The following is a 114,415-nucleotide window of genomic DNA, read 5'->3' as shown; positions in this document are numbered from 1 at the left end:
GGCTCGCGGCGTCGATCTCGATCAGGTCGACGAAACGCCCTTCGTCGATCTCGCGGCACACCGAGCAGGTGCCGCAGGGCGTCGAGGTGATACCGGTTTCACAGTTCAGGCATTTGGCGATGATGCGCGCAATGGTGGTCTTGCCCACTCCCCGGGTACCGGTGAACAGGTAGGCGTGGTGCAGCCGCTGGCTGTCCAAGGCATTGATCAGAGCCTTGAGCACATGGGTCTGGCCGACCATTTCGCGGAACGAGCGCGGACGCCATTTACGTGCAAGAACCTGATAACTCATCGAAAACCGTCGCAACTGGGAAGCGGAAGCGGGTAATGCTAGCGGAGCAAGGGGGAAATTGCATCCGGCACGCTCGCCTAATCTGACTAAGCTCTGCTGACTGGCCCCGAAAAGGCCTGAACCCGGAGAGTGTATGCGCGTAGTCCTGGGCGCTTTATGGATGATGACCACGGCTTGCCTGGCGGCGCCTGCACCGCTGCGTTTCTCGGTTTCCGACAGTTGGGCGATGCCCATGGTGCAGGTCGAGAACGGCCGGCCTACACAGGGGATTTTGTATGATTTGATGCTGAGCCTGGCCACCCAGGTCGGCCAGCCGGCGGAATTCCACGTGCTGGCCCGCGCCCGTATCGCCACGGCCATGGTGCACGGGGATATTGATGTGCGCTGTTATGTCACCCACGCGTGGGTCGACAACCTGTCCGGCGACTACATCTGGAGCTTGCCTTTAATGGTGCAGCGCAATGTGCTGGTCAGTGTGCGCAACCAGCCGGTGCAGGTGCTCAAGCTGACACCCCAGCCGATCGGCACGGTGCTCAACTATCGCTATGGCGCCCTCGACCCACTGTTTGCCAGCGGCCAACTCACCCGCGACGACGCCCGCAGCGAAGAACAGGTGCTGCACAAGCTGGTGGCGGGGCGATTCAACTACGCGGTGAGCAATGAATGGATCGTCGACCGTTTCAACCAGAAAATGCCGATCAGCCAGCGCTTGCACAAAGTTGCGCTGATTGAGGAGCAAAACCTCGGCTGCATCGTGCGCAACGATCCCGACGTACCGGCCCAAAAGATCCTGCGCACCTTGCTGCGGATGAAAATGTCCGGCGAAATCGACGACATCATCAAGCTATACACTGGCGAAGACCCGGTCTCCCTGCACGCTCCTGACAAAAACTGACAGGCACTCCTTATAGACTCGGCGCCACACCACGCCCGTTCTCAAGGAGCCCACATGAACACCCTCGCCCATTACTTCCTGCTGTACGTCGACAGCCCGGCCACCAGTGCCAATTTCTATAGCCGCCTGCTGGGCAAGCCGCCGGTCGAATTGAACCCGACCTTTGCCCTGTTCATTCTGGACAACGGCGTAAAGCTCGGGCTGTGGTCGCGTCATACTGTCGAGCCGGCAGCCCGGTTCACAGGCGGTGGCGGTGAAGTGGGCTTCTCGCTGCCCGACACGGCCGCCGTGGACGCGTTGCACGACCAATGGGCAGAACAGGGCGCCATCATTGTCCAGTCACCGACGCCCATGGACTTCGGCTACACCTTCGTCGCCCAGGACCTCGACGGCCACCGCTTGCGCGCGTTTTGCCTGAACGACTGACCGCCAGCGCCCCTCCAGGCTGATGGCCGCCACGCTGGCCAGCACGATCACAGCGCCCAGCATCACCTGCACGGCAATGTGTTCGCCCAGCAACGTCGCGGCCATCACCATTGCCACCGGCGGGATCAGGTACATCGCCACCGACGCGCGACTGACCTCCACATGCTTCAACACATACCCCCAGGCCAGATACGCCAAGGCGCTGGGGAAAATGCCGAGCACCAGCACCGCCACGTTCTCCGCCAACGGCGCCTGCACCACTGCAGCCGGCAGGCCCGGCAGGTTCACACACAGCATCAGGGTGCCCGCCCACACCATGTAGCACGCCATGGTCAGCGGACTGTAGCGGTGGGCATAGTGCTTCTGCAGGGCGAAATACACGCTCCACGACACCGCCGCCAGCAGGATCAACAAGCCACGCGGGTCGATCTCACCCAGCCCCTGATCCCCCCAGATCACCACCAGCACGCCGAGCAGCCCCAGCAAGACGCAGCCCCAGCGCCAGGCACTGACCCGCTCCTTCAGGCAGAAAAACGCGATCAGCACACTGAACAACGGCGCCGACTGCGCCAGGACGCTGGACGCCGCTGCCGTTACCCATTGCTGCCCATAGTTGAGGCTGGTGTGATGCAGGAACACGCCGAAGAACCCCAGCACCAACAACCACGGAACATCCCGCAGGCGCGGCCGACCGATGCCCATCACCAGTGCCACACCGCCCATGAACAGCGAGGCAATCAAAAACCTTAACAACGCCAATTGGCCCGGACTGTAGCTGTGCAGCCCCATGTGCACGCCAATCGGCGAATAGGCCCAACACAGGATGACGCTGGCGATGACTAGCGTAAGCTTTACGGGTGAAGGGCTATTCATCGACGGCGTCCAGAAACTGGGAAGGAGTGCCGTCAGTCTTGGCCCGAGTAAGGCGCAGGACAATTAACCGTTTCTGACTTCTGCAATCACTGGAACTGAGCAATGGAACTGGCCCAACTGAAAATGGTGCGAGCCGTGGCGCAAACCGGCAGCGTGGCCCAGGCGGCCGTGCTGCTGCATTGCGTGCCGTCCAACATCACCACGCGCATCAAGCAGCTGGAAGGCGAGCTGGGCACACCGCTGTTCATCCGGGCCGGGCGTGGACTGGCCATCAGTGCCGCCGGTGAGATTTTCCTGGATTACTGCGAGCGCATCCTGGCGCTGGTGGATGAGTCCAAACGCGCCGTGGACGCCAATGCCATTCCCCGTGGCACCTTGCGTATCGGCGCGGTGGAGTCCAGCGCCAGCGGGCGTTTGCCGCCCCTGCTGGCGGAGTATCACCGGCGCTACCCCGATGTCAGCCTGGAACTGGTGACCGGCGCCTGGGGCCCGTTGCTCGACGACCTGCAACACCACCGCCTGGATGTGGCGCTGGTGGCCGCCGGCAACAAACGCACCAAGCTCGAACACAGCGTGGTCTACAGCGAGCGCCTGGTGCTGATCGCCAGCGCGTCCAGCGCCCCCATCAGTGGCGCCGAGGACCTCGCCGGCCGCACCCTGCTGGTATGGCCACCCGGTTGCCCGTATCGCGCCGCCCTGGAAAACTGGGTCAAGCCCCATGACTTCAAGCCGATCATCGCCAGTTATGCCAGCTGGGGCACGATCATCGGCTGCGTCAGCGCGGGGATTGGCGTAGCGTTGGCGCCAGAGGGCATCCTGGCCCGCTATGAGCAGGCCAACCAGCTGGCGTCCTATCGATTTGAAGAGCTGGCGGCCGTGGATAACCTGTTGTTCTGGCACAAGGACACCCAGCGGCATCTGGCCCGGGATGCGTTTGCCGAGCTGTTGCGGGAGACTTTTGGCTAACTCGCAACATGTTGTTTCGGTTATCCTCCAGCGAAATTAATTCAAAATGTAAGGGACTACCATGAATTACTTCCGCCTGTTGTTGGCGGCGGCTGCTCTGAGCCTGCCTGCCGCACCTGCCGTTGCTGCTGCCTCGCCTGCCCCCGTTGAAGCCAGTGCCCCCGCCGAAACAGCCGAGCACTTTCTGGCGTCACTCAAGCAAAAGACCGGCACGGTCACCCTGCCCAGCGGCATCGCCACCCTCAAGCTCACCGACGAGTTCTACTACCTCGACCCCGCCGATACCGAGCGCTTGCTGACCGATGGCTGGGGCAACCCGCCGGGCTTCAAGACCCTGGGCATGATCGTGCCCAAAGCCGTCAGCCCATTGTCGGAACGCGGCTGGGGCGTGATCGTGAGCTACAAGGCTGATGGGCATATTTCCGACGAAGATGCGGCAAAAATCGACTACGCCGACCTGCTCAAGCAGATGCAGGAAGAAGATGAAGCAGAGAACCAGGAGCGCCAGAAACAAGGCTACGCCGGCCTGCATCTGCTGGGCTGGGCCGAGCCGCCACACTACGACGACACCACCCACAAGATGTACTGGGCCCGCGAACTGAAGGCCGACGACGCCGACCAGACCACCCTCAACTACAGCATCCGCGTGTTGGGCCGTGAAGGGGTGCTGGAACTCAATGCCGTCGCCGCCATGGCCGACCTGGCCACCATCCAGCAGGAACTGCCCAAGGTCCTGGCTTTTACCAACTTCACCGACGGTAACCTCTATACCGACTTCAACCCGAAAACCGACAAGCTTGCCACTTACGGCCTCGCCGCGTTGGTTGCCGGTGGGATCGCCGCCAAGGCCGGGCTATTTGCCAAGATCGGTATCTTCCTGCTGGCTGCGAAGAAGTTCCTGGTGATCGGCGTAGTGGCGCTGCTCGCAGTGATTCGCAAGCTGTTCAACCGCAACAAGGCCTGAACCCCAGGCACAAAAACGCCGCAGCGTGCCCGGCACACTGCGGCGATTGGGATGACTCAGTTGGGCGCGACCAGTCGACTGTATTGATCCTGGCTGATCCAGCCGCTGAACGAGCGGTCGTCGGCATTGATGAACTCGACCTGGGCCCAACCGTCCTTGAAGGCCAGCACACCGACCACATCGCGCTTGACGATATACGGACGCTTGGCGGCCTTGGCGCCTGGGGTTTTCAGCAGGTAAGCCTTGTCGGCGGATACCGTCACCAGGCCGATCCATTGTTTGCTGGCGGTCTGGGTCAGGTCCAGGCCGGTGGCAATCTCCGGCATCAGCACATTCAGGCAGCCGGGGTGCTGGCGGCCCTCTTCCACCGTGAGGGTCACGCCATCGGACGAAGGCGCCAGGCTGCCGGGGTGCGCCTCGTCAAGCCACGTGGTGAGCGCCTCAGGCTTGCCTTGCAGGTAAAACGCGCAACGGCGGGTGACGCCCTCGCCCATGGCTTCCGAATAGAACCCTTCGACCTGATGCTCCGGCGTCACCGCCAGCATCAGCCCTTCGTACTTGCCCGAATGCAACGCGGCCGGACCGGCCAAGGCAAGGCCCACGGCGCACAACGACAACACACCTATCGCTAGAAAACGGATCATCCTATTTTTTCCCTTCAAGTTTTTCGTAGGCTTTTTGCATAAGGACGTCGTAGTTGCCGTAGTCCTCGCCGTTATAGTTACGTGCCATGCCGGTAAAATCCTTGGCTTTCATGGCCTTCATCAATGCAGGGCTCTTGCTGCAAAAACCGAGGAAGGCTTTTAGTTGGTTGCCGGCATTTACCTTTAATGCTGCGGCGAACTCAAACACCGTCTTGTAACCGCACGACGCGTAGTTGAAGCCCATGATCTGGAACATGCCCCACGACGCCGACATGAGTGCCGCTTCCTGATCCAGGGCAAACGCGGTGGCCATGGTTTCCCAAGCCTTGATCTGGTCCTTGTTATTGGCCTGCCACTGCGGCCCGGCCTTTTTCTTGTAGGGGTAGGACAGCAGCGGGTGCGCCTGGTCGTAGATGTGCTTGGTGTACTTGCGAAACAAGTGCCCTTCAAACGCGATCACCGGCAACTTGGCCGGCCCGAACCCGGAACGCCCACCTGATTCCACGGTGGCGAAGGCCTTGATGATATTCACCGAAATACCGCTGCCCAACTGCGTGGCGGCATTCTGAAAGTCCGTTTCGCTGAGGGTCATACCCCCGTCGCACGTGGCCTGGAGCATCAACTGCCGGTTACGTCGCTCGGCCTCGATCATCGCGCGCATGCGGTCCAGGTACACATTGACCGTGGCCTGCACCGCATCGCCCTGATTGTTGCCGAATGCATTGAGAAAACTCGGGATGCGCATCGTCGGGAAGGCCTTCACCGGTACCTTCACCGCTTCTTCGATCAGGCTATTGAACGTGCGACCGGTGGGGTCGACCACGCCATCGGGATGGGCATACTTGAGGTGGCGAAACTGGTATTGGCTGATGCACTGTACCAACTGGCCATCGCACTTGCCGTTTTCGGCCAGCGGGAAACCCATCTTGGGAATGATCAGATTGAATAAATACTGGATGCACTGCACATCGGCGGGCAAGTTGCGGGCTTTACCCGGCGCACCTACCGAGGCACTGATAAGACGGGGTAACCCTTGCAGGCTTTTCATCACAGACATCCTTGTTAGTTAAAGAAGTGATGGCACTTCAATATCAAGTCGGCGCCAATGTCATATTCTGAAACAAGTGGCCGGCGGAAACTAACAAGGCGGTTTGGGGTTGTAAAGCAGGACGTATGAAAGTTGTGAGATAGCTATCGAACAATAAACAACGACCGACCGTTCACGCTGTCCCTGAACGCTTTCCCAGAGACATCCGGCCGCATTCCGCCTACCCACCCAGGTTTGCTTAGCGTTTTTATCATTGCCCTTTGGTATGCTGTAACACCCCGCAATGCAGGGGGCTACACCCTGTGGGTGGCCAGATAATTGAATCGGAGAAACGACTGTGAGGCTCGACAAACTGCGCGTGCAGAATTACCGCTGCTTTGGAGAGCTCGAGATCGACTTCGATCCTCATCTGACCGTGCTGATTGCATCCAATGGAGGTGGCAAGACCACCATTCTGGATGCTGCACGCGTTGCCCTATGGCCATTTGTCAAAGGCTTTGACCTCGGCAGCCAGACCGGAAAGTCCGCGACCATTCAAATCGACGACGTGCGTCTGGCCCACCTTTCCAGCGGTAACATGGAGCCTCAGATTGCCAGCGTTATCGAAGCGTGGGGGCGCTGGGCGCCCGGCGAAGTTGAGAGCAACTGGTTACAACAGCGCACGAGTTTGAAGAAGTCGACCAATACCCTTGGTGACTTGGGCTCCAAAGCACTGACGGGATACAGCAAATCGCTCCAGGAAAAAGTTCGTGACGATAAGACTGTCGTGTTGCCTCTGGTGAGTTACCTGGGGACTTCCCGACTTTGGTTCGAGGGCCGTTTCACTTCGGCAGCCGCCCAAACCACGCTCGACAAAAGTGAATACTCCAGAACATCAGGCTATCTGAACTGCCTTTCCTATTCCTCGAGTTTCAAGACGTTTACTGCCTGGTATGGCTGGATTTATCGCAGCTATCGGGAAGCCCAGGTTATCGCGCTTGAACGCAATGCAGATCTGTCCGATCTAGGTGTTCGCTTCGGACAGGTGATCAAGTCCGTCAAAGACGCCATTGATCGCTTGATACAGGCCGCAACAGGCTGGCACAGCCTGGAATACAGTGAGAGCCATCAACAGCAACTGATCATGCATCATCCAGAACAAGGCATATTGCCTGTAGACATGCTCAGCGACGGACTGCGCAACGCCATTGCAATGGTTGCCGATTTAGCCTTTCGAGCCTGTAAGCTCAACCCACACCTGGGAGATCAGGCTCCTCAGCAAACGCCAGGTGTAGCATTAATCGACGAGGTGGATATGTTTCTTCACCCACATTGGCAACAAACTATCCTGGGATCTTTGCGAGTAGCTTTTCCGGCGATGCAGTTCATTGTCACCACGCACAGTCCACAAGTTCTGAGCACCGTGCGGCGCGAAAACATCCGCGTCATTGGCAAGGATGTAAACGGTAACTTGATTGCTTCACCCCCCTTGGCGATGACCTATGGTGAGCCGAGCAGCAGTGTTCTACACAGCGTCATGCAGGTTGATCCACAGCCTCCGGTCATTGAAAAACCTGATTTATTGCAACTCACCGAATGGGTAGACAAGGGGCGCTACGACGAGCAGCCAGCCATTGAGTTGATGGCGCAGCTTTCTGCCGCACTGGGTGACCAACACCCTCAACTTCAGCGCCTTCAACGCAACATCAAACGACAAAGAGCCCTTAAACGATGAGGGCCGTTAAAAAACGCGGCCAAGGCCCTTATCAACTGAACAAGTCACATGAAAACCCACCCGAAACGGCCAAGGCTGCAGACAGTCGGTGGTCAGTGTTTGGGTATAAACAACAGGTGCTTGGTTACTTGCTGGAAGAGCAATATGGCCTGTGTTGCTACAGTGAGATTCGCCCCGACCGGCTAGGCCTGGGACTGCACATAGAACACGTCGAAAACAAAGGCCAAAATCCGCAACGCACATTTGACTACAACAACCTCGCCGCCTCTGCACTGGACAGCGACACAGATCTACACACCTTCAAAGGCCGGGCGTCAGAAGTATTTGGCGGGCACGCCCTTGGAAAGTCGGATGCCGTTGATATACAGCGCTTTGTATCCTGCCATCAACCTGATTGCAGCCGTTTTTTCTCCTACCTTTCCGATGGTCGGATAGTTCCTGCTGACGGGTTATCCGTACAAGACGAAGATCGAGCCTTTTATACGATTGATTTACTCAATTTGAATAGTTCGTTTCTTCAGGAATTGCGCCAGCAATGGTGGGACGAGTTAGCAGCACTTTTCGATGACCATATTGAGCAGGACATGAGCCTTCACTGCCTTGCAGGTATTGATCTCGTGCCTCTGGAAAAAAAACTAAGCCCGTTCTTCAGCGTCACACGACACTTTTTTGGTCCAATTGCCGAGGAAGTGCTGCGGGAGGATGCCTCCTATCAGGGATGAACCAGAAAGTTGTGAAACAGCCGTCATGCTCTGCGCAACGAACTTGGCAGATGACTGAGTAAATATTTTTTGATTTGAAGCAAAAGAGGTATTACGGGAAGAGCGTTATGGAGGCAACCCCACCAGCCACACCCCGGCACACAATGTTCCCGCTGTGGCTGCTGCCTTCCGGCTCTGACCAGGTTCACGGGTAATCGTTGCGGGGGGACCGATGGGGTCACCATAACGACGCTGGCCTCTCGGCAAGCGGGGCCATTGTACCGATCTCATCGGAAGTTACAACCATTGGTGGCGGATTAAAAATATGATGGGGTTCAAGCACTTGCCATGGCCATCAGCTTCCCCACCATCCCCCTCCCACATTGGCTGATCATTGTGCCTGCAACACCTCGTCCGCCCGGCCACCCTCTTCCTGGATCACCAGGTGGATGAAGTGCAGCTTGGCAATCACCGCCGGTGGCAGCACGAACGGGTAGAAGTCCGGCTGGCCCATGGCGCGGGACAGCTCATTGAGCATGCCGGCCAGTTCGATCCAGGCGTTGACGAAGGACAGGAATGCCACGCCGCCGGGATGTTCGGGGTCATAGAGGGTGGTGAGGGGGAATGGCTGGTAATCCAGGTCCATCTCACGGGCGCTCATGCCAAAGCCCAGGGCGGTGTCGACAGCGTCCATCATGTGCAGGTAGTGGGCCCAGGTTTCGGCCCAGTCTTCCCAGGGGTGCATGGTGGCGTAGGCACTGACGCAGGTCTGCTGCCAGTCGGGGCGTGGGCCGTTCTGGTAGTGCTGATCGAGCGCGTCGGCATAACTGGCGCGTTCGTCGCCGAACAGGCTGCGAAAAGGCTCCAGCCAGTGGCTGTTGGCGATCAGGCGATCCCAGTAATAGTGGCCGACCTCATGGCGAAAATGGCCCAGCAAGGTGCGGTAGGGTTCGCGCATCTGCACGCGGATTTTTTCGCGGTGGGCGTCGTCGGCTTCCTTGATGTCGAGGGTGATCAGGCCGTTGGCATGCCCGGTCATGGGCGCGTTGCCTTCCAGGTCGATGCCGACGAAGTCGAAAGCCAGGCCGCTGTCCTCGTCGACGCTCTTGGGCACCACTTGCAGGCCCAGGCTGATCAACTGTGCCACCAGCCGACGCTTGGCGGTCTCCACCTTGCGCCAGCGCTCGGGGTTCTCCGGGATCGACAGGTCGGGGATGGTGCGGTTGAGGCTGCACGCCACACACAGCGGCGCAGTGCTGTGGGCGGGAATCAACCAGTTACAGGCCGCCGCCGTCTCGAGGTTGGCACAACGGCGAAAAGCGCCGGCGTCGAGGTTGTCGTCTTGTAGCCAGGTGCCTTCCACAGGCCCGGGCTGCAGGGAGGACAAGCGGCTTTGCTGCGGCTGATAGCCCAGCAGCGCCTGGCAAGCCAGGCATTGGCTGTTGCGAAAGAACAGCGCTTGCCCGCACCGACACTGCCACACCTTGCTGCTGCGTGAGGTTTCAGCCATGAACGGTGCGGCGATGCGCGAACTGAGTTGCTCGAAGTAGTGGAACATGACCATCTCTCCCTGGGTGACTGAGACTAGATCATTTAGGACTCAGGATCGTTCCACTTTCTTCAGGGGCTGCTTCGCAGCCCGGCGCGGGCGGTGCGACGATTCGACAAGCCCGCTCCCCCCCGGCGCGGCGTCAGACCGAAATGTTGTGTTTGGCAAGGAACGCGACAAAGGCCTCTTCGTCCAGCACCTTCAACCCCAGTTCGCTGGCCTTGGCCAGTTTTGAACCGGCACCTGGGCCCGCCACGACACAGTGGGTCTTGGCCGACACGGAACCGGCCACCTTGGCGCCGAGGCTTTCGAGCTTGTCCTTGGCCACGTCGCGGCTCATCAGTTCCAGGGAGCCGGTGAGCACCCAGGTATGCCCTGCCTCGGGCAGGCCTTCGACCACCTTCTTCTCGCTCTGCCAGTGCATGCCGAAGTCCTTGAGCTGCTGCTCAATCGCCACGGCGCGGCTGGCGTTGTCCGGGTTATCAAAGAAGTCGCGCACAGCCTTGGCCTGCTTCTCCGGCAGCGCCTGGCGCATATCGAGCCAGTCCGCCTTGATCACACCTTCCAGGCTGCCGAACTTGTCCGCAAGTTTCTGCGCGGCGCCGGGGCCGACGGAGGGTACGTGCAGCTTGTCGAGGAAGCCGCCCAAGGTGGTACTGGCGGCGAACTCGGCGCTCAGCTCACCCTGATCCTGCAATTGCAGGCCGCATTCATCAGGCGACAGCAACGCGCCGATCACTTCCTGGTTGTGGCTGTCTTCGAAGAAGCTGTGGATCTCATGGGCCACTTCCAGGCCCACATCCGGCAGGTACGTCAACACTTCCGGCAAGGCCTTCTGCACACGCTCAAGGGACGCCAGGGAGCGCGCCAGCACCTTGGCCGTCTCTTCGCCCACGTCGGGAATGCCCAGTGCGTAGATAAAGCGCGCCAGGGTCGGGGTCTTGCTGTTTTCGATGGCAGTGATCAGTTTCTTGCTGGAGATATCGGCAAAGCCTTCCAGGTCGATGATCTGCTCGTACTTGAGTTTGTAGAGGTCGGCCGGCGAACCGATGAGTTTTTCATCCACCAGTTGCTCGATGGTTTTGTCACCGAGCCCGTCGATGTCCATGGCCCGGCGCGAGACGAAATGGATAATCGCCTGCTTGAGCTGGGCACCACAGGCCAGGCGCCCGACGCAGCGGTACACCGCGCCTTCGCTGACGGTTTCCTTGCCCTTGCTGCGCTTGACCAGTTGCGTGCGCTCCACATGGGAACCGCACACCGGGCAGCTTTCGGGAATCTGCACCGCACGGGCGTGTTCCGGGCGGCGCTCGGTGACCACGGAGACGACCTGCGGGATCACATCCCCGGCACGGCGGATAATCACGGTATCGCCGATCATCAAGCCCAGGCGCGCGACTTCATCCATGTTGTGCAGGGTGGCGTTGGACACGGTGACGCCCGCGACCTTGACCGGTTTCAAGCGCGCCACCGGCGTCACGGCGCCGGTGCGGCCGACCTGGAACTCCACGTCGAGCAACTCGGTGAGTTCTTCCATGGCCGGGAATTTGTGCGCGATGGCCCAGCGCGGTTCGCGGGCGCGAAAGCCCAGTTCACGCTGGGAGGCGATGCTGTTGACCTTGAACACCACGCCGTCGATTTCATAGGGCAGGCTGTTACGTCGCTCGCCGATATCGCGGTAATAGTCCAAGCACTCCTGGATGCCCTTGGCCAGTTTCAGCTCATGGCTGATGGGCATGCCCCACTTCTGCAGTTGCTTCAAGTTACCGATATGGGTGTCGCTGATATCCCCGGTCACCTGGCCGATGCCGTAGCAGCAGAACTCCAGCGGACGACTGGCGGTGATCTTCGAATCCAGCTGACGCAAGCTGCCCGCCGCCGCATTACGCGGGTTGGCGAAGGTCTTGCCGCCGAGTTCCAGTTGCGAGGCGTTGAGCCGCTCGAAACCGGCCTTGGACATGAACACTTCGCCGCGCACTTCCAGGGTCGCCGGCCAGCCGCTGCCATGCAGTTTCAAGGGGATATTGCGCACGGTACGCACGTTGACGCTGATGTCCTCGCCAGTGGTGCCGTCACCTCGGGTGGCGCCGCGTACCAACTCGCCATCCTGATAAAGCAGGCTGACCGCGAGGCCATCCAGCTTCGGCTCGCAACTGTATTCCACCGCTGCGCCACCGCCAAACAGGTCGCCCACCGGCAGGTCAAGACCCTCGGTGACCCGGCGATCGAACTCGAGCATGGTGGTTTCATCAAACGCGTTGCCCAGGCTGAGCATCGGGATCTCATGGCGTACCTGGGTAAAGGCTGACAACGCCGCACTGCCGACCCGCTGCGTCGGCGAATCCCGCGTCACCAGGTCCGGATGCTCGGCCTCCAGGGCCTTGAGCTCGTGGAACAGCCGGTCGTACTCGGCGTCCGGAATGCTCGGTTCGTCGAGGACGTGGTAACGGTAGTTGTGCTGATCCAGTTCAGCGCGCAGTTCGAGGATGCGGGTGTGGGCGGCGGTCATGGGTGTTCTCTCATAAAGCAAAAGAGCAGCCGAAGCTGCTCAAATGTTGGTGCGCTTATTCTAATGACAACGCTGGAAACCAATCCTCAGCGTTTCTGTGTCAGGGCGCGACGCTCGAACTCGACGATGCGCTGACGGTAGTGTTCGATGGTCTGGGCGGTCAGGACGCTGCGTTGGTCATCCTTGAGCTCGCCGTTGAGTTCCTGGGACAGCTTGCGGGCAGCGGCCACCATCACGTCGAACGCTTGTTTCGGGTGACGCGGGCCCGGCAGACCGAGGAAGAAGCTCACCGCAGGGGTGCTGAACAGGTCGATGTCGTCCAGGTCGAAAGTGCCTGGCTTGACCGCGTTGGCCATGGAGAACAGCACTTCGCCGTTGCCGGCCATGCTTTCGTGGCGGTGGAAAATATCCATTTCGCCAAAGCGCAGGCCGCTTTCGAGGATGTTCTGCAACAGGGCCGGGCCCTTGAAGCCGGCGGCGTCGCGGCAGATCACGCTGATCACCAGCACTTCTTCAGCGGCAGGCTGATCGTTGACCGATTGGCGCGGCGCATTCTTGCCGGCGTTTTCATCCGGGAAATCGTCATCACGGCTGCTGAAGCTCGGGCCTTCATCGACATCGAGGTTCAGGTCACCCTGATGCGGTTCGGCAGCGGCTGCACTGGCGCGTTTGCCACGCTTGGAGGACGGCTCGCGGGCTTCACGCAGCGGCGCGCTCATCGACGGCAAATCATGCTCGTCCAGTTGCGGTTCCTTATGGGTATCCAGCACACGGGGCGGCCCCAGCAGCTCGGCGCTGCCGTCGTCGTCGGGCAAGTTGGACAGGTTGCGGTCCAGACGGAATTTGAGCTTGCCCTTGCCACCGCGCATGCGGCGCCAGCCATCAAAAAGAATACCGGCAATGACAATGATGCCGATGACGATCAGCCACTCGCGCAGACCGATTTCCATGTAATCCCGTGCCTCTAATAAAAAATGCTGAAAAATAAGGGGTTTAGCACCGTGCAAACCGCTTTAAAACGTGGCGCCAACTCTATGTTCTGACTGACGTTTTGCCCACGCATACGAAAAATTGACATTAAACTAGCACGACCAAAGATAACTTTACACCGTCTGTCAAAATGCCTTGAACAAATATGTCCATTTGCCACTTTCACTCGGCCGGTAAATCACCTGACATCGCGCGGAAAACTTTCTCTCATGGCGCAGCTCAGGATTCCACCATCGCCATCGCTTCTTCGACATCCACCGCGACCAAACGTGAACAACCCGGTTCATGCATTGTCACCCCCATCAACTGATCAGCCATTTCCATGGCGATCTTGTTGTGGGTGATATAGATGAACTGCACCGTCTGGGACATCTCCTTGACCAGTCGCGCATAGCGTCCAACGTTAGCGTCATCCAATGGTGCATCAACTTCATCGAGCATGCAGAACGGCGCCGGGTTCAACTTGAAGATGGCAAACACCAGGGCCAATGCGGTCAGGGCTTTTTCGCCGCCGGACAACAAATGGATGGTGCTGTTCTTCTTGCCCGGAGGCCGCGCCATGATCGTTACCCCTGTATCGAGTAGATCTTCGCCCGTCAGTTCCAAGTAAGCGCTGCCACCACCGAAAACTTTCGGGAATAACGCCTGTAAACCGCCATTAATCTGATCAAAGGTATCTTTGAAGCGATTACGGGTTTCCTTGTCGATCTTGCGGATTACGTTTTCCAGGGTGTCCAGGGCTTCCACCAGGTCGGCGTCCTGGGCATCCAGATAACGTTTGCGCTCGGACTGCTGCTGGTATTCATCGATGGCCGCGAGGTTGATCGCGCCCAGTCGCTGGATACGTGCGGCAATCCGTTCAAGTTCTTCCTCGGCTTCTTTCTCGCTGGCCTGGGCGGTCAAGGTATTGAGCACACCGTGCAAGTCGTAGCCGTCTTCGAGCAATTGGTCTTGCAGGGCCTTGCGGCGCACGGTCAGGGCTTGCCATTCCATGCGCTGTTGCTCGAGCTGGCCGCGAATCAGCTGGGATTGCTGCTCGGCCTGGGTCCGGCGTTTTTCTGCGTCGCGCAATTCGCGGTCGGCGTCTTCCAGGGCGATCTGTGCGGTCTTGAGTTCTTCGTCGACGGTCATGCGCTTGTCGAGCAACTCTTCAAGCTTGAGGCGCAGCTCTTCCAGCGGCGCTTCGCCCTCCTCCAGGTTGAGGCTCAGTTGCTCGCGTTTTTCGGTCAGGCGTTCGGACTGCATCTCCAGGCGCTCAAGGGCCTGGGCTGTGGAATTGTGCTGGGCCTTGAGCGAACCCAGGCGCACGGCCAACTGATGGGCGTGGTCCTTGTGCTGGCGGGCTTCCTGGCGCACACGATCAAGGCGCTCGCGCAGGCTGTCACGCTGGGCCAGCAGCAATTCGCGCTGCTCGGTGTCCAGGGCCATGCTGTCGAGGGCTTCCTGCAATTGCAGGCGCGCTTCGCCGATCTGCTCGTGTTCCAGGGCGCGCTGCTCGCCCATCTCGGCCACTTCCTCATCGAGACGGGTACGGCGCAGGGTCAGTTGCTCGGCCTTGGCTTTGCTCGCGGAGAGCTGCGCTTTCAATTCGCCTTGCTGGCGCGCTTCGTCCTGCAACAGGCGCCGCAGATGTTCGCGGCCGGTCTCTTGCTGGCGCTGGGTGGCGCGCAGGGTTTGCAGTTCGGTTTCGAGGCTTTCCAAGGTAGCTTCGCGCTCTTCACGCTCGGCGATCAGGTTGACGATTTCCTGGCCACGGGCCAGAACGCCGCTCTCCGCTTCACTGGCACGGCGCACCCGCAGGAAGTGGCGGCCGACCCAGTAACCGTCGCGGCTGATCAGGCTTTCGCCGCCAGCCAGTTGACCACGCCGGGCCAGGGCCTGCTCCAGGGAATCCACCGGCCTGACCTGGCCCAGCCACGGCGACAGGTCAATCGCCGCCTCGACCTTATCCAGCAGGCTGCCCGGCACTCGCGTGCCATCAGCGGCGGGGCTGAGCAGACGCAGATCACCCTGGGCAAAACCGGCCAGGTCGAAGCCGCCGAAATCATCCACCAGCACGGCTTGCAGGTCGGCGCCTAAAACGGTCTCTACGGCCAGCTCCCAACCGGCTTCAACTTTCAAGCCTTCGGCCAAGCGCGGACGCTCGGCCAGGTGCTGATCACGCAGCCATTCGGCGGTGCCGGTGCCTGGGTCCAACGCCGCTTGCTGCAAGGCTTCAAGGGACGCCAGCCGGCCATTGAGCCGCTGCAAATCGCCCTGGGCCTGCTGCTGGGCCTGGGTCGCCTGTTGCAGTTGCTGACGCAATTGCTCCAGGCGCTCCACTTGTTGTTCTTCGCTGGCTTCCAGCTCCTCCAGCGTCATTTCGCTTTCGGCCAGTTGCTCGCTGAGCTCCATGATCGCCGCGTCTTCCGGGTCAGCGGCAAGCAGCACGCGCTCTTCCTGCAGGCGACGCTGGCGCTCGGCCAGGCGCTCCATGCTGGTTTCCAGTTGCTGGATGCGCGACTGCTGCACCTCGGCCTGGCGCCGCGGTTCGGCGGATTGCAGGTTGAAGGCGTCCCACTGCTCCTGCCAGCCGTGCATGGTGGTTTCGGATTCTTCCAGCGCAGCGGCGGCCTCTTCGGCGGCGGCGTTGGTGATTTCCTGCTCGGGGGTGAGCATGTCCAGCTCTTCGCCCAACGTCAGCAGCAAGGTGCGGTCGTGGCCCAGGTGCGATTCGGTCTCCAGGCGCGCGCGTTCGGCTTCCTTCAGATCATCCTGCAACTGACGCAGGCGCTGCTGGCCGTGCTGGATGCTTTGCTCGACCCGGGCAATATCACCGCCCACCGAATAGAAACGGCCCTGCACCAGATTGAAGCGCTCGGACAGGTCATGGTGCCCGTCGCGCAGGCGCTCGATGGCGGCGTCGGCATTGCGCTGTTCGGCCACCAGCGCTTCAAAGCTGATTTCCTGGGTGCCGATGATCGCTTCGCGCTGGCCCACCTGATCGTTCAACGCCTGCCAGCGCAGGGCCGACAGTTGCGCCTTGAGCTGGCGCTCTTCGCCCTTGTATTCCTGATACTTCTCGGCCGCCTGGGCCTGGCGGTGCAGGCGCTCCAACTGGCGCTCCAGCTCTTCGCGCAGGTCGGTGAGGCGGGCGAGGTTTTCATGGGTGCGGCGGATACGGTTTTCAGTCTCGCGGCGGCGCTCCTTGTACTTGGAGATGCCGGCCGCCTCCTCGATAAAGTTGCGCAGGTCTTCGGGCTTGGCTTCGATCAGCTTGGAGATCATGCCCTGTTCGATGATCGAATAGCTGCGCGGGCCCAGGCCGGTACCGAGGAAGATGTCGGTAATGTCCCGGCGTCGGCACTTGGTGCCGTTGAGGAAGTAACTGTTCTGGCTGTCGCGCGTGACCTTGCGGCGGATGGAGATTTCCGCATAGGCCGCGTATTCGCCGACCAGGGTGCCGTCGGAGTTGTCGAACACCAGTTCGATGCTGGCCTGGCTCACCGGCTTGCGGCTGGTGGAGCCGTTGAAGATGACGTCGGTCATCGACTCGCCACGCAGGTTTTTTGCCGAGCTCTCGCCCATCACCCAGCGTACGGCGTCGATGATGTTCGACTTGCCGCAGCCATTGGGCCCGACCACTGCCGCCATGTTACTGGGGAAGTTCACCGTGGTCGGGTCGACGAAGGATTTGAACCCCGCCAGTTTGATGCACTTGAGCCGCACGTTTAGGCGTCCGCCAACGCAGCGATGACCAGCGAGCTACTGCGCTGGCAGTAGGCCGACAGCACCTGGCGGATCTGCTCCAGGTCACGGGCGAGTACGGCGGCGAGCAGTTGCTCGAACAGCGCCAGGTACTCGCTCATGGACGCCTTGCGCTGATCCAGGGCCAGGTAATAGGCACGGTTCATCGCCGGCTGCAGGTTTTCGACGGTTTCCTGCAAATACGGGTTGTTGGCAAAGGGGTACGCGGCGCGCATCACATTGAAGCATTCTTCGACAAAGGCGCGGATGTCCTGGCGCTCGAAATTGCTCACCAGGCGCTGCTGGATCTGGACGAACGGCGCCATGTCGGCCTGGGTCTGCCAGCCCTGGGCGACCGCATTGCCAAGCAGGATATACAACTCGCTCATCAGCGTGCACAGGCTCTGCACCTTGTGCGCCGTGAGCTCGGTCACGTGGGCGCCACGGCGCGGCAGGATCGCGATCAGGTGGCGGCGTTCGAGGATCAGTAAAGCTTCACGCACGGAGCCACGGCTGACATTCAGCGCCAGCGTGACTTTCTGTTCCTGGATCCGCTCCCCAGGCTTGAGATCGCCGCGAATGATACGTTCGGCGAGGTGGTGAGCGATTTGCTCGGCGAGACTGTCCGGCGCCTTGAACGTCATGTTTTCCCTTCAAAATCGTCTATCGGTACAAGCGCGGCAGTGTAGCGCATTGGCCCGCTGATGGCGCTACGCCCACCGTGGCGAATTTGGCATGAAATAAGCAAAGCTGAACACCCACACGCCCCCAAAAACGCCGGTTTCAGAAGACTGAACCATAATTGAAAGTGTTGCGATCGCAATTTCCTGACCTTCCAGTCAGAAAATCATTGACCGAAAAGTCAGACATGACTAGATTCGGCGCAAAGCGGTTAACAACAATAATGAGTCTGCGAGGCCTTCCGTGATCCAGTTTTTACTTAACCAGGAACTCCGTAGCGAGCACGCCCTGGACCCCAACCTGACCGTGCTCAACTATCTGCGCGAGCATGTGGGCAAACCCGGTACCAAGGAAGGCTGCGCCAGCGGCGACTGCGGTGCGTGCACGGTGGTGGTGGGCGAGCTGCACACCGATCCGCAGGGCGCCGAGCAGATTCGTTATCGCAGCCTCAATTCCTGCCTGACGTTTGTGTCGTCGTTGCACGGCAAGCAACTGATCAGCGTCGAAGACCTCAAGCACCAGGGCCAACTGCACAGCGTGCAACAGGCCATGGTGGAGTGCCACGGTTCGCAATGCGGCTTTTGCACCCCCGGGTTTGTGATGTCGTTGTTCGCCCTGCAAAAGAACAGCGACGCCCCCGACAGCCAGAAGGCCCACGAAGCCCTGGCCGGCAACCTGTGCCGCTGCACCGGCTATCGGCCGATCCTGGCCGCCGCCGAACAGGCCTGCTGCAACAAACCGGCGGACCAGTTCGACAGCCGCCAGGCCGAGACCATCGCCCACCTCAAAGCCATCGCGCCGACCCAAACCGGTGAACTCAACAGCGGCGACAAACGCTGCCTGGTGCCCCTCACCGTTGCCGACCTGGCCGACCTCTACGACGCCTACCCGCAAGCCCGCCTGCTGGCCGGCGGCACCGACCTGGCGCTGGAAGTCACCCAGTTCCACCGCACCCTGCCGGTGATGATCTATGTCGGCAATATTGAAGAGATGAAGCGCATCGAGGACTTCGACGACCGCCTGGAAATCGGCGCCGCCACTGCCCTCTCCGACTGCTACACCGCGCTGCACCACGAATACCCGGATTTCGGCGACCTGCTGCACCGCTTCGCCTCCCTGCAAATCCGCAACCAGGGCACCCTCGGCGGCAATATCGGCAACGCTTCGCCGATTGGCGATTCGCCGCCGCTGTTGATCGCGCTCGGCGCGCAGATCGTGCTGTGCAAAGGCAACACGCGCCGTACGCTGGCCCTGGAAGACTACTTCATCGACTACCGCGTGACGGCGCGCCAGGACAGCGAGTTCATCGAAAAAATCATCGTACCCAAGGGCCATGCGCTGTTCCGTGCCTACAAGGTTTCCAAGCGCCTGGACGACGATATTTCCGCCGTGTGTGCGGCCTTCAACCTGAAGATCGACAACGGTGTGATCAGTGATGCCCGCGTCGCGTTCGGCGGCATGGCCGCCACGCCAAAACGCGCGAAAAACTGCGAAGCCGTGTTAGTCGGTGCCACCTGGAACGCCGCCACCGTCGAGAAAGCCTGCGCCGCCCTGGCCGAGGATTTCACCCCGCTGTCGGACTTCCGCGCCAGCAAGGAATACCGCCTGCTCAGCGCCCGGAACCTGCTGCGCAAATACTTCATCGAACTGCAAACGCCGCACATCGAGACTCGGGTGACCGCTTATGTCTAACCATCACGCCGTGGAAAAAACCCAGGCCGAACTGGCCGCGCTGTTTGCCCAGGACCTGACCTCCGGGGTCGGCCGCAGCGTCAAGCATGACAGCGCCGCCAAGCACGTGTCCGGTGAAGCGCAGTACATCGATGACCGCCTGGAATTCCCCAATCAGTTGCACCTGTATGCACGCATGTCCGACCGCGCCCACGCCCGGATCATCCGCATCGACACCGCGCCCTGCTACGCCTTCGACGGTGTACGTATCGTCATCACCCACGAAGACGTGCCGGGCCTGAAAGACATCGGCCCGCTGCTGCCCGGCGACCCCTTGCTGGCCATCGACACGGTGCAGTTCGTCGGCCAGGTGGTTTTGGCCGTGGCCGCCCGCGACCTCGACACCGCACGCAAGGCCGCGATGGCCGCCGTGATCGAATACGAAGACCTGGAGCCCGTGCTGGATGTGGTCGAGGCCTTTCGCAACAAGCACTTCGTGCTCGACAGCCACACCCACCAACGGGGTGATTCGGCCGGCGCGCTGGCGACCGCCAAGCACCGCCTCCAGGGCACCCTGCATATCGGCGGCCAGGAACACTTCTACCTGGAAACCCAGATTTCCTCGGTAATGCCCACCGAAGACGGCGGCATGATCGTCTATTGCTCCACGCAGAACCCCACCGAAGTGCAGAAGCTGGTGGCCGAAGTGCTGGATGTGTCGATGAACAAGATCGTCGTCGATATGCGCCGCATGGGCGGCGGTTTCGGCGGCAAGGAAACCCAGGCCGCCAGCCCGGCGTGCCTGTGCGCGGTGGTGGCGCGCCTCACCGGCCAGCCGACCAAGATGCGCCTGCCGCGCGTCGAAGACATGCTGATGACCGGCAAGCGCCACCCCTTCTATATCGAATACGACGTGGGCTTCGACGACAGCGGTCGCCTGCACGGGATCAACCTGGAGCTGGCCGGTAACTGCGGCTGCTCGCCGGACCTGTCCAACTCGATCGTCGACCGCGCCATGTTCCACGCCGACAACGCGTATTACCTGGGCGATGCCACGGTGAACGGCCATCGCTGCAAGACCAACACCGCGTCCAACACCGCCTATCGCGGCTTCGGTGGCCCGCAAGGCATGGTCGCCATCGAGGAAGTGATGGACGCCATCGCCCGTCATCTGGGGCTGGACCCGTTGGCGGTGCGCAAGGCCAATTACTACGGCAAGACCGAGCGCAACGTCACCCACTACTACCAGACCGTCGAGCACAACATACTCGAAGAGATGACCGCCGAACTTGAAGCCAGCAGCCAATACGCCGAGCGCCGCGAAGCGGTCCGCCTGTACAACGCCCACAGCCCGATCCTGAAAAAAGGCCTGGCGCTGACGCCGGTGAAATTCGGGATCTCGTTCACGGCGAGCTTCCTGAACCAGGCGGGCGCGCTGATCCATATCTACACCGACGGCAGCATCCACCTGAACCACGGCGGCACCGAGATGGGCCAGGGCTTGAACACCAAAGTCGCGCAAGTGGTGGCCGAAGTGTTCCAGGTGGACATCGACCGCGTGCAGATCACCGCCACCAACACCGACAAAGTGCCCAACACCTCGCCGACTGCTGCCTCCAGCGGTGCGGACCTGAACGGCAAGGCCGCCCAGAACGCCGCCGAAACCATCAAGCAACGCCTGGTGGAATTCGCCGCGCGCAAGTACGACGTGAGCGAAGCGGATGTGGAATTTCATAACGGCCATGTGCGCGTGCGCGAGCAGATCCTGAGCTTTGAAGCGCTGATCCAGCAGGCGTATTTCGCCCAGGTCTCGCTGTCGAGCACCGGCTTCTACAAGACTCCGAAAATCTTCTACGACCGCAGCCAGGCCCGCGGTCGCCCGTTCTACTACTTCGCCTTCGGCGCGGCGTGCTGCGAAGTGATCGTCGACACCCTGACCGGCGAATACAAGATGCTGCGCACCGACATCCTCCACGATGTGGGTGCCTCACTGAACCCGGCCATCGACATCGGCCAGGTAGAAGGCGGCTTTATCCAGGGCATGGGCTGGCTGACCATGGAAGAGCTGGTGTGGAACAACAAGGGCAAGCTAGAGACCTGCGGCCCGGCCAGCTACAAGATCCCGGCGGTGGCCGACATGCCTTTGGATTTGCGTGTGAAGCTGGTGGAAAACCGCAAGAACCCGGAAGACACGGTGTTCCATTCCAAGGCCGTGGGCGAGCCACCGTTCATGCTCGGGATTGCCTCGTGGTGCGCGATCAAGGATGCGGTGGCGAGCCTGGCTGATTATCGCCATCAGCCGAAGATCGATGCGCCGGCGACACCGGAGCGGGTGTTGTGGGGGTGTGAGCAGATGCGCAAGTTGCAGACGGCGACAGCTGTCGAGACTGAAACTGAAATGGCTTCGCTCTAGACCGAGGCGCTGCCCGAACTGACAACAGTAATGTTGAGGTAAACATGAACAACTGGATCAGCGCCCTCGCCGACCTGCAAAACCAGAGTGAACCCTGCGTACTGGTGACCATCATCGAAGAGCTCGGCTCCACGCCGCGCAATGCCGGTTCGAAGATGGTGATCAGTGCCGCGCAAACCTTCGACACCATCGGCGGCGGGCACCTGGAATACAAGGCCATGCAGATCGCCCGCGACATGCTTGTGCGTGGCCAGCAGAACACCCATCTGGAGCGCTTCAGCCTCGGCGCCAGCCTGGGCCAGTGCTGCGGTGGCATCACCGTGCTGCTGTTCGAACCCATGGGCCAGGTACAGGCGCAGATCGCGGTGTTCGGCGCCGGCCATGTCGGCCGCGCGCTGGTGCCGTTGCTGGCGAGCCTGCCGTGCCGGGTACGCTGGATCGATTCCCGCGAGCAGGAGTTTCCGGAACATATCCCCCAGGGCGTGCGTAAAATCATCAGCGAAGAGCCAGTGGACGAAATTGCCGACCTGCCGGTGGGCAGTTACTGCATCGTCATGACCCACAATCACGCGCTGGACCTGGAACTCACCGCCGCCCTGCTCAAGCGCAATGACTTTGCCTACTTCGGCCTGATCGGCTCGAAGACCAAACGCGTCAAGTTCGAACACCGCCTGCGCGATCGCGGCTTCGACGCCGCGCAGATGCAACGCATGCGTTGCCCCATGGGCCTCAGCGAGGTGAAGGGCAAGTTGCCGGTGGAGATCGCCATCTCCATCGCCGGCGAAATCATCGCCACCTATAACGCCAGTTTCGGCCAGCACACCGCGAGCGCCGAACCCATTGCCAAATTGCTGCCGGCCTCGCGCCGAAGCCAAGCTATCAATTGAGACGACCATGCCTTTGACTCGCAAAGCCTACCGTGCCGCCCTCCTGCACAGCATCGCCGACCCCGCTGAAGTTGGGATCGAAGCCTCCTACGAGTATTTCGAAGACGGCCTGCTGGTGATCGAAAACGGCCGGATCAGCGCCGTGGGCCATGCCGCCGACCTGCTGCCGAGCTTGCCTGCCGATATCGACATCACCCATTACCAGGATGCGCTGATCATCCCCGGCCTGATCGACACCCATATCCACCTGCCGCAAACCGGCATGGTCGGCGCGTATGGCGAGCAGTTGCTGGACTGGCTCAACACCTACACCTTCCCGTGCGAAAGCCAGTTCGCCGACAAGGCCCACGCCGAAGAAGTCGCAGACATTTTTATCAAGGAACTGCTGCGCAACGGCACCACCACCGCACTGGTGTTCGGCAGTGTGCATCCGCAGTCGGTGAACGCATTCTTTGAGGCGGCGGAAAAACTCGACCTGCGCATGATCGCCGGCAAGGTGATGATGGACCGCAACGCTCCGGACTACCTTACCGACACCGCCGAATCCGGCTACCAGCAAAGCAAGGCGCTGATCGAACGCTGGCACGGCAAGGGCCGCCTGCACTACGCGGTCACCCCGCGTTTTGCGCCGACCAGCACGCCGGAACAATTGGCGCTCGCCGGGCAACTGCTGGGCGAGTACCCGGACCTGTACATGCAGACGCACATCAGTGAGAACAAGCAGGAAGTCGAGTGGGTGAAGGCGCTGTTTCCGGAGCGCAGCGGCTATCTGGATGTGTACGACCACTACCAGCTGCTGGGCGAGCGCTCGGTGTTTGCCCACGGCGTGCACCTGTGTGATGACGAGTGCGCACGGTTGGCGGAGACGGGGTCGGCGGTGGCGTTCTGTCCGACCTCGAACCTCTTCCTCGGCAGCGGCCTGTTCAACCTGCCGATGGCCGAGAAACACAAGCTGAATGTCGGCCTGGGCACCGATGTGGGTGGCGGCACCAGTTTCTCGCTGCTGCAAACCTTGAACGAAGCCTACAAGGTCATGCAACTGCAGGGCGCGCGGTTGAGCCCCTTCAAGTCACTGTACCTGGCTACCCTGGGCGGTGCGCGGGCGCTGCGCCTGGAAGACAAGATCGGCACGCTGCAGCCGGGCACCGATGCCGACTTCCTGGTGCTGGACTACAACGCCACGCCGCTGCTGAGCTATCGCTTGAAGCAAGCCAATAACATTGCCGAGACGTTGTTCGTGTTGATGACCCTGGGGGATGATCGGACGGTGTTGCAGACGTATGCGGCCGGCCAACTCGTGCACCAACGCTGATCTGCGCCACGACACAAAACAAATGTGGGAGGGGGCTTGCTCCCGATAGCGGTGGATCAGGCACTTAATTCAGTGACTGACACTCTGCCATCGGGAGCAAGCCCCCTCCCACATTTTTTAATCGGGTTTACAGCTTGACCGAAGAACGCCCCGGCTTCTTGGTCTGCAACAGATGCGAGAACACCGCATGCAAATCATCCGACGCACTTTCCTCGTCGAGGTTGAGCTTGCTGTCGATGTGATCCATGTGATGCATCATCAAATTCACCGCCAGCGCCGCGTCCCTCGCTTCGATAGCGTCGATCAGTTGCGTGTGCTCATCGTAGGAGCAGTGCGAGCGGTTGCCGCTTTCGTACTGGGCGATGATCAACGAGGTCTGGGACACCAGGCTGCGCTGGAAGCTGATCAGCGGCGCGTTTTTCGCGGCCTCGGCCAGCTTGAGGTGGAACTCGCCGGAGAGGCGGATGCCCGCCCCGCGATCGCCGCGGGAGAAGCTGTCGCGCTCGTCGTTGACCATCTGGCGCAGTTCGGCCAGTTGCTCGGCGGTGGCGTGCTGCACCGCCAGCTCGGTGATCGCTCGCTCTACCAGGCGCCGGGCCAGGAACACCTGGCGTGCTTCTTCCACGCTTGGGCTCGCCACCACCGCGCCACGATTGGGCCGCAGCAACACCACGCCTTCATGGGCCAGGCGCGACAGCGCGCGGCGAATAATGGTGCGGCTGACGCCGAAGATTTCGCCCAGTGCCTCTTCGCTCAATTTGGTACCGGGTGCCAGGCGCTGCTCGAGGATCGCCTCGAAGATATGCGCGTAGACGATATCGTCCTGGGTTCCGCTGCGACCGACCTTGCCGGCTCGCGGTTGTTTCTTGAGAGGTTGCAACTGTTCGTTCATGGGCACTCGGGTAGGGAGAACGGCGGCGAATTAACGGTAATACGGCAACTTTAAGGTAATACGGCAACACGGGGTCGCTGGCAAGTATCACCTAAAAACAGCGCACATTGTACACAACCCACTGCGCCAACACACTGTACGGCTGTTTGCGGTGCCGTCTGTATTGCAATGAGTCGTTACGTTTGAGTTTAGGCTTGAATCTGCGCCGTCACCGGCAAACACCCAGGTAAAAGGAACACCTCTCCATGACCGACGCCACCCAAGCGCCCTTGCGCCCGCTGGCCGACACTTCTGCCTCCGCCGTCGTCGCCGGCTTTATCGCCATGATGACCGGCTATACCAGCTCCCTGGTGCTGATGTTCCAGGCCGGCCAGGCGGCCGGCTTGACCACGGCGCAGATTTCTTCGTGGATCTGGGCGATTTCCATCGGCATGGCGGTCTGCAGCATCGGCCTGTCCCTGCGCTATCGCACGCCGATCACCATTGCCTGGTCCACCCCCGGCGCGGCGCTGTTGATCACCAGCCTGGGCGGTGTGAGTTACGGCGAGGCCATCGGCGCCTACATCACCTGCGCGGTGCTGGTGACGCTCTGCGGGCTCACCGGCAGCTTTGAAAAACTGGTCAAGCGCATCCCGGCATCGTTGGCGGCCGCGTTGCTGGCGGGGATCCTGTTCAAGATCGGCAGCGAAATTTTCGTCGCCGCGCAGCATCGCACCGGCCTGGTACTGGGGATGTTTTTCACCTACCTGATCATCAAGCGTCTGTCGCCACGCTACGCGGTACTGGCCGCCCTGATGATCGGTACCCTGCTGTCGGGGCTGATGGGCTTGCTGGACTTCAGCGGTTTCCACCTGGAAGTGGCGACGCCGGTGTGGACGACACCGCACTTCTCGTTGGCGGCAACCATCAGCATCGGGATTCCGTTGTTCGTGGTGGCGATGACCTCGCAGAACATGCCCGGCGTCGCCGTACTGCGGGCCGATGGCTATAACGTGCCGGCCTCGCCGCTGATCACCGCCACCGGCCTGGCCTCGCTGGTGCTGGCGCCCTTTGGCTCCCACGGCATCAACCTGGCGGCGATCAGCGCAGCGATCTGCACCGGCCCCCATGCCCATGAAGACCGTAATAAACGCTACACCGCCGCCGTATGGTGCGGGGTGTTCTACGGGATAGCCGGGGTGTTCGGCGCAACACTGGCGGCACTGTTCGCAGCCTTGCCCAAGGAACTGGTGCTGTCGATTGCGGCCTTGGCCTTGTTTGGCTCGATCATCAATGGCTTGAGTATCGCCATGAATGAGCCGAAGGAACGGGAAGCGGCGCTGATCACCTTTATGGTCACCGCGTCAGGCTTGACGTTGTTTTCCATCGGCTCGGCGTTCTGGGGGATTGTGGCGGGGGTGTTGACGCTGCTGATTCTGAACTGGCGCAAGGCATAAAAAAACGGCGACCCTCAGGTCGCCGTTTTTTTCAGTATCACTTAGCCGCGTTGATCGGCTTTTCCGGATACCACACGTCCAGCAGCGGGCTGACTTCAGCCTTGGTCAGCTCGGAACGGGTTTTCAGCCAGGCTTCGACGGCAGCGCGCTGCTGTTCGGAGACCGAGCCACGCTTCTGCAGGCAAACCAGACCGTAGTCATCGCCGCCGACATAGCCCAGGCCGTTGGCTTCCATGGCTTCTTTGATGAATGCTTCGAGGAAAGCGTCGATAGCTTCTTCACTCAGGCCTTCTTTGAAGTCCAGGTTCAGTTCGAAACCCAGCTCTTGAAATTCATCAACGCACAGTTTTTTGCGCAGACGCTGGGAACGGTTAGTCGCCATTGGAACAATCCTCATAAGTAATAACGGGCGGCACTTTAGCAGTTTAAGACGACGATTGCCCGACTCTCTGGGACAGGCGGCCGTTTGCTGTTAAAAAAACGCCAATTACCAGCTATCGTTCAGCTACAAGTGCCTTCACCTTGGGGCATAATGCCGACACTTTCATGACCATTGAGGGAATTTTCCTATCTACCCCTCGCCTTTTTCACCCTCCTCAGCAGTAGGGTTTTACTTCTTATGATCAAATCTTTGCGTCCATTGCTACTCGCCAGTTTTCTCCTGCCACTGGCCTTTTCCACCTCCGCAGCCCCGATCAATAACACCCTGCCCCCGAACGTCCAGCAGGCACTCGCCAAAGCCAAGCTGCAAAACACTGCGCTGTCCCTGGTGATGATCCCGCTGAACGGCCCCGGCACCCCCACGGTATTCAACGCCGACGTCTCGGTAAACCCGGCTTCCACCATGAAACTGGTCACCACCTATGCGGCCCTGGAAATGCTCGGCCCCAACCACCAGTGGAAAACCGAGTTCTACACCGACGGCACCCTCAGCGGTGGCGTGTTGCACGGCAACCTGTACCTCAAGGGCGGCGGCGACCCCAAGCTGAACATGGAAAAACTCTGGCTGCTGATGCGCGACCTGCGGGCCAATGGCGTGCAGCAAGTCACCGGTGACCTGGTGCTGGACCGCAGTTTCTTCAACCAACCGCAGTTGCCGGAATTCAATGATGACGGCAACGACGAGAACAAACCGTTCCTGGTCAAGCCCGACGCCCTGCTGGTCAACCTCAAGGCCCTGCGCTTTGTGACCCGTAACGATTCGGGGCGCGTGCTCGTCTCGGTCGAGCCGCCGATTGCCAGCATCCGCATCGACAACCAGGTCAAGGCCTCCAACGCCAAGCAGTGCACCGGCGACGTACGCTACAACCCGGTCACAGGCGCCGATGGCAGTATGACGGTCACCGTCAGCGGCCAATTGGCCGATGGCTGCAGCTCGCAGACTTATCTGTCGTTGCTGGACCACGCCACCTACACCGCTGGCGCGGTACGGGCGATCTGGCAGGAACTGGGCGGCAGCATCCAGGGCCGCGATATCCAGGCACCGGTGCCCAAGGATGCCAAGGTACTGGCCCGCGCCTTTTCGCCGGACCTGGCGGAAATCATCCGCGACATCAATAAATACAGTAACAACACCATGGCCCAGCAATTGTTCCTGAGCCTGGGCGCGCAGTTCCGCAACGATGCCGACGGCGACGATGCCAAGGCCGCGCAACGTGTGGTGCGCCAGTGGCTGGCGAAGAAAGGCATCACCGCGCCACACCTGGTGATGGAGAACGGTTCGGGCCTGTCCCGTGCCGAACGGGTCAGCGCCCGCGAAATGGCCGCCATGCTGCAAGCCGCCTGGAAAAGCCCCTACGCTGCGGAATACATCAGCTCAATGCCGATCGCCGGCACCGACGGCACCATGCGCAAACGCCTGAAGACCACCGCCATGCGCGGCGAAGCCCACGTCAAGACCGGTACCTTGAATACCGTGCGCGCCATTGCCGGGTTCAGCCGCGACAACAACGGCAACACCTGGGCGGTGGTGGCGATCCTCAACGATCCGAAGCCGTGGGGCGCGTCGTCGGTGCTGGACCAGGTGCTGCTGGATCTGTACCGCCAGCCAAAACTGGCGGCGGCGGCTCCCGTCCTATAGGAGCGAGCATCAGGCCCGCGCCCTCTCGGCCTCCACCCGGTCCCTGCCCGCCTGCTTGGCCACGTACACCGCCGAGTCGGCACGCAACAACAGGCCATCAATGCCTTCATCCACCCGCCAGCTGGCCACACCAAAGCTGGCGGTGACGATGCCCACAGGCTCCATCGGCAGGTTACGCAGGGATTGCCACAACTCCATGGCCAGGCCATAAGCCTGCTCGCCATCGGTATTGGGGCACAGCACCATGAATTCCTCGCCCCCCAGGCGGCAGAACACGTCGGTGCGGCGCAGACGCTGACTGATGCGCCTGCACAACTCCTGCAACACCCCGTCGCCAACCGCATGCCCGTGCTGGTCGTTGATACGCTTGAAATGATCGATATCGAGCATGATCACCGACAGCGCCCCACTGGTCCGGTTGAGTCTCGCCATCTCGGCCCTGAGGCGGTCCTGGAAATAGCGACGGTTGTGAATCCCGGTCAGGGAATCTGTGATGGACAGCGCGCGCAGTTCCTCTTCAACCCGCTTCAAGTCGGAAATGTCCGACACATAGCCATGCCACAGCGTACCGCCCCCCGGTAACTCTTCCGGGGTGGCCTCGCCGCGAATCCAGCGTAAACCCCGTTGCGGCAACTGCACCCGGTACTCTTCGCGCCAATGGCTCAACTGCAATGCCGACAGGCGAATCGAGGCCCGCACCCGATCCGCGTCCAGCGGGTGGATTCGCTCGAAGACCTTCGTCGCATCCCGCTGCAACACGCTGACCTCGATTTCATAGATATCGCGCATGCCATCACTGGCGTAGATAAAGCGCCAGTTATCCTGGGGTTCCAGGGTGAATTGGAAGATCCCCCCGGGTACGTGGGCACTGAGTTTCTTGAGCAGGCGGTCCCGCGCCGCCAGGGCCTCGTAGGCGCGTTTCTGCTCGGTGACGTCCAGGTAAATCGCGAGGTACCCGACCCACAGACCATGGTCATCCAGCAATACGGTGGCCAACATGTTCACAATCAGCTGACTGCCATCCTGGCGGACCAAGGTCCACTCCCGGGCTTCGTGCAGGTTGTCGGGGCTTTCCACCAGCATCGCCTGGCTCGCCGGGATACGCTTGCCCAAGGTCACGCTCAGGCTCGCGGAACGTGCCTCCAGCTCCAACGCCAAGTGCAGGCTTTCCAGGGTCAGCTTGCCCACCACCTGGTCGGCCTCGTACCCCAGCATCTGCTCGGCACCGGCGTTGAAGGTGTTGATCACGCCCCGCAAGTCAGTGGCAATGATCGCCACTTGGGTAGCGGCGTTGAGTACGCTGCGCAACTGGCCATGGGCACCACGTAGTTCCTGCTCACGCAAGCGCAACTGCACAGTGCGTTGCTCCACCAGTTTCAACGCACGCTGGCGCTGGCTCACCAGCACATAGAGCAAGGCGCTGAGCAGCAGGCTGAGTAGGCTACCCATGGTCAGGATCGTGGACAGCGAGGAATAGTTGGCCTGCTCGAACACCTTGCTCGGGCGCAGGCTCAGGGCGTACACATGATCGCCCAGGGTCAGGCGACGCGCGCCAGCAAGGTCACTGTTGGCCACGGCATTGCCGGACTCGAAGAGCACGCGCTTTTGCAAGTCGGAGGTGTCGACGATCTGCATCACCAGGTTGTCCCGCTCCGCTTTTGGCAAGCCCTCGGCGACCAACTGGCGCATGCTGATCACCGCCATTACGTAACCGTATGGCTCATTTGGGGACGGCTCGGACGTGGGCAGGTGACTCACCGGCGCGACCAGTAATACACCCGTGGCATAAGCCGGCTCGACCCCCACCAACTGCATCGGTTGGGACACCGCCAGCTTGCCGCTCTTTTGCGCCCGCTCAAGGGTCGAGCGCCGCAGGGGCTGGGCCAACAGATCAAAACCCAGGGGCGACCCCAGCAGGCTTTGAGTCTGGCTATAGAGCACCGGAACGTATTCATCACGCTCGGGCGCCGGGGCCAGTTCGCCGACGCTATTAAGTTCACGGATAACAAAGGGTACCCCACGCAGGCGGGACACCTCTTGTTCAAATTGGCTGCGCTGTCCGCGAAACACACGGGGTGCCCAGGCGTAGGCCCGGGCGCGCAACAGTAACGGCTGGGCAAACCCGTCGAACTCCTCGCGGGACACAACATCGGAGTTGACGAAGAACCGCCGCAGGCTATTCAGGCGTTGTTCCTGATCCTCGAAACGTTCCTGCAAGCGGCTGTAACGCTCGTTGACCAGCAACTGAAAGCGCTGGCGAACCTGTTGCTGATAGAGGTCGGAGGCCGCCCAGGCGACGATGGCCGTCAGCGCAAAACCTGCCAATAACACCACCAACGCCACCAGCCAAGCCGACGCCTGTTCACTGATAAAGCCTAGGATTTTCGGGCGAACGGCTTGCAACGGCATAGGCAACACTCACAACGCCAGCGTGCGGGGGGTGTCACTTTGGCTAGGCCTTAAGTTATAGCCATCGGCCCAGGGTTTGACCAGCGTAAAAAAGCCGCAAGCCCGGAATAGTCCAGGCTTGCGGCTTTTTCGTGGCGGCGATCAGCGAGCAGTGATTTTCCACGCCCGGTGGATCTTCGCATTACGCGCAAAATCCGGATCGATGGTCTTGTCGCTGATTTCCTCGACCGCATAGCGTTCGCTGAGATTGTCCTCCAACTGGAACTTGCGGAAGTTGTTCGAGAAGTACAGCACGCCACCCGGTGCCAGGCGCGCCATGGCCAGGTCAAGCAACTGCACGTGGTCGCGCTGCACGTCGAAGATGCCTTCCATGCGCTTGGAGTTGGAGAAGGTCGGCGGGTCGATGAAGATCATGTCGAACTCATCGCGGCTGGCCTCCAGCCAGGCCATCACATCGCCCTGCTCCAGGCGGTTCTTGTCGGAAAAACCGTTGAGCGAGAAGTTGCGACGTGCCCAGTCCAGGTAGGTCTTGGACAGGTCGACACTGGTGGTGCTGCGCGCGCCGCCCTTGGCTGCGTGCACACTGGCGGTGGCGGTGTAGCAATACAGGTTGAGGAAACGCTTGCCGGCCGCTTCCTTCTGGATACGCATGCGCATCGGACGGTGGTCGAGGAACAGACCGGTGTCCAGATAGTCGGTGAGGTTGACCAGCAGCTTCACGCCGCCTTCGCTGACCTCGGTGAACTTGCCCTGGGCGCTCTGGCGCTCGTACTGCTTGGTACCGCTCTGGCGCTCGCGACGCTTGACCACCACGCGGCTCTTGTCGATGTTCAGTGCCTGGGGAATGGCCGCCAGGGCATCGAACATGCGGGCCGAGGCTTTTTCCGGATCAATGGATTTGGGGGCGGCGTATTCCTGCACGTGAACCCAATCGTGGTACAGGTCGATGGCCATGGAGTATTCAGGCATATCGGCGTCGTATACGCGGTAGCAATCCACCCCTTCACGCTTGGCCCACTTGCCCAGCAGCTTGAGGTTCTTTTGCAGGCGGTTGGCAAACATCTGCCCACCTTCGCTCAGGCGCGCCTGCTCGACCACGGGGGCCGGGGCGGGCTTGATCGGGTTGCCGTTCTTGTTGTACTGGCGCTCCTGCGGCTCGGCCGGGGCCTGGTCGTAAACCGCCTGCTCACGTTCGGCCTGGCGCTGTTCCGGGGTACGGCGCTCGCCGGTGACGAACTGATCCGGGTTGACCTTGATCAGCAGCAACTTGCACGGCAATGCGCCGTTCCAGAACGAATACTGCTTGTGGCTGCGGATCCCCATGCGCTTGCCCAGGTCCGGCGCGCCGGTGAACACCGCCGCTTCCCAGCCCATGCAGACCTGGCGCAGGCGCTCGCCGAGGTTCTGGTAGAGGTACAACAGGCTGGCTTCGTCACCCAAACGCTCGCCGTAGGGCGGGTTGCAGATCACCAGGCCTTTCTGGTTCTGGTCCGGGCGCGGCTCGAAGGTGCCGACTTCGCCCTGGTACACCTTGATCCAGTGGCTCAGGCCGGCGCGCTCGATGTTGTTGCGGGCGGGCTGGATCAGGCGCGGGTCGGCTTCGTAGCCCCGCACCCACAACGGCGGCTTGTTCATGCCGATGGCCGCGCGTTCAGTGGCCTCGGCGTGGAGTTTTTTCCACAGCGCCGGGACGTGGCCGAGCCAGGTGGTGAAGCCCCACAATTCGCGATTCAGGTTAGGTGCCATGTCGGCGGCGATCATCGCGCCTTCCACCAGGAAGGTGCCCACGCCGCACATCGGGTCAGTCAGCGCGCCGCCTTCGGCAGCAATGCGCGGCCAGCCGGCACGAATCAGGATCGCCGCCGCGAGGTTTTCCTTCAACGGCGCGGCGCCCTGCTGCAGGCGGTAGCCGCGCTGGTGCAGGCTGTGGCCGGACAGGTCAAGGGACAGGATCGCTTCGCCACGGTCCAGGCGCAGGTGGATGCGCAGGTCCGGGTTGATCTTGTCGATGGACGGGCGTTCGCCGGTCGGAGTGCGCAGCTTGTCGACGATCGCATCCTTGACCTTCAGCGCGCCGAAGTGGGTGTTGTCGATGCCTGAGCCGTGACCGCTGAATTCCACCGCCAGGGTACCGTCAGAAACCATGTGATCGGCCCATTCAATATCCAGCACACCGTGATAGAGGTCTTCGGCGTCCTTCATCGGGAAGCGCTTGAGCACCAGCAACACACGGTTGGCCAGGCGCGACCAGAGGCACAGGCGATAAGCGGTTTCCATGTCGGCCATGCCGCGCACGGCCGAGGTGTGCTCGCGGGCGTCCTCAAGGCCAAGCCCGACGGCTTCCTCGATCAGCAGGCCTTCGAGGCCCTTGGGGCAGGTGAGGAAGAGTTCAAAACGGTCCGACATGGGGCATTCCAGGCTTTTCAGCAATAAGTGAACGGGCGACGCATCGCCGGCTCGGTTTTCAATCAAGCACTTTTCTTGAAGAGTGCTCGCGTGGCACGAATGTGCCGTTCCACCCCGTCTGACGGGCCTTGGAGCCTTTATTGACGGGGCAGAGAGAGAATTTGACGCAACAAAAAGAAATATTCCGACCCTTCGTCGAATAATAACCGACAGCAACAGAAGGACATTCTCACTAAAGGATTAAACCCATCCTCTTTGCAGGGTGCATCATAGCTGGCTTTGCCCAACAAATGGGGCGAAAAGCCATCCCAGCTTATGGCTATAGCATCGTTATCGTTACGTGCTTATGACAAAACGATCATTGAATCCATGTGACCTATTGGTTAGAACTCAACACAGGTTGGCGCCGTAACGACGCCGACACCTAGGCTCGCCACGCCGGCAGCGAGCCCACCAACGGCAGAAAAACTCTGCCCGGCCTCAGACGAGGCCGAAGGATATCAAGACAGTCAACAAGTGAGGGAAACACCCTATGAGAAGACTTAAGCGTGATCCGTTGGAAAGAGCATTTTTACGCGGATATCAATATGGCGTTCATGGCAAATCCCGTGAGCTTTGCCCATTTACTCTACCGTCGGTACGCCAAGCCTGGATCAACGGCTGGCGAGAAGGACGCGGCGACAACTGGGACGGTATGACTGGCACTGCGGGAATCCACAGACTCAACGAACTTCACGCCGTCGGCTAATCAAGGGCATTTAATTCCGACACCACCACGAATATGTAACGACTTAACCACGCACGCCCTATCCAGGCGGCGGGCTTCGGCCCAGGGGCTCCTCTTAAGGAGCCCTTTTTATTGGCCTGAGAATAATGAGGACTACCGTAGGAGCGAGGGGGACGCCTAGTTCTTGCTCGCGAAGAACCCGAGGGCGCCGCGTTAAGCCAGATGCGCAGCGCTATCGTTGACGTTCTTCGCGAGCAAGAACTAGGCGTCCCCCTCGCTCCTACACGCGCAAGGCCGCAATTGCATCCACTGACTGGCGGATCAGCGCCGGGCCTTTGTAAATAAAACCCGAGTACAACTGCACCAGGCTGGCACCCGCAGCGATCTTCTCGGCTGCATGCTTGCCTTCGGTGATGCCGCCCACCGCGATGATCGGCAAACGCCCGGCCAGCTCAGCGGCCAGCACCTTGACGATATGAGTGCTCTTGTCACGCACTGGCGCACCCGACAGGCCGCCCGCTTCATCGCCATGGGCCAACCCTTCGACGCCGACACGGCTGAGGGTGGTGTTGGTCGCGATGACCGCATCCATGCCCGCATCCACCAGGGCCTGGGCCACCAGCACGGTTTCTTCGTCACTCATGTCCGGGGCGATCTTGATTGCCAGCGGCACACGCTTGCCATGGCGCACGGCCAGGTCTTCCTGGCGTTGGCGCAGGGCTTCGAGCAGTTGCTTGAGCGAATCGCCGAACTGCAGGCTGCGCAGGCCCGGGGTGTTGGGCGAGCTGACGTTGACGGTGACATAGCTGGCGTGGGCGTAGACCTTGTCCAGGCAGATCAGGTAGTCATCCACTGCGCGCTCGACCGGCGTGTCGAAGTTCTTGCCGATATTGATGCCGAGGATGCCCTTGTACTTTGCGGCCTCGACGCGCGACAGCAGATGATCGACGCCCAGGTTGTTGAACCCCATGCGATTGATGATCGCCTCGGCTTCCGGCAGGCGGAAGATACGCGGCTTGGGGTTGCCCGGTTGCGGTCTCGGCGTCACGGTGCCGATCTCCACAAAACCGAAACCCAACTGCGCGAAGCCATCGATGGCCGCACCGTTCTTGTCCAGGCCGGCAGCCAGTCCGACCGGGTTGGGGAAGTCGAGCCCCATCACCGACACCGGCGTTTTCGCCGGCGCCTTGCATACCAGGCCATTGAGCTCCAGGCGGCCACCGGCACCGATCAGGTCCAGGGACAGATCGTGGGAGGTTTCCGGGGAGAGTTTGAACAACAGCTGGCGGGCCAGGGTATACATGGGCGGGCTAGACTCGGATGGCGGCGAAAGGTGGCGGCGATTATAGCGGGGTGGCGGGGTGCACGCGAGGCGCGCCGCCCAAACGTCAGTAGCGTTGCTGTACCAGGGCCTCATAACGTGCCCAGATTTTTTCCGCATAGCGCATGCGCAACGCGTCGCGCTCAGGGCCGGAGCCGGGCCCGACATTGTAGGACCCCACCGCCGTCCAGTTGTAGCCAAAGCGCTGGATAAACTCGGCCAGTATGGACGCCCCGACTTCCACCGACAGGCAAGGCTCACTCAACAACCTTTCCTCGGTGATACCCAGCTTGAGCAGGCGAGGCAAATGGATACTGTTGATCTGCATCAGGCCGATATCCCGTGTGCCGTTACCGTTGGCGTAGTTCATCGCATCCGGGCGAAAATCCGACTCCACGGCGGCGATAGCCTGTAGCAACTCCGGCTCGATATCGTAGCGATGGGCGGTTTCCTCCCAGCAATAGGCCAGTGCCTGATTGCCGCTCGTCACCAGGCCAAGCCACAGCAGCCGGCGCCAGAACTCAGCCATGACTGACTTGTCCACAGGCCGAACACACATGCGGCAGGGTATCCATAGGCCCGGGCCCTGCTCGCTCAGCCTTCACCGGGCATGTAAAGCGATACCCGCGACCATAAATGGTCTTGATAAAGCCTTTGTCAGCGCCAAGATGCTTGCGCAGCGAATAAATGCAACGGGTCAGCGACTCCTCGGCGACCTCCCCCTGGGGCCAGGCCAACTCGAGCAAACGATCCTTGGTCATCAGTACACCGCCAGAGACCAACAGCAGCCGCAAAACATGCAGCTCCTTGGGTGGCAACTGGACGTCGCTGCCGTCGCCGGTCAGGCGACCATCGCCATGCAGCGTCCACTGGGAAAAGAGCAGGGACGTCGTCAACTCATCATTCACGACGGCCATATCTACCTCGACATCCGACTACTGACATTGAAGTCCTTATGTTCCAGTACTGGCTCTTGTGCCCACATCACGACTATAAAAAACCACCTTGCAGCCCACGCTAGGAAAAACCCCATACAGCCGACGCTTTTTAGCAACACCCTGTAAGACACTTCACCCACATACGTCAGGCGCTCCCCCATTTATAGACCTCGTGCAACTCAACACCCAACCGATCCTGCAGTTGCACCAACTCGCCCAATGCGAGCAACCGGCCATTAACCCGAACTTCCACGCAGTGGATGATGCCCGGCGACAATGGCAGCACCTTTCCAGCAGCAAAGGCTGCCAGGCGCCTGCGGCTGATCAGTTGTTCCTGTAGAAGAATTTCCAAATGCATGGGTCAACACCTTATTCACGGAGAGCTATCGCGACCCGGGCGTACAAACGCACGTTGCACGCGCTCGTATTGCGCCGCACTCAACGGTGGTGCGCCCACGCCTGTGGCCAACGCCTTCAACTCGCTACCCGCGGCCCGGGCCTGAATGACAAACAGGCGAACCTTGGCCGGGCCGGCTGGAGCGGTGCTGCGTCCCGGCTCATGCGCCTCACGGCTGAACGCTCCCAGCCACAGGCGCTTGCCCTGCGCGACCCTCACCACACTGCTGGCACTCACCCGTCCGACCGCGGTCGGTTTGCCGCGCCGCCCCGCCTGGCTCAATTGTCGACCATCCTCGACATGGAGCAGCATCTCGATCTGGTTCGCTTCGGCAAAACGCGGCAGTACGCTGACCTGGGAGCCGTATTGCACGGGCTTCCAATCAGCATGGTCGGCTCCGGGAGCAGGCAGGTAGAAGGTGTGGTTATCCTGGAACATGGCCGGCACATTCTCCTGGGTGAGAATCACCGGCAACGTCATCACCCTTGCTCGCCGCCGGCGCTCCAGCGTGGCGATTTGCGCCATCACGCGGTTATCGTCCATCGGCTCCAGAATGCGCGTGGCCTGGGCCTTCCCATCCTTGTCCCAGTCAAAGCCCAGCTTTTTCAGTTCGTCACGGTCCACGTCCACCATCCATAGCGAGACTTCGATAGACCGCTTGGGCGCGTCCAACTCCGCCACCAGGCGCTCGATGAACCCCAACTGCGCAGGTTTACCCTTGATCAGCAGGCTATTGGTATCCGGGTATGCGATCACCACCAGGTTCTTGTCGGCCAGCGGTCCCTTCTGTTCAGAACCCAACAGGGTTTCGATCGTCGACGCGATTCCCGGCACCGTGACCTTTTCGTCACCCATGACATAGCCGCGGTCTGCCACGTGGGTGTTGAGTACCTGAACGACAGCAAACGCCTGGTTACCTACTTGTAATTCAGCACGCTCGCGATCCATCAATTGGGCCAGGCGCAAAACGTGGTCGACATAATGAGGTGGCCCGGATACATCGAATGTGTGTGCCCCGCTCACGCGCAGGGGGTAGCGCGTCTCATCAAGACCCGAACGGCGCATGAGGCCACGAAACCGCTCGACAGATATATGCCGCAGCACCACTGCCGAACGTTTTGCCTCGCTGGCGTTGTAGAGGTAGAGCGCCTGGCCATCGCTGTACCAGATCAAGCCGTACTGCAACGCAAGCGTCTCCAGGGCGTGCAGCGGCATAGCGAGGTCAATGACCTCGCTGATGCGTATGCGCGCCACTTCACCGCTCACGACGATGGGCAGGCCCATGGGCACGGACAAGGCGGTAAAGACGGTATGCAGGCTCTCGTCCTGCGCCTGGTAGGTTTCGCCCCGGGCACCGGCACTTCCCAGCATCAGCGCGGCAAGCAGCAGCCAGAGACAGGGAGTTGTTACGGAAAAGTGAGCGTACACCTGGGATTTCCTGGGCGGCCTGGCAGTAAGAAGCGGCCATACTGAGAGGCAGCCGAGTTTCAATCTTGATGAAAAGTTGACGGCTGGCGGCGCCCATCGGCCCGTGGCATGTGCCTTGCTACGGACTCCGTATCAAGGCGCGCACCAACGGCGGAGCGGGCTTACGGACAAAGGCGTCGTTACCCGCAATGGCCTTGCATCGCCATCTGAGGGAACGACGCTTTTTTGTGAAAGAAAAGGTAGGTGTTGATGAACGATTCGGTTGGCAACAGCCCGACGAACGACCCGCTGGCCTGGGTCAACGGCAGTGATGCCCCGGAAAAGAGCAGCCTTGACCTGGGCTTCATGGCCTTGAGCGATTGCGCATCCCTGGTGGTGGCAGCGACCCAAGGTTTCGCCCAGCCTTATGGCTTGACCCTCAACCTCAAGCGCCAATCTTCATGGGCCAACCTGCGGGACAAACTGGTCAGCGGCGAACTGGACGCCGCCCACAGCCTGTACGGGCTGGTCTATGCCGTGCACCTGGGCATCGGCGGCGTCGCACCTACCGACATGGCAGTCTTGATGGGGCTGAACCAGAACGGCCAAAGCATCAACCTGTCCCGCAGCCTGCAACAGCAGGGCGTGGTCACTCCTGAGGCGCTGGACCGCCACGTGCACCAAAGCCGAACAAAACTGACTTTCGCCCAGACCTTTCCCACAGGCACTCACGCCATGTGGTTGTACTACTGGCTGGCGAGCCAAGGCATTCATCCGCTACAGGATGTGGACAGCGTCGTGGTACCGCCCCCGCAAATGCTCGCGCACCTGCAGGCCGGGCGTATCGATGGCTTTTGCGTCGGCGAGCCCTGGTGCGCCAGTGCCGTCAAGCAACACCAGGGCTTTACCCTGGCGACCACCCAGGCGATCTGGCCGAACCATCCGGAAAAGGTGCTCGGCTGCACCCAGGCGTTTGTCGACCAGTACCCCAACACCGCCCGCGTGTTGGTGATGGCGATCCTCGAGGCCAGCCGCTTTATCGAGCAAAACACCGAAAACCGCCGCTCCACCGCACAATTGCTCAGTGGCCGCGAGTACCTCGATGCCCCGCTCGACTGCATCGAGCCGCGTTTGCTGGGCGCCTATGACGACGGCCTGGGCAACCAATGGCAGGACCCCCACGCCCTGCGTTTTTTTGCCGATGGCGAGGTCAACCTGCCCTACCTCTGCGATGGCATGTGGTTCATGACCCAGTTTCGACGCTGGGGCCTGTTGCGCGAAGACCCTGATTACCTCGGCGTTGCGCGCCAAGTGCAACAGCTGGCGCTGTATCGTCAGGCCGCCGAGGCACTGGGCCTCGGCGACAACGGCCAGGACATGCGCAGCAGTCAACTGATCGACGGCAAGATCTGGGACGGCTCGGATCCCGCCGGCTACGCGCGCAGCTTCCGCCTGCATGCCATGGCGGACCCTACCAGCCGCCAAGCCTTGCGCTGACAGGAGGATGTCCATGCTGCGAATCCTGTTGATCAACGACACGCCACGCAAAGTCGGCCGCCTGAGGACAGCGCTGATCGAGGCTGGCTTTGAAGTGATCGATGAATCCGGCCTGACCATCGACCTGCCTGCGCGCGTCGAAACGGTGCGCCCGGACGTCATCCTGATCGATACCGAGTCACCGGGCCGCGATGTGATGGAGCAAGTGGTACTGGTCAGCCGCGACCAGCCCCGGCCCATCGTAATGTTTACCGACGAGCACGACCCCGACGTGATGCGCCAGGCCATCAAGTCCGGGGTCAGCGCCTACATCGTCGAAGGCATTCAGGCGCAGCGCCTGCAACCGATCCTCGACGTGGCCATGGCTCGCTTCGAGAGCGACCAGGCCTTGCGCGCCCAACTCCAGGCCCGTGACCAACAGTTGGCCGAGCGCAAGCGCATCGAGTTGGCCAAGGGCATGCTGATGAAAATGAAGGCCTGCAATGAGGAAGAGGCCTACACCCTGATGCGCCGCCAGGCCATGAGCCGCCAGCAGAAACTGATCCAGGTGGCGGAGCAGATCATCGCCATGAGTGAACTGCTCGGTTAAACATCCGTAGCAGCTGTCGAGCTCCAGCGAGGCTGCGTCGGCCGCGACTCGAGCTTGAATCGGCAGTGCGGCCGACGCAGCCTCGCTTGCGCTCGGCAGCTGCTACGGGGGTAAGGCCGTGAGGTGGATTGGTTTTCGTAGCAGCTGTCGAGCCTTGGCGAGGCTGCGTCGGCCGCGGCTCGAGCTTGAGTCGGCAGCTGCGGATTTGCGCGGTGTTGGATAAGACGGTATCTACGGGTTTGCGCGGAGCTGGAGAAGACGGGAGCTACGGCCGGCATGTTGGCGCAGGACTTGCTAAGTAATCACCACAGGTAACCAACGGCGGTTGCCCCTTCACGACAAAGACGTCGCACACCCGGTTTGCCCTTGCGAACCCGGTGGCGGCGTTTTTTTGTTTTGGCCCCGGTAGCACGGGGCCGGTGGGGCGGCCTCAGCCGGCGGCTCCATCACCAGGCCTTCTTACAAGACTCCCAACCGTTGAGGTGCGTGATGAAATCAAGCTTCTGGAAATCCGGGCACACCCCGACCCTGTTTGCCGCGTTCCTGTATTTCGACCTGAGCTTCATGGTCTGGTATTTGTTGGGCCCCCTGGCGGTGCAGATTGCCGCCGACCTGCACCTGACCACCCAACAACGCGGCCTGATGGTGGCGACGCCGATCCTGGCCGGCGCGGTGCTGCGCTTCCTGATGGGCATGCTGGCGGACAAGCTGTCGCCCAAGACCGCCGGGCTGATTGGCCAGGTGATTGTGATCGTCGCCTTGTTCGGCGCCTGGAAACTAGGGATTCACAGCTACGAACAAGCCTTGTTGCTGGGACTGTTCCTCGGCATGGCCGGCGCATCCTTTGCGGTGGCGCTGCCGCTGGCGTCCCAATGGTACCCGGCCGAACACCAGGGCAAGGCCATGGGCATCGCCGGTGCCGGTAACTCGGGCACGGTGTTCGCGGCGTTGCTGGCCCCGGTGCTGGCGGCGGCGTTTGGCTGGAGCAATGTGTTCGGCTTTGCGCTGATTCCACTGATCCTGACGCTGATCGTCTTCGCCTGGCTGGCACGCAATGCACCCGAGCGGCCGAAAGCCAAGTCCATGGCCGATTACTTCAAGGCCCTGGGCGACCGCGACAGCTGGTGGTTCATGTTTTTCTACAGCGTAACCTTCGGCGGTTTTATCGGTCTGGCCAGCGCCCTGCCCGGCTATTTCAACGACCAATACGGCCTGAGCCCCATGACTGCCGGCTACTACACCGCCGCCTGCGTGTTCGGTGGCAGCCTGATGCGCCCACTGGGCGGCGCCCTGGCCGACCGTTTCGGCGGAATCCGCACCCTGCTCGGCATGTACAGCGTCGCGGCGATCTGCATTGCGGCGGTGGGTTTCAACCTGCCCAGCTCCTATGCGGCACTGGCGCTCTTCGTCTGCACCATGCTCGGCCTGGGTGCGGGCAATGGCGCGGTGTTCCAGTTGGTGCCACAGCGTTTCCGGCGTGAGATTGGTGTGATGACCGGCTTGATCGGCATGGCCGGCGGCATCGGCGGTTTCGCCCTGGCCGCGGGCATGGGCGCGATCAAGCAGAGCACCGGCAGCTATCAACTGGCCTTGTGGCTGTTCGCCAGCCTGGGCGTACTGGCCTGGTTCGGCCTGCATGGCGTCAAGCGTCGCTGGAGAACCACCTGGGGTTCGGCCGCAGTGACCGCTGCGCGCGTCTGATGAGCCTGCAACTGAGCGTCGCCCACGCCAGCGCCATCGGCCCACGGGCGGAAAACCAGGATGCGCTGCGGGTCGTCACCCCCGCAGCGGAACTGGCGGCGAGCAAAGGTTACCTGTGCGCCATGGCCGACGGTGTGAGCCAGTGCGCCGACGGCGGACTGGCCGCACGCTCGACTTTGCAGGCCCTGGCCCTGGATTACTACGCCACGCCGCAAACCTGGGGTGTGGCACAGGCATTGGAGCGCTTGCTGCTGGCGCAAAACCGCTGGTTGCAGGCCAATGGCGGCGGCCAGCCGTTGCTGACCACCCTCAGTGCCCTGGTCTTTCGCGGCCAGCGTTTCACCCTGGCCCATGTCGGTGATTGCAGGGCGTATCGCTGGCTGGACGGTGAGTTGCAGCGCATCAGCGAAGACCATGTGTGGGAACAACCGGGCATGCAGCACGTGCTCAAGCGTGCCCTCGGCCTGGATCAGCACCTGGTGCTGGATTTTCTCGACGGTCAATTGCGCGAAGGTGAGTGCTTCCTGCTGCTCAGCGACGGCGTCTGGGCCACCCTGGGCGATCACAGCATCAGCGCGATCCTGCGCGAACAAACCGACCTGGACCTGGCGGTCACCACGCTGGTCAATGCCGCACACCTGGCGGGCAGCCAGGACAATGCCAGCGCCTTGCTGGTGCGCATCGACACGCTTGGCGCCGCCACCCTCGGCGACGCCCTGGTGCAATTGCAGCAATGGCCCTTGCCACCGCTACTGAAATCCGGGCAACGCTTTGAAGGCTGGCAGGTGGACAGCGTGCTGGCGCAAAGCAGGCAGTCGTTGCTGTACCGGGTACGCGATGCCCAACAGCAACCCTGGCTGCTGAAAACCTTGCCACTGAGCCGCGACGACGACAGCGACGCCGGCCAGGCATTACTGTCGGAAGAGTGGTTTTTGCGACGGGTAGCCGGGCGTGCCTTTCCTGAGGTGCACGCCGCCAGCGGGCGCCAGCATTTGTACTACGTCATGCGGGAATATCCGGGGCAAACCCTGGCCGAGCTGTTCCAGCACCAGGGCCCATTGCCCCTGGCGCAATGGCAGTCCGTCGCCGAGCGTTTGCTGCGCGCAGTCGGCATGCTGCACCGACGGCAGATCCTTCACCGCGACATCAAGCCGGAAAACCTGCTGCTGGGGGATGACGGTGAATTGCGCGTGCTGGATTTCGGTCTGGCCTACTGCCCCGGTCTTTCCGAGGACCGGGCCCACGTACTGCCCGGCACCCCGAGCTTTATCGCGCCCGAAGCGTTCAATGGCGACCGTCCGACAGCCCAGCAGGACTTGTACAGCGTAGGCGTCACCTTGTATTACCTGTTGACCGGGCATTACCCCTACGGGGAAATCGAAGCCTTCCAACGGCCTCGATTTGCCCAGGCTGTCAGCGCCAGCCGCTATCGCCCGGATCTCCCCGATTGGCTCCCCCTGAGCCTGGAGCGCGCCGTGGCTGCACAGCCGGCGCATCGCTATGAAACCGCCGAGGAATGGCTGCTGGTGCTGGAACAGGCCGACCGCCAGGAGCTGAGCATCCGCCCCAGGCCCCTGCTGGAGCGCGAACCATTGAAGGTCTGGCGCACCTTGGGCCTGGTCTCGATGCTGATCAACCTGATTCTTCTGTATTCACTCTTTCACAACTGACGTCAGCTCTAGACGAGGAAAAACCCATGAACGCAAAAGTCTGGCTGGTGGGCGCGGGCCCTGGCGATCCGGAGCTGTTGACCCTCAAGGCTGTACGGGCCCTGCACGAAGCCGATGTGGTACTGATCGATGACCTGGTCAACCCCGCAGTGCTGGAGCACTGTGCGGAGGCACGGGTGATCACGGTCGGCAAACGCGGCGGCTGCCGCTCGACCCCGCAGGACTTTATCCACCGCCTGATGCTGCGTTACGCCCGCCAAGGCAAGTGCGTAGTGCGGCTGAAAGGGGGTGACCCGTGCATTTTCGGCCGCGGTGGCGAAGAAGCCGTGTGGCTGCGCGAACGCGGCGTCGAGGTAGAGTTGGTCAACGGGATCACCGCCGGGCTGGCGGGGGCAACGAATTGCGCGATTCCACTGACGTTGCGTGGCGTCAGCCGCGGTGTGACCCTGGTCACGGCCCATACCCAGGACGACAGCAGCCTTAATTGGCGCGCATTGGCCGAGGGCGGGACGACATTGGTGGTGTATATGGGAGTGGCCAAGCTGGAGGAGATTCGCCAGCAATTGCTCGAAGGCGGGATGGCGGCAGATATGCCGGTGGCAATGATCGAAAACGCCTCATTGCCCCAACAGCGCGAATGCCGCAGTGAGCTGTCGCGGATGCACGAAGACGCACAGGCATTTGCCTTGAAGAGCCCGGCGATTCTGGTGATCGGCCATGTTGCGGCCGCCGAGCAGACGGCTTATGTCGCTGCCGCAGTCAGCGCCTGAGGCAAATTCCAAGCAAAAAAAACCCGGCCGAGGCCGGGTTTCTTCTACATCTCAGTAATTACTGAGCGGTAGCTTCAACCGACGCTTCTACGCGACGGTTAACAGCACGACCAGCTTCAGTTGCGTTGTCAGCAACTGGGCGGGATTCGCCATAACCTACAGCAGTTACACGGCTAGGAGCCACGCCGTCTTTAACCAGGACTTGCTTAACAGCGTCAGCACGACGCTGGGACAGCTTCTGGTTGTAGGCGTCTGGACCTACGGAGTCAGTGTGACCAGCAACTTCTACGTTGGTAGCTGGGTACTGAGCCATGAAGTCGGCCAGGTTTTTCACGTCGCCGTAGCTGTTAGGCTTAACAACGGCCTTGTCGAAGTCGAACTTAACGTCCAGCTCAACACGAACAACCTGGGCAACTGGAGCTTCTGGCTCTGGAGTTGGCTCTGGAGCTGGTGCTGGGGTAGGAGCTGGAGCAGCTGCGCCAGCGTTACCGCCGAAGTTCACGCCCAGGCCAACCAGTGCGGAGTAGTCCCACTTGCCGTTGTCCAGACCGTAGTCAGCTTCAACACCGGCACGAGCGTACAGGTTGTTGGTGAAGTAGTACTTCACACCAGTACCAACGGTAGCGAAGGTAGTTTGGTCGCGACCGCTGTGGCCGTCAGCCTGGACGTTGGTACGGCTCTGGTGACCGAAGCCGCCTTCTACGTATGGACGCAGGCTGTCTACGCCAGCTTGACCGAAGTGATACTGGGCAACCAGGCTGCCGGTATCGCCTTTGATCTTCTGGTTACCAGTACCGTCGTTCGAACGGGTGTGGTTGGTCTTGTCGTAGGACAGGTTCAAGGACAGGTCGTCGGTCAGGAAGTAACCGATGCGAGCGCCAGGATTGAAGCCGTCTTCGATGTGCTTGACGCTATCGTTGTACTGCTTCTTGTAGAACAGCTCGCCTTCAACTGCGCCTTGGCCTTGTGCCAGAACGCCGAAAGAAGTAGCGGCAATAAGAGAACCAATGGCCAAGCCCAAGGTGTTTTTCAGTTTCATCCGTTAAATCCCCATCTGGTGATTGTAAAGCAGTCCCACAAACCGGGGGACAACTCGGCGACAAGTCTAACAGAACTTGCCTACACGTAAGAGATATTTGCCACGCACTAAGTTTCAGTCTCGCCCGCAAATTTCTCACGTAATTTATCTAGAGCACGCTTGTAACGCATTTTTGTAGCACTCAAACCCATGTGCATGATGTCAGCGATTTCCTGGAACTCCAGCTCTGCGACAAATCGTAGCACCAGAATTTCCCGGTCAATCGGGTTCACATACACCAGCCAGCGATCAAGTCCGCCCTTCTCCTCGGGTGCCGGCGCCTTTTCTTCAGACGCCTCCTCAAGGGGGTCCAGACTCAAGGCGTCCATCAAGCGACGCTTTCGCCGTTCCTTCCGATACTGCGTGATGCACTCGTTGTAGGTGATGCTGTACAGCCACGTCTTGAACTTCGATTTGCCCTCGAAGTTCTTCAGGCCGTACAGCACCTTGAGCATCACTTCCTGACAGACATCATCCGCATCTCTATCGTTCCCTAAATACCTTGAACAAACGTTGAACAGAGTGCGTTGATATCTGCGCATCAATTCTTCATACGCGCGAGTTACGTGAAACAGCTCCGTGTGTGCGCGCGCGACCAACTCCTCATCAGAGAGCTCACGGGGGTCATAGCGCGTGGACAGCGTTTGGGCTTTATTCAAAACAAGTCGTGCCGACAGTCAGGTCAATGTCCGCTACAGCCCGGTCAGCCGGGCTTGCGGCGGCGTACATTAGCAGGGTTTACCGGGTTAGCGGCTACTGACCTGCTGCTCGAGGAGAATCCGATTGGACAGCGACACCAGGTCGCCGTCATCGGTCAGCACCGTCGTCTTGACTGTGCCGATCTCCTCGATTTGCCCTTCGACCTCGCCCACACGCACCTGTTGCCCAACCTGATACAACTCACGCACATAGATTCCCGCGAGAATCTGGCCGGCAATTTCCCGGCTTCCCAAGCCCATGGCCAGCGCAACGGCCAGACCAACGGTAATCAAAACGATGACGATCACGTGGTTGAGCAGGTCAGTCTTGACCTCCAACTGGCTGATCGCGACCGAAATACTGATGATGATCACCAACCCCTGGGCGATACGCCCCAGGCCAGCGGCATAATCCAACCCCACCCCTTCAGCGGCGCCGCGCACCAGCCCATTGGCCAGTTGAGCAAGCAAAACGCCTACGAGAAGCACCAGCGCGCCGCCGAAAACCTTCGGCAAATACAGCGCCAGCATGTCGAGCGTAGCTGAAACTCGCTCAAGTCCAAGGGATTGCGCCGCAGAAACCAGAAAAATCAGCAAAACAAACCAATAGACGATCTTGCCGATCAACGTGGAGATCGGCACCTGCAACCCGGCGCGGCCCAGCAGCTTGGTCAGGCCAGTGCCGGCCATCAGGCGGTCAAGACCCAGTTTCGCGAGCAATTTGGACAGCAGGGTGTCGAGCAGCTTGGCCACGACAAAGCCCAGCAACACCAGGACCAGGGCACCAAACAGGTTGGGGATGAAATTCGCCACCTTGGTCCACAATGCGGTCATCGCGGTGACCAGGCTCTGGGTCCAGAGATCAAGTTCCATATTCAATCAGCCTTATCAGCAGTGCGAGCAAGAGGTTTACGACGGGAAACCGGCGACACGTGGGCCGAACCGTTGTTCAGGGCCATCATCAACGCCGGCATCCAGCGGCCGAGCAGACCGAACAGGTCACCCGCGCCCACCTGGCGGTTAGCGGTTTTCAATACGCGGCCCAGGCAGGCATCGTCGTCACGGTTGGACGGCGAGGCATTGAGCATGTCACGCAAAGACTGTTCGAACGGATCGTGCATAAAGACCTCTCGCAAGTGTTTTAAAAGACGAGGGTAAAATTCCTGGGGTCACATAGGCCCCTTCCTACGTTCAGGTCATATTCAGCTCAAACCCAGCGCAATCGTCGAAACAGCCACCATTGTCCGAGTGCCACCGAGACCATCAACAGGCATGCAATCACGAATCCGTAGGGGCTGGCGGAGAACGGTATCCCCCCCACATTTATACCCAGCAAACCGGTCAGGAAACTCATCGGCAGGAAGATTCCCGTGATGATCCCGAAGCGGTACATGGTGCGGTTCATGCGCACGCTCAAGCGCCGGTCTTCGGCCTCAAGCACAAGCCCCACGCGCTCCCGGGTCAATTCGAGCTCTTCCAGGTAGCGGGTCAGGCTGTTGTTCAATTCGTTCCAGTAGTCGGCATCGTCGTCACAGAACCACGGCAATTTTATCCGCGTGAGCTGGGCAAAAATATCCCGCTGCGGCGACAGGAAACGCTTGAGCCCGGCCGCTCGGCGACGGATCTGCAAAACACTGCCATGTTCAGGTGTATACCGTTCGTCGGTATCGAGTTTTTCTTCCTCCGCATCGACGATTTCCGACAAATCCGTGACCAGATCCTGGACCTTGTTGGTCAGGTACTGCGCCATATAAAGGATGAGCTCCGAAGCGGTTTTCGGCCCCTTGCCATCCGCCAACTGCACCAGCAGTTCATCGGTGGCGCGCAACGGGCGCAGACGCAGGGAGATCACGCGGCTGGCGGCAGCGAAGATACGTACCGAGACCATGTCTTCCGGCTCGGCCCCCGGGTTGAGGTTGACCCCGCGCAGGAACAGCAGCAACTCGGCATCCGGCAGCGGCAACAGGCGTGGGCGGGTGTTCTCCTCCAGCAGCAGGTCACAGGCGAATTCGCTCAAACCACTGGATTTGCGCAGCCAGGTCTGGGTCTGGGGATGGCTGCGATCCCAGTGCAGCCACAGGCTTTCCTGGGGCTGCAGTTGCAAGTCGTCGAGCTCAGTCCGGGCAATCGAACGCGCACCGCCTTTACCGTCCAGCACCAGGGCATGCACCAGCCCCCACTGCGCGTTTTCTTCCTCGAACATCCTCACCCCTGTCGGTTATTGCGGTTTATTCAGGCATCTGCAGCGGGCTTGGCGAGACGATCACGCCATTATTGTCGGCGTAGATGTACTCACCCGGGCGGAACGTCACACCCGCAAATGTCACCACGACGTTCAGGTCGCCGATGCCGCGCTTATCGGTTTTCATCGGATGACTGGCCAGCGCCTGTACCCCAAGGTCGGTCTGGGCGATCACATCGACGTCACGGATGCAGCCATAGATCACCAACCCTTCCCAACCGTTCTTCGCGGCTTTCTCGGCGATCATGTCGCCCAGCAGCGCGCGGCGCAGGGAACCACCACCGTCGACCACCAGCACCTTGCCGGCGCCCGGCTGGTCGGCCTGCTCCTTGACGAGGGAGTTATCTTCGAAACATTTGATGGTGACAATCTCGCCGCCGAAGGAATCTCGGCCGCCGAAGTTGCTGAACATCGGCTCGACTACCTGCACCAGGTCCGGGTAGGCGTCGCACAGGTCGGGGGTCACGTAATGGTTCATTGAAAAATTCCTTTCCGCCAAAGAAGTGTCTTTCGAAAGAAGCACCAGCCGGAGCCGGTGCGCAACATCCCATTCGCTTCATCGCAACGCAATAACCACTGCGCGACTGAATATGACCAGAAGCGTTTAACGCGTCATATATTAGCCGCAACCACACACGAGCGAAACGCCCTTGGCAGAGCCCTGGGTCAAACTACGACCAATGCCTCGGGCTTGGCAGCCAATAAAGGTGTCAGCGGGTCGTTCAACCATTGCTCAACCAGCGGCCAGACCTCGGCCTGGGCGGCCTTGCTGACGAGCATTTCCACATGTCCGAAATCACCGCTAAACCCTTGCTGGCGCCCCAGGCACAGGTACTGACGGTGCTCGGAGCCGATCTGCTCGAACAGCTTACGGCACGCCCAGTCCGGATCCTGCCGGTCGCCCGCCGCGCTGACGGCCAGCAGCGGCACATCGACGTCCGCCAGGCCTTTCCACCAATCGCGCTTACCCTCGCCAAAGCGACCGAACAGGCCATTCCAGCGCATGGCTTCGATCAGCACGCCGGCCGGTTCGTCCTCCGGGCCCCGCTTGAGCCGCGAGCCAGACACTGCGCCGAAGCGCTTCAACAGCAGACGGCCGGTCCACTCCACTGGAGGAAGTTTCAATGGCCAGTGGCTGCGACTGACCTGACAGCCAAACAGTGCCACCGAGGCCACTGCCGGCGCGCCAAGGTACTGCCCACCCAGGGCCGCCGCCAGGGTTGTAGCGCCGAGAGAATGCCCCATCCAATGGGGAATCTGCGCACTTTGCTCACGCACAAAGGCACCAATGGCCGGCAGATCGTAACGCGCGTAGTCGGCGACGCGGTTGCTGGCGTAGTCCTGGTTGCGCCGGGACAGCCCATGACCGCGCATTTCCGGGATCCACACATCGAACCCCTGGCGGGCCAGGTAGGCGCCCAGGCCGATCCCCTTGGGCGAATACCAGAAACGCCGGTTGGAAAAACTGCCGTGCAACAAAATAACCGGGATGCCCCGGTTTTCCGGGACATCGGCCAGGCCCAAACGGGTCACCGCCAGCTCGACGGTACCGTCGGGGCTGTTACCGGGCTTGAGGCGATACACGTCTTCACTCAGGTCTCCACGACGCTCAGCGCTGATCAGGGCGACAGGAAACAGGTTGCTGCTGCTTTGCATAATGCTCTTGCACAAAAAAGGGCGACGTCCGCAAGGATTCCGCCCTGTACAGATAAGAATGCCGGTCACCCTGACGGGGGACCGGCACTTTTGACATGGCGACCTCAGGCGGACGCTTGGCCTTCCGCCAGGAAGAACCAGGTTTCCAGCACGGAGTCAGGGTTCAGCGAGACGCTTTCGATACCCTGCTCCATCAGCCATTTGGCCAGGTCCGGGTGATCGGAAGGGCCCTGGCCGCAGATACCGATGTACTTGCCGGCCTTGTTGCACGCCTGGATGGCATTGGCCAGCAGCTTCTTGACCGCAGGGTTACGCTCGTCGAACAGGTGGGCGATGATCCCGGAATCGCGGTCCAGGCCCAGGGTGAGCTGGGTCAGGTCGTTGGAACCGATGGAGAAACCGTCGAAGAACTCCAGGAACTCTTCGGCGAGGATGGCGTTGGACGGCAGTTCGCACATCATGATCACGCGCAGGCCGTTTTCGCCGCGGGACAGGCCATTTTCGGCCAGCAGGTCGACGACCTGGCTCGCTTCGCCCAGGGTGCGCACGAACGGCACCATGATCTCGACGTTGGTCAGGCCCATCTCGTTGCGCACACGCTTGAGGGCGCGGCATTCAAGCTCGAAGCAGTCACGGAACGCTTCGCTGATGTAGCGCGAGGCGCCACGGAAGCCCAGCATCGGGTTTTCTTCTTCGGGCTCGTAGAGCTTGCCGCCGATCAGGTTGGCGTATTCGTTGGACTTGAAGTCCGACAGGCGCACGATGACCTTTTTCGGGTAGAACGCCGCCGCCAGGGTGCTGATGCCTTCCACCAGCTTCTCGACGTAGAAGCCCACCGGGTCGTCGTAGCCGGCGATGCGCTTGTCCACGCTTTCCTTGATGTCCAGCGGCAGGCCGTCGTAGTTCAACAGGGCCTTGGGGTGCACGCCGATCATGCGGTTGATGATGAACTCCAGGCGGGCCAGGCCCACACCGGCATTCGGCAACTGCGCGAAGTCGAAGGCACGGTCCGGGTTGCCGACGTTCATCATGATCTTGAACGGCAGGTCGGGCATGGCGTCGATGGAGTTTTGCTTGATGTCGAAGCCCAGCTCGCCTTCAAAGATGAAGCCGGTGTCGCCTTCGGCACAGGACACGGTCACGCCCTGGCCGTCCTTGAGCAGTTGGGTGGCGTTGCCGCAACCGACCACCGCAGGAATCCCCAGCTCACGGGCGATGATCGCCGCATGGCAGGTACGCCCGCCACGGTTGGTCACGATAGCGCTGGCACGCTTCATCACCGGTTCCCAGTCCGGGTCGGTCATGTCGGAAACCAGTACGTCGCCAGGCTGGACTTTGTCCATCTCGGACACATCCTTGATGATCCGCACCTTGCCGGCGCCGATGCGCTGGCCGATGGCACGGCCTTCCACCAGCACGGTGCCGGTTTCTTTCAGCAGGTAGCGTTCCATGACGTTGGCCGAGGTACGGCTCTTCACGGTTTCCGGGCGGGCCTGCACGATGTACAGCTTGCCGTCGTCACCGTCCTTGGCCCATTCGATGTCCATCGGGCACTTGTAGTGCTTTTCGATGATCATCGCTTGCTTGGCCAACTCGCTGACTTCCGCGTCGCTCAGGCAGAAGCGCGCGCGCTCGGCCTTGTCGACGTCCACGGTTTTCACCGAACGACCGGCCTTGGCCTCGTCGCCGTAGATCATCTTGATGGCCTTGCTGCCCAGGTTGCGGCGCAGGATGGCCGGACGGCCGGCTTCAAGGGTGTGCTTGTGCACGTAGAATTCGTCGGGGTTGACCGCGCCTTGTACAACGGTTTCGCCCAGGCCGTAGGCGCCGGTGATAAACACCACGTCACGGAAGCCCGACTCGGTGTCGAGGGTGAACATCACGCCGGCGGTGCCGGTTTCCGAACGCACCATGCGCTGCACACCGGCAGACAGGGCCACCAGCTTGTGGTCGAAACCCTGGTGCACACGGTAGGAAATGGCGCGGTCGTTGAACAGCGAGGCAAACACTTCCTTGGCGGCGCGGATCACGTTTTCCACGCCGCGGATGTTAAGGAAAGTCTCTTGCTGGCCGGCGAAGGAGGCGTCAGGCAGGTCTTCGGCAGTGGCCGAGGAGCGCACGGCGACGGCCATGTCCGGGTTGCCGGCCGACAGGGTGGCGAAGGCGGTGCGGATTTCTTCGTTGAGCTTCTCGGGGAACTCGGCTTCCATGATCCATTGGCGGATCTGGGCGCCGGTTTTGGCCAGGGCGTTGACGTCATCGACGTCCAGGGCATCCAGCGCGGCGTGGATCTGAGCGTTGAGGCCGCTCAGTTCGAGGAAATCGCGGTAGGCCTGGGCCGTGGTGGCGAAACCACCCGGCACCGACACACCTGCGCCTGCAAGATTACTGATCATCTCGCCGAGGGATGCGTTCTTGCCCCCTACGTGCTCTACATCATGGACGCCGAGCTTATCGAGGGAAACTACGTACTCTACCAAGGTGATCTCTCCACTAACTGTGTTGGAAAAGCTCAGGACGCCGGCTGCTCGTAGGAGCGATTACCTGCGTTTGTGGCCTGGACCTGGAAAATAAGTGAGAATGCGGCCCACTATGGGACGGCAAAATCGCGCCTATCATATCCAAGATTCGTCATCAGCTTAAGGCCCAGGGCTCAAATGAAACGATCTGCTTTCTTTATCTCCGACGGCACCGGCATTACCGCCGAAACCCTGGGTCAGAGCCTGCTCGCGCAGTTCGAAAACAATACCTTCGCCAAATTCACGCGGCCCTATATCGACAGCGTGGATAAAGCGCGGGCCATGGTACAACAAATCAATCTGGCGGCTGAAAAAGACGGCTTTCGGCCGATCATTTTCGACACCATCGTCAATCAAGACATCCGTGAGATTCTCGCAACGTCGAATGGTTTCATGATCGACATTTTCTCGACGTTCCTGGCGCCGCTGGAGCAGGAATTGAGCGAACACTCCTCCTATTCGGTCGGAAAGTCCCATTCCATTGGGCATAACTCCAATTATATGGAGCGTATCGAGGCGGTGAACTTCGCCCTCGACAACGACGACGGCGCCCGCACCCACTACTACGACAAGGCCGACCTGATCCTGGTCGGCGTGTCGCGCTGCGGCAAAACGCCCACCTGCCTGTACATGGCCATGCAGTTCGGCATCCGTGCGGCCAACTACCCGCTGACCGAAGACGACATGGAGCACCTGACGCTGCCCGCCGCGCTGCGCGCCCATTCGCACAAGCTGTTCGGCCTGACCATCGACCCGGACCGTCTCACCGCCATCCGCAACGAGCGCAAGCCCAACAGCCGCTACTCCAGTTATGCCCAGTGCGAGTTCGAAGTGCGCGAAGTAGAAAATCTGTTCCGTCGCGAGAATATTGCGCACATCAATTCCACGCATTTTTCGGTGGAAGAGATTTCGGCGAAGATTCTGGTGGAGAAAGGTGTGGAGCGGCGCTTCAAATAATGCCTTGAGACACTGTTTTACTGTGGCGAGCGGGCTTGCCCCGCGCTGGGCTGCGCAGCAGCCCTAAACCAGTCACCGAGAACTGGCTGACACACCGCATTTATCTTGATTGGGGCTGCTTCGCAGCCCAGCGCGGGGCAAGCCCGCTCACCACAACGAGCCTGCTCACAGCATCGACGTCCACTCGCTATAGGTGAAACCGCCCTCCCCCTTGCCCCAACGCCGTCGCCAATGCATCAAACCCCGCCCGCAACAACTGATCATCGCCCGAGGTATTGCAGATACTCGCCCGAATGAACTGCGGCACCGCCGTCTGCCCTACGGCAAACGCCTCGGCGGTGGCGATCAGGTAATTATTCTGCTTGAGCTCCGCCTCGATTTCCGACGCGCGCCAGGGCTCCGGCACTTCGATCCAGAAGTGCGGGCTGTTCAGGTGGGTGCGGTACGCCAGGCCGGCCAACAAGTCCTGCACCAGGGTCTTGCGGCGGCTGATCTCGTTGATCTGTTGGCGCAGCAGGTATTCCGCCGTGCCGTTTTCGATCCACTGCGTCGCCAGTTCCAGGGTCACCGGCGTGGCCATCCAGCAGGTGGAGCGCAAGGCCGCCGAGATACGGCTGACCAGCGCCGGGGGCGCATGCACATAGCCCACACGCAGCCCGGCAGACACGGCCTTGCTCAGGCTGCTGATCAAAATCGTACGTTCGGGGGCGAAATGGCTGAGGGGCGGTGGACGGTCTTCAACCAATACGCCGTGGGCTTCGTCCTCAAGAATCAGCAGATTATGTTCCCGGCACACCTTCACCAAGGCTTCGCGGCGCGCCACGGATAACACCGCCGTGGTCGGGTTCTGGATGGTCGGCGTGCAATACAGCGCTGAAACCCGGTGATTACGACAGACTTCATCCAGCGCGCTCGGCAGCACGCCTTCTTCGTCCATCTCCAGGCCGATCAGGCGGATACCCAGCATGCGTGCGGCGGTGATCAGCCCCGGATAAGTCAATTGTTCGGTGACCACCGTATCGCCGGCGCGCAGCAGGGCCATCATCGCGCACAGCAGTCCATGCTGGCCGCCGTTGACGCAGATCACCTGCTCGGGGATCGGATGAAAATCACGCTGCACCAGCCACTGCGCGCCCGCGTCGCGATAACGCGGCAGGCCGGCATCCGGGGTGTAGGCGCTGATGTCTTGGAGGAACTTGGCGTTGGTCGACAGGGTTTGGAAGCTCTGTGCCAGGAAGGTGGTTTCCTGACCCGGGATATGCATGTTGCGGCTCATGTCGAAGTACTGGCGCGGCTCCTCGCTGAAGTTACGAAAGCCTTCATCACGCTGGCGCTCCATCCCACGCTTGCGGACGAAAGTGCCGTCACCCACTCGCGCTACCACCAAACCCAGACGCTCCAGCTCACCGTAGGCCCGGCTGATGGTGCCGATGGTCACCCCCAGATTGTCGGAAAGCACCCGATGAGGCGGCAGTTTTCGTCCCGGCTCAATCAAGCCTTCGAGGATGCCCCGTTCCATGACATCGGACAGGCGCTTGTACTTCACGCCCTGCCCGTTGGACAACCCCTCACGCATAATTGACACCATGTCAATATTTGTTTTGACAGCCATCTTTCGCCCTAATAGTGTGCTTTTACGGGTTCAATCGCCGAATTTCATAACTCATTACAAGTTCAATATAGAGTTCAATTCAGGCTCAGGGAAGCAATAAACGATGCCAATGTCCGCCGTTCTCGAAAACAACGCCAAAACCAAAACGCAAAAGCAGTGGCTGGCCGGGCTGGTGACCAGCGTGATGTTCCTGATCGTGTGCCTGAGCTGGGGCACCACGTGGCTGGGGATCAAGATCGCCGTGGAGAGTGTGCCGCCGCTGACGTCCGCCGGTCTGCGCTTCCTGATCGCCTTCCCGCTGTTCCTGTGTTTTGCCAAGGTGCGCCGCGAGCCCATCCTGTTTCCCCGCGAGAGTCGCTGGTTTTTCGTATTCGTGACCCTGTCCTACTTCAGCGTGCCCTACTACCTGCTCAACTACGGCGAGATGCATGTGTCATCCGGTCTTACCGCCCTGCTGTTCAGTTGCATGCCGGTATTCATCCTGATTTTCTCCGCGTTGTTCCTGCGCGAGCGCATCTACTTTTCCCAGGTGGTCGGCATCGGTATCGGCTTCGGCAGCCTCTACATGATCATCAGGAGCCAGGGCCTGCACCTGGACCACGCCGAGTTCCTGGGGGTACTGGCGATCCTGGCGGCCGCGATCATGCACGCCTTGTGCTACGTCATCACCAAGCAAAAAGGCAGCGCCATCAGCGTGATCACCTACAACACCCTGCCCATCGGCATTGCCGGGCTGATGCTGTTCGTGGCCGGGTTGTGGTTTGAGACGCCGACCTTCGAAGCCATCACCCTGCGCTCCTGGAGCGCGCTGTTCTACCTGGGGCTGGTGGCCTCGGTGGGTGGGTTCATCGTGTATTTCATGCTGCTCAAGCGCTTGAGCCCGATCATCCTGTCGTTCGTGTTCATCATCTTCCCGGTGTTCGCGGTGATCATCGGCGCCTGGTACGAAGGCGTGGCGATTTCCCGCGACCTGATGCTGTATTCGGCCATCCTGCTGGCCGGCTTTGCGATCACCAAGTTGCCCATTGAAAAACTCCTGGCCAAGAAAAATTGACCCGCCATCAACGCGAGAGAAACATGGACGTCCTCCGCCCAAAAGCCCTGGAACAGATCTACGCCCACGCCAGCCGCAGCTACCCCGAGGAATGCTGCGGCTTCGTCTTCGCCGACGGCAGCGTGTACCTGGGCAGCAACATCCAGAACGAACTGCACCGCAAAAACCCCGAGATGTACCCGCGCAGCGCGGCCAATGGCTACACCTTCTCGGTGGCCGACACCCTGCTGATGAACAAGGCGTTTCGCAGCGACAACCCGGTGGTGGTGATCTACCACTCCCACCCGGATGTCGGCGCCTATTTCAGCGATGAAGACCAGGACAAGGCCCTGTTCATGGGCGAGCCGATCTACCCCGTCAGTTACCTGGTGGTCGACGTTCGCCAGGGCCAGGCCCTGGGTTCAAAACTGTTTGCCTGGGATGGCGAGCATTTCACCCTTAACCCCTTCAACGACCTGCACACGGAGTTGTCCATGAACGCTGTCTCTTTCCCCGACATTCTGGTTCGCGTGGCCAAGCTGCCGGAATCGACCCTCGAGGGCGCCGGATCGACATTGCGCGAAGTCATTGAAAACCTCTGCAGCAGCCACCCGCAGTTGCGCGCCCATCTGTTTCACGAAAAGAACAACCAGCTCAAGGAACACTTCCTGTTCACCGCCGAGGAAGAGCTGATTGGCGCCGATGACCGGCTGCCGGAAAAAGCCCGCATCGAAGTGCTGCTCGCCACCTCCGGCGGTATGGACGTCGACAGCCTCAGCAACGAGGAAGTGCAACGTTATGTGCGCCATATCACCCTGCCCGGCGTCGGCCGCGAAGGCCAGTTGAACCTCAAGAAAGCCAAGGTCCTGATTATCGGCACCGGCGGCCTGGGCTCGCCAATCAGCCTGTACCTGGCAGCGGCCGGCGTCGGTACCCTGGGGCTGGTGGATTTCGACGTGGTGGAAAGCAGCAACCTGCAACGCCAGATCGTCCACGGCAACAGCACCCTGGGCATGCCCAAGGTCGACTCGGCCAAGCAGCGCTTGCAGGACCTCAACCGCCATATCCAGATCAACGCCCACGACACCGCCCTGAACGCCGACAACGCCCTGGAACTGGTGGGCGCCTATGACCTGGTCATCGACGGCACCGACAATTTCGACACCCGCTACCTGGTCAACGACGCCTGCGTGCAACTGGGCAAACCCCTGGTGTACGGCGCCATCTACCGCTTCGACGGGCAGATCAGCGTGCTCAACTACCAAGGCGGGCCGTGCTACCGCTGCCTGTTCCCCAGCGCACCGCCCGCGGAACTGGCACCCAATTGCAGCGCCGGAGGGGTGATCGGCGTGCTTCCCGGGGTAGTCGGGATGATCCAGGCCACCGAGGCGATCAAACTGTTGATCGGCATTGGCGAGCCCCTGTCCGGCCGCCTGATGCGCTTCGATGCACTGGCGATGAAGTTCAGCGAAATCCGTTTCAAGCGCCGTGCCGACTGCCCGTGCTGCTCCGACCTGCGCCCCAGCGAAACCCTGGCGCCAGCCGTCTGTGCGGACGCCGTGCCCAGCCAACCGTCCCTGGCCGAAGAGCGCTACATCAAGCCGCGCGTACTCAAGCAGGTACTCGAACACCCCAGCAGCGCCGACGTCCTGCTGGATGTGCGCGACGCCAGCGAACTGGAGGTGTGCAAATTACCGGGGGTGGTGCATATCCCCCTGGCCGAGCTGGATGGCCAGCTCGGGCGTCTCAGCCGCGACAACACCCATTACCTGATCTGCTACGCCGGCACCCGCGCCGAGCAAGCGGCCAGCACCCTGTTGGCGGCGGGTTTCGCCAACACCAAAGTCCTGCAAGGCGGCATGAAACACTGGGTTCGCGACGTCGAACCCGACATGCCGTTGTACTGACCCGGGGGCTGACCGATGTTGCATAACTCTATCCTCGACGCCATCGGCCATACGCCGATCGTCCGCCTGGCGCAGTTTTCCGAAGACCTCGGCATCGAGGTCTACGCCAAGCTCGAATCCCTCAACCCGGGGGGCAGCCACAAGGCGCGCATCGCCCTGGGCATGATCCTCGACGCCGAGCGGCGCGGCGTGCTGATCCGTGACTCCGGACAAACCATCATCGAACCCAGCGGTGGCAATACCGGTATCGGCCTGGTGATGGCCGGCAACGTGCTGGGCTACAAGGTGGTGCTGGTGATCCCGGACAACTACAGCCCCGAAAAACAGAAGCTGCTGCGCCTGTACGGCGCCAAGGTGGTGCTCTCCGACAGCCGCCTCGGCAACAATTCCCACGGTGAAAAATGCATGGAGTTGCAGCTGGAAAACCCCAGCTACGTGATGCTCAACCAGCAACGCAACGGCGCCAACCCGCAAACCCACCGTGACACCACAGCGCCGGAAATCCTCCGCGCCTTCGGTGATCGCCGCGTGGATTATTTTGTCAGCGGCATCGGCACCGGCGGCCATATCACCGGTATCGGCGAAACCCTCAAGGCCGCCTGGCCAGCCCTGCGCGTGATGGGCGTGGAGCCCGAAGAATGCGACCTGCTGAAGAACCAGCACGCGCCGCATCATATCCAGGGCCTGTCGATCGGCCTGATCCCGAGCATCCTCAACCTGGATGTGATCGACGGCATGCTCAAGGTCTCGCGCCAGGACTGCATCGACATGATCAAACGCATCATGCGCACCGATGCCATCAGCCTGGGCCTGTCCTCCGCCGCCAACATGGTGGCCATCGCCAGGCTCGCCCCCGAATTGCCGCCCGAAACGGTGGTGTTGACCCTGGTCTACGACAATGCCGACAGCTACCTGCCCAGTTTCGAATAACCGGTTTTCCAACCATCCAGAATGCGGGGATGCCTCCATGGGCGGCTTTATCGACATGCAACAGTTGCACGATGAGTTGCTCACCCAGCTCATCAAGACCCTCACCCCCATGCAGATGAAACAGCTGGAGCCGCACCTCGCGCCGCTGGTCCAGAATGCCGCCCAGGCGGTGGCCGAAGACCTGATCGCCTATGCCTATCGCGACCCGGCATCCCGTGGGCGCGGCGAACTGATCCTGGAGTCCTACGCGTCGTTCAAGGCGGTGCTCTATTACCGGCTTGCGCACCTGGTGTGGAATTTCCCCGACCAGACCAACGGCGTGTTTTCACGCATCGCCCTCAAGCTGAGCAACCAGGGCAAGGTCCTGTCCGGGGCCGAAATCCACCCGGCGGCGCGTATCGGCCGGCGCTTTGTGCTCGACCACGGCTACGGCACGGTAATCGGCGAGACCTGCGAGATCGGCAACGACTGCTACATCCTCTGCGGCGTAACCCTGGGTGCCCGCGGCATCGCCAACAATCCCGATGGCAAGCGCCATCCGCGCCTGGGCAACAACGTCGAGGTCGGCTCCGGGGCCCGGGTGCTGGGCTATGTGCTGATCGGCGACAACGTGTTTATCAGCCCCTCCTGTGTGATCACCCAGGACGTACCCGCCGGCACCAAGGTGAAGGTGGTGAACCAGATCCAACTGCAAAAAAACGATGAATCGGACCACAGCAACTACCTCGGGGCCTTCGCCCTGGATGAGCGCCTGCACGTGGTCGGCGAGGTCAATGCCAGCCACAAGGTCACGGTGCTGGACGCCGACTTTCATCCGTTGCCAGGCCTGATGCTGGAGCCAACGGTGAAGGAACGTCACCACCTGCAATTCAGGCTGCACCGCCTCGAATCCGGCAACCACCTGCCGCGCCTGCCGCTGAACCTGAAAGTCTGCGGGCCGGAATTCGAAATCACCCTGCTCTCCCCCCCTGGCTTGAGCGCGATGGTGCGCCACCTGCTGCAAGCCAGCCCACTGATCGTCGGAGGTTGAACATGTCCGTGCACACCATGGAAACCCTGGCGCTGTTTGACAGCGCGCCCTACCAGAACGCATTCAGCGCCCGGGTGATTGCCGTCAGCGAACACGGCATCGCCCTGGAGCACACCCTGTTCTACCCCACCGGCGGCGGCCAACCCGGCGATACCGGCCACCTGACCCTGGCGGACGGTACCCGGGTCGACGTGACCGGCACGGTGCGCGACCCGGTGCTGCGTTCGATCATCTGGCACCAGGTGGAACACTGCCCGGAGCAGTTGATCGCCGGCGTGCTGGTGGACGCCGGCCTGGATTGGGAGCGGCGCTACCAGCACATGAAAATGCACACCTGCCTGCACCTGCTGTGCTCGCTCATCGACGCACCGGTGACCGGTTGCAGCATCAGTGCCGACAAAGGCCGCCTGGATTTCGACCTGCCGGAAATGACCCTCGACAAGGACAGCATCACCCGTGACCTCAATGCGCTGATCGAACAGGCCCACGAGGTGAAGACCCTGTCGATGCCGGCTTCGGAGTACGCCACCCTGCTGCAGATCACCCGCACCCAGGCGGTTGCGCCGCCGGTGATCCAGGGCTCGGTACGGGTGATTGAAATCGGCGGGATCGATATCCAGCCGTGCGGCGGTACCCATGTGCTCAACACCGAGGAAATCGGCCGGGTGTTCTGCGAGAAGATCGAGAAGAAGAGCAAGCACAACCGCCGGGTGATCCTGCGGTTTGAGTGAACGCAACAACTGTGGGAGGGGGCTTGCCTCTCCCACATTTTTGCTTTTGCGGCGCCTGCTAGATGACGAACAGGTCCACGAAGCGGTTGACCGGCGTGGCCTCGAGCTTCGCCTGGTCCGTGCACAACGCAAAGATCTCGGCACTGCGCTGGGCGGTAAAGCGCGTGGCCAGGTTGGCCTTGAACTTGTCTTCCAGCAACGCAATGCCCTCCACTCGACGACGGCGATGGCCGATCGGGTATTCCACCGCCACTTGCTCGGTGCTGGAGCCATCCTTGAAGAACACCTGCACGGCATTAGCGATGGAACGCTTGTCGGCTTCCAGGTATTCACGGCTGTAGCGTGGGTCTTCGACGATAACCATCTTGTCGCGCAACTGATCAATGATCGGGTGAGCGGCGTGGAATGCCTCCTCGTAGTGCTCGGCCACCAGATTGCCGAATGCCAGGGGCACGGCGGTCATGTATTGCAGGCAATGGTCGCGGTCGGCGGCGTTGGCCAGTGGCCCGACCTTGGAGATGATGCGAATCGCCGACTCATGGGTGGTGATCACGATGCGCTCGACGTCGTGCAGGCGATCCTTGACCAACGGATGCAAGGTCACCGCGGCTTCACAGGCGGTCTGCGCGTGGAACTCGGCGGGGAAGCTGATCTTGAACAGCACGTTTTCCATCACGTAGGTGCCATACGGCTGGGACAGGCTGAACGCACGCTTGTCCTCGGGCTTGAGCGCCAGGTCTTTGTTGGTGTGGCTGAACAGCACGTCGTAGAAGCCCCATTGCGGCGCGCTCAGCACACCGGGGATGCCCATTTCGCCGCGCAGGGCGATGTCCGCCAGGCGTACGCCGCGACTCGACGCATCCCCCGCCGCCCAGGATTTGCGCGAGCCGGCATTCGGCGCATGCCGGTAAGTGCGCAAGGCCTGGCCATCGACGAAGGCGTGAGACAGTGCCGACAACAGCTGTTCGCGGTTGGCGCCCATCAGCTGGGCGGTGACCGCCGTGGAGGCGACTTTCACCAACAGCACATGGTCGAGGCCGACACGGTTGAACGAGTTTTCCAGGGCAATCACACCCTGGATTTCGTGGGCCATGATCATCGCATCCAGCACCGCGCGCACGGTCAGCGGTGCGTCGCCATTGGCCACGCGCTGTTGCGACAGGTGATCCGCCACGGCAAGGATGCCGCCGAGGTTATCCGAGGGATGCCCCCACTCGGCGGCGAGCCAAGTGTCGTTGTAGTCGAGCCAGCGCACGATGCAGCCAATGTCCCAGGCCGCCTTGACCGGGTCCAGGCGAAACGAGGTGCCCGGCACCCGCGCGCCAAACGGTACCACCGTGCCTTCAACCATCGGCCCCAGGTGCTTGGTGCACTCGGGAAAACGCAGGGCCAGCAGGCCGCAACCGAGGGTGTCCATCAGGCAGTTGCGGGCGGTGTCCAAGGCGGCCTGGGACTCGATCCGGTAGTTGAGGACATAGTCGGCGATGTCCTGCAAAACCTGGTCGTAGTCGGGGCGGTTGTTCTGGTCGACGTTGGTGCTCATGGCAGATCTCCAAAAATGGGTGGGGTCAATCCTCGGGCTAACGGTTACTGGAAGCAGATCTTGGATGCCTGCCTTTAGGAATAGAAATCCTCTGTGGGAGGGGCTTACCCTAATGCCAGTTCACATCGCCTCCTGTAGGAGCGAGCTTGCTCACGAAAAACGTCAACGATAACGCGTGCTTCCTGAATGAACGCGGCGCCTGTGAGTTTTTCGCGAGCAAGCTCGCTCCTACAAAAAGCCTCCTCCCACATTGGATCTGTGCAGGGTTTTAGAAGGCGTCGCCGGGTACGCGGACGAAACCTTCCATCAACACCCGTGCACTGCGGCTCATGATGGCTTTCTTCACCACCCACTCACCGTCCACCTGGGTGGCTTCAGCCCCCACGCGCAAGGTGCCGGAGGGATGCCCGAAGCGCACGGCATTACGTTCAATACCGCCCGCTGCGAGGTTGACCAAGGTCCCCGAAATCGCCGCCGCCGTGCCGATCGCCACCGCCGCCGTGCCCATCATCGCGTGGTGCAGCTTGCCCATGGAGAGGGCGCGCACCAGCAAATCCACATCGCCGGCCTTGATCGCCTTGCCACTGGACGCTACGTAGTCGGCAGGCTTGGCCACAAACGCCACCTTCGGCGTGTGCTGGCGCTGGGCCGCTTCGTCGAGGTGCTTGATCAGCCCCATGCGCAACGCGCCATAGGCCCGTACGGTCTCGAACATCGCCAGGGCCTTGGGGTCGCTGTTGATCGCGCCTTGCAGCTCGGTGCCGGTGTAGCCGAGGTCTTCGGCGTTGATGAAAATCGTCGGGATGCCGGCGTTGATCAGCGTGGCCTTGAAGGTGCCGACGCCGGGCACTTCCAGGTCGTCGACCAGGTTGCCGGTGGGGAACATCGAGCCGCCGCCGCCCTCTTCTTCCGCCGCCGGGTCCATGAATTCCAGCTGCACTTCGGCCGCCGGGAAGGTCACGCCGTCCAGCTCGAAGTCGCCGGTTTCCTGCACCGCCCCGTCGGTGATCGGCACGTGGGCGATGATGGTCTTGCCGATATTGGCCTGCCAGACCCGCACCACCGCCACGCCGTTTTGGGGCACGCGGGTCGGATCGACCAGCCCGGCGCTGATGGCGAACGAACCCACCGCCGCCGACAGGTTGCCGCAGTTGCCACTCCAGTCGACAAAGGGCTTGTCGATGGAGACCTGGCCAAACAGATAGTCGACGTCATGATCGGCGCGGGTGCTTTTGGCGAGGATCACGGTTTTGCTGGTGCTCGATGTGGCGCCGCCCATGCCGTCGATTTGCTTGTCGTAGGGATCGGGGCTGCCGATCACCCGTAGCAGCAAGGCATCCCGCGCCGCTCCCGGCACCTGCGCCGACTCGGGCAGGTCCTGGAGGCGGAAAAATACGCCCTTGCTGGTGCCGCCACGCATATAGGTGGCGGGGATCTTGATTTGCGCTGCGTGTGCCATGGTCATCCTCTTCAGGCGGTGGTCGCCGATTCCAGGAAATCCTGGGCAAACCGTTGCAATACGCCGCCGGCTTCGTAGATCGACACTTCTTCGGCGGTGTCCAGGCGGCACGTCACCGGCACCTCGACACGTTCGCCATCCTTGCGATTGATCACCAGCGTCAACTGCGCACGCGGGGTGCGTTGGCCGATCACGTCGTAGGTTTCGCTGCCATCAATCTGCAAGGTGTGACGGTCGGTGCCGGGCAGGAACTCCAGGGGCAGCACGCCCATGCCCACCAGGTTGGTGCGGTGGATGCGCTCGAACCCCTCGGCGGCAATCGCTTCCACACCCGCCAGGCGCACGCCCTTGGCGGCCCAGTCGCGGGACGAGCCCTGGCCGTAGTCGGCGCCGGCAATGATGATCAGCGGCTGCTTGCGCTCCATGTAGGTTTCGATGGCTTCCCACATCCGCGTGACCTGGCCTTCCGGCTCGATCCGCGCCAGGGAGCCCTGCTTGACCTTGCCGTTCTCCCGCACCATTTCGTTGAACAGTTTCGGGTTGGCGAACGTCGCGCGCTGGGCGGTCAGGTGGTCGCCACGGTGGGTGGCGTAGGAGTTGAAGTCGACTTCCGGCAGGCCCATTTTCGCCAGGTATTCGCCGGCGGCGCTGTCGAGCATGATCGCGTTGGACGGCGACAGGTGATCGGTGGTGATGTTGTCCGGCAGCACCGCCAGCGGGCGCATGCCCTTGAGCGGCCGCGCACCGGCCAGCGCGCCTTCCCAGTACGGTGGGCGACGGATATAGGTGCTCTGCGGGCGCCAGTCGTACAACGGCGCGACTTTCGGGCCGGTGTCTTCGTGGATCGCGAACATCGGGATATACACCGCGCGGAACTGCTCCGGCTTGACCGAGGCCTTGACCACCGCGTCGATTTCTTCGTCGCTCGGCCAGATGTCCTGCAGGCGGATTTCCTTGCCGTCGGTGTCGAGGCCGAGCACGTCCTTCTCGATGTCGAAACGGATGGTGCCGGCAATCGCATAGGCCACCACCAGCGGCGGCGAAGCCAGGAACGCCTGCTTGGCGTACGGGTGGATACGCCCGTCGAAGTTACGGTTACCCGAGAGCACGGCGGTAGCGTACAGGTCGCGGTCGATGATCTCTTGCTGGATCGTCGGGTCGAGCGCGCCGGACATACCGTTGCAGGTGGTGCAGGCAAACGCCACCACGCCAAAGCCGAGCTTTTCCAACTCATGACCCAGGCCGGCTTCTTCCAGGTACATGGCCACGGTTTTCGAACCCGGTGCCAGGGACGACTTGACCCACGGCTTGCGCGTCAACCCAAGCCTGTTGGCGTTGCGCGCCAGCAGCCCGGCGGCGATCACGTTGCGCGGGTTACTGGTGTTGGTGCAACTGGTGATGGCGGCGATGATCACCGCGCCGTCGGGCATTTGCCCCGGCACTTCATCCCACTGGCCGGAGATGCCCTTGGCGGCCAGGTCGCGGGTGGCGACGCGGGCGTGCGGGTTGCTCGGGCCAGCCATGTTGCGCACCACGCTGGACAGGTCGAAGGTGAGGCCACGCTCGTATTGCGCGCCTTTGAGATCGTCTGCCCACAGGCCGGTGTGGCGGGCGTATTGCTCGACCAGGGCGACTTGCTCGTCTTCGCGGCCGGTGAGTTTCAGGTAGGCGATGGTCTGCTGGTCGATATAAAACATGGCCGCCGTGGCGCCGTATTCCGGGGCCATGTTGGAGATGGTCGCGCGGTCGCCGAGGGTCAGTTTGGACGCGCCTTCACCGAAGAATTCGAGCCAGGCGCCGACCACTTTCTGTTGGCGCAGGAACTCGGTCAGGGCCAGCACCATATCGGTGGCGGTGATGCCCGGCAGCAACTGGCCGGTCAATTCGACACCGACGCTTTCCGGCAGGCGCATCCACGAGGCGCGGCCAAGCATGACGCTTTCGGCTTCAAGGCCGCCGACGCCAATGGCGATCACGCCCAAGGCATCGACGTGGGGGGTATGGCTGTCGGTGCCGACGCAGGTATCCGGGAAGGCCACACCGTCACGCACCTGGATCACCGGGGACATTTTCTCCAGGTTGATCTGGTGCATGATGCCGTTGCCCGGCGGGATCACGTCGACATTCTTGAAGGCCTTTTTGGTCCACTCGATAAAGTGGAAGCGGTCTTCATTGCGACGGTCTTCGATGGCGCGGTTTTTCTCGAACGCGTCCGGGTCGAAACCACCGGCTTCGACAGCGAGGGAGTGATCGACGATCAACTGGGTGGGGACCACCGGGTTGACCTGGGCCGGGTCGCCGCCTTGCAGGGCGATGGCATCTCGCAGGCCGGCGAGGTCGACCAGCGCGGTCTGGCCGAGAATGTCGTGGCACACCACGCGGGCCGGGAACCAGGGGAAGTCGAGGTCGCGTTTGCGCTCGATCAGCTGGCTCAGGGATGCGTTGAGGGTGGCCGGGTCGCAGCGGCGCACCAGGTTCTCGGCAAGCACACGAGAGGTGTAGGGCAAGGTAGCGTAGGCGCCGGGGCTGATTGCATCGACAGCCGCGCGGGCGTCGAAGTAATCCAGGCGGCTGCCGGGGAGCGGTTTGCGAAATTCAGTGTTCATCGTCAGGACTCGGTCACGGTGATTGCAAAAGGAAGACCTGGGCCGATCCGGAATTGAAATGCGATTCAAATGTGGGAGGGGGCTTGCCCCCGATAGCGGTGTGTCATTCAACACCTATGGCAACTGATAAACCGCCATCGGGGGCAAGCCCCCTCCCACACTTGGTTCGGTTTCCACTTCGGGATCGTCGGTGTTCCCATTCAGCGACGTTCGATTGGCACGAACTTGCGCTGTTCAACGCCGATGTACTCGGCGCTTGGACGGATGATGCGATTGTTGGCGCGCTGTTCGAACACATGCGCGGCCCAGCCGGTCAGCCGCGAGCAGACGAAGATCGGCGTGAACAGCTTGGTCGGGATGCCCATGAAGTGGTACGCCGAGGCATGGTAGAAATCGGCGTTGGGGAACAGTTTCTTCTGCTCCCACATGGTCTTGTCGATGGCTTCGGAGACCGGGAACAGCACGGTGTCGCCCACTTCGTCGGCGAGCTTTTTCGACCAGCCCTTGATCACTTCATTACGCGGGTCGTTGTCTTTGTAGATCGCGTGGCCGAAGCCCATGATCTTGTCCTTGCGAGCCAGCATGCCGAGGGTGCCTTCGACGGCTTCCTCTGCCGAACCGAAACGCTCGATCATTTCCATCGCCGCTTCGTTGGCGCCGCCGTGCAGCGGGCCGCGCAGGGAGCCGATGGCGGCGGTGACGCAGGAATACAGGTCGGACAGGGTCGAGGCACACACCCGCGCGGTGAAAGTCGAGGCGTTGAACTCGTGCTCGGCGTAGAGGATCAACGACACGTTCATGACTTTTTCATGCAGTTCGCTCGGCTTCTTGCCGTGCAGCAGGTGCAGGAAATGGCCGCCGATGCTTGGCTCGTCGGTCACGCAGTCGATGCGCTTGCCGTCATGGCTGAAGCGGTACCAGTAGCACATGATCGCCGGGAACGCGGCGAGCAGGCGGTCGGTCACGTCGCGTTGCACGCTGAAGTCTTTTTCCGGCTCGATATTGCCGAGGAAGGAGCAACCGGTGCGCATCACGTCCATCGGGTGGGCGTCGGCCGGGATGCGTTCGAGCACTTCTTTCAGCGCTTGCGGCAGGTCACGCAGCGTGCTCAGCCTGGCGCTGTAGGCGGCCAGTTCGGCCTGGGTCGGCAGTTCGCCGTACAGCAGCAGATAAGCGACCTCTTCAAACTGTGCATCGGCAGCCAGTTCGCGCACGTCGTAGCCACGGTAAGTCAGGCCGGCTCCGGCCTGGCCCACGGTGGACAGTGCGGTTTGCCCGGCGACCTGGCCACGCAGGCCGGCGCCACTCAGTACTTTTGCTTCAGCCATGGTTTTTCTCCAATCTTGTCGTTATTCAGGGAGGCGTGTTCGTCACTTTTTCGCGGCGAACAGCGCGTCAAGCTTCTGCTCGAAGGTGTGGTAGTCGATGCGATCGTAAAGCTCCATGCGGGTTTGCATGGTGTCGATCACGTTCTGTTGAGTGCCGTCGCGACGGATCGCGGTGTAGACGTTCTCGGCGGCCTTGTTCATGGCGCGGAAGGCCGACAGCGGGTACAGCACGATGGAAACATCGGCAGATTTCAACTGTTCGGTGGTGTACAGCGGCGTCGCGCCGAACTCGGTGATGTTGGCCAGGATCGGCGCCTTCACACGGGCGGCGAACAGTTTGTACATTTCCAGTTCAGTGATGGCTTCCGGGAACACCATGTCGGCGCCGGCCTCGATGCAGGCGGCGGCACGCTCCAGGGCAGACTCCAGGCCTTCCACGGCCAACGCGTCGGTGCGCGCCATGATCACGAAGCTATCATCGGTGCGCGCGTCCACGGCGGCCTTGATGCGGTCGACCATTTCCTGCTGGGACACGATCTCTTTGTTAGGACGATGGCCGCAGCGCTTGGCGCCGACCTGGTCTTCGATATGGATGGCGGCGGCGCCGAACTTGATCATTGATTTGACCGTGCGCGCGACGTTGAACGCCGAGGAGCCGAAGCCGGTGTCCACGTCCACCAGCAGCGGCAGGTCACAGACGTCGGTGATACGGCGCACGTCGGTGAGTACGTCATCCAGGCCGGTGATGCCCAGGTCCGGCACGCCGAGGGAACCGGCCGCCACGCCGCCGCCCGACAGGTAGATCGCCTTGAAGCCGGCGCGCTTGGCCAGCAACGCGTGGTTGGCGTTGATCGCGCCGACCACCTGCAAGGGGTGCTCGCTGGCGACCGCGTCACGGAAACGCTGGCCGGGTGTGCTTTTGTTGTTCGAACTCATGACTCACCTCTATCAGGGGCGCCGCCTGGGAAATGACGGGCAATATTGCGTTTGGAAGCACCGATATGCCGGCGCATCAACAACTCGGCCAGTTCACCGTCGCGATCGGCAATCGCATCAAGAATGCGGTGATGCTCGGCAAAGGCCTGGCGTGGACGATTGGGGGTGGCGGAGAACTGGATGCGGTACATGCGCACCAGCTGGTACAGCTCGCCGCAGAGCATTTGGGTGAGGGTGCGGTTGCCCGCACCTTGAATGATCCGGTAATGAAAATCGAAGTCGCCTTCCTGCTGGTAGTAGCCGACACCCGCCTGGAACGCGGCGTCGCGCTCGTGGGTGTGCAACACCTGGCGCAATTCTTCGATTTCCGCGTCGGTCATGCGCTCGGCGGCCAGGCGACAGGCCATGCCTTCCAGGGACTCGCGGATTTCATACAGTTCAACCAGCTCGGCGTGGCTCAAGGACACGACCCGGGCGCCCACATGGGGCACGCGCACCAGCAGGCGCTGGCCTTCGAGGCGGTGGATCGCCTCGCGCAGCGGGCCACGGCTGATGCCGTAGGTGCGGGCCAGTTCCGGCTCGGAAATCTTGCTGCCGGGAGCGATCTCACCCTTGACGATGGCGGCCTGGATGCGTCGGAAGACGTTCTCGGACATCGTTTGGGATTCGTCCGACGCCATTATCGGAGCTTCTGATTGACCCAGCATATTGTCGACACCTTGGAAAGCAATGTGGCAAAAACTAGCCAATAAACCGCTACCAGTCAAAGAATAAATCGATATTGTCGACAATCATCTAATAATCCGGGCTGCACTCGCTCAGGGCATGGCCGGCTGCCAGCGCTGGCGCCAGAAAAGCATCATGTTAGAATGCCCGCCGCATTTGCCTGACATCACTTGATGAAACGGCGCACGAAGGGAGCTTGCGCAGCAATGCCAGTCGCCTTGAATTGAACATCGCACTGCACCGCCTCAGGATCTATGAGACTCAAGCCCTTCCCCCTGTTGTTTTGCCTATTGTCCATGCCGAGCCTTGGCGCTGCCGCCGAGAAGACCGTGTATGGCCTCAATGAATACGCGCAATTGGCCGGCATCGACCTGGAAGTAGCCGCCAAGCTCGACACCGGCGCCAAGACCGCCTCCCTCAGCGCCCGTGACATCAAGCGTTTCAAGCGCAACGGCGAATCCTGGGTGCGCTTCTACCTGGCCATCGACACCGCCCATTCCCATCCCATCGAACGCCCCCTGGCCCGCGTCAGCAAGATCAAGCGGCGCGCCGGCGACTACGACCCCGATGAGGACAAGAACTACACCGCCCGTCCAGTGATTGCCCTGGATATCTGCATGGGCACCGCTTTACGCAGCATCGAAGTGAACTTGACTGACCGCAGCGCTTTCCAATACCCGCTGCTGATCGGCTCCGAAGCGCTCAAACGCTTTGATGCGCTGGTCGACCCCAGTCTTAAATACGCAGCAGGCAAACCCGCCTGCGCCGCCGACGCTCATACCGCCGAGTAAACCGAATGCGCGCTCTAACCCTGCACCTGAGAATCCTGATCGCCATCCTGGTGGTGTTGGGTATTTCGGTCACCGCCTACCAGATCTTCGTGCTGGGCATTCCCGTCACCGAGGACGCCACCGACGACCTGTGGAACATCGACGCCAAGGTCGAGTTCGTCGCCAACCCCAAGGACCCGGTGAAGATCCAGATGTTCGTGCCGCCCTTGAGCCGCGACTTCGTCAGCCTTAATGAGAGCTTTATCTCGAATAACTACGGGGTGAGCGTCAACCGCATCGACGGCAACCGTAAGGTCACCTGGTCGGCACGCCGCGCCAAGGGCAACCAGACCCTGTATTACCGCCTGGTGCTGACCAAGCGCTACAGCGGCGAAAAAACCAAGATCAAGGGCCCGACCTTCCGCGACAGCATTGCCGTGGAAGGCCCGGAAAAAATCGCCGCCGAAGCCCTGCTGGCGCCGATCCGCCAGCATTCGGCCGACGTCGAGACCTTCATCACCGAAGCCATCAAGCGCACCAACAACCTCAACGACGACAACGTGAAGCTGTTGCTGGCCGGCGACCCGTCGACGCCGCACAAGGCCAAGATCGTCGAGCTGCTGCTGTCCATTGCCCACGTGCCGGTGGAAAAGGTCCACACCATCCGCCTGGTGGCCGACCAGCCGCAAACCCCGGAGCTGTGGCTGCGTAGCTTCAATGGCAACGACTGGCTGTACTTCAACCCGGAAACCGGCGAACCGGGCCTGCCCGCCGACCGCCTGCTGTGGTGGACCGGCGATGAAAACCTGATCACCGTCGATGGCGGCAAGAAAGCCATGGTCACCTTCAGCCTGAACAACAGCGAAATGAACGCGATTCGCCTGGCCAAGCTGACCGACGAGAACACCGACGCCAACTTCCTCGAATACTCGCTGTACGGCCTGCCGCTGCAAACCCAGCAGACCTTCATGATCATGGTGATGATCCCGATTGGGGTGCTGGTGATCCTGATCCTGCGCAACCTGATCGGCCTGCAGACCCTGGGCACCTTTACCCCGGTGCTGATTGCCCTGGCGTTCCGAGAGACGCAGCTGGGCTTCGGGATTGTGCTGTTCACGATTATCACGGCGCTGGGCCTGTCCCTCAGGTCGTACCTGGAACACCTGAAGCTGCAGATGCTGCCGAGGTTGTCGGTGGTGCTGACCTTCGTGGTGGTGCTGATCGCCGCCATCAGCCTGTTCAGCCACAAGCTGGGGCTGGAGCGCGGGCTGTCGGTGGCGCTGTTCCCGATGGTGATTTTGACCATGACCATCGAACGCCTGTCGATCACCTGGGAAGAGCGCGGCGCCAGCCATGCCATGAAAGTCGCGATTGGTACGCTGTTCGCCGCGTCCCTGGCGCACATCATCATGAGCGTGCCGGAGCTGATCTATTTCGTATTCACCTTCCCGGCGATCCTGCTGATCCTGGTGGGCTTCATGCTGGCAATGGGTCGCTATCGCGGCTACCGCCTGACCGAGCTGGTGCGATTCAAGGCCTTCCTCAAGGCTGACTCGTAATGTTCGGCTTCTGGAAGACCTGGAAGGCCCTGGAAGCTCGGGGAATCATGGGCATCAACCGGCGCAATGCGGACTACGTGCTCAAGTACAACAAGCGCAGCCTGTATCCGATTGTGGATGACAAGATCATCACCAAGGAGCGGGCCATCGCTGCGGGCATCCATGTGCCGGAAATGTACGGGGTGATCTCCACCGAGAAGGAAATCGACAAGCTCGACGAGATCATCGGTGGGCGCAGCGACTTCGTGATCAAGCCGGCCCAGGGCGCCGGCGGCGACGGCATCCTGGTGGTGGCGGACCGTTTCGAGGGGCGCTACCGCACGGTGTCCGGCAAGATCATCAGCCATGAAGAGATCGAGCACCAGATTTCCAGCATCCTCACCGGCCTGTACTCCCTGGGTGGCCACCGCGACCGTGCGCTGATCGAGTACCGCGTGGTGCCTGACCAGATCTTCAAGAGCATCAGCTACGAAGGCGTACCGGATATCCGCATCATCGTGCTGATGGGCTACCCGGTGATGGCGATGCTGCGCTTGCCGACCCGCCAGTCGGGCGGCAAGGCCAACCTGCACCAGGGCGCGATCGGCGTGGGCGTCGACCTCGCCACCGGCCTGACCCTGCGCGGCACCTGGCTGAACACCATCATCACCAAACACCCCGACACCACCAACGCGGTGGATGGCGTGCAACTGCCCAACTGGGACGGTTTCATGAAGCTCGCGGCCGGCTGCTACGAGCTCTGCGGGCTGGGGTATATCGGCGTGGACATGGTGCTCGACCAGGAAAAAGGCCCGCTGATCCTGGAGCTGAATGCGCGGCCGGGGCTCAATATCCAGATCGCCAACGACTGCGGCCTGACCCTGCGCACCCATGCGGTGGAGGCGCGACTGGAAGACCTGAAAGCCGCCGGCGTGACGGAAACCCCGGAAGAGCGGGTGAAGTTCGTGCAGGAGATGTTCGGGCATATTCCGCCCGTGGAAGGCTGATCCGGTCTTCGAACTGTCTATCCCCGACATCCCCCCTAGGAGCAAATCCTACGGGGGACTACAATCCCTCTCCCCCCGCGCCATTGGCTGATCCAACCCCGCATGTCGACCTGCTCCGTACACCCATTGCCCTACCGGGCCAACCCCGCCGAGTATTTTGCGGCGATTCGCCACGCTCCCGGCGCGGTCCTGCTCGACAGCGGCCGCCCGGCGGCCGAGCGTGGGCGTTACGATTTGCTCAGCGCCTGGCCCGAAGCAACCTTGACGGTAGCGCCTGACGAAAGCGGCGCTGCTTTCCTGCATCGCTTACGGGAAAACCTGACGCGATTGGGTGAAGCCGCAATTCCTGCCGGTTTGCAGTTGCCGTTCGCCGGTGGCTTGATCGGCTACCTGAGCTACGACTTCGGTCGGCACCTGGAGCCCATGCCGCACCTGGCGGTGGATGACCTGCACCTGCCGGACGCGCGCTTCGGGCTGTACGCCTGGGCGCTGATCAGTGACCACCAGGCGCAGGCCAGCCAGCTGGTGTTTCATCCCTCGCTGGCAGACAGCGAACGGCAACGGCTGATCGCGTTGTTCAGCCATGGGGCGGTCGACACCTCTGCGACGTTCAAACTCCAAGGCCCGATGGCCCCCGACCTCAGCGCCGAGGCCTACCGCCAAGCCATCGTGCGGATCCAGGATTACATCCAGGCGGGCGACTGCTACCAGGTCAACTTCGCCCAGCGTTTCCGCGCGCCGTGCCTGGGCGATCCCTGGGCCGCCTACTGCGCGTTGCGCGAAGCCTGCCCGACGCCATTTTCCGGGTTCCAGAGCCTGCCGGACGACGGCGCGGTGCTGAGCCTGTCACCGGAGCGTTTCGTGCGCATCAGCGAGCGCCACGTCGAGACCCGCCCGATCAAAGGCACCCGCCCCCGCGGCCTTACGCCGGAAGAAGACGCGGCGAATGCCGCCGAACTGCTGGCCAGCCCCAAGGACCGCGCCGAGAACCTGATGATCGTCGACCTGCTGCGCAACGACCTGGGACGTAGCTGCCGCACCGGTTCAGTCAACGTGCCAGAACTGTTCAGCCTGGAAAGCTACCCCAATGTGCATCACCTGGTCAGCAGCGTGACCGGTGTATTAGCCTACGATAAAGACGCCCTCGACCTGATCGCTGGCAGCTTCCCTGGTGGCTCGATCACCGGTGCCCCGAAAATCCGCGCGATGCAGATCATCGACGAACTCGAGCCGACCCGACGCGGGCTGTACTGCGGTTCGTTGGTGTACCTGGATGTGCGCGGCGAGATGGACAGCTCCATCGCCATCCGCAGTTTGCTGGTCAAGGATGGCCAGGTGTGTTGCTGGGGCGGCGGTGGGATCGTGGCGGATTCGCAGTGGGAAGCGGAGTATCAGGAGTCACTGACGAAGGTACGGGTGTTGTTACAAACGCTGGAAAACCTGTAGCGCGCAGCTCCTTCCTGGCTCTCAGACGCAGAGCCAAGCAGTAGAAAAAACCTGAATCAGACCCACAGTAGACGCAGTTGAACGTCGGAGGATAGCGTCCGGCTTCAACCGTCCGCCCGCCGTCTGTGAAGGATCACATGAAGCGACTGCCTACCCGTCAGGAAATATTTCCGAGATTGCGCCCCCTCTCAACCGCGCCTATCATCTCCCAAATTGGGAGGTTGCAGCGATGCGGATAATCGCTCTATCGACCTTACGAATATTCTGGGAAAACCAACCCGCCTATATCGATGCAAAGGCACCGCTTATTGAACTGTATCGGCATATGGAAAAGGCCATTTACCCGACGCCACAAGCACTCAAGGCAGCGCTCAGGACCGCGAGCATTCTCAAAGGTGGCAGGGTTGTATTCAACGTGGGCGGCAACAAATATCGAGTGATCATGACGATCGATTACCAGCGACAGCTTGGGTTCATACGGTTCGTAGGGACTCATGCGCAGTACGACCAGATCAACGCGGAGACCGTGTAATGAACATCAAACCCATACACTCCCAGGAAGACCTCACTGCTGCACTCGCGCGGGTACAGCAGCTCTGGGGAGCGGACATCGGCTCGACTGAAGGCGATGAGCTGGAAATTCTTGCAGTACTCATTGAGAAGTACGAAGCCGAACATTACCCAATACCACCTTCTGATCCGGTGGAAGCCATTAAATTTCGCATGGAGCAACTGGGCATGACTGCCCGCGACCTGGAGCCATTTATCGGCACCAGCGGACGTGTATCCGAAGTGCTGAACCACAAGCGCAAGCTGAGCCTGTCGATGATCAAGCGGCTGCATGAAGGCTTGAGTATTCCTTATGAGCGGTTGCTTGCAGGGAGCTGACAGAAACATGGTAGTAGCGCTACCTTCCCCATCGGGAGCAAGCCCCCGATAGGGCCATCAGCCGAACCGAAAGAAATTACAGGCTCAACGGCCGATTCGACGCCCTGATGAACTCTTTCTTCAAATCTTCAAACGTATGCACCGCCGGGAATTGTGGGAATTCGCGGATCACATTGTCCGGCGCATGGAACAGAATCCCGCGGTCGGCCTCGCCCAACATGGTGGTGTCGTTGTAGGAGTCGCCCGCAGCGATCACGCGGTAGTAGAGGGTCTTGAACGCCAATACCGACTGGCGCTTGGGGTCTTTCTGGCGCAGTTGGTAGCTGACCACGCGGTCGTTTTCGTCGGTGATGAGACGGTGGCACAACAAGGTCGGGAAACCCAGCTGGCGCATCAGCGGCTGGGAGAATTCGTAGAAGGTGTCGGACAGGATCACCACCTGGAAGCGCTCGCGCAGCCAGTTAACGAACTCGATGGCACCGTCCAGCGGCTTGAGGGTGGCGATCACTTCCTGGATGTCGGCGAGCTTGAGCCCGTGTTCGTCGAGGATGCGCAGGCGCTGCTTCATCAGCACGTCGTAGTCGGGAATGTCACGGGTGGTGGCCCGCAGGGATTCAATACCGGTTTTTTCGGCGAAGGCGATCCAGATTTCCGGCACCAGCACCCCTTCCAGGTCGAGACAGGCAATTTCCACAAGACACTCCCATTAGATGTTGTTAGTTGAGCGAGCAAAAGGACTGCCGAACTCTAGCGATTCAAGCCCGCCGCCGCAACGCAGGGCGGATTTTGATACCATCGCTCCCCTATAGAGCGCTCAGCGCCATTGACCTGTAGGAACCGTCCTGATGAACCAAGCCTTCGACGTCGTTGAACTCGCCACGACTTATGCCAACAAGTCTGCCCAGGACATTCTCAAGCTGGCGTTCAGCCAGTTCGGTGATGACCTGTGGATTTCCTTCAGCGGCGCCGAGGATGTGGTGCTGGTGGACATGGCCTGGAAGCTGAACAAGAACGTCAAGGTGTTCAGCCTCGACACCGGTCGCCTGCACCCGGAGACCTACCGGTTTATCGAGCAGGTGCGCGACTTCTACAAGATCGACATCGAACTGATCTCTCCGGACCAGAGCAAGCTGGAACCCTTCGTCAAGGAGAAAGGCCTGTTCAGCTTCTACAAGGACGGCCATGGCGAATGCTGCGGCGTGCGCAAGATCGAGCCGCTGCGCCGCAAGCTTTCCGGCGTCAGCGCCTGGGCCACCGGCCAACGCCGCGACCAGAGCCCCGGCACCCGCAGCCAGGTGGCGGCGCTGGAAATCGACACCGCCTTCTCCACCCCGGAACGTACCCTGTACAAGTTCAACCCGCTGGCGCAGATGACCAGCGAGGAGATCTGGGGTTACATCCGCATGCTGGAGCTGCCGTACAACAGCCTGCATGAGCGCGGCTTTATCAGCATCGGGTGTGAGCCGTGCACCCGTCCTGTGCTGCCGAACCAGCACGAGCGCGAAGGACGCTGGTGGTGGGAAGAAGCCACCCAGAAGGAATGCGGGCTGCATGCCGGGAATATCATCAGCAAGGCTTGAAGTTGATGCTGTAAAAAATGTGGGAGGGAGCTTGCCCTGATGCTAGTCAGTTGAGGCTTTTTGTAGGAGCGAGCTTGCTCGCGAAAAACTCACAGGCGCCGCGTTCATTCAGGAAGCACGCGTTATCGTTGACGTTTTTCGCGAGCAAGCTCGCTCCTACAGGAGGCGATGTACGCTTAACTGACTGGTATTAGGGCAAGCCCCCTCCCTCATTTTGTTTTGGGTTGAGTGTTAGAGATGTACACATAGGTGTAACCATCGGTGCCATTTATGTGTGCAATTTCTCTTAAACCGCACCATAACGTAACACCTCTCCCCTCCCCTCGGTTGGCCTGGCGAATCACAAGCCGACAACGCAAAAATAAATAGCTGTTCAATCGGTCAATTTATATTTCTTCAAATTCAGCCAGTTATTTAACTCACCTATAAAAACGAAATTACCCAGGACTTTCATAGATCCAAAGCTGGCACACATGTGGCTTAAGGTGAAATACGCTTTGTATACAATAAATACAAAATCTACATACACTTTGCCATCTGCAGCGCCTCAGCAGATGTGCTGGAGCCTGCCGGAATGCGTACAAGCCTCTCGAATAACATCGCACTGGATCTGCCCTCCTCCGCCCTGAACCCGGACGCCGCAATCCCCGGCCCCCTGGTGCTCAGCCCGCGCCTGCACAACAAGGACCTGGCGCCCACCAAGGTCGAAGGCCGACGCTGGGGGCGCTACAGCATCTTCGCGCTCTGGACCAATGACGTGCACAACATCGCCAACTATTCGTTCGCCATCGGCCTCTACGCGCTGGGCCTGGGCGGCTGGCAGATCCTGTTGTCCCTGGGCATCGGCGCGGCGCTGGTGTACTTCTTCATGAACTTGTCGGGGTATATGGGCCAGAAGACCGGCGTGCCGTTTCCGGTGATCAGCCGCATCAGTTTCGGCATTCACGGCGCGCAGATCCCGGCGTTGATCCGCGCCGTGATAGCGATTGCCTGGTTTGGTATCCAGACGTACCTGGCGTCGGTGGTTTTCCGCGTACTGCTGACGGCGATTCATCCGGGCTTTGCCGACTATGACCACAACTCGATCCTGGGACTATCGACCCTGGGTTGGGCCTGTTTCGTGGCGATCTGGTTCGTGCAACTGGTGATCCTCGCTTATGGCATGGAGATGGTGCGCCGCTATGAAGGCTTCGCCGGGCCGGTGATTTTGCTGACGGTGGCGGCGCTGGCCGGTTGGATGTACTTCCAGGCCGGCGGCAACATTGCCTGGTCGATCCGCGAACCGCTGAGCGGCGGCGAGATGTGGCGCAATATCTTTGCCGGTGGCGCGTTGTGGCTGGCGATCTATGGCACGCTGATCCTCAACTTTTGCGACTTCGCGCGCTCTTCGCCGTGCCGCAAGACCATCCTCGTCGGCAACTTCTGGGGCCTGCCGGTGAATATCCTGGTGTTTGCCGCCATCACCGTGCTGCTGTGCGGCGGGCAATTCCAACTCAATGGCCGAGTGATCGAAAGCCCGACTGAAATCATTGCAGCCATCCCCAATACCTTCTTTCTCGTGCTGGGCTGCCTGGCGTTCCTGATCGTGACCGTGGCGGTGAACATCATGGCCAACTTCGTCGCGCCGGCCTTTGTGCTGAGCAACCTGGCACCCAAATACCTGAACTTCCGCCGTGCCGGCTTGATCAGCGCCACCGTGGCCGTGCTGATCCTGCCGTGGAACCTCTACAACAGCCCACTGGTGATCGTGTATTTCCTCTCCGGCCTGGGCGCGCTGCTGGGGCCGCTGTACGGGGTGATCATGGTCGATTACTGGCTGATTCGTAAAAGCCAGGTGGACGTACCGCAGCTGTATAGCGAAAACCCGAATGGCGTTTATTACTACAGCCGTGGGGTGAATATGCGTGCAGTGGCGGCGTTTATTCCTGCAGCCGTGATCGCCATCCTGCTGGCGCTGTTGCCGGGATTTGCCAGCGTCTCGCCGTTTTCCTGGTTGTTTGGCGCCGGTATTGCAGGGTTGCTGTACCTGCTGATCGCCAAGCGCCAGCCGTTCTACGCCGATGTCAGCGGCGAAAGCATTGCCGTCGATAACGTCAGTCACTGAGTAAGGACCTTCCATGCGTATCCTCGTGGTCAACGTCAACACCACCGAATCCATCACTGAAACCATCGCTCAACAGGCGCGGTCCGTGGCCTCGCCGGGCACCGAGATTGTCGGGCTCACGCCCTACTTCGGCGCGGAATCGGTGGAGGGCAACTTTGAAAGCTACCTGGCCGCCATCGCCGTGATGGACCGGGTGATGGCCTACGACCAACCGTTCGATGCGGTGATCCAGGCCGGCTACGGCGAGCACGGCCGGGAAGGCTTGCAGGAGTTGCTGAATGTGCCGGTGGTGGACATCACCGAAGCGGCGGCCAGCACCGCAATGTTCCTGGGCCACGCCTACTCCGTGGTCACCACCCTGGACCGCACCGTGCCGCTGATCGAAGACCGCCTGAAACTCGCCGGCCTGTACCAGCGCTGCGCCTCGGTGCGCGCCAGCGGCATGGCGGTGCTGGAACTGGAGGAAGACCCGCTGGCCGCCATGGAAGCCATCGTGCGCCAGGCGGAACTGGCTATCCGCGAGGACAAAGCCGAAGTGATCTGCCTGGGTTGCGGCGGCATGGCCGGGCTGGATGAGCAGATTCGCCAGCGCACCGGCGTGCCGGTGGTGGATGGGGTGACGGCGGCGGTGACCATTGCCGAATCCCTGGTGCGACTAGGGTTGTCGACGTCGAAGATCCGCACTTACGCGACGCCACGGCCGAAGCAGGTGATTGGCTGGCCGACTCGGTTCGGCCGCTGACCGGCACCTGGTTTCAGATTGCGCTGAACCTCTGGCCCAGCTTCTTCTCGGCAAACTGCTCGATGATGAAATCCACAAACGCCCGGGTCTTGCCGGGCAGCAGTTTGTGCTCCGCGTAGTAGATGGAAATATTGCCGTCGTCGACACACCAGCCGGGCAACACGCGCACCACCGCGCCACTGTCAAGGAACGGCACGGCCATGGGCATGCTCACCAGCGCAATCCCCAGGCCTTGGGCACTGGCGCAGCAGGCGGCTTCGGAGTCGCTCATGGTCATGCCGGGCTTGAGCACCAGCGGGCGGTGTTCACGTTCGACACTGGTCAACTGCCAGGAACGGATACGCCCGGTTTGCGGTGAGCGGATCAGGATACCGTTGCACCGCGACAAGTCTTCGGGCTCGCGCACCGGCGGGCGCTGCGCCAGGTAATCCGGCGAGGCCACCAACACCCGATGCGCCGGCGCCAGCTTGCGCGCCACCACCCCTTGGGGCAGCTCAAAACCGCCACCGATGGCGGCATCGAAGCCCTGGCCGATCAGGTCCACCTGGCGGTTGTCGAAATGCCAGTCCGGGCTGATATCCGGAAAGCGCGCCATGAACGCCCCCAGCAACGGCACCACGTAGCGATTGCCAAACACGGTGCCCATGCTGACCTTGAGCGTGCCCACCGGCCGGCCTTCGGCGCTGGCCAGGTTAGCCACGGCATTCTGGATGGTGGTGAGGCTGCCGCTGACTTCGGCCAGGAACAACTTGCCGGCTTCGGTCAGGGCCAGACGCCGGGTGCTGCGCTGGAACAGCCGCACGCCGAGGCGCACCTCCAGCTTGGCGACGCTTTTGCCGACCGCCGCCGGGGTCAGGCTCAGGTGCCGGGCCGCCTCGGCAAAGCTGCCGCCTTCGGCGCTGCGCACAAAGCATTCGATACTGCCAAAGCTTTCCATAACGCCACACTCTAAACTTTTGGTTTACACAGACTATAGCAATCACGGTCTACCGGCAGCGGCGAGCGAGGTCGATACTCGGCTCCAACAACAGGGCATTGCGCCTTGAATGACCAGGAGATCGACATGACCACACACAACCTCAGCGGCAAAGTCGCCTTGATCCAAGGCGGTTCCCGCGGCATCGGCGCCGCCATCGTCAAGCGCCTGGCAGCACAGGGTGCAGCCGTTGCCTTTACCTACGTCAGCTCGGCCGCCAAGGCTGAAGCCCTGCAGCACAGCGTGATCAGCGAAGGCGGCAAAGCCCTGGCGATCCACGCCGACAGCGCCGATGCCACTGCGATCCGCAACGCGGTCAACGCCACCGTGGAAGCCTTCGGCCGCCTGGACATCCTGGTGAATAACGCCGGCGTGCTGGCCATTGCACCGCTGGAAGACTTCAAGCTGGAAGACTTCGACCAGACCCTGGCGATCAACGTGCGCAGCGTGTTTATCGCCACCCAGGAAGCCGCCAGGCATATGGGTGAAGGTGGCCGGGTGATCAACATCGGCAGCACCAATGCCGAGCGCATGCCGTTTGGCGGTGGTGGCCCGTACGCAATGAGCAAGGCGGCGCTGGTCGGTTTGACCAAGGGTTTGGCGCGGGACCTGGGGCCGCGCGGCATCACCATCAACAACGTGCAACCTGGGCCGGTGGACACCGATATGAACCCGGCAAACAGTGATTTTGCCGAGAGCCTGATCGGGTTGATGGCGGTGGGCCGTTACGGGCACGTGGAAGAGATTGCCAGTTTCGTGGCATATCTGGCCGGGCCGGAAGCGGGGTATATCACCGGTGCCAGCCTGACTATCGATGGTGGCTTCAGCGCATAACCCAATGTGGGAGCGGCTTGCCCCCTCCCACCTGTTGACCTTGTTGGTTCAGGAGATGGGGGGCAGGCCATAGGCCGCCAGGTCGAAGTCCGCAAGCTTGCGGATGATCTGGTCGGCATGCTGGTACTTGCTGTCGGCCATGGCTTCATCAGGGACGGCGATCGCGGTCATATGGGCGGCCTTCGCAGCCGTTACACCAAACGGCGAATCCTCGAACACCAGGCAATCCTCCGGGGCAACGCCCAAGCGGCGTGCAGCGGTGAGGAAGATGTCCGGCGCCGGCTTGGCGGCACCGACTTCCGGGTCGTCAGCGGTGACGATGGTGTCGAACAAACCAAACCACTCGCGGTGCAAGGTGGTTTTGTGGCCAAACGAATTGCGCGACGAACTGGTGCCCACGGCAATCGGAATGTTGTGCGCCTTCAAGTGCCGCACCAGAGCTTCCGCGCCAGGCATGCCCAAGGCCTTGGGAAAGCGCTCGCTCATCAGCGGTTCGCGAATTTCGAGGAATTCAGCCGGGGTAATCGGCAGGTCCAGCGCCTTGACCACATAGTCGGCCAAATCCTGGGCACCGCGCCCGATGATGTGCTGCTTGATGCCCCAGTCGTAGGTTCGGCCGTAGCGTTCAGCGATGATCTGCGTGACTTCGGTGTAGATGCCTTCCGTATCCAGCAATAACCCGTCCATATCGAAAATCACGGCCTTGATCGGACCGACTGCGGTACGCGGTGCATTCATCACTACAAACCCTGGAAGAAGGACTAAATGGATTCAGCACAATAACGGCCTGGGTTACCTGCAAGCAACCTTCGCGGCCAGGTATTGAGTCGGCACAGGACTGCAGTCTGTGTGCGATCAGTGATTCATACCGGGCAACAGTTTTACCCGCCCGCCTGCGATGCGGCCGTCTAGGGTTTGTAGGAACAGAGCGTTCGACCGATAGCTCTCCTTTGAAAAATACCCCTTGCAAACCTTATAAAAGACTTATTAACCTCTGATGAACTCAATCCACTGGACCCGAAAAGCCGTCAAGCAATTGCTTCGATTGCATTCGTATCATCAGCAACAAGTACGCGATGCCGTCTTCTCGCTTGAACGCATGCCCGAGGCAGTCAACGTCAAGGCGTTGGTCAACCACCCCCACGGTTACCGATTAAGGGTGGGTCATTACCGAGTCCTTTTCGACTGGGACGGCAATATCCAGGTAGTCAGCATTCAAGAGGTCAAGAAACGTGACGAGCGAACCTACTGCCATACAGATCATCCACAATACGGAGGGCAAGCCAGCCTTCGTGGTGATCCCTTATGAACACTATCTGGCCCGGCAGAACGATCCAAACCTCATTCCCCACGCGGTGGTCAGCCGCCTGGTAGATGGAGCCACTCCGATCCGAGCCTGGCGCGAACACCTGAACCTGACCCAGGAAGAAGTCGCCCAACGCCTGGGCATTTCCCAATCCGCATTTGCCCAGCAAGAGGCGGTGAACAAACCTCGCCGGACGACGCGGGAAAAGATTGCCAAGGCATTTGGCATCAACGCCGTTCAACTGGAGCTATAGCCTCAAACGGGACAGTCCGCGCCTTCAGTCACCTAAAAGCGAAACCAAACATGCTCTATCGTCTAGCCGCAGACAGCCTCGTGCTGTTCCACCTGTGCTTCATCCTGTTCGTACTGTTTGGTGGGCTGCTGGCGCTGAAATGGCGCCCGGTTATCTGGCTGCACTTGCCCGCCGCTGCGTGGGGCGTGGCGGTCGAAGTGTTCCACCTGCCCTGCCCGCTGACCCGCTGGGAAAACCTGTTCCGCCACCTCGCCGGGCAGGACGGTTATGGCGGTGGGTTTATCGAGCATTACATCCTCACGTTGATCTACCCGGCCGGGCTGACGCCACAGATCCAGCTGGGCCTGGGCGCATTGGTGCTGGCGATCAATATTGCGGTGTATGTGCGCTTGATCCGGCGTTACGTACAGGCTTGAGACAGCTTCACTGGTGAAGAATCAGACTCCCTCAGTCCCTTCACCGGCGCCACCATGTCCGAAGCCTTCGAAGTCCCCAGCCCCCACGAAAAACACCTCGAACACACCACCGAACACGCCCACGCCCACGGCGACAGTTTCGCCAGTCGCATCGCCGTCATGACCGCACTGATGGCCACCCTTGGCGCCATGCTCAGCTACCAGGCTGGCTCCACCGAGAGCGAAGCGGCGATGGACAAGAACAACGCAGCCATCATCAAGACCGAAGCCGCCAACCAGTGGAACTACTACCAGGCCAAGTCCAGCCGGCAGAACCTGGCGGAACTCGCGACCCATATTCCCGGTGTGGATGCCGCCCATTACAAGGATGAGATCGAGCGCTACAAAAGCCAGAAGGAAGAGGTACGCAAGCAGGCAGAGAAACTGGAGGCGACCTCAAAGGAATGGGATGAAAAATCCGAGCAGGCCCTGCACCAGCACCATCGTTGGGCCCAGGCGATGACCGCGATTCAGATCGCGATTTCGCTGGCGGCGATTACGTTGTTGACGAGAAGGGAATGGTTGAAGCGCATGTCCTATGCGGCGGCAGGTGTGGCGGTGGTGTTAGGTAGCCTGGCGTGGTTGCATATCTGACAGGGGAAGATTGATTTCAATCCCTTGCCGGGGCGATTAAAGTGCAGCCCCCGAGAATTGAATCTCGGGCTTTAGTCCATGGAGTTTCCCAGTGAAGTACATCAGTAAAGTGGTTGCAGCAGCCGTTCTCGGTTTCACCCTCGCAGGTTGCACCGGCACCGCCATCAAATCCCCGCAATACGACAGCAGCCAGTACACCGTGCTGGGTCACAGCGAAGCCAGCGCCACCGGCATCATGCTGTTCGGCGTGATCCCGATCGGCCAGAACAGCCGTTTCGTGCGCGCCCAGGACGCCGCCATCAAGGCAAAAGGCGGCGATGCGCTGATCAACACCCAAGTGCAGGAAAACTGGTTCTGGGCCTGGGTGCTCAGCGGTTACACCACCAAGATTTCCGGTGATGTGATCAAGCTGAAAACCGCGCAGTAAAATCGCTCGGGCTTTCAACTGAGCCCGCGACGTATCATGGGCCAACCTTTCGAGGATGGTCCATGAACCTCAGTATCCTCTATGCACTCGCCGCCGCCGCCCTGTTCGGCGCCAGCACCCCGCTCGCCAAACACCTCGGCCTGGGCCTCTCGCCCGTGCTGCTCGCCGGCCTGCTCTATCTTGGCAGTGGCGTCGGCCTCGCTGGTGTGCGCGTTATTCGTGATCGCGGCTGGAAACCCTCCGGGCTAACCCCATCGGAATGGCCCTGGCTGCTCGGCGCCATCGCATTCGGCGGCATCCTCGGGCCCGTCGCGTTGATGTTCGGCTTGAGCCGCACCGCCGGCGCAACCGCCTCCCTGATGCTCAACCTGGAATCGGTGCTGACCGCCGTTATCGCCTGGGTCGTGTTCAGGGAAAACGCCGACCGTCGCATCGTCCTGGGGATGATCGCCATCGTGCTGGGCGGCGTGGTGCTGTCGGGGGCCGACGGCGGTGGCACCAGCCATGACTGGACGGGGCCGCTGGCGGTTGCCGTGGCGTGCCTGTGCTGGGGGATCGATAACAACCTGACGCGCAAGGTGTCTGCATCGGACGCGCTGTTTATCGCCGGGGCCAAGGGGTTGATTGCGGGGCTGGTGAATGGCGGGTTGGCGCTTTATCTCGGGGCGCAGATCCCGGGCATGGCGCGGCTTGCACCTATCTTGCTGGTGGGTTTTCTGGGCTATGGCATCAGCCTGGTGATGTTCGTGCTGGCGTTGCGCGGACTGGGCAGCGCACGCACGGGAGCCTATTTTTCCACCGCGCCGTTCCTGGGTGCTGCGATTGCGGTGCTGTTGTTGGGTGAGTCAGTGACGCTGGCGTTCTGGATTGCCTCAGCGCTGATGGCCGTGGGGGTTTGGCTGCACCTGACGGAACGGCATGCCCATGAACATCAGCATGACGCGACGGAACACGGGCATCGGCATGTGCATGATGAACATCATCAGCATGAGCACGGGTTTGAGTGGGATTCGGCGGAACCCCATAGCCATGTGCATGTGCACAGTCCGCTGAGGCACAGCCATGCGCATTTTCCGGATGTGCATCATCGGCATAGGCATTGAATGTATTAGGGCGGCGCTATAGGCCGCCCTTCTTTTGACATACAGGCCATTCAAGCGTGATGACCTGCGTGACCTTTATGCTCATATTCCCATCCCTTACACGCCAACCCTACGTGCTTGGGAATCAAGGCAGCACCGCTGCTATACGCCGTGATAGTCCTGCGCGAGAAGCCGAGTTCTACCGCCGCCGCAGAAAGAGACAAATTGTTGGTGAGCATCCACTTTCTGAAATCCTGCGTCAGCATGACCTCACCAGACTGCTCCAATGCCAGACGATGCAACGTAACGGCCGACACTTCGAGGTCACTGCCCCATGCCACATCAAACCCCCACTCACCTACTTGGGCCTGGCCGAATAACGCCAAATCCAAGAGAGGCTCGAGGACCGAGAAATTATTTATATGATCAGTGAGATCAACGGTGTGCCGCTTACCGTTGTGCCACTCGATCTCTAAGGCATGCTTGCCGGCAACTGGTTGCACAGCAGAGATGCGAAGCTTGCTGGCCATAAGTCAGTTCCTCCGGTTTTGTTCATCCCATACGCGCTTGAGATCAGCGATATGGGCTTTTGCCCAAAGCAGGGCGGCTTTCAAAGCTTTCGTTTCGGCACCTATACCGAGCACGACAAGCCCTTCTATCTGAACCAGCGACTCACCATCCGGCGTCTGCACGTGAAAGTGCGGCGGCGCGTGATCGTCAGGATAGATTTTTATTTTCCAGTTTCGTTCAGCGTGTAAGGTAGCCACGTAATCAGATGCTAGAGAAATTTTCTCCCTAGCATAACCGGCCTATTAGAACATCAAAACTGAAATTTTTAGCCATACCTCCAGACCGCGAAGATCTGTGGAGGTTAGTTTTTCAAACCCCTGAAATCACAAAACCCCTGGGTTCTTTCGAAACCAGGGGTTTTGTTTACATCAAATTTGGCGGTGAAGGAGAGATTCGAACTCTCGATACAATTTCTTGTATACACACTTTCCAGGCGTGCTCCTTAAGCCACTCGGACACTTCACCGTATCTCGTCAAACCAGTTCAGTCTGTCGAGGCGCGCTAATGTAGTCGAAAGCCTTTCTGATGGCAAAGGTTTTTTTCAGAATTTTCATGCGGTTAGATGGGTATGCCGGGATGTGCCCGGCGAGGGGTGGTGATTCTGCCATTCTTGGGCATGGGCGTCCTGTGTCTGGGGCCAGTGTTGCGCCCTGCTCCAGGCCTTCCGGCGTTCTCCCTGCGGGGAAAGTCTGACTGGGTAGTCAGTCACGGCGCTTTACCGGGGCGGGCGTGGTGGGTAACGTCTGCGCATGCGCCTTTATAAACAGCCTCTCTATAACAAATCCTACAAGGAACCGCGTCATGAGTGAGTTGATTGCTTACCACCTCGAAGACGGTATCGCGACCCTGACCCTGAGCAACGGCAAGGTGAATGCCATTTCTCCGGATGTGGTCAGTGCGTTTAATACAGCGCTGGACCAGGCCGAGAAAGATCGGGCGGTGGTGATCATCACCGGCACGCCGGGGATCCTGTCGGGTGGTTATGACTTGAAGGTAATGACAGCCGGCCCTAAAGAAGCCATCGGCCTGGTGACGTCGGGCTCGACGTTGGCGCGTCGCCTGTTGTCCCACCCGTTCCCGGTGATTGTGGCGTGCCCTGGGCATGCGGTGGCCAAGGGTGCGTTCCTGTTGTTGTCGGCGGATTATCGGATTGGGGTGGAAGGCCCGTTCAGCATTGGCCTGAATGAGGTGGCGATCGGCATGACCATGCACCACGCCGGTATCGAGCTGGCGCGGGACCGTCTGCGTAAGTCGGCGTTTCATCGGTCGGTGATCAATGCCGAGATGTTTGACCCGCAAGGCGCGTTGCAGGCCGGTTTCCTCGACAAGGTGGTGGCACCTGAAGAGCTGCAGGCGGCGGCGCTGGAAGCGGCACGTCAGTTGAAGAAGCTGAATATGAACGCCCATAAGCACACCAAGCTGAAGGTGCGTAAGGCGCTGCTGGAGGCGTTGGATGAGGCAATCATCCAGGATCAGGGGCATATCCTGAGTTAAGCCCTACAACCGAAACATCGAAGCCCGACCTTGCGTCGGGCTTTTTCGTACAAATGAATCCGAAACATCTTTAGCCGCTCTAGCCTGCCTATATCGGCACATGTTGAAACATGTGCTTAAACATCGCCTATCTCCTACCTCTTTACGGGTAATTGCCGAACTCAGTGCACATCCGTACACTGCGCCACCTTTTATCCCGATGGGCCGTGTCGATGCTTTTTCTGTTACGCATGTTATTGATGGGCCTGCACTTTATGGTGGCCGGTGTACTGGGCGTGCTGCTCGGGGCCTGCCGGCCATTCAACCCGGACAACAGTCGCTTGTGTGCGCGCCTGTATGCGCTGCCGGCCATGTGGATCCTGCGCCTGAAGGTGAAGACCGATGTCGACTCCCTGCGCAACAAGCCTGGTACGTGTGTGATCATCGCCAACCACCAGTCTAACTATGACCTGTTTGTGCTGGGCACCGTGGTGCCCCATCGCACCGTGTGTATCGCCAAAAAGAGCCTGAAATGGGTACCGCTGTTCGGCCAGTTGTTCTGGCTGGCGGGCAATGTGCTGATCGACCGCGGCAATGCGCACAAGGCACGTCGCGCGATGCTCACCACCACTCATACGTTGCAGCATCAGGACACCTCGATCTGGGTGTTTCCGGAGGGCACGCGCAATCTGGGCAAAGGCTTGTTGCCGTTCAAGAAAGGCGCGTTTCATATGGCCATCGCCGCTGGCGTGCCCATCGTGCCGGTGTGTGTCAGCAATTACGTCACCCATATGAAGCTCAATCGCTGGAACAGCGGTGATGTGCTCATACGCTCGTTGCCGCCGATTCCTACTGTGGGCCTGACTTCGGATGACATCCCGCAGTTGATGCAGACCTGTCAGGCGCAGATGGATGAGTGCATTACAGCGATGGATCGCGAAGTGCAACCTGCCTGAACACCTTCCGGGGGGCCTGGCCTCCCCACGCAAACAAGCTTGCTCGTCACAAAAAGCGAGCACCTGCAGACGCCGCAACGGAACGTCATTCAAGCTAAGCTGCCCAACACCTGTCCTCCTAATAAGAAGTGATCAGCACCATGGGTAGAGTTGTTGCGGCCGCCGTGTACAGCGCCGGAAAGAAAGTCACGGATATCACCCTCGACGAAGGCGCGGCCTGGGCCGCCAAACCCGGGCATTTTGTGTGGATCGGCCTGGAAGAGCCCAACGCCCAGGAGTTGGCCAACCTGCAACGCCAGTTCAACCTGCATGAACTGGCCATCGAAGATGCCCTGGAAAAACACAGCCGCCCCAAGCTGGAAACCTTCGGCGACGCACTGTTTATCGTCACCTATTCACCGGTGCGCGAGAACGGCAAGCTGGAGTTTATCGAGACCCATATCTTCGCCGGCAACGGCTACATCATCACCGCGCGTAACGGCCATTCGGCGTCCTACGGCTTTGTTCGGCAACGCTGTGAGGCGCGGCCGTTATTGCTGGAGCATGGGGAAGATTTCGTACTCTACGCCCTGCTGGATTTTGTCACCGAGAACTACCAGCCGGTCAGCGAGGCGATCCACGCCGAGATCGATGAACTGGAGCACAACGTGCTGTGCAGCTCGCTGAGCGAGCGCGATATCCAGAAGATCCATGGCCTGCGCCGCGACGTGCTGCGACTCAAGCGCTATGTGGCGCCGATGGTAGAGATCAGCCAGGAACTGCAGAAGCTGAGCTTCCCGTTTATCGACAAGAACATGCGCCCGTATTTCCGTGACGTGCAGATCCACGTCACGCGGCAGATGGAAGACCTCACCACCCTGCGCGATATCGCCAGCCAGACCATCGAGATCGGTGTGTTGCTTGAGGCCTCGCGTCAGAGCGTGGTGCAGCGCAAGTTTGCCGCGTGGGCGGCGATCCTGGCGTTCCCCACCGCGGTGGCGGGGATTTATGGGATGAACTTCCAGAACATGCCCGAGCTGCAATGGCACTACGGCTATTTTGCTGTGCTCGGGTTTATTGCGTTCGGTTGCACGGGCTTGTGGGCCAGTTTCAAGCGCTCGGGCTGGCTTTAAACCCGGGCCTCAGGCTTGTGCGCCACGAAGCGCATCATCCATTCCGCCACGGTCACGCCGTGGTGGTCGCGCGCCAGGCTGGCCACGCCGTTTGTGTAGACTTTTTCACCCAGGGTCGTCTGAAGAATCTCCAGCAACTCGCGGGAATAATCATGGATAAATTCCGGGTGCCCCTGGAAGCACAGCACCTGGTCGCCGATGTGATAGGCGGCGAACGGGCAAAACTCGCTGGAGGCGATGACCGTGGCATTGTCCGGCAAGGTGGTGACCTGGTCCTGGTGGCTGATCAATAGCGTCAACTCTGGCACTTCAGGGCTCATCCACGGCGCCTTCGTATCCAGTTTGTAATCGTGAATGCCCATGCCCCAGCCCTGCCCCGCGCGCTCGGCCTTGCCGCCCAGCAGCAGCGCGAGCAATTGATGGCCGAAGCAGATGCCCAGCAACTTGTCGCCGCGCTCATAGCGTTCGAGCAGGTAGGTCTTGAGGGTCTGGATCCAGGGGTCGGTGCCGAAGGAATCGGCCTTGCTGCCGGTCACCAGGTAGGCGTCGAACACTTCGTCGTCCGACGGGTATTCGCCCTGCACCACGTTGTACACAACGAATTCGGCGGCAATCGGCTGCTTGGAGAACAGGCGCTTGAACATCTGCCCGTAGCCTTGGTATTGATCGATCAAGCCTGGACGCAGGATATCGGTTTCCAGGATACAGACGCGTAGCGACATAAAAAATACCTGACACGGTGATGGGAATAATGCACACCCCAGAGCCTGCCTTGAAATACCCTGACAAGGCAAGCCCTGTGCATGCCCAAAACCGTCAGAAGGTCGTGCTCTGCGCAGCTTTGTCGAGCAACAACGCCGGCGGCGAGAACCGCTCCCCATACTGTTCCTCCAGGTAGCGGGCACGGGCGATAAAGTCATTGAGGCCGTACTGGTTGATAAACTGCAACGCGCCACCACTCCAGGCGGCAAAACCGATCCCGAAGATCGACCCCACGTTGGCATCCGCGGTGGACATCAACACGCCCTCCTCTACGCAGCGCACGGTCTCGATGGCCTGGATAAACAGCAAACGGTCGCGCACATCCTGTGCTGAAATGCGCTGGTCGGCTCGCTCAAAGCGCGCTTTCAATTCAGGCCACAAATGCTTCTGCCCGCCCGCCGGGTACTCGTAGAAACCGCCTCCCGCCGCCTTGCCCGCGCGTTTGTACTCGTTCACCAACAGATCAATTACCACCGTCGCCGGATGGCGTGGGACTGTTTTACCTTCCGCCTGCAGATCCTTGGCAGCCTGCTGTCGGATATGACTCATCAGGCTGAGGGACACTTCATCGGACACCGCCAGCGGCCCCACCGGCATACCCGCCTTGCGCGCCTCGGTCTCGATCATCGGCGCAGCCACGCCTTCGCCGAGCATGGCGATGCCTTCATGGGTGAAGGTGCCGAACACCCGCGAGGTGAAGAACCCGCGACTGTCGTTGACCACGATCGGAGTTTTCTTGATTTGCAGGACGAAATCGAACCCCCGGGCCAGGGTTTCGTCCGAAGTGCGGGCGCCCTTGATGATTTCCACCAGGGGCATCTTGTCCACCGGGCTGAAGAAATGCAGGCCGATGAACTTGCCTTGATCCGGCACCGCCGTGGCCAGGCCGCTGATGGGCAAGGTAGACGTGTTGGAGGCGATCACCGCGTCGGCGCCGACCACATTGTGTGCGGCAGCCGAGACCTTGGCCTTGAGTTCACGGTCTTCGAACACGGCCTCGATGATCAGGTCACAGCCGGCCAGATCAGCATCCGAAGCCGTAGGATGAATCCGCGCGAGGGTGGTTTCGCGCTGCTCAGAGGTCAATTGCCCACGGCTGACCTTCTTGTCCAACAGCGCCGTCGAATGCGCCTTGCCCTTCTCGGCGGCCGTCAGGTTGATGTCCTTGAGCACCACATCGATACCGGCGCAGGCACTGACATAGGCGATGCCTGCGCCCATCATCCCGGCGCCGAGCACCCCGACCTTACGCGTCACGTAAGGTGCAAAGCCCTGAGGCCGCGAGCTGCCGGCGTTGATTTCATTGAGTTGGAACCAGAAGGTGCCCATCATGTTTTTCGCCACCTGCCCGGTGACCAATTCGGTGAAGTAGCGGGTTTCAATCACATGTGCGGTATCGAAATCCACCTGCGCGCCTTCCACGGCGGCGCAGAGAATTTTCTCCGGGGCCGGGAAGCAGCCATGGGTTTTGCTGCGCAAAATCGACGGTGCGATGGCGAGCATTTGCGCCACTTTCGGGTGAGACGGCGTACCACCGGGAATCTGATAGGCCTTGTTGTCCCACGACTGCCTGGCCTGCGGATTGGCAAGAATCCATGCGCGGGATTTGGCCAGCAGCTCAGTGCGATCCGCCGCCAGCTCATCGATCAACCCGGCTTGCAGCGCTTGCTGGGGCCGGACTTTCTTGCCTTCGAGCAAATACGGCAAGGCCTTTTCCAGCCCAAGCATGCGCACCATCCTCACCACGCCACCGCCGCCTGGCAGCAGGCCAAGGGTGACCTCCGGCAAACCGAGTTGCACCGACTTGTCATCCAGCACGACGCGGTAGTGACACGCCAGGCAGATCTCCAAACCGCCGCCGAGGGCTGCGCCATTGACGGCGGCCACCACCGGCCTGCCGAGGGTTTCCAGGCTGCGCAGTTGCGCCTTCAACACCAGGACGCTGTCGTAGAAATCCTGGGCGTGGGCCTTGTCGACCTTGATCAGTTCATTGAGGTCGCCGCCGGCGAAAAAGGTCTTCTTCGCCGAGGTGATAACCACGCCGGCAATGTCGTCCTTTTCCGCCTGCAGGCGTGCGACGGTGGCCGCCATTGCCTCACGGTACGCGGCGTTCATGGTGTTGGCGCTCTGGCCGGGCATGTCGAGGGTCAGCACCACGATCTGGTCCTGGCCTTTTTCGTAACGAATGGCATCGGTCATGACAACTTCCTTGGCTCAGAGGCGTTCGATAACGGTGGCGATGCCCATACCGCCGCCAACACACAGGGTGGCCAGGCCGTAGCGCTGCTGGCGCACCTCCAGTTCGTCGAGCAGGGTGCCGAGGATCGCGCAGCCCGTGGCGCCCAGCGGGTGGCCCATGGCGATGGAGCCGCCGTTGACGTTGACGCGCGCGGCGTCGATGCCCATGTCCTTGATGAACTTGAGCACCACCGAGGCAAAGGCCTCGTTGACCTCGAACAGGTCGATGTCCTCCACGTGCAAACCTGCCTTTGCCAGGGCCTTGCGCGTGGCCGGCGCCGGCCCGGTTAGCATGATGGTCGGGTCGGTACCGGTGACCGCCGTGGCAACGATGCGTGCCCGCGGTTGCAGGCCCAGCTCGCGGCCCTTCGCTTCGGAGCCGATCAACATCAATGCGGCACCGTCGACAATGCCGGAGCTGTTGCCTGGTGTGTGGACATGGTGGATGCGTTCCAGATGGCTGTAGACCCGCAACGCGGTGGCGTCGAAGCCCATCTGCCCCATCATTTCGAAGCTGGGCTTGAGCTTGCCCAGGCCTTCGAGGGTGGAATCGGCGCGAATGAATTCATCATGGTCCAGCAGCACGATGCCGTTCTGGTCCTGCACCGCGATCAACGACTTGTTGAAGGAACCGTCTGCACGCGCCCTGGCGGCTTTCTGCTGGGACTGTAGGGCAAAGGTATCGACATCCTCGCGGGTGAAACCTTCCAGGGTGGCAATCAGGTCGGCGCCAATGCCCTGGGGCGTGAAGTGACTGTGCATGTTGGTCTGCGGGTCGAGCACCCAGGCCCCGCCATCGCTGCCCATGGGCACGCGGGACATGGACTCCACACCGCCGACCACCACCAGGTCCTCAAAGCCGGAACGCACTTTCATCGCGCCGAGGTTAACCGCCTCCAGGCCCGAGGCGCAGAAGCGGTTGATCTGTACACCGGCGACGCTGACGGCCCAGTCCGCCACCAGGGCGGCGGTCTTGGCGATGTCGGCGCCCTGGTCGCCCACCGGGGTGACGCAGCCGAGCACGATGTCATCCACCTGTTGGGTGTCGAGGTCGTTGCGTTGCCCCAGCGCGGTGAGCAGGCCGGCCACTAGGTTTACCGGCTTGACGCTGTGCAGGGCGCCGTCGGCCTTGCCTTTGCCGCGAGGCGTGCGTATCGCATCGAAGATCAAAGCTTGGGTCATGACGTCCTCGAACCATTGCGCAGTAATGCCCTTACCTTAGGCCCGATTGACACGGTTTCAATGACGGATGCGCTCATTGCTTTTGACCGCCACGCTCGGACGAACGGTAGGCACCTAAGGTAATTGCTGGATTAATCGTTTTAGCTGTCTAGCCAAGGCATTGGCGCCAAGATGGCGTTATGCCTCATGCCTTTTTAAGCTGAAATGCTGATTAGGTGATATGAAATGGGTCTAAGCCGCGCAGAACGAGGGCTCTAAGGTTCAATCAGTAAGAAGTTGCTGCCGGGTTTTGCTGGAGCAGCTGTAAGAAAAGCGACACGTCACATTGCGATACTCATATTCAACGGCACGCATTTGACGCTCAGGAATAACAACAAAAGGCAGTCAGCCATGTTTAAACATTCGAAAGTACGTCAGGCAGGACTTATTCTGTTCGCCACCACATTGATTCTGATCTTGCCCAACTTGACCAAGGTCATTGGGTGACCTCTTCTTGAGCCTGTTCTTACCTCAGGATTACCGCTTTTGGCAGCACCTGCCGGGACTTCGTGCATAGCGATCCTGTTGCAGGGGCTGCCTTTTTATCTGCACTTTTCCGCTATCGTGGGCCCTATCGCCACTTAATACGGGGCCGCCGTCTTGAAACCGATCTTCGCATTCCTTGCCTTGTTGCTCGCCCTGCCCGCTTCGGCGGCGCAATTGACCGTCGAGCTGGATCACAGCCGCAAGACCTGGCAGACCGCCGACCTGCTCAAGCATCCGGACGCGCAGACAGTGCAGGTCGTCGATGACGTTTCCTACAAGCGCAACATGACCTATCGCGCAGTACCGCTGGCAGTGCTCCTGCCGGGCCTACAGCCCGATAATCATCTGCAAGCCGTTGCCCTGGATGGCTTCGCCGCCGAACTGACGGCTGCACCGTTGCTGCAAAAAAACGGTGCCCGCGCCTGGCTGGCCGTGGAAGACCCGGCCCACCCATGGCCCCCATTGGCAGACGGCAAGCCGAGTGCCGGGCCGTTCTACCTGGTGTGGACCGATCCGCAGGCCGGGCATATCAGCCCGGAGCAGTGGCCGTTCCAGATCTGCGCGATCAAGCAGTTGAAGACGGTGGCCGAACGTTTTCCGGCGCTGCTGCCCGACCCGACGCTGGCTGCGAATGATCCGGTCAACCAGGGCTTTGCGCTGTTCCAGAAGAACTGCCTGGCCTGCCACCGCCTCAATGGCGCCGGCGACGCACAGGTGGGGCCGGACCTGAATGTTCCCTACAACCCTACGGAATATTTCAGCGGCGACTTCCTCAAGCGCTATATCCGCGACCCGCAGAGCCTGAGGCACTGGCCGCAGGCAAAGATGCCAGCGTTCGCCGCCAGCGTGTTGCCTGACAGCGAGCTGGAATTGCTGGTGGGGTACTTGAAGCATATGGCGGGGCGTAAACAACACCCCTGAACCCAGCCTGATCTCGGTGGCGAGCGGGTTATTGCTGCTGGACCAGGACCACCGGCGTCGGCGCCACGAACACCTTGGCATGCATCTGCTCATGCCCTCCGCCACGGCGCATGCCGCGTACCGGGCAAGCGTCGAGGTAGTCCAGGCCCACGGCCAGTTTCAAATGCCGCTCCGGCCGGGCCAGTTGGTTGGTCACGTCAAAGCTGTACCAGGCGTCATCCAGCCAGGCTTCGGCCCAGGCGTGGCTGGCCAGGTGAGTGCTGTCTTCCGTGTACAAATACCCAGACACATACCGCGCAGGAATGCCCAGGCTGCGCGCGCAGGCCAGGAACGCATGGGTATGGTCCTGGCATACCCCCGCCCGCCCTGCGAAGGCCTGGGCGGCGCAGGTGTCGACTTCGGTGGCGCCGGGCGTGTAGACCATCGACTGGTTGAGGGCGTGCATCAGGTCGATCAGGGCCGTGCGATCACGACGCTGGTGGCAATGCTGTTGCGCAAAGGCGCGCAGGGCGTCGTCGGGCTCGGTCAGGCGGGTGCAGCGCAGGAACGGAAAGGCTGACTGGCTCTCGTGTTCAGCCTCACGCAGCTCATCGATATCCACCTGGCCACGGGCGCCAATGATGATGGCGTCGTGGGGTTCGTCCAGGGTCAGCACGTGCAGGATGTTGCCGAACGGGTCGATCTGCGCGCGCACCGGGCGAGGCAGGTCCAGTTGCCAACTGAGCACATGCTGGCGCTCGCTGTCGTGGGGCGTGAGGCGCAGGTACTGGATGCTGGCGCGTACCTGGTCTTCGTAGTGGTAGGTGGTTTCGTGGCTGATGGAGAGTCTCATGCGGCCTCCAGGTAGGAACTGTAGATGGCGTCGCCCAACTGGCGGACCAAGGGGATAAAGTCGGTCAGCCAGGCGTGCAGGCCTTCCTCGAGGATTTCATCGATCGCGGTAAACCGCAGGCGCGCGTCCATCTCGGCAGCCAGGCGCTGGGCCGGACGGCCGTTGATGCCGGGCAGGCTGGCGAGGATCTGGTCGATCTCTTCGCTGCAGGCCCGCAGGGAGCGCGGTACATCGGCGCGCAACAGCAACAGCTCCGCGACTTGCCGGGCACCTGGGGCGTCGCGGTAGATCTCGGTGTAGGCCTCGAACGACGATAACGCGCGCAGCAAGGCACTCCATTGATAGTAGGCGTGGGCGGTGCCATCGGTAACGGCTTCGGCCTGGTCGCCGGCCATTTCATAGCGCGCATCCAGCAGCCGCAGGGTGTTGTCGGCGCGCTCGATAAACGTACCCAGCCGAATAAAACGAAAGGCGTCATTGCGCATAATGGTGCCGTAGGTCGCCCCCCGGAACAGATGGGAACGCTCCTTGACCCACTCGCAGAACCGGCTCATGCCGTAGCGGCTGAGGCCCTGCTGTGAGATTTCGCGAATCTCCAGCCAGGTTGCGTTGATGTTTTCCCACATGTCGGCAGTGATTCGCCCACGCACAGCATGGGCGCTGGCCCGCGCGGCACCGAGACAACTGTAGATGCTGGCCGGGTTGGCCGCATCCAGTGCGAAGAAATGCAACAGGCGTTCGGCGTGCAATTCGCCGTGGCGCTCGCGGTAATCATCCAGCGTGCCGGTGATCAACAGCGGCATGGCCAGTTCATGCAGGCCATCACCGCGCCCATCCTGGGGCATGAGCGACAGCGAATAGCTGACATCGAGCATGCGCGCGAGGTTTTCCGCGCGTTCCAGGTAGCGCGACATCCAGTACAAATCCGAGGCAGTTCTACTCAACATGGCATCAGTCCTCGACCACCCAGGTGTCTTTGGTGCCGCCGCCCTGGGACGAATTGACCACCAGCGACCCTTCACGCAGCGCGACACGGGTCAAACCGCCGGGTACCACACGGGTTTCCTTGCCGGACAACACGAACGGGCGCAGATCAATATGGCGCGGCGCAATGCCGTTTTCGACAAAGGTCGGGCAGGTGGATAAACACAGGGTTGGCTGTGCGATATAGGCGTGGGGCTTGGCCTTGATACGCGCGCGGAAGGCTTCGATTTCCGCGGCCGTGGACGCTGGCCCCACCAGCATGCCGTAGCCGCCGGAGCCCTGGGTTTCCTTCACCACCAGGTCCGGCAGGTTGGCCAGCACGTGGGACAATTCGTCGGGCTTACGGCACTGGAAGGTGGGAACGTTCTGCAGGATCGGTTCTTCATCCAGGTAAAAACGGATCATCTCGGTGACGAAGGGGTACACCGACTTGTCATCCGCCACCCCGGTGCCGATGGCATTGGCCAGCACCACATTGCCCGAGCGGTACGCCGCCAGCAGGCCGGGCACACCGAGCATGGAGTCCGGGTTGAAGGCCAGCGGGTCGAGGAATGCGTCGTCGAGGCGACGGTAGATCACGTCCACGGCTTTGGGGCCGTCGGTGGTGCGCATGAACACACGGTCATCGCGCACGAACAGGTCCGCGCCTTCCACCAACTCCACACCCATTTCCCGGGCTAAAAATGCATGCTCGAAAAACGCGCTGTTGAAGCGCCCCGGGGTCAGTACCACCACGCTGGGATTATCCAGGGGGCTCGCGCTTTTCAGGGTATCGAGCAGCAGGTTGGGGTAATGATCGATCGGCGCGATGCGCTGGGCCGCGAACAGCTCGGGGAACAGGCGCATCATCATCTTGCGGTCTTCGAGCATGTAGCTCACGCCGCTGGGTGTACGCAGGTTGTCTTCCAGCACGTAGTAGGTGCCGTCGCCGTCGCGTACGAGGTCGACTCCGGAGATGTGGGAATACAGGTCGCGGTGCAGGTTCAGCCCCTGCATTGCCAACTGGTATTGCTCGTTGGCCAGTACCTGTTCGGCGGGAATGATCCCGGCCTTGATGATGCGTTGTTCGTGATAGAGGTCGGCGAGAAACATGTTCAGCGCCTTGACCCGCTGGATGCAGCCACGCTCGACCATCCGCCATTCGCTGGCGGGAATGCTGCGAGGGATGGTGTCGAAAGGAATCAGGCGTTCGGTGCCCTGCTCGTCCCCATAAAGGGTGAAAGTGATCCCGGCGCGGTGAAACAGCAAATCGGCTTCGCGCCGACGCTGGGCCAGCAGTTCGGCAGGGGTTTCGGCCAACCAGCGGGCGAACTCGCGGTAATGGGGACGCACCTGCCCTGCCCCATCGTACATTTCGTCGTAATAAGTGCGGATCATGCCGTACTCCTTGTCACCCGGACGCAAGAACCATCGCAAGGCCCGTGCCAGCGGCATAAACACTTAAAAATCAGTGGGTTGAATATAAGCAAAGACCTGATCGCACCGTCCTGGTGCACAGAATCCCCACTGCACTGCTGCACGCTTCATGGCAATGCAAGCTTTGGCTATCAACAGCATAGTCAGAGTTGATTTCACTGCCCGTGCAAGCCTGCGGATAATTCTCCCCATCCGCTGAACAGGACACGTCCTACAGCCTTACCCATCCCGCACTCGGTACCTTGAAGCTCGTGTACTGACCGGCTCCTTCGGTCTTCCCTTTCAGCCACCCTTTTCGGGTGGCTTTTTTTTTGTGCGGGAAAGGGCAACGGTAGTTCCGCAAACCTTCACGCAACCTATACAAAATCGGCCGACCCTAAGGTCAGCCGATACGCTGCGTTGCTCATACAGTCGTGCTACATGGGTAACCCACGCACCTCCTGCTTCACGCCCCATCCTTCGATGATCCCTCCAAGCGGCTCGACCACCGCTTCAAAGTCTTGCTCGAAGTCTCCTATGCCGTCGTAGGTTGCGAACATGATCTTGCTCAGTTCCAGGTACCAGGCGCCATCGTCGCGCGCACTGACCTGGGCATTCAGGGACTCGCCACGAAATTCACCCGCAGCCCTGCGCGCCCGTTCCTCATCCGGGAAAATGGCGTAGAACTCAATGGGGTGGAACCGTGAAAAGTCGAAGCCGCCTTCTTTCATGCGGCGCAGAACGTTGGTGCTGATGTCTTCTTGATAGGCTGTGCTCATGAAACGTCCTCCTCAAACCGATGGATAGACTTTCCGTGCTTCCCAAAGCCCGCGCGCTGACGGCGCGGGTACCACGGCAACAACATCACCACGGGAAAACAAGCATGTAGCTGACAAGACCAGACCTTAGCGATTCATTCGCTGATCTCACTTGCAGAGTAGCGCGAAGCTATCACCTCCACCAGAGGTGCTTGAATGGCATACAGGAAATGTTCAGGCGGCGGGAGAGATGTCGAGGATTTGAATACTGTTCTGGTCTTTGAGAATCTTGACCGTTGGCTCGGGCTTGCGGCCCTCAAGGTCGTTGAGGTCCAGTTCGGCGGCCACGGGCACCAGCTTGTTGCGGATCATGTGTGCCGCATCTTCGAGGCTGGGCTTGTGCTCGCAGGTGAACTGCTCCACGGACTGTACGCCGTGATCATCAACGAAGGTAATCTGCCACTTTTGCATCGGTGCCTCCTCGATAAAACCCATGTGTGGGCTTACCTCTATCTGGACCTTGAGGGCTCGGCAAACGTTCCACTCAAGTCAGGAAGCACCGGATCAAGCACAGTTATTTTTCAGCGTGTTCCTTCAAGGCTTTCAGGGTGTTGAACGGCGCTTCCACCACGAACTTGTTGGCCAGCCACGACGGCACGCTGCCGCCTGGCTCGGTGTGTACCTGGTAGGTGACTTCGGTCTCATTGGCGCCTTTAGGGACCAGTTTCCAGAAGCCCTCGACCTGAGCGACACGCACGTAGCCTTTTTCTTCGGGCTTGTAGGTCGGCACGCCCTGCAGCTTGCGGGTTACGCTGCCGTCGGCGTCCTTGGTGGTGGTGACATGGATGTATGAATCACGATCGGTCACCGGGAAAGGCGCCTTGAACTGGGTGTAGGTCCAGGCCTCATCGCCTTTCTTGTCCACCAGCTTCTGGGATTTGCACTCATGAATCCACGAGCAGGCACCGGCCACATCTTCCTGCAGGGCCTGGATCCTGGCGACAGGCGCCTTGATCACGGTCACACCGCGATACGCCTTGTATTTGGAGCCGGCGACTTCGCTCAGGGACACCTTGATACCGTCTTCATCCTTGGCAACCTGCCAATCCTCAGCCTGGGCAGTGGCAGCAAATACCAGCGTAAAACCGCACAGCACAGCCATTCGTTTCAGCGAACCCATTGTCGTATTCCTTATTGTTGAAGTTCCGATAGTAAAGCCCCTCAAGCCGCCGTCATCTGCTCCCACCAGCCGATCAACCGGATCGCATCGGCCTGGTCGGTGCCGCAGACATCGATATCCGCCTTGAAATCACTGCACACCGCCGGGCGCTCCGGTCGGCCGAACAGTTGGCACAGCTGTTCGACCGACAGGTGCAGGCAGCGTTCGCCCGCCGGTTTACCATTGGGCATACCGGGTAAGGGCGAACTGATGGAGGGGGCGATGCAGCAGGCGCCACAGCCTTCACGGCAATTCATGACCAGCAGGTCCTCGACGACTCAATAGGGACGGCCGGGCTAGGGTACGCCCTTAAACAGCCGTTTTAAAATGGGTTAACAGGGGTTTTTCGAACAAAATAAAAGTGACCGACCAGTCTGCGACAGATGGTCGATGGCCTGCGTCACTTTGTAGGAAAAAGTTTACTGCTTGAACTCGAATTCCAACGCGGCACCTTCCACTTCACGGCGCTCTTCGTTGCGCAATTGCAGCTTCATCTCATTGCTGAGCAAACGGCCGTTGATCTGGAACGCACTGTTGTCGGTGGGCTTTTCACCGAACATCGGCGGCAACAACGGCACGCTCTTGGGCTTGGGCACGGTACCCAGGGGCTGCAGGTGCCTGACCATGTCCGAAGGCAGGGACAAATCCAACTGTGCCGGTGGCAGTTTGGTCTGTGCCACTTCCTGGGCTGACTTGGATTTTTTCGCCGTCGACGCACGTTTTTTCGCCGTGGCGGTTGGCTTCTTCGCGACGGGGGCTTGCTTGGCGGTGGAAGGTTTTTTTGCCGGGGCATCCTGCTGGGTATTGGCAGCGGGCTTGTTTTCAGCCACGGGTGCCGCCGCCAGCGCTGTGCCGACGTTACACAGGCTTAACAGGCCAATCACCAAAGCAGCGCGAACAATCGAGGTCATATTGCCTACAGCATTAACGGCAGAGGGCCATATGCTCGCTTGTTGTGCGCGGCATGACAAGCGCGGTGATCAGCCAGCTATCGGCGCTGCCCCTTTTCGGCGCCTCAAAAGCCGGCTGCGGTTTCCTGGCATAGCTGGCTGGCCAGCATCCCCAGGGTCATCAGCGCACGCTCTGCTTCGCGGTTCCAAGGTGTGCCGCAGTTAAGGCGAATGCAGTGGTTGAACTGCTCGGTATTGCTGAAGATCAAGCCCGGCGCAATGCTGATGCCCTGTTGCAGGGCGCGCACGTGCAGTTCCTGGGTATTGACCCGCCCAGGCAAACTGACCCACAAGATAAAGCCGCCCGTCGGACGGGTCATCTGGGTACCTTCCGGGAAATACTGCTGCACCGCCAGTTGGAAGGCGCTGAGATTCTTGCGGTATTCCTGGCGGATGTAACGCAGGTGCCGGTCGTAGCCGCCGTTCTCCAGATACGCTGCCACGCCCATCTGGGTGACGCTGCAGGCCGAGTGGGTGCTGAACATTTGCAGGCGCTGGATTTCCTGCTGGTACTTGCCGGCGATCATCCAGCCGATGCGCACACCCGGCGACAAGGTCTTGGAAAAGCTCGAGCAATAGATGACCCGGTCCAGGCGGTCATAGGCCTTGAGGGCCTTGGTACGGCCGAGTTCGAACATCAGTTCGCCGTAGATATCGTCTTCGACAATCTGGATATCGAAATCCGAGGCCAGGCGCAGCAACTGTTTCTGCCGTTCCTCGGGCATGGTGCCGCCCAGGGGGTTGCTCAGGCGCGTGGTCAGCACCAGGGCCTTGATCGACCATTGGTTGGCGGCCAGTTGCAGGGCTTCCAGGCTCATGCCGGTGGACGGGTCGCTGGGGATCTCGATGACCTTGAGGCCCAACAGGTCGGCCAGTTGCAGCAAGCCGTAATAGGTGGGCGATTCAGCCGCGATCAAGTCGCCGGGACGTGTCAGCACCCGCAGGGACATCTGCAAGGCGTCAACACAGCCGTGGGTGATCACCACTTCGGAGGGGTCCACCACCACGCCGGCGTCACGCATGCGAATCGCCACCTGGCGACGCAGCGGCTCGAAACCGGGGCTGAACATGTAGCTGAAGGCGCGTGGGCTCTGGAAGCGCGTGACCTTGGCCAATTGCTGGTGCAGCGCCCGTACCGGCAGATAGTCGACGCTCGGCACGGCGGCGCCCAGCGGGAATACACCTTCGCGGCGCGACTCGCCCAATACCTGCTGGATAATGCTGCTGCGGGTGACCAACCCCGGGCGCTCGACCCGCGCGATGTCCGGCGTGGGCGCCGTGAGTGCCGGCGTCTGGTGCACGTAGTAACCGGACTGCGGCCGTGCCCGGATCAGCCCCTGGTCTTCCAGGTTGGCGTAGGCCTGCAATACCGTGGCGTGGCTGACATTGAGCTGGGAGCTCATCTTGCGTACCGAGGGCACGCGCTCGCCAGGTTGATAGACACCGCGACGGATGTCCTCAGCCAGTTGCTGGGCGATACGTTGGTAAAGCAACAGATTGGTCATGACGCAGCACTCGATTTCACGGGTATTTTATTTTTGTGTGAAACATACCAGCACAGTTTAGAAGTGTACGGGGACAGTTGCCACAATAGTCGAGCGCGGGCGGGAGTGACAGCAAAAACTGTAAGGTGAGTGGAGAGAATATTCAGATGTATACAGAACAATGTGGGAGGGGGCTTGCTCCCGATGACGGAGTGTCAGGCGCCGAAAATAGTGACTGATCCACCGCTATCGGGGTGTGCCCCCTCCCACACTTTTGATTTGCGCAAGGCTTCAGCGAGCGGCGCCCAGTTGGCCTTTCTCGTCGGAGAACACTATTTCTACGCGACGATTCTGCGCGCGGCCACGCTCGGAGGCGTTGGCTTCCACCGGGTACTGGTCGCCGTAGCCCTCAACCTGGATGCGTTTCTCGTCGATTCCCAGGTCCACCAGCACATCGGCCACCGATTGCGCGCGATCACGGGACAGTTTGACGTTTTCCTGCTGACCACCCGTATTGTCAGCGTACCCCTCGATGCGCACCACACGCTTGGGGTTCAGTTGCAGGAACTGCACGATTTTCAATACGGTGCGGTTGGCCGAGTTTTTCAACTCCGCTTCACCGGTATCGAACAGCACGTCGCCCAGGGTCATCACCAGGCCACGATCGGTCTGAGTGGTGGTCAGGCTGGCGATCTGTTCTTCGAGCCATTTACCCTGCTGCTGCACGCTGATCAGCTTGCTTTCACGCAGGGCCAATTGCAGGCGCTGGCGTTCCAGTTCGAGCTTGGCGGCACGCTCTTCGTTAAGTGTCTGCTCGGTGTGTTCGCGGGCGATGGCACTGTAGCGCTGGCTCAGGTAGGCGTAATGCACCACGTCGGCACCGCTGCCCCAGTAGCTGGACAAGCGGTCGGCCCGCGCCAGGGATTCACCGGCGCGGATCACGTCCTTGGGTGCGATACGCAGCACGTTGGCGTCTTCCTTGACCTTCTGGAAGTCGCTGCCCGCCTGTTGCAAGGCCTGTTCGCCACTGGGGTGGCTGGCACAACCGCCCAGTGCCGCACTGCCCAGCAGCACGGCACAGCCCAGACCACGGATCATCGGGTTCATTGGGCTTCTCCCAGCTGCAATTGCTTGCGCAGGCGCGTGATGCGGGTATTGAGCACGTTCAGTTGTTCCTGGCTCTTGCGGGTCAGCACCTGGGCTTCGGCCAGGCGCGCATCCAGCTCGGCCTGTTCGGCCTGCATGCGCGCGTCCTTGTAGGATTGCTCGGCCATGTCGGCCTTGGCCTGGGCGAATTTGTCTTCGGCCAGTTTCAGTTCGGGTGATTCATCGGCGCTGGCGCCCACGGCGTTGGCTTGTTCCAGGGCTTGCTGGGTGAGGCGAATTTGTTCATTCGGCGCAGGATCGGCTGCACATCCCGCCAGAGCGACAACGGCGAGGGCCGCGAAAAAAGGTCGAAGAGTCACTGAAAATCCCTACTTTGTTGGGGTGCCGACGGGTTGTTGCAATTGCGCTTTCCAACGCTCCAGATTGCGCTGCAGCGCGGCTTCCGTCACACCAGACCCGGGCAATTCTGTCATCTTTTTGGCCAGCTGTCCGCGCAGCCACGGATCATTGCAGGCCGAGTTGTGGGAAATCGCCAGGTACAGGCCGGGCTGATCGACGGGCACGTCGCGGGCCACCAGGTCATTGCTCATCCCTAACGTCTGGGCCATGGCCATGCCGGAGTAACGCCCGGCCAGCACGTAGTCCACTTCCCCCAGCAGCAGTTTCTGGAAGGCCGGGGTCAACGTGGGCAGGCGTTGCAGGATCAGTTGCTGGCCGGCGAAGGTTTCAAAGTCGCGGCTCAAGCGCGCACGTTCCGACACTGCACCCTTGTGGCCATGCAGGTCCGCCGCCGTGGAGTAGGCCAGCGCCGAATCCTTGCGGGTCCAGACCAGATAATCGAGCTGTACCAGCGCGGGGTGGATGTAGTCGAGGGTTTCCAGCTCGCCAAGGTTCAGCGGTGCATCGGCGAGGATGTCCATGCGCCCGCTGCGCACTTCGTCCAGGGCCAGGGAACGCTTGCCGCCGTAGAGCAGGTCGATTTTCAACCCAAGCTCCTTGGCTACCTGTTGCAAGACATCGGCGGTGGCGCCGATCAGGTGCGTCGGGTCTTGGGGGTCGCGCCACAGCAGCGGCGGTGCATCCGGGCTGCCGGTGATCACCAGGCGATCACATTTGCCGGCTGCCTGGGCCAGGCTCGGCAGCAGCGTAAGTCCCAGCAGTACGGCCCAGGGGCGCAGTTCCATGGCGGTTTCTCCGGCGTTCAAAAAAGCCCGGGCCAAAAAAAGCCCGGTCACTAGACCGGGCTCTTTATAAGTGAAGCGGCTGGATTAGACCAGCTTCTCCAACTCGGGTACGGCTTCGAACAAGTCCGCCACCAGGCCGTAATCGGCCACCTGGAAGATCGGTGCTTCTTCGTCCTTGTTGATCGCGACGATCACTTTGGAGTCCTTCATACCGGCCAAGTGCTGGATCGCGCCGGAGATACCGACAGCGATGTACAGCTGTGGCGCAACGATCTTGCCGGTCTGGCCGACCTGCATGTCGTTGGGTACGAAGCCTGCGTCGACGGCCGCGCGGGAGGCGCCGACCGCAGCGCCGAGCTTGTCGGCCAGGGCGTACAGGTGCTTGAAGTTGTCACCGTTCTGCATGCCACGGCCGCCGGAAACGACGATCTTGGCAGCGGTCAGTTCAGGACGATCCGACTTGGCCAGCTCTTCGCCAACAAAGCTGGACGTGCCAGCATCGTGGGCAGCAGCAACGGCCTCAACGGCAGCCGAACCACCTTCAGCGGCAACCGGGTCGAAACCGGTGGCACGCACGGTGATGACTTTGACGGCAGCGGTCGATTGCACGGTGGCAATGGCGTTACCGGCGTAGATCGGGCGCTTGAAGGTGTCGGCGCTTTCTACCGAGATGATCTCGGAGATCTGGTCAACGTCCAGCTGTGCGGCAACGCGCGGCAGGATGTTTTTGCCGTTGGAAGTGGCGGCAGCCAGGATGTGGCTGTAGCCAGCGCCGAGTTCTGCTACCAGAGGGGCAACGTTTTCCGGCAATTGGTGAGCGTAAGCGGCGTTGTCGGCCAGCAGTACTTTGCTTACGCCAGCCACTTTGGCTGCAGCCTCAGCCACGGCGCCAGCGCCTTGACCGGCGACCAGTACGTGGATGTCGCCACCGATTTTAGCGGCAGCAGCAACAGTGTTCAGGGTGGCCGGGGCCAGCACCTTATTGTCGTGTTCTGCGATTACCAAGATAGTCATGATTAGATTACCTTCGCTTCGTTTTTCAGTTTCTCGACCAGTTCAGCCACCGACTTGACCTTGATGCCCGCGCTGCGTGCAGCCGGCGCTTCAACTTTGACGGTCTTGTTGGTGGAGGCGGTGGAAACGCCCAAAGCATCCGGAGTCAGCACTTCGAGAGGCTTCTTCTTGGCTTTCATGATGTTTGGCAGGGACGCGTAGCGCGGCTCGTTCAAACGCAGGTCGGTGGTGACGATGGCCGGCAGTTTCAGGGAAACCGTCTGCGCGCCGCCGTCGATTTCACGGGTGACGGCAACGCTGTCGCCGCTCACTTCCACTTTGGAAGCGAAGGTGCCCTGGCCGTAACCGGTCAGTGCAGCCAGCATCTGGCCAGTCTGGTTGTTGTCGCTGTCGATCGCCTGTTTGCCGAGGATCACCAGCTGAGGCTGTTCCTTGTCGACAACGGCCTTGAGCAACTTGGCCACAGCCAGGGAGGTCAGCTCTTCAGCGGACTCGACCAGGATAGCGCGGTCGGCACCCAGTGCCAGGGCGGTACGCAACTGCTCTTGAGCAGTGGTCGGGCCGATGGAAACCACAACGATTTCAGTCGCCACGCCTTTCTCTTTCAGGCGTACGGCTTCTTCCACGGCGATTTCACAGAAAGGGTTCATCGACATCTTGACGTTAGCAAGGTCGACGCCGGAATTGTCCGCCTTGACGCGAACTTTCACGTTGTAATCGACAACGCGTTTGACAGCTACAAGAACCTTCATGGATTCCTCGTTACTCTCCGGTGAAAAGAAAGTCGCCTAGGCGAACCTGGCGGTTGATGCTCATCGGCACACAAGGGCACCTCCAAAAACGGCGGCGAATGACCTTGCTCACGGGAAGTGATGACCGTTCGTCAGTGGTGACTGGGAGGTCATTCTTTATCGCGGCGTGTAAACTGCGCGCCATCAATTAAACGCGCGTCACCTGTTTTGCCGTTGCCGTGCTTTTGGACGTGCTCTTGAAACCTACAGTCTGCCTACGGTCTGTGCAAAACCGACCGTATATTGACCGGAACGCCTATTCTGGTCAATACGGCAAAATGGCCAGTCATAAGCCGCGTTGCTTTGATTTACCTAGCCTGCGGGCAATTCAAACAAACGTTTGTATTGGACGCTGACAGTGGTCTATATATAATGCGCCACCTAGAGAGACAGGTGGGTCATCCCCTGCCGTTGCGCACGGCGATGACGGACACGACACCGAACCTCCACCCATTAGAAAAAAAGCCTGTTGAGCCTTGAGTAGGAGATAGCCTGTGGAACGCGAATACATGGAATTCGACGTGGTCATCGTCGGCGCTGGCCCGGCGGGCCTGTCTGCCGCCTGCCGACTGAAGCAGAAGGCCGCCGAAGCCGGTAAGGAAATCAGCGTCTGCGTGGTCGAGAAAGGCTCCGAAGTGGGCGCACACATCCTCTCCGGTGCCGTGTTCGAGCCCCGTGCCCTGAACGAACTGTTCCCGGACTGGAAGGAACTCGGCGCCCCGCTCAACACCCCCGTGGTGCGCGATGACATCTATGTGCTGCGCAGCGCCGACACCTCCACCAAGGTGCCAGACTTCTTTGTGCCCAAGACCATGCACAACGAAGGCAACTACATCATCTCCCTGGGCAACCTGTGCCGCTGGCTGGCCCAGCAGGCCGAGAACCTGGGTGTGGAAGTCTACCCAGGCTTCGCCGCCCAGGAAGCGCTGTTCGATGAAAACGGCGTGGTGCGCGGGATCATCACCGGCGACCTCGGCGTCGACCGTGAAGGCCAGCCAAAAGAAGGCGTCTACACCCCGGGCATGGAACTGCGTGGCAAGTACACGTTGTTCGCCGAAGGCTGCCGTGGGCATATCGGCAAGCAGTTGATCCAGCGCTTCAACCTGGACAGCGACGCCGACGCCCAGCACTACGGCATCGGCCTCAAGGAAATCTGGGAAATCGACCCGGCCAAGCATCAGCCAGGCCTGGTGGTGCACACCGCCGGTTGGCCGCTGGACATCATGAGCAACGAGAACACCGGTGGCTCGTTCCTCTATCACCTGGAAAACAACCAGGTGGTCGTCGGCCTGATCGTCGACCTGTCCTACAGCAACACCTTCCTGTCGCCGTTCGACGAGTTCCAGCGCCTCAAGCACCACCCGGTGCTGGCCCAGTACCTGGAAGGCGGCAAGCGCATCAGCTACGGCGCACGCGCCCTGGCCAAGGGCGGTATCAACTCGTTGCCGAAGATGGTGTTCAAGGGCGGCGCGCTCATCGGCTGCGACCTGGGCACCATGAACGTGGCCAAGATCAAAGGCAGCCACACCGCGATGAAGTCCGGCATGCTCGCTGCCGATGCCGTGGCCGAACGCCTGCTGGCCGAATCCGAAGGCGGCGATGAGCTGACCAACTATGTCGACAGCTTCAAGGCAAGCTGGCTCTACGAAGAACTGTTCGCCAGCCGCAACTTCGGCCCGGCGATGCACAAGTTCGGCCCGATCATCGGCGCCGGCTTCAACTGGTTCGACCAGAACATCCTCGGCGGCAAGATGCCGTTCACCCTGCACGATACCAAGCCGGACTACGCCTGCCTGAAGCTGGCCAAGGACAGCAAGAAGATCGACTACCCGAAACCCGACGGCAAGTTGAGCTTCGACAAGTTGAGCTCGGTGTTCATCTCCGGTACCAACCACGAAGAAGAGCAGCCGTGCCACTTGAAGTTGAAAGACCCAAGCATCCCGATCGGCACCAACCTGCCGCTCTACGATGAACCGGCGCAGCGTTACTGCCCGGCCGGCGTGTATGAAGTGATCACCCAGGAAGACGGCGAGAAGCGCTTCCAGATCAACGCCCAGAACTGCGTGCACTGCAAGACCTGTGACATCAAGGACCCTTCGCAGAACATCACGTGGGTCACACCGGAAGGTGCGGGTGGGCCGACTTACCCGAATATGTAAGCCAAGCGAGGCTCCCGAATGGGAGCCTTTTTTATGCAGTCAAACTCGGTCAACTGTGGGAGGGGGCTTGCCTGAAATGACTAGGCAGCCCGCTCTTCGCCAGGGTTACGCTCGAAGTAGCGCTTGTACTCGCGACTGAACTGCGACGTACTCTGGTACCCCACGCTGTGCGCCGCCTGCGCCACGCCCATGCCCTCCACCAGCAGCAACTGCTGAGCCTTGAGCAAGCGCAAACGCTTCAAGTACTGCACCGGCGACAACAGCGTGCAGCGTTTGAAATGCTCGTGAAACGTCGACGCACTCATATGCGCGTACCCCGCCAACGTCTCGATATTCAGCGGCTCGGCGTAATGGGCATGCAGGTGATTCAACGACGTGGCGATCCGCGAAAACTGCCCTTGCTGTTCCACCAAGGCGCGCAGCACATCGGCCTGGGGGCCACGCAAGGCGGTGAACAATAATTCCCGCACCCGCGCCGGGCCCATGATCCGGCTTTCCAGTGGATCGTGCAGGCACTGCAGCAGCCGCTCGACGCAGCCGCGCATGGCGTCATCCAGGACCACCGAACTCATCGACTCCAGGGTTTGCGCGGTCGGCGGCGGACCGGCCTGCATGCCCATGGCCATCACCAACTCACCCAGCACCACGCGGTCGATGCCCACGGTCACCCCCAGCAGCGGCGCACCGGGCGCCATGGCGAACGTCTCGCACTCGAACGGCACCGGCATCGCCTGGATCAAGTAGTGCCCGGCGCCATACTCCAGCGTACGCGGGCCCAGGTAGGCGACCTTGCTGCCTTGGGCCACGAACATCAGGCTCGGCTCGTAGATCTGCGGGCCGCGCGCTACGTCGCAACTGGCGCGCAGTACTTGCACACCCGGCAGATGGGTCGGGGAGAAACCGTCGCGGGACGTCAGCCCCTCGATCAGGGCAACCAGCGTGGCGTTGGCATCAACATGGCGGGTCAATAGCATAAAAGCAGTTCTCGGGAGTTTTCAGATCTGAGCATCAGCAAGCTTCAAGCCTCAAGCTGCAAGAGAGCACGCAGTTTATAGCTTGCGACTTGTAGCTTGCTGCTTTTAGCGGCTCCTCCGGAGCTTTAGGCATGAGACTCGGAGCAATCGCCATGGCCGCATCAGGGGGTGACGCGGAAAATGGCCCGCCTCATCTGTCCCTGCTTTTGCGAGGTTTTCGCCATGTATACCGCCATCGGTTACGCCGCCCAGTCGGCCACCACTCCCCTCGCCCCCATGTCGTTTGAACGCCGCAGCCCGCGCGCCGATGACGTGGCCATCGAGATTCTCTACTGCGGCGTGTGCCACTCCGACATCCACCAGGCGCGCAACGAATGGGGCATCGCCGTGTACCCGCTGATGCCGGGCCACGAGATCGTCGGCAAGGTCACCGCCGTCGGCGCCCGCGTGACCGCGCATAAAGTCGGCGACCTCGTCGGCGTCGGCTGCATGGTCGATTCGTGCCGCCACTGCGAAGCGTGCAAATCGGACCTCGAGCAATATTGCCTCGAAGGCCCGACCATGACCTACGCCACCCCGGACCGCGTCGATGGCAGCAACACCATGGGCGGTTACTCCGACAGCATCGTGGTCAGCGAGCACTTCGTGGTGAAGATCCCGGCCAAGCTCGACCTGGCCAGCGCCGCGCCGATCCTGTGCGCAGGCATCACCACCTATTCGCCGCTCAAGCACTACGGCGTCAAGGCTGGCGACAAGGTCGGGATTCTCGGCATGGGTGGCCTGGGCCACATGGGCATCAAGTTCGCCAAGGCCATGGGCGCGGAAGTGACACTGTTCACCCGCTCGGCTAGCAAGGCTGAAGAAGGCCGCCGCCAGGGTGCCGACCATGTGATCGTGTCCACCGATGCCGAACAGATGCAAGCCGCCGCCGGCAGCTTCGACTTCCTGCTCGACACCATCCCGGTGCAGCACGACCTGAACCCCTACCTCGACGTGCTGCGCTTTGATGGCGTGCACATCCTGGTTGGCCTGATCGAGCCCGTGGACCCACCGGTCAACGCCGCCAAACTGGTATTGGGACGTAAAGTGCTGGCAGGTTCGCTGATCGGTGGCATTGCCGAAACCCAGGAAGTCCTGGATTTCTGCGCCGAGCATGGCATCACCTGCGACATCGAAATGCTCGACATCCGCCAGATCAACGAGGCCTACACCCGCATGATCGCCGGTGATGTGAAGTACCGCTTTGTCATCGACATGGCGACCTTGAAGGCCTGAGTGCCCTCACCCCACTCCCAGTAGATACCAACACCGCGTAAACCCGTAGCAGCTGCCGAGCGCAAGCGAGGCTGCGTTGCGGTGTGTCAGATACACCGCTGACGCAGCCTCGCTTGCGCTCGGCAGCTGCTACGGGGGGGCCTTCATACTATGGGTGGGAGGGCCTTCACGCTACGGGGCTGGTCAGGCCTTCGCACCCAACTCCGCTGACAGCCGCGCTGCGACCTGTTTGATCACAGGGATCAGCTCGGCCATTTTCTCCAGCGGCATGTAGGGCACGGTACTGGCGATGCTGATGCCGGCGACGATTCGCCGGCTGGCATCGCGCACCGGTGCCGCCACGCACCGGATCGACGGTTCGTTGTCTTCCAGGTCGAACGCATACCCGCCCACCACATACTCACGCATGCGCTGCTCGAACTGCGCCCAGGATTGTTCTGGATGCTGCGGCCATTGCAGGTTTTTCCCACCCGCCGGCAGGCTGGTCTCGTACAAACGCTGCCACTCTTGCACCGAGTCATCCAGCAGCATCGCCTTGCCCACGCCCGTGCGCGCCAACGGCATGCGATGGCCGACCCGCGAGCGCATTTCCGGACCGTTGCGGCCAGGGTTCTTGTGCAGGTAGAGCACGTCGTCGTATTCGCGAATGGCCAGGTGGATGGTGTCGCCGGTCAATGCCGACAGCTCATCCAGGTACGGCACCGCCAGGGTCACCAGCGGCAGCTCTTCGCGGGCCTGAAATCCCAGCTCGATCAACTTCGGCCCCAACAGGTAGCCGACTTGCGGCACCACGCGCAGGTAACGCTCTTCCACCAGGCAACTGGCCAGGCGGTGGGTGGTGCTGCGGGTGGTGCCGATGCGCCTGGCGATCTCTTTCAGATCCCGCGCACCGGCCGCCACCGCCTGCACGACGCCCAGGCCACGCAGCAGGGTCTGGGTGCCGGTGGGGGCTGCGTCTTTGACGGGGGTGTGGGCGTTTTCCTGCATATCGGGCCTATAGGTATGAAAGCGGGGGCATTATGGCAAATACCGCCCCTCAATACAGTGGCGATCCAAAGGTGGGAGGTGTTCGATCTAGCGCTGCTTCATGCGGTCGATGATGACCGCCAGCAACAGGATCGAGCCACGAATCACGTACTGGTAGAAGGTGTCGATATTCTTCAGGTTCATCGCGTTCTCGATGATCGCCAGGATCAGCACCCCGGCAATCACATGGCGGATCATGCCGATGCCGCCGCTCAACGACACCCCACCCAGCACGCAGGCGGAAATCACCGTCAGCTCGAACCCCTGGCCGATCATCGGCTGGCCCGAGGTCATGCGCGAGGCGAGGATCACCCCGGCCAGCGCGCCGATCAGGCCGTGCACGGCAAAGATGATGATCTTGGTGCGATCAACGTTCACCCCCGCGAGCAACGCGGCTTCCTGGTTCCCCCCGATCGCCATGGTGTTGCGCCCATAGGTGGTGTAGTTCAACAGCCAGCCAAAAAACACAAAGCACAGCACGGTGATGATGATCGGCACCGGCACGCCCAACAGTTGGCCGTTGCCGAACACAAAGAAATCCTCGTTCATCACCCCCACCGCCTTGCCGTTGGAGAAGATGTAGGCCAGGCCGCGCACGATCTGCATGGTCGCCAACGTCGCGATCAACGCATTGATACGCAGCTTGGCGATGACAATGCCGTTGATCAGCCCTACCACCAAACCCATGGCTAATGCAGCGGATACACCGAGCGCCACGCTGTCGGTGTCGCGAATCACGATCCCCGCCACCACACCGGCGCAGGCAATCACCGAGCCCACCGACAGGTCGAAGTGCCCCGACGCCAGGCAGAACAGCATGGTGCAGGCGGCGATGCCCACGGTGGAAATCGCCAGGCCCAGGCCACGCATGTTCAGCGGCGAGAGGAAGTTGTCGATAAACAGCGCGCTGAGCACAAAGATGCCCAATGCCGCCAGCAGCATCACCCAGTCATCGAGAAACTTGCGCTGGTTGAAACCCGGCCAGAAGCCCTTTGCAGTTTTTACCTGAGACATGCCTACACCCTCTTATTCTTCAAGCCCGCGAACGCGGGAGTGCCAGTTGCAGCAGGCGTGCTTCATCCGCTTGATCGCGGCTCAGTTCGCCGGTCAGCGCGCCTTCGCTCATCACCAGGATGCGATCGGAGATGCCCATCACTTCCATGAGGTCGCTGGACACCACGATCACCGCAATGCCCTGGGCCGCCAGGTTATGAATGATCTGGTAGATCTCCGACTTGGCGCCGATGTCGATGCCGCGAGTCGGTTCGTCGAGCAGCAGCACCTTCATCGGCATCGACAGCCAGCGGCCGAGAATGGCTTTCTGCTGGTTGCCGCCGGACAGGTACATGATTTTCTGTTCAGCGTTAGGCGTTTTGACTTTCATCGCCTTGATCTGCTGGTCGGCGTTGCCCTTTTCCCAACCGTCGCGCAACAGCCAGCCAAACGACGCATGGGCGCCACGGGCACTGATGTTGATGTTCTCGGCGACGCTTGCGAGCGGGAGGATGCCCTCCTTCTTGCGGTCCTCGGGGCACAGCAGTACACCGGCGGCGATGGCATCACGCGGTGAGCGCAGTGTCAGTGCTTCACCGCAGAGCTCCAGGCTGCCGGCACTGGCGCGCTCCAAACCGCTGAGCAAACGGAACAACTCCGTGCGCCCTGCCCCGACCAAGCCGAACAAGCCAAGGATTTCGCCTTTGCGCACCTCAAAACTGATCGGCTCACGCAACCCCGGGCCCAACAAGCCGTCGACCTTGAGCGCCACCTCGCCGTGCTCGCGCGAGCGGTAGTCGTAGATGTCCTGGATGTCGCGACCGACCATGCAGGTCACCAACTGGTCGTGGGTCAGCGCGCTCATGTCATCGAAAGTGCGCACGTAGCGGCCGTCCTTGAACACCGTCACCGCGTTGCAGATGCGGAACACTTCTTCCATGCGGTGCGACACGTAGAGCACCACTTTGCCCTCGTCCCGCAGGCGCGTGATGATCGCCATCAGCCGGTCGATCTCCCGCGCCGACAGGCTGCTGGTG

104 protein-coding genes, 1 tRNA gene, 1 other RNA gene and 1 pseudogene (1 of these 107 cut by a window edge) are annotated in these 114,415 nt (G+C 60.9%); 46 read left to right on the top strand and 61 right to left on the bottom strand.

Annotated elements, in window-relative coordinates:
• Positions 1–292, bottom strand: the start of a protein-coding gene (gene dnaX / locus V3W40_RS09955; RefSeq protein ID WP_330214964.1) for a DNA polymerase III subunit gamma/tau. It extends 1,757 nt beyond the left edge of the window; the window shows 292 of its 2,049 coding nt (coding positions 1–292); the start codon lies at positions 290–292; the stop codon falls past the left edge of the window.
• 133 nt (positions 293–425) lie between these two features.
• Here dnaX and V3W40_RS09950 point away from each other — a divergent pair, with 133 nt between their 5' ends.
• Positions 426–1,187, top strand: a complete 762-nt coding sequence (locus V3W40_RS09950) for a substrate-binding periplasmic protein (RefSeq protein WP_330214963.1) — start codon at positions 426–428, stop codon at positions 1,185–1,187.
• Between the two features lie 54 nt (positions 1,188–1,241).
• Positions 1,242–1,613 (top strand): VOC family protein, encoded by a 372-nt coding sequence (locus tag V3W40_RS09945; RefSeq protein WP_065924751.1) that lies wholly within the window; start codon positions 1,242–1,244, stop codon positions 1,611–1,613.
• Here the strand turns inward: V3W40_RS09945 and V3W40_RS09940 are convergent.
• Positions 1,527–2,486, bottom strand: a complete 960-nt coding sequence (locus V3W40_RS09940; protein WP_330214962.1) for a DMT family transporter — start codon at positions 2,484–2,486, stop codon at positions 1,527–1,529. The two genes, V3W40_RS09945 and V3W40_RS09940, sit on opposite strands and share 87 nt — an antisense overlap.
• A 102-nt stretch (positions 2,487–2,588) precedes the next feature.
• Between V3W40_RS09940 and V3W40_RS09935 the strand changes: the two genes are divergently transcribed.
• Together V3W40_RS09935 and V3W40_RS09930 are read left to right on the top strand one after the other, a co-directional pair.
• A complete protein-coding gene (locus V3W40_RS09935; protein WP_315871602.1) occupies positions 2,589–3,452 on the top strand; it encodes a LysR family transcriptional regulator in 864 nt (287 codons plus the stop codon).
• Between the two features lie 61 nt (positions 3,453–3,513).
• Complete coding sequence (locus V3W40_RS09930; protein ID WP_330214961.1) at positions 3,514–4,416, top strand: DUF2167 domain-containing protein; 903 nt, start codon at positions 3,514–3,516, stop codon at positions 4,414–4,416.
• Between the two features lie 56 nt (positions 4,417–4,472).
• Here V3W40_RS09930 and V3W40_RS09925 read toward each other — a convergent pair whose 3' ends face one another.
• The gene (locus V3W40_RS09925; RefSeq protein WP_330214960.1) at positions 4,473–5,060 is read right to left on the bottom strand and encodes a hypothetical protein; all 588 of its coding nucleotides are present in this window, start codon (positions 5,058–5,060) and stop codon (positions 4,473–4,475) included.
• Position 5,061: 1 nt separating this feature from the next.
• On the bottom strand, positions 5,062–6,108 hold the full coding sequence (locus V3W40_RS09920) for an N-acetylmuramidase family protein (RefSeq protein ID WP_065940659.1): 1,047 nt from the start codon (positions 6,106–6,108) through the stop codon (positions 5,062–5,064).
• Positions 6,109–6,445: 337 nt separating this feature from the next.
• Between V3W40_RS09920 and V3W40_RS09915 the strand changes: the two genes are divergently transcribed.
• On the top strand, positions 6,446–7,822 hold the full coding sequence (locus tag V3W40_RS09915) for an AAA family ATPase (protein ID WP_330214959.1): 1,377 nt from the start codon (positions 6,446–6,448) through the stop codon (positions 7,820–7,822).
• Positions 7,819–8,544 (top strand): retron system putative HNH endonuclease, encoded by a 726-nt coding sequence (locus V3W40_RS09910; RefSeq protein ID WP_115488452.1) that lies wholly within the window; start codon positions 7,819–7,821, stop codon positions 8,542–8,544. The genes V3W40_RS09915 and V3W40_RS09910 overlap by 4 nt, the downstream gene beginning before the upstream one ends.
• Positions 8,545–8,661: 117 nt before the next feature.
• Here V3W40_RS09910 and ffs read toward each other — a convergent pair.
• The 6 genes from ffs to V3W40_RS09880 form a co-directional block, all read right to left on the bottom strand.
• Positions 8,662–8,758, bottom strand: an RNA gene (gene ffs, locus V3W40_RS09905) — signal recognition particle sRNA small type.
• Positions 8,759–8,914: 156 nt separating this feature from the next.
• Positions 8,915–10,081, bottom strand: a complete 1,167-nt coding sequence (locus tag V3W40_RS09900) for a zinc-binding metallopeptidase family protein (protein WP_330214958.1) — start codon at positions 10,079–10,081, stop codon at positions 8,915–8,917.
• A 133-nt stretch (positions 10,082–10,214) separates the two neighbouring features.
• Entirely contained in the window at positions 10,215–12,581 is a 2,367-nt protein-coding gene (ligA, locus tag V3W40_RS09895) for an NAD-dependent DNA ligase LigA (protein ID WP_330214957.1), read from the bottom strand.
• 86 nt (positions 12,582–12,667) lie between these two features.
• Positions 12,668–13,531 (bottom strand): cell division protein ZipA, encoded by an 864-nt coding sequence (gene zipA, locus V3W40_RS09890; RefSeq protein ID WP_065924759.1) that lies wholly within the window; start codon positions 13,529–13,531, stop codon positions 12,668–12,670.
• Between the two features lie 259 nt (positions 13,532–13,790).
• Positions 13,791–17,279, bottom strand: coding sequence for a chromosome segregation protein SMC (gene smc / locus V3W40_RS09885; protein WP_065924760.1), 3,489 nt, complete (start codon positions 17,277–17,279; stop codon positions 13,791–13,793).
• Between the two features lie 2 nt (positions 17,280–17,281).
• Complete coding sequence (locus V3W40_RS09880) at positions 17,282–17,941, bottom strand: GntR family transcriptional regulator (protein WP_027603706.1); 660 nt, start codon at positions 17,939–17,941, stop codon at positions 17,282–17,284.
• Positions 17,942–18,221: 280 nt separating this feature from the next.
• On the opposite strand from V3W40_RS09880, the gene xdhA reads away from it, so the two are divergent.
• The 4 genes from xdhA to guaD are packed head-to-tail and all read left to right on the top strand — an operon-like array spanning position 18,222 to position 24,261.
• Positions 18,222–19,670 (top strand): xanthine dehydrogenase small subunit, encoded by a 1,449-nt coding sequence (gene xdhA / locus V3W40_RS09875; protein ID WP_330214956.1) that lies wholly within the window; start codon positions 18,222–18,224, stop codon positions 19,668–19,670.
• Positions 19,663–22,062 (top strand): xanthine dehydrogenase molybdopterin binding subunit, encoded by a 2,400-nt coding sequence (xdhB, locus tag V3W40_RS09870; protein ID WP_330214955.1) that lies wholly within the window; start codon positions 19,663–19,665, stop codon positions 22,060–22,062. Before xdhA ends, xdhB begins: the two co-directional genes overlap by 8 nt.
• 44 nt (positions 22,063–22,106) lie before the next feature.
• Positions 22,107–22,949 (top strand): xanthine dehydrogenase accessory protein XdhC, encoded by an 843-nt coding sequence (xdhC, locus tag V3W40_RS09865; RefSeq protein ID WP_330214954.1) that lies wholly within the window; start codon positions 22,107–22,109, stop codon positions 22,947–22,949.
• 7 nt (positions 22,950–22,956) lie between these two features.
• Positions 22,957–24,261 (top strand): guanine deaminase, encoded by a 1,305-nt coding sequence (guaD, locus tag V3W40_RS09860; RefSeq protein WP_330214953.1) that lies wholly within the window; start codon positions 22,957–22,959, stop codon positions 24,259–24,261.
• A gap of 127 nt (positions 24,262–24,388) precedes the next feature.
• On the opposite strand, the gene V3W40_RS09855 is transcribed toward guaD, so the two are convergent.
• Positions 24,389–25,153 carry a GntR family transcriptional regulator gene (locus tag V3W40_RS09855; protein WP_065924765.1) on the bottom strand — a complete coding sequence of 255 codons (765 nt, stop codon included), beginning with the start codon at positions 25,151–25,153 and terminating at the stop codon, positions 24,389–24,391.
• A gap of 245 nt (positions 25,154–25,398) precedes the next feature.
• Between V3W40_RS09855 and V3W40_RS09850 the strand changes: the two genes are divergently transcribed.
• On the top strand, positions 25,399–26,589 hold the full coding sequence (locus V3W40_RS09850; protein ID WP_065924766.1) for a benzoate/H(+) symporter BenE family transporter: 1,191 nt from the start codon (positions 25,399–25,401) through the stop codon (positions 26,587–26,589).
• Positions 26,590–26,626: 37 nt separating this feature from the next.
• Here V3W40_RS09850 and V3W40_RS09845 read toward each other — a convergent pair whose 3' ends face one another.
• Positions 26,627–26,971: a YggL family protein gene (locus V3W40_RS09845; RefSeq protein ID WP_330214952.1), complete on the bottom strand. Its 345-nt coding sequence runs from the start codon at positions 26,969–26,971 to the stop codon at positions 26,627–26,629.
• A gap of 237 nt (positions 26,972–27,208) precedes the next feature.
• On the opposite strand from V3W40_RS09845, the gene dacB reads away from it, so the two are divergent.
• Positions 27,209–28,669 (top strand): D-alanyl-D-alanine carboxypeptidase/D-alanyl-D-alanine endopeptidase, encoded by a 1,461-nt coding sequence (gene dacB / locus V3W40_RS09840; protein ID WP_065924767.1) that lies wholly within the window; start codon positions 27,209–27,211, stop codon positions 28,667–28,669.
• A 9-nt stretch (positions 28,670–28,678) separates the two neighbouring features.
• On the opposite strand, the gene V3W40_RS09835 is transcribed toward dacB, so the two are convergent.
• The gene (locus V3W40_RS09835) at positions 28,679–31,078 is read right to left on the bottom strand and encodes a sensor domain-containing diguanylate cyclase (RefSeq protein ID WP_330214951.1); all 2,400 of its coding nucleotides are present in this window, start codon (positions 31,076–31,078) and stop codon (positions 28,679–28,681) included.
• A 141-nt stretch (positions 31,079–31,219) separates the two neighbouring features.
• Positions 31,220–33,484 carry a bifunctional 23S rRNA (guanine(2069)-N(7))-methyltransferase RlmK/23S rRNA (guanine(2445)-N(2))-methyltransferase RlmL gene (gene rlmKL, locus V3W40_RS09830; RefSeq protein WP_330214950.1) on the bottom strand — a complete coding sequence of 755 codons (2,265 nt, stop codon included), beginning with the start codon at positions 33,482–33,484 and terminating at the stop codon, positions 31,220–31,222.
• A 532-nt stretch (positions 33,485–34,016) separates the two neighbouring features.
• Here rlmKL and rmf point away from each other — a divergent pair.
• Positions 34,017–34,232 carry a ribosome modulation factor gene (gene rmf / locus V3W40_RS09825; RefSeq protein WP_002553055.1) on the top strand — a complete coding sequence of 72 codons (216 nt, stop codon included), beginning with the start codon at positions 34,017–34,019 and terminating at the stop codon, positions 34,230–34,232.
• Between the two features lie 259 nt (positions 34,233–34,491).
• Here the strand turns inward: rmf and V3W40_RS09820 are convergent, their stop codons facing one another.
• The 5 genes from V3W40_RS09820 to sctC form a co-directional block, all read right to left on the bottom strand.
• The gene (locus tag V3W40_RS09820) at positions 34,492–35,514 is read right to left on the bottom strand and encodes a quinone-dependent dihydroorotate dehydrogenase (RefSeq protein WP_330214949.1); all 1,023 of its coding nucleotides are present in this window, start codon (positions 35,512–35,514) and stop codon (positions 34,492–34,494) included.
• Between the two features lie 85 nt (positions 35,515–35,599).
• Positions 35,600–36,061: a transglycosylase SLT domain-containing protein gene (locus V3W40_RS09815; protein ID WP_027603696.1), complete on the bottom strand. Its 462-nt coding sequence runs from the start codon at positions 36,059–36,061 to the stop codon at positions 35,600–35,602.
• Positions 36,054–36,449, bottom strand: coding sequence for a winged helix-turn-helix domain-containing protein (locus V3W40_RS09810; RefSeq protein ID WP_065924771.1), 396 nt, complete (start codon positions 36,447–36,449; stop codon positions 36,054–36,056). The genes V3W40_RS09815 and V3W40_RS09810 overlap by 8 nt, the downstream gene beginning before the upstream one ends.
• A gap of 166 nt (positions 36,450–36,615) precedes the next feature.
• The gene (locus tag V3W40_RS09805; RefSeq protein ID WP_330214948.1) at positions 36,616–36,828 is read right to left on the bottom strand and encodes a FliM/FliN family flagellar motor switch protein; all 213 of its coding nucleotides are present in this window, start codon (positions 36,826–36,828) and stop codon (positions 36,616–36,618) included.
• A gap of 15 nt (positions 36,829–36,843) precedes the next feature.
• Complete coding sequence (gene sctC, locus V3W40_RS09800; RefSeq protein ID WP_330215063.1) at positions 36,844–38,238, bottom strand: type III secretion system outer membrane ring subunit SctC; 1,395 nt, start codon at positions 38,236–38,238, stop codon at positions 36,844–36,846.
• A gap of 306 nt (positions 38,239–38,544) precedes the next feature.
• Here sctC and V3W40_RS09795 point away from each other — a divergent pair, with 306 nt between their 5' ends.
• The 5 genes from V3W40_RS09795 (at position 38,545) to cobA (ending at position 44,501) form a co-directional block, all read left to right on the top strand.
• Entirely contained in the window at positions 38,545–39,771 is a 1,227-nt protein-coding gene (locus V3W40_RS09795) for a CmpA/NrtA family ABC transporter substrate-binding protein (protein ID WP_323147523.1), read from the top strand.
• 13 nt (positions 39,772–39,784) lie between these two features.
• Positions 39,785–40,360: an ANTAR domain-containing response regulator gene (locus V3W40_RS09790; RefSeq protein WP_027603690.1), complete on the top strand. Its 576-nt coding sequence runs from the start codon at positions 39,785–39,787 to the stop codon at positions 40,358–40,360.
• Between the two features lie 489 nt (positions 40,361–40,849).
• A complete protein-coding gene (locus V3W40_RS09785; protein WP_053132785.1) occupies positions 40,850–42,061 on the top strand; it encodes a nitrate/nitrite transporter in 1,212 nt (403 codons plus the stop codon).
• The gene (locus V3W40_RS09780) at positions 42,061–43,731 is read left to right on the top strand and encodes a bifunctional protein-serine/threonine kinase/phosphatase (RefSeq protein WP_323146267.1); all 1,671 of its coding nucleotides are present in this window, start codon (positions 42,061–42,063) and stop codon (positions 43,729–43,731) included. Before V3W40_RS09785 ends, V3W40_RS09780 begins: the two co-directional genes overlap by 1 nt.
• Positions 43,732–43,757: 26 nt before the next feature.
• Complete coding sequence (gene cobA, locus V3W40_RS09775; RefSeq protein ID WP_065924776.1) at positions 43,758–44,501, top strand: uroporphyrinogen-III C-methyltransferase; 744 nt, start codon at positions 43,758–43,760, stop codon at positions 44,499–44,501.
• Between the two features lie 58 nt (positions 44,502–44,559).
• Here the strand turns inward: cobA and V3W40_RS09770 are convergent, their stop codons facing one another.
• The 8 genes from V3W40_RS09770 to ppsA form a co-directional block, all read right to left on the bottom strand.
• Positions 44,560–45,540, bottom strand: coding sequence for an OmpA family protein (locus V3W40_RS09770; RefSeq protein ID WP_065873888.1), 981 nt, complete (start codon positions 45,538–45,540; stop codon positions 44,560–44,562).
• A 107-nt stretch (positions 45,541–45,647) separates the two neighbouring features.
• Complete coding sequence (gene sigX / locus V3W40_RS09765; protein WP_003175518.1) at positions 45,648–46,238, bottom strand: RNA polymerase sigma factor SigX; 591 nt, start codon at positions 46,236–46,238, stop codon at positions 45,648–45,650.
• A gap of 87 nt (positions 46,239–46,325) precedes the next feature.
• On the bottom strand, positions 46,326–47,150 hold the full coding sequence (locus V3W40_RS09760; RefSeq protein ID WP_003175519.1) for a mechanosensitive ion channel family protein: 825 nt from the start codon (positions 47,148–47,150) through the stop codon (positions 46,326–46,328).
• A 2-nt stretch (positions 47,151–47,152) separates the two neighbouring features.
• A complete protein-coding gene (locus V3W40_RS09755) occupies positions 47,153–47,398 on the bottom strand; it encodes a hypothetical protein (RefSeq protein WP_015885347.1) in 246 nt (81 codons plus the stop codon).
• An 86-nt stretch (positions 47,399–47,484) separates the two neighbouring features.
• On the bottom strand, positions 47,485–48,480 hold the full coding sequence (locus V3W40_RS09750) for a zinc transporter ZntB (RefSeq protein WP_027603685.1): 996 nt from the start codon (positions 48,478–48,480) through the stop codon (positions 47,485–47,487).
• A gap of 25 nt (positions 48,481–48,505) precedes the next feature.
• On the bottom strand, positions 48,506–48,997 hold the full coding sequence (gene rraA, locus V3W40_RS09745) for a ribonuclease E activity regulator RraA (RefSeq protein WP_027603684.1): 492 nt from the start codon (positions 48,995–48,997) through the stop codon (positions 48,506–48,508).
• 188 nt (positions 48,998–49,185) lie between these two features.
• Positions 49,186–50,175 carry an alpha/beta fold hydrolase gene (locus V3W40_RS09740; protein WP_065924779.1) on the bottom strand — a complete coding sequence of 330 codons (990 nt, stop codon included), beginning with the start codon at positions 50,173–50,175 and terminating at the stop codon, positions 49,186–49,188.
• Positions 50,176–50,279: 104 nt separating this feature from the next.
• Entirely contained in the window at positions 50,280–52,655 is a 2,376-nt protein-coding gene (ppsA, locus tag V3W40_RS09735) for a phosphoenolpyruvate synthase (RefSeq protein WP_065924780.1), read from the bottom strand.
• 177 nt (positions 52,656–52,832) lie between these two features.
• Between ppsA and ppsR the strand changes: the two genes are divergently transcribed.
• Entirely contained in the window at positions 52,833–53,651 is an 819-nt protein-coding gene (ppsR, locus tag V3W40_RS09730; protein ID WP_027603681.1) for a posphoenolpyruvate synthetase regulatory kinase/phosphorylase PpsR, read from the top strand.
• A gap of 187 nt (positions 53,652–53,838) precedes the next feature.
• Here ppsR and V3W40_RS09725 read toward each other — a convergent pair whose 3' ends face one another.
• Positions 53,839–55,263 carry an aminotransferase-like domain-containing protein gene (locus V3W40_RS09725; RefSeq protein ID WP_027603680.1) on the bottom strand — a complete coding sequence of 475 codons (1,425 nt, stop codon included), beginning with the start codon at positions 55,261–55,263 and terminating at the stop codon, positions 53,839–53,841.
• A 160-nt stretch (positions 55,264–55,423) separates the two neighbouring features.
• On the opposite strand from V3W40_RS09725, the gene V3W40_RS09720 reads away from it, so the two are divergent.
• Genes V3W40_RS09720 through V3W40_RS09700 form a run of 5 tightly spaced genes read left to right on the top strand, consistent with a single transcriptional unit; the run spans position 55,424 to position 60,894 of the window.
• Positions 55,424–56,317 (top strand): DMT family transporter, encoded by an 894-nt coding sequence (locus tag V3W40_RS09720; protein ID WP_161985727.1) that lies wholly within the window; start codon positions 55,424–55,426, stop codon positions 56,315–56,317.
• 23 nt (positions 56,318–56,340) lie between these two features.
• Positions 56,341–58,203: a molybdopterin-synthase adenylyltransferase MoeB gene (gene moeB / locus V3W40_RS09715; RefSeq protein WP_065924783.1), complete on the top strand. Its 1,863-nt coding sequence runs from the start codon at positions 56,341–56,343 to the stop codon at positions 58,201–58,203.
• 15 nt (positions 58,204–58,218) lie between these two features.
• Positions 58,219–59,133, top strand: coding sequence for a PLP-dependent cysteine synthase family protein (locus V3W40_RS09710; RefSeq protein WP_315871590.1), 915 nt, complete (start codon positions 58,219–58,221; stop codon positions 59,131–59,133).
• A 37-nt stretch (positions 59,134–59,170) separates the two neighbouring features.
• The gene (locus tag V3W40_RS09705; RefSeq protein WP_330214947.1) at positions 59,171–60,163 is read left to right on the top strand and encodes a serine O-acetyltransferase; all 993 of its coding nucleotides are present in this window, start codon (positions 59,171–59,173) and stop codon (positions 60,161–60,163) included.
• A gap of 2 nt (positions 60,164–60,165) precedes the next feature.
• A complete protein-coding gene (locus tag V3W40_RS09700; protein ID WP_027603675.1) occupies positions 60,166–60,894 on the top strand; it encodes an alanyl-tRNA editing protein in 729 nt (242 codons plus the stop codon).
• A 58-nt stretch (positions 60,895–60,952) separates the two neighbouring features.
• Here V3W40_RS09700 and prpD read toward each other — a convergent pair whose 3' ends face one another.
• The 6 genes from prpD to V3W40_RS09670 form a co-directional block, all read right to left on the bottom strand.
• The gene (prpD, locus tag V3W40_RS09695) at positions 60,953–62,437 is read right to left on the bottom strand and encodes a 2-methylcitrate dehydratase (protein WP_137212075.1); all 1,485 of its coding nucleotides are present in this window, start codon (positions 62,435–62,437) and stop codon (positions 60,953–60,955) included.
• A 268-nt stretch (positions 62,438–62,705) separates the two neighbouring features.
• Positions 62,706–63,896, bottom strand: coding sequence for a 2-methylaconitate cis-trans isomerase PrpF (gene prpF, locus V3W40_RS09690; RefSeq protein WP_330214946.1), 1,191 nt, complete (start codon positions 63,894–63,896; stop codon positions 62,706–62,708).
• Positions 63,897–63,907: 11 nt separating this feature from the next.
• Complete coding sequence (gene acnD, locus V3W40_RS09685; protein ID WP_330214945.1) at positions 63,908–66,502, bottom strand: Fe/S-dependent 2-methylisocitrate dehydratase AcnD; 2,595 nt, start codon at positions 66,500–66,502, stop codon at positions 63,908–63,910.
• 200 nt (positions 66,503–66,702) lie between these two features.
• Entirely contained in the window at positions 66,703–67,830 is a 1,128-nt protein-coding gene (gene prpC, locus V3W40_RS09680; RefSeq protein ID WP_074847464.1) for a bifunctional 2-methylcitrate synthase/citrate synthase, read from the bottom strand.
• A 42-nt stretch (positions 67,831–67,872) separates the two neighbouring features.
• The gene (prpB, locus tag V3W40_RS09675; protein WP_027603670.1) at positions 67,873–68,766 is read right to left on the bottom strand and encodes a methylisocitrate lyase; all 894 of its coding nucleotides are present in this window, start codon (positions 68,764–68,766) and stop codon (positions 67,873–67,875) included.
• Entirely contained in the window at positions 68,763–69,473 is a 711-nt protein-coding gene (locus V3W40_RS09670; RefSeq protein WP_027603669.1) for a GntR family transcriptional regulator, read from the bottom strand. Before V3W40_RS09670 ends, prpB begins: the two co-directional genes overlap by 4 nt.
• Before the next feature lie 273 nt (positions 69,474–69,746).
• Between V3W40_RS09670 and rloA the strand changes: the two genes are divergently transcribed.
• The 6 genes from rloA (at position 69,747) to V3W40_RS09640 (ending at position 75,141) form a co-directional block, all read left to right on the top strand.
• Entirely contained in the window at positions 69,747–70,283 is a 537-nt protein-coding gene (rloA, locus tag V3W40_RS09665; RefSeq protein WP_065924789.1) for a retropepsin-like aspartic peptidase RloA, read from the top strand.
• A gap of 5 nt (positions 70,284–70,288) precedes the next feature.
• A complete protein-coding gene (gene rloB / locus V3W40_RS09660) occupies positions 70,289–71,821 on the top strand; it encodes an osmotic stress tolerance membrane protein RloB (RefSeq protein ID WP_065924790.1) in 1,533 nt (510 codons plus the stop codon).
• The gene (locus V3W40_RS09655) at positions 71,821–72,807 is read left to right on the top strand and encodes an alpha-L-glutamate ligase-like protein (RefSeq protein ID WP_330214944.1); all 987 of its coding nucleotides are present in this window, start codon (positions 71,821–71,823) and stop codon (positions 72,805–72,807) included. The genes rloB and V3W40_RS09655 overlap by 1 nt, the downstream gene beginning before the upstream one ends.
• Positions 72,808–72,909: 102 nt before the next feature.
• The gene (pabB, locus tag V3W40_RS09650; protein WP_330214943.1) at positions 72,910–74,253 is read left to right on the top strand and encodes an aminodeoxychorismate synthase component I; all 1,344 of its coding nucleotides are present in this window, start codon (positions 72,910–72,912) and stop codon (positions 74,251–74,253) included.
• A 229-nt stretch (positions 74,254–74,482) separates the two neighbouring features.
• Positions 74,483–74,785: a type II toxin-antitoxin system HigB family toxin gene (locus V3W40_RS09645; protein ID WP_330214942.1), complete on the top strand. Its 303-nt coding sequence runs from the start codon at positions 74,483–74,485 to the stop codon at positions 74,783–74,785.
• Entirely contained in the window at positions 74,785–75,141 is a 357-nt protein-coding gene (locus tag V3W40_RS09640) for a helix-turn-helix domain-containing protein (protein ID WP_065946898.1), read from the top strand. The genes V3W40_RS09645 and V3W40_RS09640 overlap by 1 nt, the downstream gene beginning before the upstream one ends.
• A gap of 76 nt (positions 75,142–75,217) precedes the next feature.
• Here V3W40_RS09640 and thrH read toward each other — a convergent pair whose 3' ends face one another.
• Complete coding sequence (gene thrH / locus V3W40_RS09635; RefSeq protein WP_065924794.1) at positions 75,218–75,835, bottom strand: bifunctional phosphoserine phosphatase/homoserine phosphotransferase ThrH; 618 nt, start codon at positions 75,833–75,835, stop codon at positions 75,218–75,220.
• 151 nt (positions 75,836–75,986) lie between these two features.
• On the opposite strand from thrH, the gene V3W40_RS09630 reads away from it, so the two are divergent.
• From V3W40_RS09630 to V3W40_RS09620, 3 genes are all read left to right on the top strand, one after another.
• Positions 75,987–76,721, top strand: coding sequence for a phosphoadenylyl-sulfate reductase (locus V3W40_RS09630; protein WP_027603661.1), 735 nt, complete (start codon positions 75,987–75,989; stop codon positions 76,719–76,721).
• 574 nt (positions 76,722–77,295) lie between these two features.
• Complete coding sequence (locus tag V3W40_RS09625) at positions 77,296–78,825, top strand: NCS1 family nucleobase:cation symporter-1 (protein WP_330214941.1); 1,530 nt, start codon at positions 77,296–77,298, stop codon at positions 78,823–78,825.
• 13 nt (positions 78,826–78,838) lie between these two features.
• On the top strand, positions 78,839–79,567 hold the full coding sequence (locus V3W40_RS09620) for an aspartate/glutamate racemase family protein (protein ID WP_027603659.1): 729 nt from the start codon (positions 78,839–78,841) through the stop codon (positions 79,565–79,567).
• Between the two features lie 13 nt (positions 79,568–79,580).
• Here the strand turns inward: V3W40_RS09620 and V3W40_RS09615 are convergent, their stop codons facing one another.
• A complete protein-coding gene (locus tag V3W40_RS09615; RefSeq protein ID WP_330214940.1) occupies positions 79,581–80,504 on the bottom strand; it encodes a LysR family transcriptional regulator in 924 nt (307 codons plus the stop codon).
• A gap of 126 nt (positions 80,505–80,630) precedes the next feature.
• On the opposite strand from V3W40_RS09615, the gene V3W40_RS09610 reads away from it, so the two are divergent.
• Positions 80,631–81,377: a 3-oxoacyl-ACP reductase family protein gene (locus tag V3W40_RS09610; protein WP_027603657.1), complete on the top strand. Its 747-nt coding sequence runs from the start codon at positions 80,631–80,633 to the stop codon at positions 81,375–81,377.
• Between the two features lie 48 nt (positions 81,378–81,425).
• On the opposite strand, the gene V3W40_RS09605 is transcribed toward V3W40_RS09610, so the two are convergent.
• Positions 81,426–82,115: an HAD-IA family hydrolase gene (locus V3W40_RS09605; protein ID WP_053132697.1), complete on the bottom strand. Its 690-nt coding sequence runs from the start codon at positions 82,113–82,115 to the stop codon at positions 81,426–81,428.
• Between the two features lie 259 nt (positions 82,116–82,374).
• On the opposite strand from V3W40_RS09605, the pseudogene V3W40_RS09600 reads away from it, so the two are divergent.
• From V3W40_RS09600 to V3W40_RS09575, 6 genes and pseudogenes are all read left to right on the top strand, one after another.
• Positions 82,375–82,626: pseudogene (locus V3W40_RS09600) on the top strand (type II toxin-antitoxin system RelE family toxin); the annotation flags it as partial.
• The gene (locus V3W40_RS09595; protein WP_065946900.1) at positions 82,610–82,936 is read left to right on the top strand and encodes a helix-turn-helix domain-containing protein; all 327 of its coding nucleotides are present in this window, start codon (positions 82,610–82,612) and stop codon (positions 82,934–82,936) included. The pseudogene V3W40_RS09600 and the gene V3W40_RS09595, both read left to right, overlap by 17 nt.
• 50 nt (positions 82,937–82,986) lie before the next feature.
• A complete protein-coding gene (locus V3W40_RS09590; protein ID WP_065924798.1) occupies positions 82,987–83,352 on the top strand; it encodes a DUF2784 domain-containing protein in 366 nt (121 codons plus the stop codon).
• A 54-nt stretch (positions 83,353–83,406) separates the two neighbouring features.
• Complete coding sequence (locus V3W40_RS09585; RefSeq protein ID WP_065924799.1) at positions 83,407–83,985, top strand: DUF4337 domain-containing protein; 579 nt, start codon at positions 83,407–83,409, stop codon at positions 83,983–83,985.
• 91 nt (positions 83,986–84,076) lie between these two features.
• Entirely contained in the window at positions 84,077–84,412 is a 336-nt protein-coding gene (locus V3W40_RS09580) for a hypothetical protein (protein ID WP_032887540.1), read from the top strand.
• Positions 84,413–84,474: 62 nt separating this feature from the next.
• Positions 84,475–85,515 (top strand): EamA family transporter, encoded by a 1,041-nt coding sequence (locus V3W40_RS09575; RefSeq protein ID WP_330214939.1) that lies wholly within the window; start codon positions 84,475–84,477, stop codon positions 85,513–85,515.
• 50 nt (positions 85,516–85,565) lie between these two features.
• Here the strand turns inward: V3W40_RS09575 and V3W40_RS09570 are convergent, their stop codons facing one another.
• From V3W40_RS09570 to V3W40_RS09560, 3 genes are all read right to left on the bottom strand, one after another.
• Entirely contained in the window at positions 85,566–86,024 is a 459-nt protein-coding gene (locus tag V3W40_RS09570; RefSeq protein ID WP_074847472.1) for a DUF2442 domain-containing protein, read from the bottom strand.
• A gap of 3 nt (positions 86,025–86,027) precedes the next feature.
• Entirely contained in the window at positions 86,028–86,261 is a 234-nt protein-coding gene (locus tag V3W40_RS09565) for a DUF4160 domain-containing protein (protein WP_074847473.1), read from the bottom strand.
• Between the two features lie 178 nt (positions 86,262–86,439).
• A tRNA-Ser gene (locus V3W40_RS09560) sits at positions 86,440–86,529 on the bottom strand.
• 336 nt (positions 86,530–86,865) lie between these two features.
• On the opposite strand from V3W40_RS09560, the gene V3W40_RS09555 reads away from it, so the two are divergent.
• From V3W40_RS09555 to V3W40_RS09545, 3 genes are all read left to right on the top strand, one after another.
• Positions 86,866–87,558, top strand: coding sequence for a crotonase/enoyl-CoA hydratase family protein (locus V3W40_RS09555; protein WP_065924808.1), 693 nt, complete (start codon positions 86,866–86,868; stop codon positions 87,556–87,558).
• A 212-nt stretch (positions 87,559–87,770) separates the two neighbouring features.
• A complete protein-coding gene (locus V3W40_RS09550) occupies positions 87,771–88,493 on the top strand; it encodes a lysophospholipid acyltransferase family protein (RefSeq protein WP_092355448.1) in 723 nt (240 codons plus the stop codon).
• A gap of 140 nt (positions 88,494–88,633) precedes the next feature.
• Entirely contained in the window at positions 88,634–89,605 is a 972-nt protein-coding gene (locus V3W40_RS09545; RefSeq protein WP_027603646.1) for a magnesium and cobalt transport protein CorA, read from the top strand.
• Here V3W40_RS09545 and V3W40_RS09540 read toward each other — a convergent pair.
• The 3 genes from V3W40_RS09540 to V3W40_RS09530 all read right to left on the bottom strand — a co-directional run bounded on the left by V3W40_RS09540 (position 89,602) and on the right by V3W40_RS09530 (position 93,787).
• On the bottom strand, positions 89,602–90,327 hold the full coding sequence (locus V3W40_RS09540) for an amidotransferase (RefSeq protein ID WP_027603645.1): 726 nt from the start codon (positions 90,325–90,327) through the stop codon (positions 89,602–89,604). The two genes, V3W40_RS09545 and V3W40_RS09540, sit on opposite strands and share 4 nt — an antisense overlap.
• A gap of 94 nt (positions 90,328–90,421) precedes the next feature.
• The gene (locus tag V3W40_RS09535; protein ID WP_330214938.1) at positions 90,422–92,566 is read right to left on the bottom strand and encodes a 3-hydroxyacyl-CoA dehydrogenase NAD-binding domain-containing protein; all 2,145 of its coding nucleotides are present in this window, start codon (positions 92,564–92,566) and stop codon (positions 90,422–90,424) included.
• A 15-nt stretch (positions 92,567–92,581) separates the two neighbouring features.
• Complete coding sequence (locus tag V3W40_RS09530; RefSeq protein ID WP_330214937.1) at positions 92,582–93,787, bottom strand: acetyl-CoA C-acetyltransferase; 1,206 nt, start codon at positions 93,785–93,787, stop codon at positions 92,582–92,584.
• Between the two features lie 639 nt (positions 93,788–94,426).
• Between V3W40_RS09530 and V3W40_RS09525 the strand changes: the two genes are divergently transcribed.
• Complete coding sequence (locus tag V3W40_RS09525; protein ID WP_065924812.1) at positions 94,427–95,233, top strand: c-type cytochrome; 807 nt, start codon at positions 94,427–94,429, stop codon at positions 95,231–95,233.
• A 28-nt stretch (positions 95,234–95,261) separates the two neighbouring features.
• On the opposite strand, the gene V3W40_RS09520 is transcribed toward V3W40_RS09525, so the two are convergent.
• From V3W40_RS09520 to V3W40_RS09455, 14 genes are all read right to left on the bottom strand, one after another.
• A complete protein-coding gene (locus V3W40_RS09520; RefSeq protein ID WP_027603641.1) occupies positions 95,262–96,065 on the bottom strand; it encodes a transglutaminase family protein in 804 nt (267 codons plus the stop codon).
• Positions 96,062–97,012 (bottom strand): alpha-E domain-containing protein, encoded by a 951-nt coding sequence (locus tag V3W40_RS09515; protein WP_027603640.1) that lies wholly within the window; start codon positions 97,010–97,012, stop codon positions 96,062–96,064. Before V3W40_RS09515 ends, V3W40_RS09520 begins: the two co-directional genes overlap by 4 nt.
• A gap of 4 nt (positions 97,013–97,016) precedes the next feature.
• On the bottom strand, positions 97,017–98,426 hold the full coding sequence (locus V3W40_RS09510; RefSeq protein ID WP_053139427.1) for a circularly permuted type 2 ATP-grasp protein: 1,410 nt from the start codon (positions 98,424–98,426) through the stop codon (positions 97,017–97,019).
• A 455-nt stretch (positions 98,427–98,881) separates the two neighbouring features.
• The gene (locus V3W40_RS09505) at positions 98,882–99,223 is read right to left on the bottom strand and encodes a ribonuclease E inhibitor RraB (RefSeq protein ID WP_015885395.1); all 342 of its coding nucleotides are present in this window, start codon (positions 99,221–99,223) and stop codon (positions 98,882–98,884) included.
• 213 nt (positions 99,224–99,436) lie between these two features.
• Positions 99,437–99,673 carry a hypothetical protein gene (locus V3W40_RS09500; protein ID WP_027603638.1) on the bottom strand — a complete coding sequence of 79 codons (237 nt, stop codon included), beginning with the start codon at positions 99,671–99,673 and terminating at the stop codon, positions 99,437–99,439.
• A gap of 103 nt (positions 99,674–99,776) precedes the next feature.
• Positions 99,777–100,382 carry an START domain-containing protein gene (locus V3W40_RS09495; RefSeq protein ID WP_027603637.1) on the bottom strand — a complete coding sequence of 202 codons (606 nt, stop codon included), beginning with the start codon at positions 100,380–100,382 and terminating at the stop codon, positions 99,777–99,779.
• A gap of 41 nt (positions 100,383–100,423) precedes the next feature.
• A complete protein-coding gene (locus V3W40_RS09490; protein WP_065940713.1) occupies positions 100,424–100,678 on the bottom strand; it encodes a YkgJ family cysteine cluster protein in 255 nt (84 codons plus the stop codon).
• 162 nt (positions 100,679–100,840) lie between these two features.
• Complete coding sequence (locus V3W40_RS09485) at positions 100,841–101,332, bottom strand: translation initiation factor 2 (RefSeq protein ID WP_065946913.1); 492 nt, start codon at positions 101,330–101,332, stop codon at positions 100,841–100,843.
• Positions 101,333–101,436: 104 nt separating this feature from the next.
• Complete coding sequence (locus tag V3W40_RS09480) at positions 101,437–102,876, bottom strand: aminotransferase-like domain-containing protein (protein WP_017527404.1); 1,440 nt, start codon at positions 102,874–102,876, stop codon at positions 101,437–101,439.
• 270 nt (positions 102,877–103,146) lie between these two features.
• Positions 103,147–103,962, bottom strand: a complete 816-nt coding sequence (locus tag V3W40_RS09475; protein WP_065946914.1) for an OmpA family protein — start codon at positions 103,960–103,962, stop codon at positions 103,147–103,149.
• A complete protein-coding gene (locus V3W40_RS09470; protein ID WP_027603634.1) occupies positions 103,959–104,321 on the bottom strand; it encodes a DUF4398 domain-containing protein in 363 nt (120 codons plus the stop codon). The genes V3W40_RS09475 and V3W40_RS09470 overlap by 4 nt, the downstream gene beginning before the upstream one ends.
• A 9-nt stretch (positions 104,322–104,330) precedes the next feature.
• On the bottom strand, positions 104,331–105,146 hold the full coding sequence (locus V3W40_RS09465; RefSeq protein WP_323146250.1) for a substrate-binding periplasmic protein: 816 nt from the start codon (positions 105,144–105,146) through the stop codon (positions 104,331–104,333).
• 84 nt (positions 105,147–105,230) lie between these two features.
• Positions 105,231–106,160 (bottom strand): electron transfer flavoprotein subunit alpha/FixB family protein, encoded by a 930-nt coding sequence (locus V3W40_RS09460; RefSeq protein ID WP_098478899.1) that lies wholly within the window; start codon positions 106,158–106,160, stop codon positions 105,231–105,233.
• 2 nt (positions 106,161–106,162) lie between these two features.
• Positions 106,163–106,912 (bottom strand): electron transfer flavoprotein subunit beta/FixA family protein, encoded by a 750-nt coding sequence (locus V3W40_RS09455; protein ID WP_024076934.1) that lies wholly within the window; start codon positions 106,910–106,912, stop codon positions 106,163–106,165.
• Between the two features lie 533 nt (positions 106,913–107,445).
• Here V3W40_RS09455 and V3W40_RS09450 point away from each other — a divergent pair.
• Entirely contained in the window at positions 107,446–109,110 is a 1,665-nt protein-coding gene (locus tag V3W40_RS09450; RefSeq protein WP_027603630.1) for an electron transfer flavoprotein-ubiquinone oxidoreductase, read from the top strand.
• A gap of 80 nt (positions 109,111–109,190) precedes the next feature.
• Here the strand turns inward: V3W40_RS09450 and V3W40_RS09445 are convergent, their stop codons facing one another.
• On the bottom strand, positions 109,191–110,084 hold the full coding sequence (locus V3W40_RS09445) for an AraC family transcriptional regulator (protein WP_027603629.1): 894 nt from the start codon (positions 110,082–110,084) through the stop codon (positions 109,191–109,193).
• Between the two features lie 222 nt (positions 110,085–110,306).
• Between V3W40_RS09445 and V3W40_RS09440 the strand changes: the two genes are divergently transcribed.
• On the top strand, positions 110,307–111,359 hold the full coding sequence (locus V3W40_RS09440) for an NAD(P)-dependent alcohol dehydrogenase (protein WP_065924818.1): 1,053 nt from the start codon (positions 110,307–110,309) through the stop codon (positions 111,357–111,359).
• 183 nt (positions 111,360–111,542) lie between these two features.
• Here the strand turns inward: V3W40_RS09440 and V3W40_RS09435 are convergent, their stop codons facing one another.
• The 3 genes from V3W40_RS09435 to V3W40_RS09425 all read right to left on the bottom strand — a co-directional run.
• Positions 111,543–112,346, bottom strand: coding sequence for an IclR family transcriptional regulator (locus tag V3W40_RS09435; protein WP_027603627.1), 804 nt, complete (start codon positions 112,344–112,346; stop codon positions 111,543–111,545).
• Positions 112,347–112,433: 87 nt separating this feature from the next.
• Positions 112,434–113,399 carry an L-arabinose ABC transporter permease AraH gene (gene araH, locus V3W40_RS09430; protein WP_065924819.1) on the bottom strand — a complete coding sequence of 322 codons (966 nt, stop codon included), beginning with the start codon at positions 113,397–113,399 and terminating at the stop codon, positions 112,434–112,436.
• Between the two features lie 19 nt (positions 113,400–113,418).
• The coding region (locus V3W40_RS09425; RefSeq protein ID WP_330214936.1) for an ATP-binding cassette domain-containing protein at positions 113,419–114,415 on the bottom strand (997 nt) is incomplete at its 5' end.

Origin of the sequence: Pseudomonas sp. AM8, assembly GCF_036346475.1 — a bacterium.
Classification (GTDB): domain Bacteria; phylum Pseudomonadota; class Gammaproteobacteria; order Pseudomonadales; family Pseudomonadaceae; genus Aquipseudomonas; species Aquipseudomonas marginalis.
The sequence above is the reverse complement of the archived record's forward strand: the minus strand, read 5'-3'. Positions and strand labels throughout refer to the sequence as shown.

Excerpts from the sequence above, each read along its gene's own strand:
- V3W40_RS09445 (WP_027603629.1), bottom strand. The coding sequence starts at position 110,084 with ATGCTATTGACCCGCCATGTTGATGCCAACGCCACGCTGGTTGCCCTG.
- V3W40_RS09510 (WP_053139427.1), bottom strand. The coding sequence starts at position 98,426 with ATGATCCGCACTTATTACGACGAAATGTACGATGGGGCAGGGCAGGTG.
- V3W40_RS09805 (WP_330214948.1), bottom strand. The coding sequence starts at position 36,828 with ATGCATTTGGAAATTCTTCTACAGGAACAACTGATCAGCCGCAGGCGC.
- zipA (WP_065924759.1), bottom strand. The coding sequence starts at position 13,531 with ATGGAAATCGGTCTGCGCGAGTGGCTGATCGTCATCGGCATCATTGTC.
- V3W40_RS09780 (WP_323146267.1), top strand. The coding sequence starts at position 42,061 with ATGAGCCTGCAACTGAGCGTCGCCCACGCCAGCGCCATCGGCCCACGG.
- V3W40_RS09855 (WP_065924765.1), bottom strand. The coding sequence starts at position 25,153 with ATGAACGAACAGTTGCAACCTCTCAAGAAACAACCGCGAGCCGGCAAG.
- araH (WP_065924819.1), bottom strand. The coding sequence starts at position 113,399 with ATGTCTCAGGTAAAAACTGCAAAGGGCTTCTGGCCGGGTTTCAACCAG.
- V3W40_RS09655 (WP_330214944.1), top strand. The coding sequence starts at position 71,821 with ATGTTCGGCTTCTGGAAGACCTGGAAGGCCCTGGAAGCTCGGGGAATC.
- V3W40_RS09630 (WP_027603661.1), top strand. The coding sequence starts at position 75,987 with ATGAACCAAGCCTTCGACGTCGTTGAACTCGCCACGACTTATGCCAAC.
- ligA (WP_330214957.1), bottom strand. The coding sequence starts at position 12,581 with ATGACCGCCGCCCACACCCGCATCCTCGAACTGCGCGCTGAACTGGAT.
- V3W40_RS09475 (WP_065946914.1), bottom strand. The coding sequence starts at position 103,962 with ATGAACCCGATGATCCGTGGTCTGGGCTGTGCCGTGCTGCTGGGCAGT.
- V3W40_RS09810 (WP_065924771.1), bottom strand. The coding sequence starts at position 36,449 with ATGGCCGTCGTGAATGATGAGTTGACGACGTCCCTGCTCTTTTCCCAG.
- rlmKL (WP_330214950.1), bottom strand. The coding sequence starts at position 33,484 with ATGTCGGACCGTTTTGAACTCTTCCTCACCTGCCCCAAGGGCCTCGAA.
- V3W40_RS09455 (WP_024076934.1), bottom strand. The coding sequence starts at position 106,912 with ATGAAGGTTCTTGTAGCTGTCAAACGCGTTGTCGATTACAACGTGAAA.
- xdhB (WP_330214955.1), top strand. The coding sequence starts at position 19,663 with ATGTCTAACCATCACGCCGTGGAAAAAACCCAGGCCGAACTGGCCGCG.
- prpF (WP_330214946.1), bottom strand. The coding sequence starts at position 63,896 with ATGGCACACGCAGCGCAAATCAAGATCCCCGCCACCTATATGCGTGGC.
- V3W40_RS09575 (WP_330214939.1), top strand. The coding sequence starts at position 84,475 with ATGAACCTCAGTATCCTCTATGCACTCGCCGCCGCCGCCCTGTTCGGC.
- V3W40_RS09760 (WP_003175519.1), bottom strand. The coding sequence starts at position 47,150 with ATGGAACTTGATCTCTGGACCCAGAGCCTGGTCACCGCGATGACCGCA.
- V3W40_RS09880 (WP_027603706.1), bottom strand. The coding sequence starts at position 17,941 with ATGACGTTCAAGGCGCCGGACAGTCTCGCCGAGCAAATCGCTCACCAC.
- V3W40_RS09530 (WP_330214937.1), bottom strand. The coding sequence starts at position 93,787 with ATGACCCAAGCTTTGATCTTCGATGCGATACGCACGCCTCGCGGCAAA.
- V3W40_RS09505 (WP_015885395.1), bottom strand. The coding sequence starts at position 99,223 with ATGAGCACAGCCTATCAAGAAGACATCAGCACCAACGTTCTGCGCCGC.
- prpC (WP_074847464.1), bottom strand. The coding sequence starts at position 67,830 with ATGGCTGAAGCAAAAGTACTGAGTGGCGCCGGCCTGCGTGGCCAGGTC.
- dacB (WP_065924767.1), top strand. The coding sequence starts at position 27,209 with ATGATCAAATCTTTGCGTCCATTGCTACTCGCCAGTTTTCTCCTGCCA.
- rraA (WP_027603684.1), bottom strand. The coding sequence starts at position 48,997 with ATGAACCATTACGTGACCCCCGACCTGTGCGACGCCTACCCGGACCTG.
- V3W40_RS09755 (WP_015885347.1), bottom strand. The coding sequence starts at position 47,398 with ATGCACGATCCGTTCGAACAGTCTTTGCGTGACATGCTCAATGCCTCG.
- V3W40_RS09490 (WP_065940713.1), bottom strand. The coding sequence starts at position 100,678 with ATGAATTGCCGTGAAGGCTGTGGCGCCTGCTGCATCGCCCCCTCCATC.
- V3W40_RS09535 (WP_330214938.1), bottom strand. The coding sequence starts at position 92,566 with ATGACCGATGCCATTCGTTACGAAAAAGGCCAGGACCAGATCGTGGTG.
- V3W40_RS09725 (WP_027603680.1), bottom strand. The coding sequence starts at position 55,263 with ATGGCTGTCAAAACAAATATTGACATGGTGTCAATTATGCGTGAGGGG.
- V3W40_RS09645 (WP_330214942.1), top strand. The coding sequence starts at position 74,483 with ATGCGGATAATCGCTCTATCGACCTTACGAATATTCTGGGAAAACCAA.
- V3W40_RS09570 (WP_074847472.1), bottom strand. The coding sequence starts at position 86,024 with ATGGCCAGCAAGCTTCGCATCTCTGCTGTGCAACCAGTTGCCGGCAAG.
- V3W40_RS09835 (WP_330214951.1), bottom strand. The coding sequence starts at position 31,078 with ATGCCGTTGCAAGCCGTTCGCCCGAAAATCCTAGGCTTTATCAGTGAA.
- pabB (WP_330214943.1), top strand. The coding sequence starts at position 72,910 with ATGTCGACCTGCTCCGTACACCCATTGCCCTACCGGGCCAACCCCGCC.
- V3W40_RS09465 (WP_323146250.1), bottom strand. The coding sequence starts at position 105,146 with ATGGAACTGCGCCCCTGGGCCGTACTGCTGGGACTTACGCTGCTGCCG.
- V3W40_RS09845 (WP_330214952.1), bottom strand. The coding sequence starts at position 26,971 with ATGGCGACTAACCGTTCCCAGCGTCTGCGCAAAAAACTGTGCGTTGAT.
- V3W40_RS09950 (WP_330214963.1), top strand. The coding sequence starts at position 426 with ATGCGCGTAGTCCTGGGCGCTTTATGGATGATGACCACGGCTTGCCTG.
- V3W40_RS09795 (WP_323147523.1), top strand. The coding sequence starts at position 38,545 with ATGAACGATTCGGTTGGCAACAGCCCGACGAACGACCCGCTGGCCTGG.
- V3W40_RS09615 (WP_330214940.1), bottom strand. The coding sequence starts at position 80,504 with ATGGAAAGCTTTGGCAGTATCGAATGCTTTGTGCGCAGCGCCGAAGGC.
- V3W40_RS09705 (WP_330214947.1), top strand. The coding sequence starts at position 59,171 with ATGGGCGGCTTTATCGACATGCAACAGTTGCACGATGAGTTGCTCACC.
- prpD (WP_137212075.1), bottom strand. The coding sequence starts at position 62,437 with ATGAGCACCAACGTCGACCAGAACAACCGCCCCGACTACGACCAGGTT.
- V3W40_RS09750 (WP_027603685.1), bottom strand. The coding sequence starts at position 48,480 with ATGTTCGAGGAAGAAAACGCGCAGTGGGGGCTGGTGCATGCCCTGGTG.
- V3W40_RS09640 (WP_065946898.1), top strand. The coding sequence starts at position 74,785 with ATGAACATCAAACCCATACACTCCCAGGAAGACCTCACTGCTGCACTC.
- V3W40_RS09920 (WP_065940659.1), bottom strand. The coding sequence starts at position 6,108 with ATGAAAAGCCTGCAAGGGTTACCCCGTCTTATCAGTGCCTCGGTAGGT.
- V3W40_RS09460 (WP_098478899.1), bottom strand. The coding sequence starts at position 106,160 with ATGACTATCTTGGTAATCGCAGAACACGACAATAAGGTGCTGGCCCCG.
- V3W40_RS09480 (WP_017527404.1), bottom strand. The coding sequence starts at position 102,876 with ATGACCAATCTGTTGCTTTACCAACGTATCGCCCAGCAACTGGCTGAG.
- sctC (WP_330215063.1), bottom strand. The coding sequence starts at position 38,238 with ATGCTGGGAAGTGCCGGTGCCCGGGGCGAAACCTACCAGGCGCAGGAC.
- acnD (WP_330214945.1), bottom strand. The coding sequence starts at position 66,502 with ATGAACACTGAATTTCGCAAACCGCTCCCCGGCAGCCGCCTGGATTAC.
- V3W40_RS09945 (WP_065924751.1), top strand. The coding sequence starts at position 1,242 with ATGAACACCCTCGCCCATTACTTCCTGCTGTACGTCGACAGCCCGGCC.
- V3W40_RS09700 (WP_027603675.1), top strand. The coding sequence starts at position 60,166 with ATGTCCGTGCACACCATGGAAACCCTGGCGCTGTTTGACAGCGCGCCC.
- moeB (WP_065924783.1), top strand. The coding sequence starts at position 56,341 with ATGGACGTCCTCCGCCCAAAAGCCCTGGAACAGATCTACGCCCACGCC.
- ppsR (WP_027603681.1), top strand. The coding sequence starts at position 52,833 with ATGAAACGATCTGCTTTCTTTATCTCCGACGGCACCGGCATTACCGCC.
- V3W40_RS09710 (WP_315871590.1), top strand. The coding sequence starts at position 58,219 with ATGTTGCATAACTCTATCCTCGACGCCATCGGCCATACGCCGATCGTC.
- rmf (WP_002553055.1), top strand. The coding sequence starts at position 34,017 with ATGAGAAGACTTAAGCGTGATCCGTTGGAAAGAGCATTTTTACGCGGA.
- V3W40_RS09590 (WP_065924798.1), top strand. The coding sequence starts at position 82,987 with ATGCTCTATCGTCTAGCCGCAGACAGCCTCGTGCTGTTCCACCTGTGC.
- V3W40_RS09790 (WP_027603690.1), top strand. The coding sequence starts at position 39,785 with ATGCTGCGAATCCTGTTGATCAACGACACGCCACGCAAAGTCGGCCGC.
- V3W40_RS09620 (WP_027603659.1), top strand. The coding sequence starts at position 78,839 with ATGCGTATCCTCGTGGTCAACGTCAACACCACCGAATCCATCACTGAA.
- V3W40_RS09485 (WP_065946913.1), bottom strand. The coding sequence starts at position 101,332 with ATGACCTCGATTGTTCGCGCTGCTTTGGTGATTGGCCTGTTAAGCCTG.
- V3W40_RS09435 (WP_027603627.1), bottom strand. The coding sequence starts at position 112,346 with ATGCAGGAAAACGCCCACACCCCCGTCAAAGACGCAGCCCCCACCGGC.
- V3W40_RS09930 (WP_330214961.1), top strand. The coding sequence starts at position 3,514 with ATGAATTACTTCCGCCTGTTGTTGGCGGCGGCTGCTCTGAGCCTGCCT.
- V3W40_RS09935 (WP_315871602.1), top strand. The coding sequence starts at position 2,589 with ATGGAACTGGCCCAACTGAAAATGGTGCGAGCCGTGGCGCAAACCGGC.
- V3W40_RS09925 (WP_330214960.1), bottom strand. The coding sequence starts at position 5,060 with ATGATCCGTTTTCTAGCGATAGGTGTGTTGTCGTTGTGCGCCGTGGGC.
- V3W40_RS09550 (WP_092355448.1), top strand. The coding sequence starts at position 87,771 with ATGCTTTTTCTGTTACGCATGTTATTGATGGGCCTGCACTTTATGGTG.
- V3W40_RS09440 (WP_065924818.1), top strand. The coding sequence starts at position 110,307 with ATGTATACCGCCATCGGTTACGCCGCCCAGTCGGCCACCACTCCCCTC.
- V3W40_RS09605 (WP_053132697.1), bottom strand. The coding sequence starts at position 82,115 with ATGAATGCACCGCGTACCGCAGTCGGTCCGATCAAGGCCGTGATTTTC.
- V3W40_RS09900 (WP_330214958.1), bottom strand. The coding sequence starts at position 10,081 with ATGTTCCACTACTTCGAGCAACTCAGTTCGCGCATCGCCGCACCGTTC.
- V3W40_RS09515 (WP_027603640.1), bottom strand. The coding sequence starts at position 97,012 with ATGTTGAGTAGAACTGCCTCGGATTTGTACTGGATGTCGCGCTACCTG.
- V3W40_RS09770 (WP_065873888.1), bottom strand. The coding sequence starts at position 45,540 with ATGAAACTGAAAAACACCTTGGGCTTGGCCATTGGTTCTCTTATTGCC.
- V3W40_RS09495 (WP_027603637.1), bottom strand. The coding sequence starts at position 100,382 with ATGGGTTCGCTGAAACGAATGGCTGTGCTGTGCGGTTTTACGCTGGTA.
- V3W40_RS09740 (WP_065924779.1), bottom strand. The coding sequence starts at position 50,175 with ATGCAAAGCAGCAGCAACCTGTTTCCTGTCGCCCTGATCAGCGCTGAG.
- V3W40_RS09545 (WP_027603646.1), top strand. The coding sequence starts at position 88,634 with ATGGGTAGAGTTGTTGCGGCCGCCGTGTACAGCGCCGGAAAGAAAGTC.
- rloA (WP_065924789.1), top strand. The coding sequence starts at position 69,747 with ATGAGACTCAAGCCCTTCCCCCTGTTGTTTTGCCTATTGTCCATGCCG.
- rloB (WP_065924790.1), top strand. The coding sequence starts at position 70,289 with ATGCGCGCTCTAACCCTGCACCTGAGAATCCTGATCGCCATCCTGGTG.
- V3W40_RS09625 (WP_330214941.1), top strand. The coding sequence starts at position 77,296 with ATGCGTACAAGCCTCTCGAATAACATCGCACTGGATCTGCCCTCCTCC.
- V3W40_RS09785 (WP_053132785.1), top strand. The coding sequence starts at position 40,850 with ATGAAATCAAGCTTCTGGAAATCCGGGCACACCCCGACCCTGTTTGCC.
- V3W40_RS09940 (WP_330214962.1), bottom strand. The coding sequence starts at position 2,486 with ATGAATAGCCCTTCACCCGTAAAGCTTACGCTAGTCATCGCCAGCGTC.
- V3W40_RS09540 (WP_027603645.1), bottom strand. The coding sequence starts at position 90,327 with ATGTCGCTACGCGTCTGTATCCTGGAAACCGATATCCTGCGTCCAGGC.
- guaD (WP_330214953.1), top strand. The coding sequence starts at position 22,957 with ATGCCTTTGACTCGCAAAGCCTACCGTGCCGCCCTCCTGCACAGCATC.
- V3W40_RS09910 (WP_115488452.1), top strand. The coding sequence starts at position 7,819 with ATGAGGGCCGTTAAAAAACGCGGCCAAGGCCCTTATCAACTGAACAAG.
- V3W40_RS09850 (WP_065924766.1), top strand. The coding sequence starts at position 25,399 with ATGACCGACGCCACCCAAGCGCCCTTGCGCCCGCTGGCCGACACTTCT.
- prpB (WP_027603670.1), bottom strand. The coding sequence starts at position 68,766 with ATGAGTTCGAACAACAAAAGCACACCCGGCCAGCGTTTCCGTGACGCG.
- V3W40_RS09670 (WP_027603669.1), bottom strand. The coding sequence starts at position 69,473 with ATGCTGGGTCAATCAGAAGCTCCGATAATGGCGTCGGACGAATCCCAA.
- V3W40_RS09585 (WP_065924799.1), top strand. The coding sequence starts at position 83,407 with ATGTCCGAAGCCTTCGAAGTCCCCAGCCCCCACGAAAAACACCTCGAA.
- xdhC (WP_330214954.1), top strand. The coding sequence starts at position 22,107 with ATGAACAACTGGATCAGCGCCCTCGCCGACCTGCAAAACCAGAGTGAA.
- V3W40_RS09820 (WP_330214949.1), bottom strand. The coding sequence starts at position 35,514 with ATGTATACCCTGGCCCGCCAGCTGTTGTTCAAACTCTCCCCGGAAACC.
- V3W40_RS09610 (WP_027603657.1), top strand. The coding sequence starts at position 80,631 with ATGACCACACACAACCTCAGCGGCAAAGTCGCCTTGATCCAAGGCGGT.
- V3W40_RS09555 (WP_065924808.1), top strand. The coding sequence starts at position 86,866 with ATGAGTGAGTTGATTGCTTACCACCTCGAAGACGGTATCGCGACCCTG.
- V3W40_RS09500 (WP_027603638.1), bottom strand. The coding sequence starts at position 99,673 with ATGCAAAAGTGGCAGATTACCTTCGTTGATGATCACGGCGTACAGTCC.
- V3W40_RS09815 (WP_027603696.1), bottom strand. The coding sequence starts at position 36,061 with ATGGCTGAGTTCTGGCGCCGGCTGCTGTGGCTTGGCCTGGTGACGAGC.
- cobA (WP_065924776.1), top strand. The coding sequence starts at position 43,758 with ATGAACGCAAAAGTCTGGCTGGTGGGCGCGGGCCCTGGCGATCCGGAG.
- V3W40_RS09520 (WP_027603641.1), bottom strand. The coding sequence starts at position 96,065 with ATGAGACTCTCCATCAGCCACGAAACCACCTACCACTACGAAGACCAG.